Source organism: Thermus parvatiensis, from assembly GCF_001535545.1.
Lineage (GTDB): Bacteria > Deinococcota > Deinococci > Deinococcales > Thermaceae > Thermus > Thermus parvatiensis.
This window is the reverse complement of record NZ_CP014141.1, coordinates 1,741,363-1,849,363: the sequence shown is the minus strand read 5'-3', so window position 1 is coordinate 1,849,363 and position 108,001 is coordinate 1,741,363. Positions and strand designations below refer to the sequence as shown.

At 67.7% G+C, this 108,001-nt stretch carries 110 protein-coding genes, 2 tRNA genes, 1 rRNA gene and 18 pseudogenes (2 of these 131 running past the window's edge); 60 read left to right on the top strand and 71 right to left on the bottom strand.

Features of this window, described 5'->3' with window-relative positions; genetic code table 11:
• Both AV541_RS10085 and AV541_RS10080 read left to right on the top strand, forming a co-directional pair.
• Positions 1–155: pseudogene (locus AV541_RS10085) on the top strand (ribonuclease HII) (it extends 458 nt beyond the left edge of the window).
• Between the two features lie 39 nt (positions 156–194).
• Positions 195–674, top strand: a complete 480-nt coding sequence (locus AV541_RS10080; RefSeq protein ID WP_008630592.1) for a DUF4384 domain-containing protein — start codon at positions 195–197, stop codon at positions 672–674.
• A gap of 13 nt (positions 675–687) precedes the next feature.
• On the opposite strand, the gene AV541_RS10075 is transcribed toward AV541_RS10080, so the two are convergent.
• Entirely contained in the window at positions 688–1,335 is a 648-nt protein-coding gene (locus tag AV541_RS10075) for a transposase (protein WP_224065233.1), read from the bottom strand.
• On the opposite strand from AV541_RS10075, the gene AV541_RS12750 reads away from it, so the two are divergent.
• Both AV541_RS12750 and AV541_RS10065 read left to right on the top strand, forming a co-directional pair.
• Positions 1,277–1,462 (top strand): hypothetical protein, encoded by a 186-nt coding sequence (locus AV541_RS12750; protein WP_223966770.1) that lies wholly within the window; start codon positions 1,277–1,279, stop codon positions 1,460–1,462. The genes AV541_RS10075 and AV541_RS12750 overlap by 59 nt on opposite strands.
• A 317-nt stretch (positions 1,463–1,779) precedes the next feature.
• The gene (locus AV541_RS10065; protein WP_060384797.1) at positions 1,780–2,859 is read left to right on the top strand and encodes a TRAP transporter substrate-binding protein; all 1,080 of its coding nucleotides are present in this window, start codon (positions 1,780–1,782) and stop codon (positions 2,857–2,859) included.
• Positions 2,860–2,904: 45 nt separating this feature from the next.
• Here the strand turns inward: AV541_RS10065 and AV541_RS10060 are convergent.
• From AV541_RS10060 to AV541_RS10045, 4 genes and pseudogenes are all read right to left on the bottom strand, one after another.
• A pseudogene (locus AV541_RS10060) lies at positions 2,905–4,391 on the bottom strand (TRAP transporter large permease).
• A complete protein-coding gene (locus AV541_RS10055; RefSeq protein ID WP_008630782.1) occupies positions 4,391–4,933 on the bottom strand; it encodes a TRAP transporter small permease subunit in 543 nt (180 codons plus the stop codon). The pseudogene AV541_RS10060 and the gene AV541_RS10055 overlap by 1 nt, the downstream one beginning before the upstream one ends.
• A 96-nt stretch (positions 4,934–5,029) precedes the next feature.
• Positions 5,030–6,237: pseudogene (locus AV541_RS10050) on the bottom strand (MFS transporter).
• Positions 6,238–6,247: 10 nt separating this feature from the next.
• Positions 6,248–7,086 (bottom strand): annotated as a pseudogene (locus AV541_RS10045) (universal stress protein).
• Between the two features lie 36 nt (positions 7,087–7,122).
• Here AV541_RS10045 and folP point away from each other — a divergent pair.
• The 3 genes from folP (at position 7,123) to AV541_RS10030 (ending at position 9,017) form a co-directional block, all read left to right on the top strand.
• Positions 7,123–7,968: a dihydropteroate synthase gene (gene folP / locus AV541_RS10040; RefSeq protein WP_082709679.1), complete on the top strand. Its 846-nt coding sequence runs from the start codon at positions 7,123–7,125 to the stop codon at positions 7,966–7,968.
• Positions 7,940–8,296, top strand: a complete 357-nt coding sequence (gene folB, locus AV541_RS10035) for a dihydroneopterin aldolase (protein ID WP_060384796.1) — start codon at positions 7,940–7,942, stop codon at positions 8,294–8,296. Before folP ends, folB begins: the two co-directional genes overlap by 29 nt.
• Before the next feature lie 175 nt (positions 8,297–8,471).
• Positions 8,472–9,017: a LabA-like NYN domain-containing protein gene (locus tag AV541_RS10030; protein WP_060384795.1), complete on the top strand. Its 546-nt coding sequence runs from the start codon at positions 8,472–8,474 to the stop codon at positions 9,015–9,017.
• 82 nt (positions 9,018–9,099) lie between these two features.
• Here AV541_RS10030 and ndk read toward each other — a convergent pair whose 3' ends face one another.
• Genes ndk through AV541_RS10015 form a run of 3 tightly spaced genes read right to left on the bottom strand, consistent with a single transcriptional unit; the run spans position 9,100 to position 11,352 of the window.
• Positions 9,100–9,513: a nucleoside-diphosphate kinase gene (gene ndk / locus AV541_RS10025; protein ID WP_014628967.1), complete on the bottom strand. Its 414-nt coding sequence runs from the start codon at positions 9,511–9,513 to the stop codon at positions 9,100–9,102.
• A 36-nt stretch (positions 9,514–9,549) separates the two neighbouring features.
• Positions 9,550–10,485 (bottom strand): PP2C family protein-serine/threonine phosphatase, encoded by a 936-nt coding sequence (locus AV541_RS10020; protein ID WP_014628966.1) that lies wholly within the window; start codon positions 10,483–10,485, stop codon positions 9,550–9,552.
• A 9-nt stretch (positions 10,486–10,494) separates the two neighbouring features.
• Positions 10,495–11,352: a LysR family transcriptional regulator gene (locus tag AV541_RS10015; RefSeq protein ID WP_060384794.1), complete on the bottom strand. Its 858-nt coding sequence runs from the start codon at positions 11,350–11,352 to the stop codon at positions 10,495–10,497.
• 106 nt (positions 11,353–11,458) lie between these two features.
• On the opposite strand from AV541_RS10015, the pseudogene aceE reads away from it, so the two are divergent.
• Positions 11,459–14,175 (top strand): annotated as a pseudogene (gene aceE / locus AV541_RS10010) (pyruvate dehydrogenase (acetyl-transferring), homodimeric type).
• Between the two features lie 9 nt (positions 14,176–14,184).
• The gene (locus AV541_RS10005; protein ID WP_008630816.1) at positions 14,185–15,456 is read left to right on the top strand and encodes a 2-oxo acid dehydrogenase subunit E2; all 1,272 of its coding nucleotides are present in this window, start codon (positions 14,185–14,187) and stop codon (positions 15,454–15,456) included.
• Here the strand turns inward: AV541_RS10005 and AV541_RS10000 are convergent.
• Positions 15,448–16,010 (bottom strand): annotated as a pseudogene (locus tag AV541_RS10000) (5-formyltetrahydrofolate cyclo-ligase). The gene AV541_RS10005 and the pseudogene AV541_RS10000 sit on opposite strands and share 9 nt — an antisense overlap.
• A 59-nt stretch (positions 16,011–16,069) precedes the next feature.
• On the opposite strand from AV541_RS10000, the pseudogene dnaE reads away from it, so the two are divergent.
• The 5 genes and pseudogenes from dnaE to AV541_RS09975 all read left to right on the top strand — a co-directional run bounded on the left by dnaE (position 16,070) and on the right by AV541_RS09975 (position 25,141).
• Positions 16,070–22,269 (top strand): annotated as a pseudogene (gene dnaE, locus AV541_RS13620) (DNA polymerase III subunit alpha).
• Between the two features lie 10 nt (positions 22,270–22,279).
• Positions 22,280–22,978: an NTP transferase domain-containing protein gene (locus AV541_RS09990; RefSeq protein WP_060384793.1), complete on the top strand. Its 699-nt coding sequence runs from the start codon at positions 22,280–22,282 to the stop codon at positions 22,976–22,978.
• Between the two features lie 4 nt (positions 22,979–22,982).
• Positions 22,983–23,522, top strand: coding sequence for a hypothetical protein (locus AV541_RS09985; protein ID WP_008630823.1), 540 nt, complete (start codon positions 22,983–22,985; stop codon positions 23,520–23,522).
• Between the two features lie 182 nt (positions 23,523–23,704).
• Positions 23,705–24,829, top strand: a complete 1,125-nt coding sequence (locus AV541_RS09980) for a transposase (protein WP_008630830.1) — start codon at positions 23,705–23,707, stop codon at positions 24,827–24,829.
• 73 nt (positions 24,830–24,902) lie between these two features.
• A pseudogene (locus AV541_RS09975) lies at positions 24,903–25,141 on the top strand (ferredoxin).
• A gap of 116 nt (positions 25,142–25,257) precedes the next feature.
• Here the strand turns inward: AV541_RS09975 and AV541_RS09970 are convergent.
• The 3 genes from AV541_RS09970 to AV541_RS09960 form a co-directional block, all read right to left on the bottom strand.
• A complete protein-coding gene (locus AV541_RS09970) occupies positions 25,258–25,731 on the bottom strand; it encodes a GNAT family N-acetyltransferase (RefSeq protein ID WP_011174165.1) in 474 nt (157 codons plus the stop codon).
• A gap of 73 nt (positions 25,732–25,804) precedes the next feature.
• Positions 25,805–26,026 (bottom strand): cold-shock protein, encoded by a 222-nt coding sequence (locus AV541_RS09965; protein ID WP_011227757.1) that lies wholly within the window; start codon positions 26,024–26,026, stop codon positions 25,805–25,807.
• A 115-nt stretch (positions 26,027–26,141) separates the two neighbouring features.
• Positions 26,142–27,194 (bottom strand): DnaJ C-terminal domain-containing protein, encoded by a 1,053-nt coding sequence (locus AV541_RS09960; protein WP_014628973.1) that lies wholly within the window; start codon positions 27,192–27,194, stop codon positions 26,142–26,144.
• 148 nt (positions 27,195–27,342) lie between these two features.
• On the opposite strand from AV541_RS09960, the pseudogene AV541_RS09955 reads away from it, so the two are divergent.
• Positions 27,343–28,403, top strand: a pseudogene (locus AV541_RS09955) (alanine--glyoxylate aminotransferase family protein).
• On the opposite strand, the gene AV541_RS09950 reads toward AV541_RS09955, so the two are convergent.
• Positions 28,395–29,180, bottom strand: a complete 786-nt coding sequence (locus AV541_RS09950) for an undecaprenyl-diphosphate phosphatase (protein WP_060384792.1) — start codon at positions 29,178–29,180, stop codon at positions 28,395–28,397. The pseudogene AV541_RS09955 and the gene AV541_RS09950 sit on opposite strands and share 9 nt — an antisense overlap.
• 14 nt (positions 29,181–29,194) lie before the next feature.
• Between AV541_RS09950 and ispD the strand changes: the two genes are divergently transcribed.
• From ispD to AV541_RS09935, 3 genes are read left to right on the top strand one after another with little or no spacing between them, the layout of a single operon-like run.
• On the top strand, positions 29,195–29,836 hold the full coding sequence (gene ispD / locus AV541_RS09945) for a 2-C-methyl-D-erythritol 4-phosphate cytidylyltransferase (protein ID WP_060384791.1): 642 nt from the start codon (positions 29,195–29,197) through the stop codon (positions 29,834–29,836).
• Positions 29,824–30,651 carry a 4-(cytidine 5'-diphospho)-2-C-methyl-D-erythritol kinase gene (ispE, locus tag AV541_RS09940; RefSeq protein WP_060384790.1) on the top strand — a complete coding sequence of 276 codons (828 nt, stop codon included), beginning with the start codon at positions 29,824–29,826 and terminating at the stop codon, positions 30,649–30,651. Before ispD ends, ispE begins: the two co-directional genes overlap by 13 nt.
• The gene (locus AV541_RS09935) at positions 30,629–31,195 is read left to right on the top strand and encodes a hypothetical protein (RefSeq protein WP_060384789.1); all 567 of its coding nucleotides are present in this window, start codon (positions 30,629–30,631) and stop codon (positions 31,193–31,195) included. The genes ispE and AV541_RS09935 overlap by 23 nt, the downstream gene beginning before the upstream one ends.
• A gap of 169 nt (positions 31,196–31,364) precedes the next feature.
• Here the strand turns inward: AV541_RS09935 and AV541_RS09930 are convergent, their stop codons facing one another.
• Both AV541_RS09930 and sbtR read right to left on the bottom strand, forming a co-directional pair.
• Positions 31,365–31,859, bottom strand: coding sequence for a CarD family transcriptional regulator (locus AV541_RS09930; protein ID WP_008630850.1), 495 nt, complete (start codon positions 31,857–31,859; stop codon positions 31,365–31,367).
• Positions 31,856–32,425, bottom strand: a complete 570-nt coding sequence (gene sbtR, locus AV541_RS09925; RefSeq protein ID WP_082709678.1) for a TetR/AcrR family transcriptional regulator SbtR — start codon at positions 32,423–32,425, stop codon at positions 31,856–31,858. Before sbtR ends, AV541_RS09930 begins: the two co-directional genes overlap by 4 nt.
• A 77-nt stretch (positions 32,426–32,502) precedes the next feature.
• On the opposite strand from sbtR, the gene AV541_RS09920 reads away from it, so the two are divergent.
• From AV541_RS09920 to AV541_RS09910, 3 genes are read left to right on the top strand one after another with little or no spacing between them, the layout of a single operon-like run.
• A complete protein-coding gene (locus AV541_RS09920; protein ID WP_060384851.1) occupies positions 32,503–33,216 on the top strand; it encodes a type 1 glutamine amidotransferase family protein in 714 nt (237 codons plus the stop codon).
• Positions 33,217–33,223: 7 nt separating this feature from the next.
• Positions 33,224–33,706, top strand: a complete 483-nt coding sequence (locus AV541_RS09915) for a DUF2227 family putative metal-binding protein (RefSeq protein WP_060384787.1) — start codon at positions 33,224–33,226, stop codon at positions 33,704–33,706.
• Between the two features lie 43 nt (positions 33,707–33,749).
• The gene (locus tag AV541_RS09910; RefSeq protein ID WP_060384786.1) at positions 33,750–34,235 is read left to right on the top strand and encodes a TlpA family protein disulfide reductase; all 486 of its coding nucleotides are present in this window, start codon (positions 33,750–33,752) and stop codon (positions 34,233–34,235) included.
• On the opposite strand, the gene tsaE is transcribed toward AV541_RS09910, so the two are convergent.
• Positions 34,197–34,634, bottom strand: a complete 438-nt coding sequence (tsaE, locus tag AV541_RS09905) for a tRNA (adenosine(37)-N6)-threonylcarbamoyltransferase complex ATPase subunit type 1 TsaE (protein WP_060384785.1) — start codon at positions 34,632–34,634, stop codon at positions 34,197–34,199. The genes AV541_RS09910 and tsaE overlap by 39 nt on opposite strands.
• Before the next feature lie 31 nt (positions 34,635–34,665).
• A tRNA-Leu gene (locus AV541_RS09900) sits at positions 34,666–34,752 on the bottom strand.
• Between the two features lie 221 nt (positions 34,753–34,973).
• Between AV541_RS09900 and AV541_RS09895 the strand changes: the two genes are divergently transcribed.
• Both AV541_RS09895 and leuS read left to right on the top strand, forming a co-directional pair.
• Complete coding sequence (locus AV541_RS09895; protein WP_060384784.1) at positions 34,974–36,584, top strand: 30S ribosomal protein S1; 1,611 nt, start codon at positions 34,974–34,976, stop codon at positions 36,582–36,584.
• Positions 36,585–36,755: 171 nt separating this feature from the next.
• Positions 36,756–39,391, top strand: a pseudogene (gene leuS, locus AV541_RS09890) (leucine--tRNA ligase).
• Here the strand turns inward: leuS and AV541_RS09885 are convergent.
• The 3 genes from AV541_RS09885 to AV541_RS09875 are packed head-to-tail and all read right to left on the bottom strand — an operon-like array spanning position 39,369 to position 43,671.
• Positions 39,369–40,070 (bottom strand): Clp1/GlmU family protein, encoded by a 702-nt coding sequence (locus AV541_RS09885; RefSeq protein ID WP_008630863.1) that lies wholly within the window; start codon positions 40,068–40,070, stop codon positions 39,369–39,371. The pseudogene leuS and the gene AV541_RS09885 overlap by 23 nt on opposite strands.
• A 1-nt stretch (position 40,071) precedes the next feature.
• On the bottom strand, positions 40,072–40,725 hold the full coding sequence (locus tag AV541_RS09880) for a hypothetical protein (RefSeq protein WP_008630865.1): 654 nt from the start codon (positions 40,723–40,725) through the stop codon (positions 40,072–40,074).
• A gap of 18 nt (positions 40,726–40,743) precedes the next feature.
• Positions 40,744–43,671, bottom strand: a complete 2,928-nt coding sequence (locus AV541_RS09875; protein ID WP_156423377.1) for a glucodextranase DOMON-like domain-containing protein — start codon at positions 43,669–43,671, stop codon at positions 40,744–40,746.
• A 95-nt stretch (positions 43,672–43,766) separates the two neighbouring features.
• On the opposite strand from AV541_RS09875, the gene AV541_RS09870 reads away from it, so the two are divergent.
• Together AV541_RS09870 and AV541_RS09865 are read left to right on the top strand one after the other, a co-directional pair.
• Entirely contained in the window at positions 43,767–44,816 is a 1,050-nt protein-coding gene (locus tag AV541_RS09870) for an NADH:flavin oxidoreductase/NADH oxidase (protein ID WP_008630866.1), read from the top strand.
• A 16-nt stretch (positions 44,817–44,832) separates the two neighbouring features.
• A complete protein-coding gene (locus tag AV541_RS09865; RefSeq protein WP_060384782.1) occupies positions 44,833–45,792 on the top strand; it encodes a quinone oxidoreductase family protein in 960 nt (319 codons plus the stop codon).
• Here the strand turns inward: AV541_RS09865 and AV541_RS09860 are convergent.
• A complete protein-coding gene (locus tag AV541_RS09860; protein ID WP_008630868.1) occupies positions 45,781–46,689 on the bottom strand; it encodes a carbohydrate kinase family protein in 909 nt (302 codons plus the stop codon). The two genes, AV541_RS09865 and AV541_RS09860, sit on opposite strands and share 12 nt — an antisense overlap.
• 131 nt (positions 46,690–46,820) lie before the next feature.
• On the opposite strand from AV541_RS09860, the gene AV541_RS09855 reads away from it, so the two are divergent.
• The 5 genes and pseudogenes from AV541_RS09855 (at position 46,821) to AV541_RS09835 (ending at position 52,378) form a co-directional block, all read left to right on the top strand.
• A complete protein-coding gene (locus tag AV541_RS09855) occupies positions 46,821–48,644 on the top strand; it encodes an aldehyde ferredoxin oxidoreductase family protein (protein WP_008630870.1) in 1,824 nt (607 codons plus the stop codon).
• Between the two features lie 56 nt (positions 48,645–48,700).
• Entirely contained in the window at positions 48,701–49,210 is a 510-nt protein-coding gene (locus AV541_RS09850) for a ubiquitin-like small modifier protein 1 (protein WP_008630872.1), read from the top strand.
• Between the two features lie 227 nt (positions 49,211–49,437).
• A pseudogene (locus tag AV541_RS09845) lies at positions 49,438–50,549 on the top strand (IS256 family transposase); the annotation flags it as partial.
• A gap of 219 nt (positions 50,550–50,768) precedes the next feature.
• A complete protein-coding gene (locus AV541_RS09840; protein ID WP_008630830.1) occupies positions 50,769–51,893 on the top strand; it encodes a transposase in 1,125 nt (374 codons plus the stop codon).
• A 20-nt stretch (positions 51,894–51,913) separates the two neighbouring features.
• On the top strand, positions 51,914–52,378 hold the full coding sequence (locus AV541_RS09835) for a hypothetical protein (protein WP_008630876.1): 465 nt from the start codon (positions 51,914–51,916) through the stop codon (positions 52,376–52,378).
• Here the strand turns inward: AV541_RS09835 and AV541_RS09830 are convergent.
• Both AV541_RS09830 and AV541_RS11625 read right to left on the bottom strand, forming a co-directional pair.
• Positions 52,358–53,077 (bottom strand): pseudouridine synthase, encoded by a 720-nt coding sequence (locus AV541_RS09830; protein ID WP_008630878.1) that lies wholly within the window; start codon positions 53,075–53,077, stop codon positions 52,358–52,360. The two genes, AV541_RS09835 and AV541_RS09830, sit on opposite strands and share 21 nt — an antisense overlap.
• Positions 53,074–53,244: a hypothetical protein gene (locus tag AV541_RS11625; protein WP_167345972.1), complete on the bottom strand. Its 171-nt coding sequence runs from the start codon at positions 53,242–53,244 to the stop codon at positions 53,074–53,076. Before AV541_RS11625 ends, AV541_RS09830 begins: the two co-directional genes overlap by 4 nt.
• An 86-nt stretch (positions 53,245–53,330) precedes the next feature.
• On the opposite strand from AV541_RS11625, the gene AV541_RS09825 reads away from it, so the two are divergent.
• From AV541_RS09825 to phoU, 4 genes are read left to right on the top strand one after another with little or no spacing between them, the layout of a single operon-like run.
• Positions 53,331–54,458 carry an alanyl-tRNA editing protein gene (locus AV541_RS09825; protein WP_060384781.1) on the top strand — a complete coding sequence of 376 codons (1,128 nt, stop codon included), beginning with the start codon at positions 53,331–53,333 and terminating at the stop codon, positions 54,456–54,458.
• A 59-nt stretch (positions 54,459–54,517) separates the two neighbouring features.
• The gene (locus tag AV541_RS09820) at positions 54,518–55,189 is read left to right on the top strand and encodes a response regulator transcription factor (RefSeq protein ID WP_060384780.1); all 672 of its coding nucleotides are present in this window, start codon (positions 54,518–54,520) and stop codon (positions 55,187–55,189) included.
• Positions 55,186–56,079, top strand: coding sequence for a sensor histidine kinase (locus tag AV541_RS09815; RefSeq protein WP_060384779.1), 894 nt, complete (start codon positions 55,186–55,188; stop codon positions 56,077–56,079). The genes AV541_RS09820 and AV541_RS09815 overlap by 4 nt, the downstream gene beginning before the upstream one ends.
• Positions 56,080–56,093: 14 nt before the next feature.
• Positions 56,094–56,756, top strand: a complete 663-nt coding sequence (phoU, locus tag AV541_RS09810; RefSeq protein ID WP_008630890.1) for a phosphate signaling complex protein PhoU — start codon at positions 56,094–56,096, stop codon at positions 56,754–56,756.
• 4 nt (positions 56,757–56,760) lie between these two features.
• On the opposite strand, the gene prfB is transcribed toward phoU, so the two are convergent.
• Positions 56,761–57,855, bottom strand: coding sequence for a peptide chain release factor 2 (gene prfB / locus AV541_RS09805; RefSeq protein WP_060384778.1), 1,095 nt, complete (start codon positions 57,853–57,855; stop codon positions 56,761–56,763).
• Positions 57,856–57,936: 81 nt separating this feature from the next.
• Here prfB and AV541_RS09800 point away from each other — a divergent pair, with 81 nt between their 5' ends.
• On the top strand, positions 57,937–58,380 hold the full coding sequence (locus AV541_RS09800) for a hypothetical protein (protein ID WP_060384777.1): 444 nt from the start codon (positions 57,937–57,939) through the stop codon (positions 58,378–58,380).
• Between the two features lie 21 nt (positions 58,381–58,401).
• Here AV541_RS09800 and murA read toward each other — a convergent pair whose 3' ends face one another.
• Positions 58,402–59,679 carry a UDP-N-acetylglucosamine 1-carboxyvinyltransferase gene (gene murA, locus AV541_RS09795; RefSeq protein WP_082709703.1) on the bottom strand — a complete coding sequence of 426 codons (1,278 nt, stop codon included), beginning with the start codon at positions 59,677–59,679 and terminating at the stop codon, positions 58,402–58,404.
• Positions 59,680–59,796: 117 nt separating this feature from the next.
• Between murA and AV541_RS09790 the strand changes: the two genes are divergently transcribed.
• The 4 genes and pseudogenes from AV541_RS09790 to meaB all read left to right on the top strand — a co-directional run bounded on the left by AV541_RS09790 (position 59,797) and on the right by meaB (position 63,225).
• Positions 59,797–60,033 carry a hypothetical protein gene (locus AV541_RS09790; protein WP_060384775.1) on the top strand — a complete coding sequence of 79 codons (237 nt, stop codon included), beginning with the start codon at positions 59,797–59,799 and terminating at the stop codon, positions 60,031–60,033.
• A gap of 1 nt (position 60,034) precedes the next feature.
• Positions 60,035–61,854: pseudogene (locus AV541_RS09785) on the top strand (protein kinase domain-containing protein).
• Positions 61,855–61,858: 4 nt separating this feature from the next.
• Positions 61,859–62,233 carry a RidA family protein gene (locus tag AV541_RS09780; RefSeq protein ID WP_060384774.1) on the top strand — a complete coding sequence of 125 codons (375 nt, stop codon included), beginning with the start codon at positions 61,859–61,861 and terminating at the stop codon, positions 62,231–62,233.
• A 45-nt stretch (positions 62,234–62,278) separates the two neighbouring features.
• Positions 62,279–63,225: pseudogene (gene meaB, locus AV541_RS09775) on the top strand (methylmalonyl Co-A mutase-associated GTPase MeaB).
• Here the strand turns inward: meaB and AV541_RS09770 are convergent.
• The 4 genes from AV541_RS09770 to AV541_RS09755 form a co-directional block, all read right to left on the bottom strand.
• The gene (locus tag AV541_RS09770) at positions 63,178–63,585 is read right to left on the bottom strand and encodes an NUDIX hydrolase (RefSeq protein WP_060384850.1); all 408 of its coding nucleotides are present in this window, start codon (positions 63,583–63,585) and stop codon (positions 63,178–63,180) included. The pseudogene meaB and the gene AV541_RS09770 overlap by 48 nt on opposite strands.
• Before the next feature lie 146 nt (positions 63,586–63,731).
• Positions 63,732–65,250: ribosomal RNA gene (locus AV541_RS09765) — 16S ribosomal RNA — on the bottom strand.
• A gap of 104 nt (positions 65,251–65,354) precedes the next feature.
• Positions 65,355–65,816: a transcriptional regulator NrdR gene (gene nrdR, locus AV541_RS09760; RefSeq protein WP_011174215.1), complete on the bottom strand. Its 462-nt coding sequence runs from the start codon at positions 65,814–65,816 to the stop codon at positions 65,355–65,357.
• The gene (locus tag AV541_RS09755; protein ID WP_011174216.1) at positions 65,813–66,520 is read right to left on the bottom strand and encodes an SDR family NAD(P)-dependent oxidoreductase; all 708 of its coding nucleotides are present in this window, start codon (positions 66,518–66,520) and stop codon (positions 65,813–65,815) included. Before AV541_RS09755 ends, nrdR begins: the two co-directional genes overlap by 4 nt.
• A gap of 29 nt (positions 66,521–66,549) precedes the next feature.
• Between AV541_RS09755 and AV541_RS09750 the strand changes: the two genes are divergently transcribed.
• Positions 66,550–67,029, top strand: a complete 480-nt coding sequence (locus tag AV541_RS09750) for a macro domain-containing protein (RefSeq protein WP_060384773.1) — start codon at positions 66,550–66,552, stop codon at positions 67,027–67,029.
• Here AV541_RS09750 and aac(6') read toward each other — a convergent pair.
• Together aac(6') and AV541_RS09740 are read right to left on the bottom strand one after the other, a co-directional pair.
• Positions 67,026–67,460 (bottom strand): aminoglycoside 6'-N-acetyltransferase, encoded by a 435-nt coding sequence (gene aac(6'), locus AV541_RS09745; RefSeq protein WP_008630909.1) that lies wholly within the window; start codon positions 67,458–67,460, stop codon positions 67,026–67,028. The genes AV541_RS09750 and aac(6') overlap by 4 nt on opposite strands.
• Positions 67,457–68,336 (bottom strand): annotated as a pseudogene (locus AV541_RS09740) (putative Ig domain-containing protein). The gene aac(6') and the pseudogene AV541_RS09740 overlap by 4 nt, the downstream one beginning before the upstream one ends.
• 30 nt (positions 68,337–68,366) lie before the next feature.
• Between AV541_RS09740 and dcd the strand changes: the two are divergent.
• From dcd to trmH, 4 genes and pseudogenes are all read left to right on the top strand, one after another.
• A complete protein-coding gene (dcd, locus tag AV541_RS09735) occupies positions 68,367–68,912 on the top strand; it encodes a dCTP deaminase (protein WP_008630912.1) in 546 nt (181 codons plus the stop codon).
• Positions 68,913–68,915: 3 nt separating this feature from the next.
• Positions 68,916–70,000 (top strand): annotated as a pseudogene (locus AV541_RS09730) (ATP phosphoribosyltransferase regulatory subunit).
• Positions 69,997–70,617 (top strand): ATP phosphoribosyltransferase, encoded by a 621-nt coding sequence (gene hisG, locus AV541_RS09725; protein WP_060384772.1) that lies wholly within the window; start codon positions 69,997–69,999, stop codon positions 70,615–70,617. The pseudogene AV541_RS09730 and the gene hisG overlap by 4 nt, the downstream one beginning before the upstream one ends.
• The gene (gene trmH / locus AV541_RS09720; protein ID WP_060384771.1) at positions 70,614–71,198 is read left to right on the top strand and encodes a tRNA (guanosine(18)-2'-O)-methyltransferase TrmH; all 585 of its coding nucleotides are present in this window, start codon (positions 70,614–70,616) and stop codon (positions 71,196–71,198) included. The genes hisG and trmH overlap by 4 nt, the downstream gene beginning before the upstream one ends.
• Here trmH and AV541_RS09715 read toward each other — a convergent pair.
• From AV541_RS09715 to AV541_RS09700, 4 genes and pseudogenes are all read right to left on the bottom strand, one after another.
• A complete protein-coding gene (locus AV541_RS09715) occupies positions 71,188–71,427 on the bottom strand; it encodes a hypothetical protein (RefSeq protein WP_008630920.1) in 240 nt (79 codons plus the stop codon). The two genes, trmH and AV541_RS09715, sit on opposite strands and share 11 nt — an antisense overlap.
• Before the next feature lies 1 nt (position 71,428).
• Positions 71,429–71,617, bottom strand: coding sequence for a hypothetical protein (locus tag AV541_RS09710; RefSeq protein ID WP_038034982.1), 189 nt, complete (start codon positions 71,615–71,617; stop codon positions 71,429–71,431).
• The gene (locus tag AV541_RS09705) at positions 71,607–72,563 is read right to left on the bottom strand and encodes a branched-chain amino acid transaminase (protein WP_060384770.1); all 957 of its coding nucleotides are present in this window, start codon (positions 72,561–72,563) and stop codon (positions 71,607–71,609) included. The genes AV541_RS09710 and AV541_RS09705 overlap by 11 nt, the downstream gene beginning before the upstream one ends.
• Positions 72,550–73,502 (bottom strand): annotated as a pseudogene (locus AV541_RS09700) (hydrogen peroxide-inducible genes activator). Before AV541_RS09700 ends, AV541_RS09705 begins: the two are co-directional and overlap by 14 nt.
• A gap of 109 nt (positions 73,503–73,611) precedes the next feature.
• Between AV541_RS09700 and AV541_RS09695 the strand changes: the two are divergent.
• The gene (locus AV541_RS09695; protein ID WP_008630926.1) at positions 73,612–74,520 is read left to right on the top strand and encodes a manganese catalase family protein; all 909 of its coding nucleotides are present in this window, start codon (positions 73,612–73,614) and stop codon (positions 74,518–74,520) included.
• A 3-nt stretch (positions 74,521–74,523) separates the two neighbouring features.
• On the opposite strand, the gene dprA is transcribed toward AV541_RS09695, so the two are convergent.
• The gene (dprA, locus tag AV541_RS09690; protein WP_060384769.1) at positions 74,524–75,528 is read right to left on the bottom strand and encodes a DNA-processing protein DprA; all 1,005 of its coding nucleotides are present in this window, start codon (positions 75,526–75,528) and stop codon (positions 74,524–74,526) included.
• An 84-nt stretch (positions 75,529–75,612) separates the two neighbouring features.
• Between dprA and era the strand changes: the two genes are divergently transcribed.
• The 3 genes from era (at position 75,613) to AV541_RS09675 (ending at position 77,568) form a co-directional block, all read left to right on the top strand.
• Positions 75,613–76,518: a GTPase Era gene (gene era, locus AV541_RS09685; RefSeq protein ID WP_008630929.1), complete on the top strand. Its 906-nt coding sequence runs from the start codon at positions 75,613–75,615 to the stop codon at positions 76,516–76,518.
• 44 nt (positions 76,519–76,562) lie between these two features.
• Positions 76,563–77,450 carry an acyltransferase gene (locus tag AV541_RS09680; RefSeq protein WP_060384768.1) on the top strand — a complete coding sequence of 296 codons (888 nt, stop codon included), beginning with the start codon at positions 76,563–76,565 and terminating at the stop codon, positions 77,448–77,450.
• 41 nt (positions 77,451–77,491) lie between these two features.
• A tRNA-Ile gene (locus tag AV541_RS09675) sits at positions 77,492–77,568 on the top strand.
• Positions 77,569–77,634: 66 nt separating this feature from the next.
• On the opposite strand, the gene AV541_RS09670 is transcribed toward AV541_RS09675, so the two are convergent.
• The 31 genes from AV541_RS09670 to AV541_RS13615 all read right to left on the bottom strand — a co-directional run bounded on the left by AV541_RS09670 (position 77,635) and on the right by AV541_RS13615 (position 93,727).
• Positions 77,635–77,907 carry a hypothetical protein gene (locus tag AV541_RS09670; RefSeq protein ID WP_008630931.1) on the bottom strand — a complete coding sequence of 91 codons (273 nt, stop codon included), beginning with the start codon at positions 77,905–77,907 and terminating at the stop codon, positions 77,635–77,637.
• A complete protein-coding gene (locus AV541_RS09665) occupies positions 77,904–78,452 on the bottom strand; it encodes a transglycosylase SLT domain-containing protein (protein ID WP_008630932.1) in 549 nt (182 codons plus the stop codon). The genes AV541_RS09670 and AV541_RS09665 overlap by 4 nt, the downstream gene beginning before the upstream one ends.
• 399 nt (positions 78,453–78,851) lie before the next feature.
• The gene (locus tag AV541_RS09655) at positions 78,852–79,958 is read right to left on the bottom strand and encodes a hypothetical protein (RefSeq protein ID WP_008630934.1); all 1,107 of its coding nucleotides are present in this window, start codon (positions 79,956–79,958) and stop codon (positions 78,852–78,854) included.
• Between the two features lie 9 nt (positions 79,959–79,967).
• Positions 79,968–81,068, bottom strand: coding sequence for a hypothetical protein (locus AV541_RS09650; RefSeq protein ID WP_008630935.1), 1,101 nt, complete (start codon positions 81,066–81,068; stop codon positions 79,968–79,970).
• A gap of 68 nt (positions 81,069–81,136) precedes the next feature.
• Positions 81,137–81,589: a hypothetical protein gene (locus AV541_RS09645; protein ID WP_008630936.1), complete on the bottom strand. Its 453-nt coding sequence runs from the start codon at positions 81,587–81,589 to the stop codon at positions 81,137–81,139.
• A 167-nt stretch (positions 81,590–81,756) separates the two neighbouring features.
• Positions 81,757–81,882, bottom strand: coding sequence for a hypothetical protein (locus AV541_RS13205; RefSeq protein ID WP_269146127.1), 126 nt, complete (start codon positions 81,880–81,882; stop codon positions 81,757–81,759).
• Positions 81,879–82,307 (bottom strand): hypothetical protein, encoded by a 429-nt coding sequence (locus AV541_RS09640; protein ID WP_038035049.1) that lies wholly within the window; start codon positions 82,305–82,307, stop codon positions 81,879–81,881. The genes AV541_RS13205 and AV541_RS09640 overlap by 4 nt, the downstream gene beginning before the upstream one ends.
• 238 nt (positions 82,308–82,545) lie before the next feature.
• Positions 82,546–82,848 (bottom strand): hypothetical protein, encoded by a 303-nt coding sequence (locus tag AV541_RS09630; RefSeq protein ID WP_038034985.1) that lies wholly within the window; start codon positions 82,846–82,848, stop codon positions 82,546–82,548.
• Complete coding sequence (locus AV541_RS09625) at positions 82,838–83,062, bottom strand: hypothetical protein (RefSeq protein ID WP_008630941.1); 225 nt, start codon at positions 83,060–83,062, stop codon at positions 82,838–82,840. Before AV541_RS09625 ends, AV541_RS09630 begins: the two co-directional genes overlap by 11 nt.
• Positions 83,062–83,379, bottom strand: coding sequence for a hypothetical protein (locus tag AV541_RS11715; RefSeq protein ID WP_008630943.1), 318 nt, complete (start codon positions 83,377–83,379; stop codon positions 83,062–83,064). Before AV541_RS11715 ends, AV541_RS09625 begins: the two co-directional genes overlap by 1 nt.
• Before the next feature lie 329 nt (positions 83,380–83,708).
• Entirely contained in the window at positions 83,709–83,963 is a 255-nt protein-coding gene (locus tag AV541_RS09615; RefSeq protein WP_038035056.1) for a hypothetical protein, read from the bottom strand.
• Between the two features lie 2 nt (positions 83,964–83,965).
• Positions 83,966–84,361, bottom strand: coding sequence for a hypothetical protein (locus AV541_RS09610; RefSeq protein ID WP_008630946.1), 396 nt, complete (start codon positions 84,359–84,361; stop codon positions 83,966–83,968).
• A gap of 11 nt (positions 84,362–84,372) precedes the next feature.
• Positions 84,373–85,248 carry a hypothetical protein gene (locus tag AV541_RS09605; RefSeq protein WP_008630948.1) on the bottom strand — a complete coding sequence of 292 codons (876 nt, stop codon included), beginning with the start codon at positions 85,246–85,248 and terminating at the stop codon, positions 84,373–84,375.
• Positions 85,249–85,256: 8 nt separating this feature from the next.
• Entirely contained in the window at positions 85,257–85,772 is a 516-nt protein-coding gene (locus AV541_RS09600) for a hypothetical protein (protein ID WP_008630950.1), read from the bottom strand.
• A gap of 11 nt (positions 85,773–85,783) precedes the next feature.
• Positions 85,784–86,167, bottom strand: coding sequence for a hypothetical protein (locus AV541_RS09595; protein ID WP_238529934.1), 384 nt, complete (start codon positions 86,165–86,167; stop codon positions 85,784–85,786).
• A gap of 167 nt (positions 86,168–86,334) precedes the next feature.
• Positions 86,335–87,015: an AAA family ATPase gene (locus AV541_RS09590; RefSeq protein WP_008630953.1), complete on the bottom strand. Its 681-nt coding sequence runs from the start codon at positions 87,013–87,015 to the stop codon at positions 86,335–86,337.
• On the bottom strand, positions 87,016–87,204 hold the full coding sequence (locus tag AV541_RS09585) for a hypothetical protein (protein WP_008630955.1): 189 nt from the start codon (positions 87,202–87,204) through the stop codon (positions 87,016–87,018).
• Positions 87,204–87,356, bottom strand: a complete 153-nt coding sequence (locus tag AV541_RS11490) for a hypothetical protein (RefSeq protein WP_156423376.1) — start codon at positions 87,354–87,356, stop codon at positions 87,204–87,206. Before AV541_RS11490 ends, AV541_RS09585 begins: the two co-directional genes overlap by 1 nt.
• Positions 87,344–87,877 (bottom strand): N-acetylmuramoyl-L-alanine amidase family protein, encoded by a 534-nt coding sequence (locus AV541_RS09580; RefSeq protein WP_008630959.1) that lies wholly within the window; start codon positions 87,875–87,877, stop codon positions 87,344–87,346. The genes AV541_RS11490 and AV541_RS09580 overlap by 13 nt, the downstream gene beginning before the upstream one ends.
• Positions 87,855–88,223, bottom strand: a complete 369-nt coding sequence (locus tag AV541_RS11710) for a hypothetical protein (protein ID WP_008630961.1) — start codon at positions 88,221–88,223, stop codon at positions 87,855–87,857. The genes AV541_RS09580 and AV541_RS11710 overlap by 23 nt, the downstream gene beginning before the upstream one ends.
• Positions 88,224–88,287: 64 nt before the next feature.
• Positions 88,288–88,689, bottom strand: a complete 402-nt coding sequence (locus AV541_RS11485; protein WP_008630963.1) for a hypothetical protein — start codon at positions 88,687–88,689, stop codon at positions 88,288–88,290.
• 46 nt (positions 88,690–88,735) lie between these two features.
• Complete coding sequence (locus AV541_RS11705; RefSeq protein ID WP_060384766.1) at positions 88,736–89,296, bottom strand: hypothetical protein; 561 nt, start codon at positions 89,294–89,296, stop codon at positions 88,736–88,738.
• A 101-nt stretch (positions 89,297–89,397) separates the two neighbouring features.
• Entirely contained in the window at positions 89,398–89,679 is a 282-nt protein-coding gene (locus AV541_RS09560; protein ID WP_038034987.1) for a hypothetical protein, read from the bottom strand.
• Between the two features lie 82 nt (positions 89,680–89,761).
• Positions 89,762–90,748, bottom strand: a complete 987-nt coding sequence (locus tag AV541_RS09555; protein WP_244880535.1) for a phosphoadenosine phosphosulfate reductase domain-containing protein — start codon at positions 90,746–90,748, stop codon at positions 89,762–89,764.
• 4 nt (positions 90,749–90,752) lie between these two features.
• The gene (locus tag AV541_RS09550; protein WP_038034990.1) at positions 90,753–91,112 is read right to left on the bottom strand and encodes a hypothetical protein; all 360 of its coding nucleotides are present in this window, start codon (positions 91,110–91,112) and stop codon (positions 90,753–90,755) included.
• The gene (locus AV541_RS09545; RefSeq protein ID WP_008630973.1) at positions 91,102–92,328 is read right to left on the bottom strand and encodes a hypothetical protein; all 1,227 of its coding nucleotides are present in this window, start codon (positions 92,326–92,328) and stop codon (positions 91,102–91,104) included. The genes AV541_RS09550 and AV541_RS09545 overlap by 11 nt, the downstream gene beginning before the upstream one ends.
• Complete coding sequence (locus AV541_RS09540; protein ID WP_008630975.1) at positions 92,325–92,576, bottom strand: hypothetical protein; 252 nt, start codon at positions 92,574–92,576, stop codon at positions 92,325–92,327. Before AV541_RS09540 ends, AV541_RS09545 begins: the two co-directional genes overlap by 4 nt.
• Complete coding sequence (locus AV541_RS11480; protein ID WP_008630977.1) at positions 92,573–93,016, bottom strand: hypothetical protein; 444 nt, start codon at positions 93,014–93,016, stop codon at positions 92,573–92,575. Before AV541_RS11480 ends, AV541_RS09540 begins: the two co-directional genes overlap by 4 nt.
• On the bottom strand, positions 93,013–93,225 hold the full coding sequence (locus tag AV541_RS09530) for a helix-turn-helix domain-containing protein (protein ID WP_244363338.1): 213 nt from the start codon (positions 93,223–93,225) through the stop codon (positions 93,013–93,015). The genes AV541_RS11480 and AV541_RS09530 overlap by 4 nt, the downstream gene beginning before the upstream one ends.
• Before the next feature lie 125 nt (positions 93,226–93,350).
• Positions 93,351–93,527, bottom strand: coding sequence for a hypothetical protein (locus tag AV541_RS11615; RefSeq protein ID WP_167345971.1), 177 nt, complete (start codon positions 93,525–93,527; stop codon positions 93,351–93,353).
• Entirely contained in the window at positions 93,524–93,727 is a 204-nt protein-coding gene (locus AV541_RS13615; RefSeq protein WP_008630989.1) for a helix-turn-helix domain-containing protein, read from the bottom strand. The genes AV541_RS11615 and AV541_RS13615 overlap by 4 nt, the downstream gene beginning before the upstream one ends.
• Before the next feature lie 181 nt (positions 93,728–93,908).
• Between AV541_RS13615 and AV541_RS09520 the strand changes: the two genes are divergently transcribed.
• The 4 genes from AV541_RS09520 to AV541_RS09505 all read left to right on the top strand — a co-directional run bounded on the left by AV541_RS09520 (position 93,909) and on the right by AV541_RS09505 (position 97,807).
• Complete coding sequence (locus AV541_RS09520; protein ID WP_008630991.1) at positions 93,909–94,505, top strand: S24 family peptidase; 597 nt, start codon at positions 93,909–93,911, stop codon at positions 94,503–94,505.
• The gene (locus AV541_RS09515) at positions 94,502–95,476 is read left to right on the top strand and encodes a restriction endonuclease (protein WP_008630993.1); all 975 of its coding nucleotides are present in this window, start codon (positions 94,502–94,504) and stop codon (positions 95,474–95,476) included. The genes AV541_RS09520 and AV541_RS09515 overlap by 4 nt, the downstream gene beginning before the upstream one ends.
• 96 nt (positions 95,477–95,572) lie before the next feature.
• On the top strand, positions 95,573–96,691 hold the full coding sequence (locus AV541_RS13200) for a tyrosine-type recombinase/integrase (RefSeq protein ID WP_008630994.1): 1,119 nt from the start codon (positions 95,573–95,575) through the stop codon (positions 96,689–96,691).
• 141 nt (positions 96,692–96,832) lie between these two features.
• On the top strand, positions 96,833–97,807 hold the full coding sequence (locus AV541_RS09505) for a DHH family phosphoesterase (RefSeq protein WP_008630996.1): 975 nt from the start codon (positions 96,833–96,835) through the stop codon (positions 97,805–97,807).
• Between the two features lie 42 nt (positions 97,808–97,849).
• Here the strand turns inward: AV541_RS09505 and AV541_RS09500 are convergent, their stop codons facing one another.
• Positions 97,850–99,067 carry a 2,3-bisphosphoglycerate-independent phosphoglycerate mutase gene (locus AV541_RS09500; protein WP_060384764.1) on the bottom strand — a complete coding sequence of 406 codons (1,218 nt, stop codon included), beginning with the start codon at positions 99,065–99,067 and terminating at the stop codon, positions 97,850–97,852.
• Positions 99,068–99,098: 31 nt separating this feature from the next.
• Here AV541_RS09500 and proS point away from each other — a divergent pair.
• From proS to AV541_RS09485, 5 genes and pseudogenes are all read left to right on the top strand, one after another.
• Positions 99,099–100,531: pseudogene (gene proS / locus AV541_RS09495) on the top strand (proline--tRNA ligase).
• A gap of 128 nt (positions 100,532–100,659) precedes the next feature.
• On the top strand, positions 100,660–101,034 hold the full coding sequence (locus tag AV541_RS11475) for a hypothetical protein (RefSeq protein WP_126177914.1): 375 nt from the start codon (positions 100,660–100,662) through the stop codon (positions 101,032–101,034).
• Positions 101,035–101,037: 3 nt separating this feature from the next.
• Positions 101,038–101,325, top strand: a complete 288-nt coding sequence (locus AV541_RS11470; RefSeq protein ID WP_141607715.1) for a hypothetical protein — start codon at positions 101,038–101,040, stop codon at positions 101,323–101,325.
• Between the two features lie 163 nt (positions 101,326–101,488).
• Positions 101,489–102,097, top strand: a complete 609-nt coding sequence (locus tag AV541_RS09490; protein ID WP_238529937.1) for a C39 family peptidase — start codon at positions 101,489–101,491, stop codon at positions 102,095–102,097.
• Positions 102,088–102,765 carry a hypothetical protein gene (locus AV541_RS09485; protein WP_244880676.1) on the top strand — a complete coding sequence of 226 codons (678 nt, stop codon included), beginning with the start codon at positions 102,088–102,090 and terminating at the stop codon, positions 102,763–102,765. Before AV541_RS09490 ends, AV541_RS09485 begins: the two co-directional genes overlap by 10 nt.
• 55 nt (positions 102,766–102,820) lie before the next feature.
• On the opposite strand, the gene AV541_RS09480 is transcribed toward AV541_RS09485, so the two are convergent.
• Positions 102,821–103,564: a hypothetical protein gene (locus AV541_RS09480; protein ID WP_018111708.1), complete on the bottom strand. Its 744-nt coding sequence runs from the start codon at positions 103,562–103,564 to the stop codon at positions 102,821–102,823.
• Between the two features lie 32 nt (positions 103,565–103,596).
• Positions 103,597–104,488, bottom strand: a pseudogene (locus tag AV541_RS13435) (transposase family protein).
• Between the two features lie 81 nt (positions 104,489–104,569).
• Here AV541_RS13435 and AV541_RS09470 point away from each other — a divergent pair.
• Positions 104,570–106,306, top strand: a complete 1,737-nt coding sequence (locus AV541_RS09470; protein ID WP_008631005.1) for a GNAT family N-acetyltransferase — start codon at positions 104,570–104,572, stop codon at positions 106,304–106,306.
• Here AV541_RS09470 and AV541_RS09465 read toward each other — a convergent pair.
• Positions 106,272–106,637, bottom strand: coding sequence for an ASCH domain-containing protein (locus AV541_RS09465; RefSeq protein ID WP_008631006.1), 366 nt, complete (start codon positions 106,635–106,637; stop codon positions 106,272–106,274). The two genes, AV541_RS09470 and AV541_RS09465, sit on opposite strands and share 35 nt — an antisense overlap.
• Positions 106,638–106,651: 14 nt before the next feature.
• Between AV541_RS09465 and nth the strand changes: the two genes are divergently transcribed.
• Together nth and AV541_RS09455 are read left to right on the top strand one after the other, a co-directional pair.
• Positions 106,652–107,317 (top strand): endonuclease III, encoded by a 666-nt coding sequence (gene nth / locus AV541_RS09460; protein ID WP_081481421.1) that lies wholly within the window; start codon positions 106,652–106,654, stop codon positions 107,315–107,317.
• 29 nt (positions 107,318–107,346) lie between these two features.
• Positions 107,347–108,001, top strand: partial view of an MFS transporter gene (locus AV541_RS09455; protein WP_060384763.1) — the 5' portion only. It continues 491 nt past the right edge of the window; only the first 655 of its 1,146 coding nucleotides appear in the window; it begins with the start codon at positions 107,347–107,349; its stop codon lies off the right edge, out of view.

The window sequence follows — 108,001 nt, the reverse complement described above, 5'->3', positions numbered from 1 at the left end:
CCGCCTTTATCCGGGCTACGGCTTCGCCCGGCACAAGGGCTACGGCACCCCGGAGCACCAAGAGGCCCTCCTCGCCCTCGGACCCTCCCCCGTCCACAGGAAGCGCTTCGCCCCCCGTGGCCCAGGCCCCCTTAAGGTTTCCTGAAGCCCCTTAGGCCCTTTTTGGCCTAGACTTTGGGTAAGAGGTGAGCGGTATGCGGTTTCTCCTTCTGGCCCTTGCGGCCTTCCTTTCCGCCTGCACCCTGACCCTTTACCCGGAGGGCCTTTCCGTGACCTACCGGGTGGACTTCGGCGGGGCGATCCTGCGCTTTGAGCCCGACCGGGGGCGGGGGGCCACCTACTTCGTGGGGGAGGAGGTGCGCTTCTTCCTCACCTTGGACCGCCCGGGCTGGGTGAGCCTGGTGGTGCAGGATCCGGACGGCTACACCTACGAGCTGGACCGCTTCCACCTTTCTCGGGGCACCCACGTCCTGCCTCCTGGGCCCTACCGCTACACCCTTACCCCGCCTCGCGGCCTCCACCGGGTGCGGGCGGTCTACACCCAAAGCCCCCCCTCAGGCCGGGTCCGCCTCGAGGGCCGCTACACCGACTGGGACGCGCGGCTCCGCCTCTACGTGGAGGCCTCGGGGGCGAGGGCCTACGACGTGGCCGAGACCTACTTTTACGTCCGCTAGGGGCTGGGCTTGCCTAGTAAATTGCCTTGTACCCCGGAGGGGGCGGGAGAAGGGAGAGAAGAACCCTAAGGCCGTAGGCGATGAGCTCCAAAAGCGCCCGCGCCATGGCCGTCCAAGGCTTCCGCTCCCAAAGGTACCCCCCACCCAGCCGCGTCTTCATCCCCCCAAACACCCCCTCCACCACCCCGCGAAACCGGTACACCTCGGGGTCCCACCCCTCCCGCGCCCGCACCCGCGCCTCCTCCCTGGCCTCGCCCCCGCCCCGAAGCCGGATCACCGGCCGCACCCCCGCCTCCCCCAAAACCCCCCACACCTCCTTCCCGTCAAACCCCGCGTCCGCCAAAAGCCACCCCCGGGAAGGAGGAAACCGCCTCAGCACCTCCCCCCCAAGCCGGGGGTCCGGGGCGTAGCCCTCCCCCACCACTCCACCCCAGGGCCATAAGAGCCGCCTCTCCCTATCCCACCGCATCAGGGCCAGAAGCCGCGCGTGCCCCCGCACCCGCCGCACCTCCTTCCCCCGACGAAAGCGGAGAAGCCGGTCCTTGCTCCGGTAGGCCAGCCCCGTGGTGTCCATGAGGTAGAGGGGGGGAAAGCGCCGCCAGGTGTGCCGGCGCCTCGTCCGAAGCCGCTTCGCCTTCCGGCGAGGACTCCGGGGCGAGATGGGCCTCCAGTTCCCGGGAAAGCCTCTCCAGGAGGGCCTCAAGGAGTTTGGGGTCCAGGTGCTTGAGGGCGTAGCGGGCCAGGGACTGGTGGGAAGGGAAGGGGCCTTCCATCAGGTCCTGGAGTGAGGCCTCCGTCTCGCGGTAGGTGAGGTGGAAGAAGGCGCGGAAGAGAAGGAGGGCCAGGTAAAGGGCGTGGCTGTAGCGCCAGGGGCGGCCCCGCTTGCCTTTGGGGGTGGGAGGGGCCACCTCCCGGGCCAGGCGCAGGCAGTGTTCCAAGACCTCCTTGGGGCTTGCCTCCCTGCGAAGGAAGCCTCGCTTGCCCATCAGGAGAGAGATATACACCCGTCCTCCTGACCTTTGCAAGGCAAGCCCCCTAGGGGCTTGACCGAACGTGGCGTTTGGGGTATGATCCCGGCGGAAACCCTTAGGGGAGGTAAATAAAAATGAAGCGGCGTGACTTTTTGAAGCGGGCAGGCATCGGCGTGGCGGCGAGCGCGGCCTTCGGCCCGGTGTTTGCCCAGGCGCAACCCACCATCCGGTGGCGCCTGGCCAGCAGCTTCCCCAAGAGCCTGGACACCATCTACGGGGCGGCGGAGGTCCTGGCGGAAAGGGTCCGGGCGCTCACTGGGGGAAGGTTCCAGATCCGGGTCTACCAGGCGGGGGAGATCGTCCCCGGCCTTCAGGTCATGGACGCCGTGCAGCAGGGCACGGTGGAGGCGGGGCACACGGCGAGCTACTACTTCGTGGGCAAGGCCCAGGTCCTGGCCTTTGACACCAGCGTGCCCTTCGGCCTCACCGCCAGGCAGCAGAACGCCTGGATGTACCACGGGGGCGGGATTGAGCTCTTCCGCCCCATCTTCGCCGATTTCAACATCATCCAGTTCCCCGGCGGCAACACCGGGGCCCAGATGGGGGGCTGGTTTCGCAAGGAGATCAAGAGTGTGGCGGACCTCAAGGGGCTCAGAATGCGTATTCCCGGCCCTGGCGGCCAGGTGATGAGCCGGCTTGGGGTGGTGCCCCAAGTGCTGGCGGGTGGGGACATCTACCCGGCTTTGGAGCGGGGCACCATTGACGCTACGGACTGGGTGGGACCCTACGACGACGAAAAGCTCGGCTTCTACAAGGTGGCCAAGTACTACTACTACCCTGGCTGGCACGAGCCCGGGCCCCAGCTTTCCTTCTACGTGAACCTTCAAGAGTGGCGGAAGCTGCCTAAGGAGTACCAGCAAGCCTTTGAGGTGGCCGCCGCCGAGGCCAACCTGTCCATGCTGGCCAAGTACGACCAGGTGAACCCCCCTGCCCTCCAGCGGCTCATCAGGGCGGGGGTGCGCCTGCGCAAATGGCCCACCGACGTGATGAAGGCGGCCCAGAAGGCAGCCTTTGACTGGTACGAGGAGGAGGCGGCTAAGGACGCCACTTACCGGAAGGTCTACACTGCCTGGAAGAAGTTCCGGGAGGAGCAGTACCGTTGGTTCGGGGTGGCGGAGCTCGGCTACGAGCAGTTCGCCTTCCCCGCCTCCTAAGGGAGGCAAAACCTATTCCCCCCCGGGAAGCCCCGGGGATTTCCTTTAGTAGCCTCGTACGAGGGCCAAGATGGGGTCGCGCAGGAGGTAGGTGAGGAGGAGAACCAGGAGCTGTAGCCCGATGAAGGGGATGCCCCCCAGGTAGATGTCCGCCGTTTTGACCTCCTTGGGGGCTACGTTCCTTAGGTAGAAGAGGGCAAAGCCGAAGGGCGGGGTGAGGAAGGAGGTCTGGAGGTTCACCCCCACCAGTAGGCCAAACCAGAGCTTGTCTATGCCCAAGGCGTCGGCGCCGATCGCCAGGAGGGGCAGGGCGATGAAGGCGATCTCAAAGAAGTCGATGAAGCAGCCCAGGAGGAAGACCAAAACCATCACGAAGAGGATGTAGCCCACCTCCCCTCCGGGAAGCCCCGTGAGGAACCCCTCCACCCAGAGGTCCCCGTCCACCCCGCGGAAGACCAGGCTGAAGAGGGTGGAGCCAATGAGGATGAAGATGACAAAGGCGGTGAGCTTGGCCGTGCCCTCCATGGCCCCGTAGAGGACGGGGAAGCTGAGGCGGCGGTTCAGGGCGGCCAGGGCCAGGGCCCCCACCACCCCCATGGCCCCAGCCTCCGTGGGGGTGGCAAGGCCGATCAGCACCGTGCCCAGCACCAGGAAGATGAGGACCAAGGGGGGGACCATGGAAAGGAGGGCCTTCTTAAGAAGGGGGTTCTTGCGGATCCAGGGGAGGAGGACCAGCGTCCAGAGGGAAAGGGCCAGCAGGATCTCCAGCCATTCCGCCCAGGTGGGCAGGAAGCGGCCCACCCCGTAGGCCCCCACCCCCACCAGGAGGTAGGAGAGGAGGGCAAAGGCCGCCTGCACCTCCTTGCCGGCGTCCGGACGGCCCTCGGGGGCAGGGCCGGAGCCCAGGCCGGCCGGAAGAGGGCCACGTAGATCACGTAAAGGAAGTAGAAACCTACGGTGAGCCCCGCGGGGATCAAGGCTGCCTTGTACATGTCCCCCACGCTCACCCCCAGCTGGTCCGCAAGGACGATCAGCACTGTGCTAGGGGGGATGATCTGGGCCAGGGTGGCAGAGCCAAGGATGACGCCGCTAGCGAAGCGGGGGTTGTAGCCGTACTTCAGCATGACGGGCAGAGAGATGAGGCCCATGGCCATGACGCTCGCGGCCACGACCCCCGTGGTGGCGGCGAGGATGGCCCCCACGAAGACCACGCTCAGGGCGAGCCCGCCCCTAAGGGGCCCGAAGAGCTTGCCCATGGTGTCCAAGAGGTCCTCGGCGAGGCCGCTTTTCTCCAGGATGATGCCCATGAAGGTGAAGAAGGGGATGGCCAAGAGGAGCTGGTTGGACATGATCCCAAAGATCCGGTCGGGCATGGCCCCAAGGAGGCTTGCGGGGAAGAGGTCCAAGGCGATGCCCAAGAACCCGAAGATCATGCCCACGGCGCCCAAGGAGAAGGCCACGGGGTAGCCGGAAAAGAGAAAGAGGATCAAGGCCAAAAACATCAGGGGGGGCATGAGGGCGTAGAGATCCATCAGACCACCTCCTCCTCTTCCTCGGGGGACCAGTGGGGCAAGGCCCCGGTTAAGAAGGCGATCCGCTTGATGAGCTCGGAAAGCCCTTGGAGGGCGAGCAAGCCGAAGCTAAAGGGCACCAGGAGCTTGATGGGCCAGCGGGGCAGGCCCCCCACGTCCGGGGACATCTCCCGGATGCTCAGGGAGTTCATGGCCCAAGGCCAGGAGAGGTAGATGAGCCCTAGGGCCATGGGCAAGAGGAAGAGCACCGTACCCACCACGTCAATCCAGGCCTGGGTGCGCCGGCTAAAGCGGCCGTAGATGAGGTCTATGCGCACGTGGGCGTTGTGTTTTAAGGCGTAAGACCCGCCCAGCAAGAAGATAAGGCTGAACATGTACCACTGGGCCTCGAGGTAGGCGTTGGAGCTATAGCTGAAGCCGTAGCGCATGACCGCATTCCCCGCGGAAAGTAGGGCCACGAGGAGCACCAGCCAGACCACAGCCCGCCCGATCCTTTCTGTGAGGGCGTCTATGGCGCCAGAAAGCCTTAGGAGAAAGCGCATGGTCCTTACCCCCTGAAAACCGGACCTATCCTACCGGGGGGGCTTTGGGGTGTCAATCCGCTTGAAAAAGGGCTTTTTTGTAAGAAGCAAAAACATTCAGCGGGCCCGGCGGATGGGGGCCACCAGGAAAGCCCCGAGGAGAAAGAAGCCGCCGGCCAAAAGGAAGAGAACCAGGTACCCAAGGCCTGCTTCCCGGGCGTTCAGGAGGTCCAAAGGCCTCCCGAAAGCCCCCGCCAGCACCTGGGGCACCACGATGGCGGTTTGCCAGAGGCCCATGTCCGTGGCGTGGGCTTTTGGGTCCCTGAGGACATCCGCCACCAAGGCCCAGTCCACCGCCAGATAGACCCCGTAGAAAAGGCCGAAGAGGAGGGCGAGAAGGAGCAAAAGGTCGTACCGGGGGAAGAGGAGGAAGAAAGGCATGAGGAGGCCAAGCCCTACCCCCGAGAGGTAGATGAGGGGCTTCCGACCGAGCCGGTCCGAGGCCCGCCCCGCGGGGACGCTGGCGAGGGCGGCCCCCAAGGAGATGAGGAGGCCCAGGAGGGCCACCGCCTGGAAGGGCGCTTCCGTGAGGGTCCGCCCCAGGGCCTGGAAGCTTCGTACCACGTCGGCCAGGTAGTACTGCAGGTAGGTCTGCGCCAGGTAGAAGCCCAGCATCACCAGGAAGCGGGTGAGGTAGACGAGGAGGAAGTCCCGGTCCCGCCACGGGGCGGCCATGGCCTTGAGGAAGGGCCTCGGGTTGGCCTTGGGGAGGCGGTCGGGGACGAGGGAGAGGCTTAAGGCCGCCCCTAGGAGGTTGAGGAGGGCGGCCAGGTAGGCCTGGGGGGCGAGGGGAAGGAGGAAGCCCACCGCGCCCGCCAGGACCTGCCCCGAGACCTGCAGCACCCCCATGTACCCCGAGGCGGCCCCCCGCTCCCCCTTGGGCACCAGGTCGGGGATCAAGGCGCTATAGGGCCCCGTGGCCAGGTCGTCCGCCACCTGGAGGAGGAGGTAGGCGAAAAGGAGCGCCGTGTAGCTCGGCGCGTGGACCAGGAGGAGGAGGGCGAAGGCGGTGAGGAGGCTCCCCCAAAGGAGAAAGGGCCTCCTCCGGCCCAGGCGGTCCGAGAGGTAGCCCATCACGGGCGGCCCCAGGATGGCCATCACCGCCCCCAGGCCGAAGAGGAAGCCGAGCCTCGAGGCCTTCTCCTCCGGGGGGAGACCTCCGCCACCTTGGCCGGGAGGAGGACGAGGAGGACCAGGAACCACTTGAAGCTGGTGGCGAACCAGTAGGCGGAGAGGCGCAGGAACCACGAGGGCCCGTGGCGCATGGCCCCAAGCCTACCAGACCGTGGCCTCGGGGACCACGAGGAGGGGGAGGTCGGTCCGCTGCAAGGCCGCCTCCACCGTGCCGCCCAGGCGCCTGCGCCAGGTGCGCTTGGCCTTGGAGCCGAGGACGAGGAGGTCCAGCTTTTCCCGGCGGGCGAGCTCCACGAGGTCGGCCTCGTCCTCCCCCTTGGTGACGAGAAGCCGGTCCAGGGGGGTGTAGCGCGCCCTTAGGAAGGCCTCGGCCTTCTCCAGGACCTCGGCGAGGGAGAGGCCTTTGGGGTCCAGGTAGGTGGGGTAGCAGCACCCCCCTTCCCCGCTCACCAGGTGGAGGCCCAAAACCTCGGCGCCTAGGGCCTCCTTCCAGCTGAGGGCCAGGCGGAAAGCGGCGAGACTGGCGTCGCTTTCGTCCAGACCCACGCCGATCCGCCTCACCGCCGTGAGGGGCCTTTCCGGGGGGACGAGGAGGACGGGGACCTCTCCCCGGTGGAGGAGGTAGCGGGCAAGCCCTCCCCGGGCCAGGCGCTCCAGGGGGTCGTCCCCCGTCTGGCCCAGGACCACGAGCTTGGCCCGGGCGGCCTCGCCGCCCACGACGAAGGCGGGAAGCCCCCTAAGGACCCGCGCCTTCAGCCCCGTGGCCCCCAAGGCCTCCCGTACCCGGGCCTCCACCCGGTCCAGGGCTTCTCGGAGGAGGGGGCGAGGTCGGGGAAGCGGTGGGCCAGGCCCTGGAAGTAGGGGTCGGGGATCACGTGGACCAGTTGGGCCTCGAGGCCCAAGGCGGGAGCCAGGGCCCGGGCCGTGGCCACCACGCTCTCGTGGGTCAGGCCGAAGTCCACGGCGGCGAGAAGCCTCATGGGTGCACCTCCTTACGACCCACTATAATCCCTCCTGTGCGGACGCTCTGGCTTCGGGACCGGGCCCTGGACCTGGACCGGGTGCGGCTCATGGGGGTGCTGAACCTCACCCCCGACTCCTTCTCCGACGGGGGGCGGTACTTGGACCCGGAGCGGGCCCTTGAGCGGGCCCGGGAGATGCTGGCGGAAGGGGCGGACATTCTGGACCTCGGGGCCGAGTCCACCCGCCCTGGGGCGGCACCTGTGCCCGTGGAGGAGGAGAAACGGAGGCTTCTTCCCGTCCTCGAGGCGGTCCTCTCCTTGGGGGTGCCGGTGAGCGTGGACACCCACAAGCCCGAGGTGGCCGAGGAGGCCCTAAAGATGGGGGCCCACCTCCTGAACGACGTCACCGGGCTTCGGGACGAGCGCATGGTGGCCCTGGCCGCCCGCCATGGGGTGGCCGCCGTGATCATGCACATGCCCGTGCCGGACCCGGCCACCATGATGGCCCACGCCCGCTACCGGGACGTGGTGGCCGAGGTTAAGGCCTTCCTTAAGGCCCAGGCGGAGAAGGCCCTTGGAGCGGGGGTTCCCCAGGTGGTTCTGGACCCGGGGTTTGGCTTCGGCAAGCTTTTGGAGCACAACCTGGCCCTTCTCCGCCGCCTGGACGAGATCGTGGCCCTGGGCCACCCGGTCTTGGTGGGGCTTTCCCGCAAGCGCACCATCGGGGAGCTTTCCGGGGTGGAGGACCCGGCCCAGAGGGTCCACGGCTCCGTGGCCGCCCACCTTTTCGCCGTCATGAAGGGGGCGAGGATCCTCAGGGTCCACGACGTGCGGGCCCACCGGGAGGCCCTTAGGGTTTGGGAGGCGCTGTATGGGGGAGATCGCCCTTCTCGGGCTTGAGTTCTACGGGCACCACGGGGTCATGCCCGAGGAAGGGCGGCTTGGGGCCCGGTTCGTGGTGGACCTCTGGCTTTCCGTGCCCTTTGAAGGTAAGGGGGACAGGCTGGAGGAGACCGTGGACTACGCCGCCGTCTACGCCCTGGTGGAGGAGGCGGTGCGCCACCGCCGCTTCTACCTCATTGAAGCCCTGGCGGACTACCTGGCGGAGGAGCTTTTGCGGGCCTTCCCCCGCCTTCAGGCGGTCCGGGTCCGGGTCCACAAGCCCCACGCCCCCATTCCCGGGGTCTTCCGCGACGTCTACGCTGAGACGCAAAAGTCCCGTACCTGAGGGCGCTTCTTTTCCTCATCTTGCGCTCATGGGAAGGTCGTGGTAGGATGCCCCCGCCCTTAAGGGCTAAGCCAACGGTGCCTATCCCGCCCCCGCCGCTCAGGGGAGCGGCGGGCTATGTTTTTCCTCATCCTGGGGGAGTAAACTGAGGGGGCCCGGGAGGAGCGGGCGGGTTATGGAAAGGGTGGCCATCTTTATCGACGGCTCTAATCTATACAAAGGGTTGGTCCAGCACCTGGGTTCAGACTACCGCCTCAACTTCGTGGAGTTCATTACCCTGCTTACCGCAGGGCGGAAGCTTCTCCGGGCCTACTACTACAACGCCCCCCTTCCCCCGGAAGACCCTGCCGCCAAGGCCCACCAGAGCTTCCTCAACTACCTGAAGCGGGTGCCCTACGTGGCCGTGCGCCTGGGCAGGCTGGAGCGGCGGGCGGACGGGTTCGTGGAGAAGGGGGTGGACATCCAGATCGCCGTGGACATGCTCCGCCTCGCCTTCGTCAACGCCTACGACATCGCCGTGCTGGTCTCGGGGGACGGGGACTTCGCCGAGGTGGTGCGGGTGGTGCAGGATTTGGGCAAGCAGGTGGAGAACACCACCTTCCACGCCCTCTCCTCCCACCGGCTGGCCCAGCAGGCGGACCGCTTCTACCCCCTGGACGACTTTCCCTGGGAGCGCCTCAGGGCCCAGGTGAGCCTGACCGCCCCGGAGGAAGAGACTTAAGCGCCCTCGCCGCTTGGGGTACCTGAACCCGGGCGAGAGAAGGCGCTTTTGGGGCCCCTTGCTGGCTTGGGCCGGCAGGGTGTTAAAGGAGCTCCTCGGGACGGAAGAAGAGGGCGATCTCCCGCTGGGCGTCCTCGAGGGTGGCGGAGCCGTGGATCACGTTCTCGTCAATGGTGGTGGCGAAATCGCCCCGGATGGTCCCGGGGAGGGCGTCCTTGGGGTGGGTGGCGCCCATCATCTTGCGCACCTCGGCCACCGCGTTCGGCCCCTCCAGGACCATGGCCACCACAGGGCCTGAGGTGATGAAGCGCACGAGGCCGGGGAAAAAAGGCTTTTCCCGGTGTTCGGCGTAGTGCCGCTCCGCCAGCTCCTGGCTGATCTGCATCAGCTTCAGGGCCGCGATGCGGAACCCCTTACGCTCAAACCGGGCGAGGATCTCCCCCACGAGGCCCCGGCGCACGCCGTCGGGCTTGATCATGACGAAGGTCCGCTCCATACTGCGAAGAGTCTACCCGCTCCCCGCCTCCAGGGTCTAGGGGGTCCGTAGGGAGTTAAGGAGGATGTAGGCCACCACCACCACCCAGAGGAGGATAAGGAGGGCGTCCCGCCACCCCACCCGCCTTCCCTTGGGGGCGGGTTCCAGGACTTGGGTGGTGAGCTCCTCGGGCACCTCCCCCACTTGGAGGCGGACGGGTTCCCCCTTGGCGGCCTCCAGGGGGAGGGCGTAGGGCCTCGGGCGCTCCGGCAGGGCTTCGGGGACCCGGACCACGGCCACGCTCATGTTGTCCGGGCCGCCCCACTCGTTGGCCAGGGCCACGAGGCGCTCCGCCGCCTCGGCGGGGGGAAAGTGGGCCAGCACCTGTTTTAGGGCCCGCTCCTCCAGGACCCCCGAAAGCCCGTCCGTGCAGAGGAGGAAGACATCCCCCGGGCGGAGCTTGAGCCCGAGAAGGTCCACCCGGGCCTGGGGGAAGGAGCCCAGGGCGTTGGTGATGACGTTGCGCCAACGGTGCGTCCTCGCCTCCTCGGGAGAGAGGAGGCCCTGCCGCACCCTTTCCGCCACCCAGGAGTGGTCCTCCGTAAGCTGGAGGAGGTTCCCCTCCCGGAGCAGGTAGGCGCGGGAGTCCCCCACGTGGGCCACCAGGGCGTAGGGCAGGTCCAGGACGAGGACGGTGCAGGTGGTGCCCATTCCCCGGTTCTCCGGGCGCTGGGCTTCCTGGTAGATCCTCCCGTTGGCCTCCTCCAAGGCCTCCAGCAGGTCCTTGGGGGAAGGGGGTTCCTCCCGGGAAAGCCTCGCCAAGACGGTCTCCACGGCGAGCCTCGAGGCCACCTCCCCCGTCCGGTGTCCCCCCATGCCGTCGGCCACCACGTAGACCCCACCCCAGGGGGTGGCCTCCCCGCCCACCGCGTCCTCGTTCTTGGGGCGCTTGAGGCCGGGGTGGGTCTTAAGGGCGGCCTCGAGGCGGTCCATGGGGGCATTCTACAAGGCGAGGGCGCGGAGAAGCCTGCGCACCTCCGCCAGCCTGGGCGGGGGCGGGCGCCGGGCGTAGATGAGGGCCACCTCGAGGGCGGCCTCCTCCTCCAGGGGCCTCAGGACCACCCCGGGGTGGGGGTAAACCCGGTAGGGGGCGAGGGTGAGGTGGACCCCGAGGCCCGCGGCCACCAGGCTCACCGCCTGGGAGAACCGGGCCACCTCCCGGACCACCTTGGGGGCGAAGCCTGCCCGGCGGAAGACCTCCATGAAGGCCTCGTAGAGGGGGGGGAGGAAGTCCTTGGGAAGGAGGAGGAAGGGCTCCTCCTTGAGGGCCCGAAGGGGTACCCGCGCCCTCGGGGCCAGGGGGTGGGTCTCGGGTAGGGCCACCACGATGGGCACCCGGAGGAGGGGTTCCTTCGCCACCTCCGGGTCCTCCACCTTGAGCCCCGCAAGGCCGTAGTCCAGGCGCCCCTCCTTGAGGGCCCGGACCTGCTCGGGGGTGTGCATCTCCAAGACCTCCACCGCCTGGCCGAGCCCCCGGCGCAGGTGGTCCAGGAGGGGCATGAGGTCGGGGAGGAGGTTCTCCGGTACCCCGAAGCGGAGGGCCTCCTGCCCCGCCCGCCGGACCGCCTCCTTGAGGGCCTCCAGCTCCTTAAGGAACCGCGCCCCTTCCCGGCGGAGCAGGTCCCCCGCCGGGGTCAGGCGGAAGGGGCGCCTTTCCAGAAGGCGCACCCCGAGCTCCCGCTCCAGGGCCTGAATCCTCTGGGTGAGGGCGGACTGGGAGAGGTAAAGGCGCTCTGCGGCCTTGTGGAAGCTCTTTTCCTCCGCCAGGACCAGGAAGGCCTTGAGGCGGCGCGGGTCCATGATAAAAAGATCTTATCACAATCGCAGCGAAGGTCTTATTGGACGCGACGTCCCCCTTGGGGGCAAACTGGTCTTGGGAAGGTGTAGTGTAGCTTTGGAGGAGGCCATGACGGAAAAGGAGCTGAAGGCGGCCTTCCAGGCCCTCTCGCCCGAGGAGAAGGCCCGCTTCCTCGAAATAGAAAACCGGGAGTGGCTGGAGTCTTTGGAGTACGTCCTCAAGGTGGAGGGCCCCGAGCGGGTGGAGGAGCTCTTGCGCCTTCTGGACGAGTACCTCTTCCGCCATGGGGTCTACCCCGCAAACCGCCTCTCCACCCCTTACCTCAACACCATCCCCAAGGAGAAGGAGCCCCCTTACCCCGGGGACCTGGAGCTGGAGCGCCGCATCGCCAACATCCTCCGCTGGAACGTGGCCATGATGGTCACGCGGGCCAACAAGAAGGCGGACGGCATCGGGGGGCACATCGCCACCTACGCCTCCATCGCCGAGCTTTACGAGGTGGGGTTCAACCACTTCTTCCGGGGGCCGGAGGCGGGGCTGGACCGGGACCTGGTCTTCTTCCAGGGGCACGCCTCCCCCGGGAACTACGCCCGGGCCTTCCTGGAGGGAAGGCTTAAGGAGGAGGATTTAGAGAACTTCCGCCGCGAGGTCCACCCTCCGGTGCCGGGGGGCCGGGGGCTTTCCAGCTACCCCCACCCCTGGCTCATGCCCGACTTCTGGGAGTTCCCCACGGTCTCCATGGGCCTTGGCCCCATCCAGGCCATTTATCAGGCCCGCTTCATGCGTTACCTCGAGGACCGAGGCCTCAAGCCCAAAAGCTCCGCCAAGGTCTGGGCCTTCCTGGGGGACGGGGAGCACGACGAGCCCGAGACGGTGGGGGCGCTTCACCTCGCCGCCCGGGAGAACCTGGACAACCTCATCTTCGTGGTGAACTGCAACCTCCAGCGCCTGGACGGCCCCGTGCGGGGCAACTCCAAGGTCATCCAGGAGCTGGAAAGGCTCTATAGGGGCGCGGGCTGGCACGTGATCAAGGTGGTCTGGGGCTCGGCCTGGGACGAGCTCCTCGCCAAGGATAAGGAAGGCCACCTCCTCCGCCGCTTTGAGGCCCTGGTGGACGGGGAAAGCCAGCGCTACGCCGCCTTTGGGGGCAAGGAGCTAAGGGAGCGCTTCTTCAACACCCCCGAGCTCAAGAAGCTCATTGAGGGGATGACGGACGAGGAGCTCACCGAGCTCACCCGGTCCCGGGGCGGCCACGACCTGGTCAAGATCCACGCCGCCTACAAGGCCGCGGTGGAGCACAAGGGAAGCCCCGTGGTCATCCTGGCCCGCACCATCAAGGGCTACGGGATGGGCCCCACGGTCATGGCCAAAAACGTGGCCCACCAGGTGAAGAAGCTCACCGAGGAGGACCTGAAGGAGGCGAGGCGCTTCCTAGGGATCCCCGTCCCCGAGGAGAAGCTGGAGGAGCTTCCTTACTACCATCCGGGGCCGGACTCCCCGGAGGTCAAGTACCTCCTGGAAAGGAGGAAGGCCCTCGGGGCTTCGTGCCCGAAAGGAGGGTGCGCTTCAAGGGAGGCCTCGAGGTGCCCGGGGAGGAGTTCTTCCGGGAGTTCTACGAGGGCACAGGCGGCCGGGAGATCTCCACCACCATGGCCTTCGTGCGCATCCTGGCCAAGCTCCTCCGTCACCCCGCCGTGGGCAAGTACATCGTCCCCATTGTCCCCGACGAGGCCCGTACCTTCGGCATGGAGGCCCTGATCGCCCAGGTGGGCATCTACTCCCCTCAGGGGCAGCTCTACATCCCCGTGGACGCCGGGACCCTCACCGCCTACAAGGAGAGCCGGGAGGGCCAGATCCTGGAGGAGGGGATCACGGAGGCCGGGGCCATGGCCGACTTCATCGCTGCCGGCACCGCCTACGCCCACTGGGGCATCCCCACCATCCCCTTCCTCATCACCTACTCCATGTTCGGCCTGCAAAGGATCGGGGACCTGGTCTGGGCCGCCGCCGACCAGCGCACCCGGGGCTTCTTCCTCGGGGCCACGGCGGGGCGCACCACCCTGGCGGGGGAGGGCCTTCAGCACCAGGACGGCCAAAGCCACGTCTACGCCCTGGCCGCCCCCAACCTCCTCGCCTACGACCCCGCTTTCGCCTACGAGTTCGCCGTGATCCTGGAGGATGGCCTCCGCCGCATGTACGGCAAGGGGGAGGACGTCTTCTACTACATCACCATTGAGAACGAGAACTACGTCCACCCCCCCATGCCCGAGCCCCGGGAAAAGGTCAAGGAGGGGATCCTAAAAGGGCTTTACCTCTTCCGGGCGGGGGAGGGGAAGGGCCCGAAGGTGCAGCTTTTCGGCACCGGGCCCATCCTCAACGAGGCCCTGAAGGCCCAGGAGCTATTGGCCCAGTACGGCGTGGTGGCCGAGGTCTGGAGCGCCACCAGCTACAAGGCCCTCTACTACGACGCCATCGAGGCGGAGCGGGAGGCCCGCCTTTTGGGCAAGCCCCGGAAGCCCTACGTGGTGGAGGCCCTCGAGGGCCACGAGGGCCCCATCGTGGCCGCCACCGACTACCTCAAGGCCCTGCCCAACCTCATCCGGGGCTACCTGGACCGGCCCTTCGCCGTCTTGGGCACCGACGGCTTCGGCCGCTCCGACACCCGGGAGGCCCTAAGGGACTTCTTTGAGGTGGATGCCCGGCACATCGCCTACACCGCCTTGGCCCTGCTCCACGGGGAGGGCAAGGTGACGAAGAGGACCCTGAACCAGGCGCGGAAGGACCTTGGCCTTAAGCTGGAGGAGGTGCCGCCCCACCGGCGCTAGGGGGAGACCATGGAGGTGAAGCTACCTGAACTCGGCGACAACGTGACCCAGGCCACCGTGGTGGGCGTTTTGGTGAAGGAGGGGGACCGGGTGGAGCCGGGCCAGCCCCTTCTGGAGCTGGAGACGGACAAGGCGGTGGTGGAGGTGCCCGCAGAGGCGGGCGGGGTGGTGCAGAAGGTCCTGGTCAAGGTGGGGGACGAGGTGCGCCCGGGCCAGCCCATCTTGGTGCTGGCCGGGGAGGCGGAAGCTAAGGCGGAGGAGAAGCCGGAGCCGCCTGCCCCCAAGGCCGAGGAGAAGCCCGAACCAGCCCCCAAGGCCCAGGAAGAACCCCCTCCCGCTCCCAAGGAAGCCCCTCCTGCGCCCAAGGAGGTCCCCGCCGAGGGCCGCCTCATCCCGGCGGCTCCCTCCATAAGGCGGCTCGCCCGGGAGCTTGGGGTGGACCTCGCGCAGGTCCGGGGCACGGGACTTGCCGGGCGGATTACCGAGGAGGACGTGCGCCGGGCGGCGGGCCTCGCCGAGGCCCCGGCAGGCCCCCTTCCGGCCCCCGCCCCCAGGCTTCCCGACTTCAGCAAGTGGGGCCCGGTGCGCACCGAGCCCATGAGCGGGGTGCGCAAGGCCACGGCGCGGGCCATGGCCCAGGCCTGGAGCCAGGTGCCCATGGTCACCCACTTTGACGAGGCGGACGTCACCGAGCTGGAGGCTTTGCGCAAGCAGTACGCCAAGAAGGCCGAGGAGAAGGGGTTCCGCCTCACCCTCACCGCCTTCCTCCTCAAGGCCCTGGCCCTCACCCTGAAGGCCTTCCCCAAGTTCAACGCCTCCCTTGACCCCGAGAAAGGGGAGGTCATCTACAAGGACTACATCCATATCGGGGTGGCGGTGGACACGCCCCATGGCCTCCTCGTCCCGGTGATCCGCCACGTGGACCAGAAGGGGGTTTTGCGCCTGGCCGAGGAGCTCCAGGAGATCTCCGAGAAGGCCCGGGAAAGGAAGCTTGCCCCCGAGGAGATGCAGGGGGGCACCTTCAGCCTCTCCAACCTGGGGGGGATTGGGGGAGTGGGCTTCACCCCCATCGTCAACTGGCCGGAGGTGGCCATCCTCGGGGTCTCCCGCTCCCAGATGAAACCCCTTTGGGACCCCGGGAAGGAGGCCTTCGTGCCCCGGCTCGTGATGCCCTTCAGCCTCACCTACGACCACCGCCTCATTGACGGGGCCGACGCCGCCCGCTTCTGCCGCCACCTTGCGGGGATTCTGGAGGACCCCCTGGGCCTCGCCCTAGCCTAGCCGGAGGAGGCGCTGGGGCGTGGCGATGAGATGCACCCGCCTTTCCGGGGGCACGGGGAGGCGGGGGTAGACCATCACCGGGTGGGCCAGGGTGGCGAAGGGGGCCTCTACCCGGAGCCAGCTTTGGGGGAAGCCGTAGCCCTTGCCCACCCACCCCCCCTCCTCGTCCACGGCCACCGCCCCGATGAGGACGAGGTCCGGCGTGGCCTCCTCCAGGGCCACCCGCACCCCGAAGCGGTACGCCTCCCGCACCCGCTTGAGCTTCCGCGGGTCCAGATCCTTAAGGAGCAAAAACTCCCCGGGCGGTCGGGGTGGGGGAGGAGGAGCTCCTTTCCCTGGCGCAGGGCCTCTTCCCTTAGGGGCTTTAAGACGGCGTCCATCCCCGCCAGAACCCGTCTCGCCCCCTGGAACTCGGGGGTCTTTAAGAGGCGCTCCGCTGCCTTTCGGGCCCCCAGGAAGTTGGGGTGGTGGCCGTGGGGGGGCGTGGGGTGAAGGGCCAGGTCAAAGCGCGCCAGGGCGTTCCAGACCTCTTCGCGAAGTTCCCCTAAAGTCATTTGCGCTCCCGAAAGCCAAACGTCCCTCCCCTAGGGTAGCAGGCCGTAAACTGAAGACCATGGGCCGCAAGCTCCGCTTCGCCCACCTCCACCAGCACACCCAGTTCTCCCTTCTGGACGGGGCGGCTAAGCTTTCCGACCTCCTTAAGTGGGTTAAGGAGACCACCCCCGAGGACCCGGCCTTGGCCATGACCGACCACGGCAACCTCTTCGGGGCCGTGGAGTTCTACAAGAAGGCCACCGAAATGGGCATCAAGCCCATCCTGGGCTACGAGGCCTACGTGGCGGCGGAAAGCCGCTTTGACCGCAAGCGGGGAAAGGGCCTAGACGGGGGCTACTTTCACCTCACCCTCCTCGCCAAGGACTTCACGGGGTACCAGAACCTGGTGCGCCTGGCGAGCCGGGCTTACCTGGAGGGGTTTTACGAAAAACCCCGGATTGACCGGGAGATCCTGCGCGAGCACGCCGAGGGCCTCATCGCCCTCTCGGGGTGCCTCGGGGCGGAGATCCCCCAGTTCATCCTCCAGGACCGTCTGGACCTGGCCGAGGCCCGGCTTGAGGAGTACCTCGCCATCTTCAAGGACCGCTTCTTCATTGAGATCCAGAACCACGGCCTCCCCGAGCAGAAAAAGGTCAACGAGGTCCTCAAGGAGTTCGCCCGAAAGTACGGCCTGGGGATGGTGGCCACCAACGACGGCCACTACGTGCGCAAGGAGGACGCCCGCGCCCACGAGGTGCTTCTCGCCATCCAGTCCAAGAGCACCCTGGATGACCCCGAGCGCTGGCGTTTCCCCTGCGACGAGTTTTACGTGAAGACCCCGGAGGAGATGCGGGCCATGCTTCCAGAGGAGGAGTGGGGCGACGAACCCTTTGACAACACCGTGGAGATCGCCCGCATGTGCGAGGTGGACCTTCCCATCGGGGACCGGATGGTCTACCGCATCCCCCGCTTCCCCCTCCCCGAGGGGCGGACCGAGGCCCAGTACCTCATGGAGCTCACCTTTAAGGGGCTTCTCCGCCGCTACCCGGACCGGATCACCGAGGGCTTTTACCGGGAGATCTTCCGCCTTCTAGGGAAGCTCCCCCGCACGGGGACGGGGAGGCCCTGGCCGAGGCCTTGGCCCAGGTGGAGCGGGAGGCCTGGGAGGGGCTCATGGAGACCCTCCCTCCCTTGGCCGGGGTCAGGGAGTGGACGGCGGAGGCCATCTTCCACCGGGCCCTCTACGAGCTTTCCGTGATCGAGCGCATGGGGTTTCCCGGGTACTTCCTCATCGTGCAGGACTACATCAATTGGGCCCGGAGAAACGGCATCTCCGTGGGGCCCGGGAGGGGAAGCGCTGCCGGGAGCCTCGTGGCCTACGCCGTGGGCATCACCAACATCGACCCTTTGCGCTTCGGCCTCCTCTTTGAGCGCTTCCTGAACCCGGAGAGGGTCTCCATGCCGGACATCGACACGGACTTCTCGGACCGGGAGCGGGACCGGGTGATCCAGTACGTGCGGGAGCGCTACGGCGAGGACAAGGTGGCCCAGATCGGCACCCTAGGAAGCCTTGCCTCCAAGGCCGCCCTCAAGGACGTGGCCCGGGTTTACGGCATCCCCCACAAGAAGGCGGAGGAGCTGGCCAAGCTCATCCCCGTGCAGTTCGGCAGGCCCAGGCCTTTGCAGGAGGCCATCCAGGTGGTGCCGGAGCTAAAGGCGGAGATGGAGAAGGACCCCAAGGTGCGGGAGGTCCTCGAGGTGGCCATGCGCCTCGAGGGCCTAAACCGCCACGCCTCCGTCCACGCCGCCGGGGTGGTGATCGCCGCCGAGCCCCTCACGGACCTTGTCCCCCTCATGCGGGACCAGGAGGGGCGGCCCGTGACCCAGTACGACATGGGGGCGGTGGAGGCCCTGGGGCTTTTGAAGATGGACTTCTTGGGCCTGCGCACCCTCACCTTCCTGGACGAGGCCAAGCGCATCGTAAAAGCGTCCCAGGGGGTGGAGCTGGACTACGACCGGCTCCCTTTAGACGACCCCAAGACCTTCGCCCTCCTCTCCCGGGGGGAGACCAAGGGGGTTTTCCAGCTGGAATCGGGGGGATGACCGCCACGCTTCGCGGCCTCAAGCCCCGGCGCTTTGAGGACCTCATCGCCATCCTCTCCCTCTACCGCCCGGGCCCCATGGAGCACATCCCCACCTACATCCGCCGCCACCACGGCCAGGAGCCCACAAGCTACAGCGAGTTCCCCCACGCGGAGAAGTACTTAAGGCCCATCCTGGACGAGACCTACGGCATCCCCGTCTACCAGGAGCAGATCATGCAAATCGCCTCGGCCGTGGCGGGGTACTCCCTGGGCGAGGCGGACCTCCTCCGGCGGTGTTTGGCGGAGGGAAGTCTGGTCCTGGATGCGGCTACGGGTCAGAGGGTGCCCATAGAGAAGGTGCGGCCCGGCATGGAGGTCTTCTCCCTCGGCCCCGATTACCGCCTCTACCGGGTCCCGGTGCTGGAGGTTCTGGAAAGCGGCGTCCGGGAGGTGGTGCGGCTCAGGACCCGGAGCGGCCGCACCCTAGTCCTCACCCCTGACCACCCTCTCCTGACCCTGGAAGGGTGGAAGCCCCTTTGCGACCTGCCCCTGGGTACGCCCATCGCTGTACCTGCCGAACTTCCTGTGGCCGGACATCTCGCCCCACCCGAAGAACGGGTTACCCTCTTGGCCTTGCTGCTAGGGGACGGTAACACGAAGCTCTCCGGCCGCAGGGGGACGAGGCCGAACGCCTTCTTCTACTCCAAGGACCCCGAGCTCCTGGCCGCCTATCGGCGGTGCGCCGAGGCTTTGGGGGCCAAGGTCAAAGCCTACGTCCACCCCACCACGGGGGTGGTGACCTTAGCCACCCTGGCCCCGAGGCCCGGGGCCCAGGATCCGGTGAAGCGCCTGGTGGTGGAGGCCGGGATGGTGGCCAAGGCAGAGGAGAAGCGGGTACCCGAGGAGGTGTTCCGCTACCGCAGGGAGGCCTTGGCCCTCTTCCTTGGCCGCCTTTTCAGCACCGATGGCTCCGTGGAGAAAAAGCGCATCTCGTACAGCTCGGCCAGCCTAGGTTTGGCGCAGGACGTGGCCCACCTCCTCCTCCGCCTGGGAATCACGAGCCAACTGCGCTCCAGGGGACCTCGAGCCCACGAGGTTCTGATCTCGGGCCGGGAGGATATCCTTCGCTTTGCTGAGCTCATCGGCCCCTATCTCTTGGGGCTAAGCGCGAACGGTTGGCTGCCTTGGAGGCTGAAGCCAGAAGACGCCTTCCTGGCCAGGGCTGGCACCTTCGCCTCGTGCCTCCTGCGGTGGCCTACCGCATCTCGGAGGCCAAGAGAAGGAGCGGGCTTTCCTGGAGTGAGGCGGGGAGAAGGGTCGCCGTAGCGGGGAGCTGCCTCTCCAGCGGTCTTAACCTCAAGCGTCCCCGCCGCTACCTCTCCCGCCACCGCCTCTTCCTCCTGGGGGAGGCCTTTGCCGACCCGGGCCTCAAGGCCTTGGCAGAAGGTCAGGTTCTGTGGGACCCCATCGTGGCGGTGGAGCCTGCGGGAAAGGCCCGCACCTTTGATCTCCGGGTGCCCCCCTTCGCCAACTTCGTGTCCGAGGACCTTGTGGTCCACAACTCCATGGGCAAGAAGAAGGTGGAGGAGATGAAGTCCCACCGGGAGCGCTTCGTCCAGGGGGCCAAGGAAAGGGGCGTGCCCGAGGAGGAGGCCAACCGCCTCTTTGACATGCTGGAGGCCTTCGCCAACTACGGCTTCAACAAGTGCCTCCCCGCCCGGGCCCGGGTGGTGGACTGGTGCACCGGGAGGGTGGTGCGCGTTGGGGAGATCGTCCGGGGCGAGGCGAAGGGGGTCTGGGTGGTTTCCCTGGACGAGGCCCGCCTCCGCCTGGTGCCGCGGCCCGTGGTGGCCGCCTTCCCGAGTGGAAAGGCCCAGGTCTACGCCCTCCGCACCGCCACGGGCCGGGTCTTGGAGGCCACGGCCAACCACCCCGTCTACACCCCGGAGGGGTGGCGGCCTCTGGGGACCTTGGCGCCTGGGGATTACGTGGCCCTGCCCCGCCACCTCTCCTATCGGCCTTCCCTCCACTTGGAGGGCCACGAGCTGGACCTTTTGGGCTTCGCCCTGGCCGAAGGCCATCTCCGTCACCCTTCCGGCGTTTACCTCTATACCTCCTCCGAGGAGGAGCTCGCCGCCATGGAGGAGGCTTTGCGGGCCTTCCCCAACACCCGCATCCGGGTGGTCTGGCGCCGGGGGGTGGCCCACGTTTACGTGGGCCGCGTGGACCGGAGGCAAGAGGCGGGCGCGGTGGCCTTCCTGAGGCGGATGGGGCTTCTCGGGCTTGACGCGAAGACGAAGCGCCTTCCCGAGGCGGTCTTCGGCCTACCTCCCGAGGAGGTGGCCCGCTTTTTGGGGCGGCTTTGGACCGGGGACGGCGGGGTGGACCCGAAGGGGAGGCTCATCCACTACGCCACCGCCTCCAAGGAGCTCGCCTGGGGAGTGCAGCACCTCCTCCTGCGCCTGGGGCTCCAGTCCCGCCTGGTGGAAAAACGCTTTTCCGGGGGGTACAAGGGGTATGCCGTTTACCTCCTGGGGGGCTGGAGGCGGCCCGCCGCTTCGCCGAAACGGTGGGCCCCTACCTTGTGGGCAAGCGGCGACAAGACCTCGAGGCCCTTCTTGCCTCCTGGGAAAAGGCGGGCCGGAGCACCAGAGATGTCCTCCCCCTCGCCTTCCTGGAGGAGGTGAGGGCGGCGGTGGCCGAGGTGGCCCAAGGGCAGGTGGCGGACCTTCTCCGGGAAGCGGGCTTGGCCGAAGGGCTCCTCTGCCTCGGCAGGGGGCGGCGGGGGCTTTCCCGGGCCACGGTGGGGCGGCTTGCCGCCCTAACGGGGAGCCTGGCCCTTCTCCGCCTGGCCGAGGCCGAGGTGTATTGGGACCGGGTGGAGGCCGTGGAGCCCTTGGGGGAGGAGGAGGTCTTTGACCTCACCGTGGAGGGGACCCACACCTTTGTGGCCGAGGACGTCATCGTTCACAACTCCCACGCTGCCGCCTACAGCCTCCTCTCCTACCAGACCGCCTACGTGAAGGCCCACTACCCCGTGGAGTTCATGGCCGCCCTCCTCTCCGTGGAGCGGCACGACTCCGACAAGGTGGCCGAGTACATCCGCGACGCCCGGGCCATGGGCATAGAGGTCCTTCCCCCGGACGTCAACCGCTCCGGGTTTGACTTTCTGGTCCAGGGCCGGCAGATCCTCTTCGGCCTCTCCGCGGTGAAAAACGTGGGCGAGGCGGCGGCGGAGGCCATTCTCCGGGAGCGGGAGCGGGGCGGCCCCTACCGGAGCCTCGGGGACTTCCTCAAGCGGCTGGACGAGAAGGTGCTCAACAAGCGGACCCTGGAGTCCCTCATCAAGGCGGGTGCCCTGGACGGCCTCGGGGAAAGGGCGCGGCTCCTCGCCTCCCTGGAGGGGCTCCTCAGGTGGGCGGCCGAGACCCGGGAGAAGGCCCGCTCGGGCATGATGGGCCTCTTCGGCGAGGTGGAGGAGCCGCCTTTGGCCGAGGCCGCCCCCCTGGACGAGATCACCCGGCTCCGCTACGAGAAGGAGGCCCTGGGGATCTACGTCTCCGGCCACCCTATCTTGCGGTACCCCGGGCTCCGGGAGACGGCCACCTGCACCCTGGAGGAGCTTCCCGACCTGGCCCGGGACCTGCCGCCCCGGTCTAGGGTCCTCCTCGCCGGGATGGTGGAGGAGGTGGTGCGCAAGCCCACAAAGAGCGGCGGGATGATGGCCCGCTTCGTCCTCTCCGACGAGACGGGGGCGCTTGAGGCGGTGGCCTTCGGCCGGGCCTACGACCAGGTCTCCCCGAGGCTCAAGGAGGACACCCCCGTGCTCGTCCTCGCCGAGGTGGAGCGGGAGGAAGGGGGCGTGCGGGTGCTGGCCCAGGCCGTTTGGACCTACGAGGAGCTGGAGCAGGTCCCCCGGGCCCTCGAGGTGGAGGTGGAGGCCTCCCTCCTGGACGACCGGGGGGTGGCCCACTTGAAAAGCCTCCTGGACGAGCACGCGGGGACCCTCCCCCTGTACGTCCGGGTCCAGGGCGCCTTCGGCGAGGCCCTCCTCGCCCTGAGGGAGGTGCGGGTGGGGGAGGAGGCCGTGGGGGCCCTCGAGGCCGAGGGGTTCCGGGCCTACCTCCTGCCCGACCGGGAGGTCCTCCTCCAGGGCGGGCAGGCGGGGGAGGCCCAGGAGGCGGTGCCCTTCTAGGGGGTGGGCTGTGAGGCATGGCGCCATCGTTCTCGCCGGGGGCAAGGAGGCCTGGGCCGAGCGCTTTGGGGTGAGGAGCAAGGCCCTCGTGCCCTACCGCGGCCGGCCCATGGTGGAGTGGGTCCTGGAGGCCCTCTACGCCGCGGGGCTTTCCCCGGTGTACGTGGGGGAGAACCCCGGCCTCGTTCCCGCGCCCGCCCTCACCCTTCCCGACCGCGGAGGCCTCCTGGAAAACCTGGAGCAGGCCCTGGAGCACGTGGAGGGGCGCGTGCTCGTGGCCACCGGGGACATCCCCCACCTCACGGGGGAGGCGGTCCGCTTCGTTCTGGATAAGGCTCCTGAGGCGGCCCTGGTCTACCCCATTGTGCCCAAGGAGGCGGTGGAGGCCCGCTTTCCCCGGACCAAGCGCACCTACGCCCGCCTCCGGGAGGGGACCTTCACCGGCGGCAACCTTCTCCTTTTGGACAAGTCCCTCTTCCGGGAGGCCCTTCCCCTGGCCCGGCGGGTGGTGGCCCTGCGCAAGAGGCCTTTGGCCCTGGCCCGCCTCGTGGGGTGGGACGTGTTGCTGAAGCTCCTCCTGGGCCGCCTCTCCCTCGCCGAGGTGGAGGCCCGGGCCCAAAGGATCCTGGGGGTGGAGGCCCGGGCCCTCGTCACCCCCTACCCCGAGGTGGGGGTGGACGTGGACCGGGAGGAGGACCTGGTAAGCTAGACCCATGCGCACGGTGAGGGAGCTTCGCCTGGCCGGGCTTTTCGCCTACCTGGCCTCCCTGGTCATCGCCCTCCTCCTCTCCCTGGCCCTCCACCTCCTCCTCGGCGGCCAGGGGAAGCTGGGCTGGGAGGGGTTCAACGCCTACGGCCTCCTGGAGGGGCTCCTCTTCCTCCTGGCCTTCACCTGGTCCCTGGCCTTGGGGCAGAGGGCCACCCGCATCCCCTGCTCCACCCTGCTCACCGCCGGCCTCTTCGGCCCGCGGGCGGCCAAGCGCCTCGCCCGCCCCTTGGCCCGGGTGGAGGGGGTGGAGGCCTACGAGGGCCGGGGCCTCGCCCTCCTCTACCAGGAGGGCCGGCCCGTGGGCCTCCTCGGCCTTTCCGACCACATCCTCCCCCTCGAGGAGGTCCCCAGCGTGGAGGCGGAGACGGCGGTGACGGAGCTCGCCCCCCTCTTCTTCCAGCACCCCATCGTCCTCGTGGTCCAGGGGGAGGAGGTGCTGGGGGCGGTGCCCCGGGAGGCCTACTTCCGCTACCTCGGGGCCTAGCAGGACTTTACCCACATCTCCGTTTCGTGGTAAATCTCCCCTTGCGGGCGCAGCCCGTATCTGGTACCGGGGGTGATCCATGGACATGCTCAAGGTGGCCGAGGCCAGGCTCCAGGAGTTCACGGGCCGTTTTGCGAGCGTTTTCCCCCGATAAGCGCCTCCACCGACGGTTTGAAGAGGTGGTGCGGGGCGCCTTGGCCGCAGGCTCAGCCCGGGTGAGCGAGATGGTGGCCTCGCTCCCTTCTCCCCTCCAGAACCGCTTCCACCAGGCCAAAGCCCTTTACCGCTTCCTGTCCAACCCACGGGTGGAGGCAGAAGCCCTCCTTGACCGGGTCTATCAGGAGAGCGCGACTGCCCTGGAGGGTGAGGAGGTTCTGGTCCTCCTGGACCTGAGCCCGGTGGTCAAGCCCTATGCCCGGGCCCTGGAGGGGATAGCCCGGGTGGGGAAGGATAGGCGGCCCGGGTACGAGCTCCTCACCGCCCTGGGGTTGGACCCCGCGGGGCGGCTGGCCCTGGGGTACGCCCACCTGGTGGCCTACGGGGAGAGGGGGTTTGCCAGCCTGCCCAAGGAGGTGGAGGGAGCCATTGAGGCGGCCCGGGAGCGATTGGGGGGCGTGGGCAGGAGGCTGGTGTATGTGGCGGACCGGGGGTTTGACGACCGGAAGGTGTTTGGGCAGGTGCTGGCCCTGGGGGAGGAGTTCGTGGTGCGGGTCTACCGGGACCGGAAGCTTGGGGAGGGGGGTTCTCTGGCGAAGGTGGCTTCTTCCCTGGCCCTTCCCTGTGGGGAGGAGGTGGAGCTGAGGGTAGGGGGCAGGTACCAGCGGGTGCGGCTCCACTTCGGATGGAGGGAGGTGGAGGTGGAGGGGAGGCGGCTCCACCTGGTGGTCTGCCGGGTGCCAGCCCTGGGGCGGCGTGGGGAGTGGTGGCTACTGACCAGCTTGCCGGTGAGGGGGAGGGAGGAGGCGGCGCGGGTGGTGGAGGCGTACCGCAGGCGGTGGGAGGTGGAGCGGTTCTTCCGGCTTTTGAAGACGGGGCTGGGGCTTGAGACCTTCCAGGTGCGGGGGCTTGCCCGGATCCGGAAGGTGGTGGCGGTTTTGCTGGGGCTGGCGGTGTTCCTTTGGGAAGTTGAGCGGTTGGGGGATCCGTTCAAGGGGTTTCTTTTGCAGCTCGGGGGCAAGCTGGGGCTGCCCAGCGAGAGGGATGGTCCGTACCTGCTCCTGAGGGGCCTGGTTCGCCTGCTCAACTATGAAGTCACCCAAGAACTCTTGAAGCAGGCTAAGGGAGGGCGAGGAAGGAGTTTTGGGTAAAGCCCTGGCCTAGGGCTTGACAGGGGCCGGGTTGCCCTAAAATAGGGGGGAGCGGTTGCTCGGGAGGTGAGGAATGCCGCACGTGATCTGCGAGCCCTGCATCGGCGTCAAGGACCAGTCCTGCGTGGAGGTCTGCCCCGTGGAGTGCATCTACGACGGGGGGACCAGTTCTACATCCACCCGGAGGAGTGCATTGACTGCGGGGCCTGCGTCCCCGCCTGCCCGGTGAACGCCATCTACCCCGAGGAGGACGTCCCGGAGCAGTGGAAGTCCTACATTGAGAAGAACCGCAAGCTCGCCGGCCTAGAGTAAACGCCCCGCCCGGAAGGCCCCGGGCGGGGCGTGCCTTCCCTTGCCCGGGTGGCCCCAAAGAAGCCTCCACCTTTTGCTGGGACCCCTATGCTGGCGCAAGCCCGCAGGGGGTGGTGTCATAGGGGCCGAACGTACCAGGTAAGGGTCGGCCCCCCGTCCTTTACGTAGCGGAAGCCCTGGGCCTGGAAGAAGGCCTTGGCCTTGGGGTTGTGGCCGTAGACCACGGCGTAGAGGCGGCGCACCCCGTCTAAGCCCGCCGCGAAGCGCTCCAGGGCCTGCCGGCCCAGTCCCCGGCCCTGGTGGTCCTCCCGGATGAGGAGGAGGCTTAGGGTGGCGTCCTCCGCCTCCGGGTAGCCGAGCTTGGCGTCCAGATAGCCCACCGGCTCCTGGCCGAGGAAGAGGAGGAAGGCGCGGCGCCGGGGGTCCACCTCCAGGGTCTGGAGGTCCCGGACCACGTCCTCCAAGGTGGGAAGCTCCATCCCGATGAGGGCGAAGTAGCTCGGGCTCAGGTGGAAGACGCGGTGGAGGAGGGGGGCGTCCTTGGGGGTGACGGGCGCGAGGTCCAGGGTCAGGACGTGCATCGCCCCCATGCTACCCCGCACCCCCTGAGAGGCATGTGAAAAAGGCCCTGGACCCGGTCCAGGGCCTTGGCCGTCCTATGGCTTAGCGCCGCGCGGGCTCCACCACCGTGACGTTGACCGCCTGGGGGCCCTTGCCGTTCCGGCCCGGCTCCACGTCAAAGGTGACGATGTCCCCCTCGTTGAGGGTGCGGAACCCCTTGGCGTTGATGGCGGTGTAGTGGACGAAGACGTCCGTGTCGCCCTCCCGCTCAATGAAGCCGTAGCCCTTTTCCGCGTTGAACCACTTGACCCGACCCTTCTGCATACCGCTCCTTCTTTCCCCGGGCCCGAGGGCCCGCATCCGGGGCTTAAGGGTTGGCTTTAGACCCTTGGGGTCACCCTGAAGCGACCCGGAATGCCCCACTATACCACGGAAGGCCCTACTTACGGAAGAACCCCTTGAGCCTTTCCCAGAAGCCCTCGGGGGCCACCTCCTCCCCCACCTCCTCGGCGTAGGCGCGGAGGAGCTTCTGCGCCTTGGGGGAGAGCTTCTTGGGCACGGCGAGCTCCACCACCACCCGGAGGGCGCCCCGGCCCCGGCCCCCGGGCAGGGGCAGGCCCCCGCCCTCCAGGGCGAACACCTCCCCGTGGCCGGTCCCGGGGGGGATGTCCAGGGGGATGGGGCCCTCGAGGCCCGGCACCTCCACCCGCGCCCCCAAAGCCGCCTGGGCGAGCCCCAGGCGGAGGCGGTAGACGAGGTCGGGGCCCTGGCGCTCCAGGTGGGGGTGGGGGCGGACCCGGATGCGGAGGTAAAGGTCCCCGGGCCCTCCAGGGCCCAGGTTGCCGTAGCCGGGCACGCGGAGGAGGTGGCCCTCGTCCATCCCCGGGGGCACCTGCACCCGGACCCGCTCTTCCCGGGGCACCCGGCCCCGGCCGCGGCAGGCGGGGCAGGTTTCCGCGAGGAGGTAGCCCCGCCCCTTGCAGTGGGGGCAGGCCGTCCGGGTGACCACGGTGCCGAAGAAGCTCTGGCGGTAACTCTCCACCACCCCTTGGCCGCGGCAGGTGGGGCAGGGGGTTCGCCTCCCTCCCTCGCCGCCGCAGGCCTCGCAGGGCACGAGCCGGGTGTAGCGCACCTCCTTCTCGGCGCCGTGGAGGAGGTCCTGGAGCTCCACCTCCACCTCCGCCTCCAGGTCCTCCCCCCGTGGAGGCCTCCTATGGCCGCGGACGCCGAAGACCTCCTGGAAGAAGAGGTCAAAGAGGTCCTCCGGCCGGTACTCGGGGGCCTCGAGGTGGCCCCGGTCGTAGGCCGCCCGTTTCTTCGGGTCCGAGAGGACGGCGTAGGCCTCGTTGATCTCCTTGAAGCGCTCCTCCGCCTCCTTGTCCCCCGGGTTCCGGTCGGGGTGGTACTTGAGGGCCAGGCGGCGGTAGGCCTTCTTGATCTCCTCCTGGCTGGCCTCCCGGCTCACCCCCAGGATGGCGTAGTAGTCCTTCATCCACTTAGCACTTTACAAGCCCGGGGAGGCTTTGCTAAAGTGGCGCGCAATGAGGCCCTCGCGAGCTCGCCGGTAGGGGGTCCCTTCCTTCGGGAAGGGGCCCCCGGGGCTTGCCCGCGGGGGCCCGGCCTTTTTGAGGGAGGCTTGGATGCTGCTTCTGACCCCTGGACCCACCCCCATTCCCGAGCGCGTGCAGAAGGCCCTTCTCCGTCCCATGCGCGGCCACCTGGACCCCGAGGTCCTCCGGGTGAACCGGGCCATCCAGGAGAGGCTCGCCGCCCTGTTTGACCCCGGGGAGGGCGCCTTGGTCGCCGCCCTCGCCGGCTCGGGGAGCCTGGGCATGGAGGCGGGCCTCGCCAACCTGGACCGGGGGCCGGTCCTGGTCCTGGTGAACGGGGCCTTCTCCCAACGCGTGGCGGAGATGGCGGCCCTCCACGGCCTGGACCCCGAGGTCCTGGACTTCCCCCCGGGGGAGCCCGTGGACCCCGAGGCCGTGGCCCGGGCCTTGAAGCGGCGGCGGTACCGCATGGTGGCCCTGGTGCACGGGGAGACCTCCACCGGGGTGCTGAACCCGGCGGAGGCCATCGGGGCCCTGGCCAAGGAGGCCGGGGCCCTTTTCTTCCTGGACGCCGTGACCACCTTGGGGATGCTCCCCTTCTCCATGCGGGCCATGGGGGTGGACTACGCCTTCACCGGGAGCCAGAAGTGCCTTTCCGCCCCGCCCGGCCTCGCCCCCATCGCCGCAAGCCTCGAGGCCAGGAAGGCCTTCACGGGGAAACGGGGGTGGTACCTGGACCTCGCCCGGGTGGCGGAGCATTGGGAGCGGGGCGGGTACCACCACACCACCCCCGTCCTCCTCCACTACGCCCTCCTGGAGGCCCTGGACCTGGTCCTGGAGGAGGGGGTGGCGGTCCGGGAGCGGCGCGCCCGTGAGGTCTACGCCTGGGTCCTGGAGGAGCTTAAGGCCCGGGGCTTCCGGCCCTACCCCAAGGCCAGCCCCCTGCCCACGGTGCTCGTCGTCCGCCCCCCGAGGGGGTGGACGCGGACCGCCTGGTCCGGGCCCTCTACGCCGAGGGGGTGGCGGTGGCCGGCGGGATCGGGCCCACCCGGGGCCAGGTCCTCCGCCTCGGCCTCATGGGGGAGGGGGCCCGGCGGGAGGCGTACCAGGTTTTCCTGAAGGCCTTGGACCGGGCTTTGGCCCTAGCGTAGGAAGAAGAAGGCGTAGACCGCCGCCAGGGCCATGCGGTAGAGGGCGAAGGGGCGGAAGCCGTAGCGGGCCACGAAGGCCAGCATCCAGCGCACGGTGACCAGGGCGGTGGCCAGGGCGGCGAGGAAGCCGAGGAGGAGGAGGGACCAGCCGCCTTCGGGCACCTCTGGGGCGCTTTTCCAGAGGTCGTAGCCCACGGCGGCGAACATGGTGGGAAGGGCCAGGAGGAAGCTGAACTCGGCGGCGGCCCGCCGGTCCAGGCCCAGGAGGAGGCCCCCCAGGATCGTGGCCCCGCTCCGGCTCGTCCCGGGGAAGAGGGCGGCGAGGCCCTGGAAGACCCCGATCCAGGCCACCCGGGCGAGGGGAAGGGCCTTCACGTCTTGGTATTGGGCCCGTTCCGCCAGCCGGTCGGCGAAGAGGAGGACTGCCCCAACGAAGAAGAGAAAGAAGGCCACCACGGCGTCGTTCCCCAGGATGACCCCTTTGATCAGGGGGTAGAAGAGGAACCCGATGACTCCGGTGGGGACGAAGGCCACCGCGATGCGGAGCCAAAGGGCCCGGTCGGCCGCAAGGCGCCTTCCGTAGAGGAGGAGGACCGCCAGGATGGCTCCGAGCTGGATGGCCACGAGAAAGGTCTTAAGGAAGGGGTCCTCCTCCACGGGCAGGCCCAGGAGGTGGAAGAGCAGGGTGAGGTGGCCGGTGGAGGAGACGGGCAGGAACTCCGTGAGTCCCTCAACCACCCCGAGCAGAAGGGCTTCCCAAGCGCTCACGCGGCCCATGCTACCATGGGGGCGTGGAGGTTTCCGTCCTCATCCCCGCCGCGGGGAACGGCCTTCGCCTGGGCCGAGGCCCCAAGGCCTTTCTCCAGGTGGGGGGGCGGACGCTTCTGGAGTGGACCCTCGCCGCTTTCCGGGACGCGGCGGAGGTCCTGGTGGCCCTGCCCCCCGGGGCGGAGCCCCCGAAGGGGCTTGGGGCCGTCTTTTTAGAGGGGGGCGCCACCCGTCAGGCCTCGGTGGCTCGGCTTCTGGAGGCGGCGAGCCTGCCCCTCGTCCTGGTCCACGACGTGGCCCGTCCCTTTGTCAGCCGGGGCCTGGTGGAGCGGGTCCTCGAGGCCGCCCGAAGAAGCGGCGCCGCCGTCCCCGTCCTCCCCGTGCCCGACACCCTCATGGCCCCGGAGGGGGAGGCCTACGGCCGGGTGGTGCCCCGGGAGGCCTTCCGCCTGGTGCAGACCCCCCAGGGGTTTTTCACCGCCCTCCTCCGGGAGGCCCACGCCTACGCCCGGAGGAAGGGCCTCGAGGCCAGCGACGACGCCCAGCTGGTCCAGGCCCTGGGCTACCCCGTGGCCCTGGTGGAAGGGGAGGCCACGGCCTTCAAGATCACCCACCCTCAGGACCTCGTCTTGGCGGAGGCCCTGGCCCGGATATGGAGCGCCTAGCCCCCGCGAAGGTCAACCTCGGGCTTTCCGTCCGCTTCCGGCGGGAGGACGGATACCACGAGCTCCACACCCTCTTCGCCCCCTTCTCCCTGGCGGACCGGCTGGTGGTGGAGCCCGTTTCGGCGGGCCTCCACTTCCAGGGGCCTTACGGGCGGGAGAACCTGGCCTACCGGGCGGCCTCCCTCTACCTCGAGGCGGCGGGCCAACCCGGGGGCGTGCGCATCCTTTTGGAGAAGCGGATCCCCGAGGGGGCCGGGCTCGGGGGCGGGAGTTCCGACGCGGCCCAGGTCCTTCTCGCCCTCCAGGCCCTCTACCCGGCGGAGGTGGACCTCTTCGCCCTGGCCCGGACCCTGGGGGCGGACGTCCCCTTCTTCCTCCTCGGGCGGGGGGCGGAGGCCCGAGGGGTGGGGGAGAGGCTTAAGCCCCTCGCCTTGCCCCCGGTCCCCGCGGTGGTCTTTTTTCCCGGGCTCCGGGTGCCCACGCCCCTGGTCTACCGGGCCGTGCGGCCGGAGGACTTCGGCCCGGACCTCCCCGTGGAGGCCATCCTCGAGGCCTTGGCCCGGGGGGAGGAGCCCCCGTACTGGAACAGCCTGGAAGGCCCCGCCTTCCGCCTCTTCCCCGAGCTTAGGGAGGTGCGGGGCCGGATGCGGGCTTTGGGGCTTAGAGGGGTGCTCATGTCGGGCTCGGGGAGCGCCTTCTTCGGGCTTGCGGAAGGCCCGGACCATGCGAAGCGGGCGGCGGAGGCGCTTAGGGCCTGGGGGCGCGCCTGGGCCGGCACGCTGGGAGGTGGGGATGCTGGGTCTGGACCTGCTTAAGGAAGTCCCGGGGCTCCTTGAGGAGATCAAGGCCCTGCCCCTTCGCCTGGACGAGGAGCGGTTCCAGTTTTGGCTCCAGCAGGACTACCCCTTCGTGGAGGCGCTCTACCGCTACCAGGTGGGCCTGCTTCTGGAGGCCCCCCAGGCCCACCGGGCCCCTTTGGTCCAGGCCCTTATGGCCACGGTGGAGGAGCTGGACTGGCTCCTCCTCCAGGGGGCCAGTCCTTCCGCCCCGGTCCACCCGGTGCGGGCGGGCTACATCGCCCTGCTGGAGGAGATGGGCCGGCTTCCCTACGCCTACCGGGTGGTCTTCTTCTACTTCTTGAACGGACTTTTCCTCGAGGCCTGGGCCCACCACGTCCCGGAGGAGGGGCCTTGGGCGGAGCTTTCCCAGCACTGGTTCGCCCCCGAGTTCCAGGCCGTTCTCTACGACCTCGAGGTCCTGGCCCGAAGCCTTTGGGCGGCCCTGGACCCCGAGGTGGTGCGGACCTACCTCCGCCGCATTTTGGAGGCGGAAAAGGCCACTTGGAGCCTTCTCCTCTAATACCGCCCCATCCTCGCTTGTGCCAGGATGAGGGTCCCGGAAATCCCTTAGGCGCGCGCCTCCTAACCTTGTATAAAGGATAAAGGTCCTTTCTCCCCGGTTCCTTTGCCCGGGAAGCCCCCCGGAAAAGAAGACCCCCCCGGCCCGGCCGGGGGGTGTAAGCGGGCGCTTAGTTCAGCTCCTCGCCCCAGGCCTCCTCAAAGAGGCGTTTCGCCTCCTGAACGGTGATCTCCAGGCTCTGGGCCACCTCCTCGGCCAGAAGATGGATGGCCCGCCTCAGGGCCTGCCGGTCCAGGTCGGGAAGGCCCCGCTCCACCTCCCAGGCCCTAAGCTGCCCCGCCATCTGGGCGATGCGGTAGGGATTCCCGTCCGCCAGGATCTCGCTGGTCTTGCGGTGCCGGGCGGCCCACTGCTTGGGGAGGAGCATCCGCCCGTTCTTGAGCAGGTCCAGGATCACGGGAATCTCTTCCGGGGCCAGGGCCTTTCTTAGGCCCACGCTGTGCGGTGCCTCCACCGGCACGTAGGCCTTGGAGCGGGAACCAGGGAAGTCCACCTGGTAATAGGCCCGGCTCACCCCGCTTACGCTCCGCTGGGCGATGCCCGCCACCACGCCGACCCCGTAGGGGGGCAAGACCACCTTGTCCCCAGGCCTGAACTCCTTCACGGCTCTACTCCTTTCCGGAGCACCTCCATAAGGTGCTCCAAATAGGCTTCCACCTCCAAGGAGGGGGTGCACCCCATCGCCGCGATGACCGCGGCCGTCGCCTTGGGGGAGAGGCCCTTGCGCACGGCCCCCTCCGACTGGCCCGACCGCAAAAGCTCCTCCAGGAGGCGGAGGTAGTGCTCGTGGAGGCCCTTAAGCCAGGGGGCGGGGTCGTCCATGGCCTCCCGGGCCACGGCGGCCCAGAGGCCCCGCCACTCCTGTACCCAGGCCAGGCGGCGCTTCAGCACCTCCTCAAGGCGCACAAAAAAAGGTGCTTTGCGGCGCACCACCTCCTCCACCTCGCGGTAGAAGGCCCAGGTGCGCTCCTCCACCAGGGTCTTGAGCAGGTCCCTCTTGTCGCGGAAGTAGAGGTAGATGGTGCCCTTGCCCACCTCCGCCCTCCGGGCCACCTCCTCCATCTTGAGCCCGGAGAGGCCCCCCTCCCGGAGCACGGCCAGGGTGGCCTCGAGGATGGCCCGCTTCTTGTCCTTGACGCCGGCCCCTGGAGGGGTTATCATCGCGGCCACGACCCCCAGTCTACCACACCGTCCTTCCCCTTTCATGAGGGGTGCGCTACCCTAGGAGGTACAGGGGAGGTGAAAGCGTGCGTCAGGGCTACTTCGCCTTGCTCACCGCGGACCCCTTGCGGGGCGCCCTCAACCGGGTGGAGGCCCGGCTTATTGAGGAGGCCCGCGGGGAGGCCCTTTTTCTTATCCCGTACGCCCTGCGGGACCTGGCCGAGGCCTGGCGCCTCGTCTACCGCGACCTGGGCCTCAGGCGGGGCCGGGTGGTCTACCTCCGGCGCCGGGAGGAGGCCTTTGACCCCGAGGTGGCCCGGCGGGTGGCGGAAAGCCCCCTGGTGATCCTCGCCGCCGAGAGCCTGCCGGAGTTCCTGGACCTCATCCGCAATAGCCTCCTCCTGCAGGCCCTCGCCGAGGTTTACCGCCAGGAGGGCGGGGTGGTGGCCGTGGGGGAGGCCGCCGGCCTCCTGGGCGAGGCGGCCTTTTACGCCTTGGAGGGCGAGGTCCGGGCGGGGTTCGGCCTCGCCCTCCTCAGGGGGCTCGCCCTCCTTCCCCGGGTGGAGGAGCGGGGGCGGTTTCTGGCCCTTTCCCGCCTGGTGGCGGACAACCCCGACCTCGTGGGGCTCGGCCTCTTGGAAAACACCGCCCTCCGCCTCCTTCGGGGCCTCGGGGAGGTGTGGGCGGGCGGGGTCACCTTGGTGGACGCCGGCGGGGCCGAGTACACGGGCCGGGGCGTCCGCGGCCTGAGGGTGGACGTCCTCTCCACGGGCGAGCGCTTCCCCCTTCCCAGCCTATAATCGGGGCATGCCCTCGGGGCGCGCCCACGAGGCCTTGAACCTGGCGGCGCTGGGCGGCTTGGCCCTGGCCCACCTGGCGGCGGGGGGCTCTCCGGAGGACCCCCGGGCCTGGGCTTTCGGCCTCGCCTACCTGGCGGGCACTTACCTCCTTTCCCCCGACTTAGACCTGGCGGAGCGGGGGGTGAGGGCGAGCCGCCGCTGGGGGATTTTTGCCGCCTTCTGGCGCCCATACGGCTGGCTCTTTAGGCACCGGGGCCTCTCCCACACCTGGCTGCTTGGGCCCCTCACCCGGCTCGCCTACCTGGGGGTTTGGGTGGGGCTCCTCCTCCTGGTCCTGCGCTGGACGCTGGGCCTCCAGGTCTCCTTGGACCTTCCCCCGGAGCTGTGGGGCTTCGGCCTGCTCGGCTACTACGCCTCCCAGTGGCTCCACCTCCTCGCGGACGGGATCCGGCCCGACCACGGCCTGAAGCGCCTGCGCCGTCCCCGGTGAGGGCGTTCGCCCTTTTCAAAACCTCTTCTGCCATACTGAAGCCATGACCAAACTCTGGACCCTTCTCGTGGCGGGCGCGTTGAGCCTGGCCCTGGCGGTGAAGCCGGGCGAGCCCCTCCCCGATTTCCTCCTTTTGGACCCCAAAGGCCAGCCCGTGACCCCGGCGACGATGCCAAAGCCTGCGGTCATCGTCTTTTGGGCCAGCTGGTGTACGGTGTGCAAGGCGGAGTTCCCCCGCCTGCACCGGGTGGCGGAGGAGACGGGGGTCCCCTTTTACGTCATCAGCCGGGAGCCCCGGGACACCAGGGAGGTGGTTCTGGAGTACATGAAGGCCTACCCCCGCTTCATCCCCCTCCTGGCCTCGGACCGGGACCGGCCCCACGAGGTGGCGGCCCGGTTCAAGGTCCTGGGCCAGCCCTGGACCTTCGTGGTGGACCGGGAGGGGAAGGTGGTGGCCCTCTTCGCCGGGCGGGCGGGCCGGGAGGCCTTGCTAGACGCCCTCCTCCTCGCCGGGGCCGACCTCCCATAGCTCGGCCCGGCGGGCCTCCCCTTCCGGCGAAAGCCTAAGGAGGTGGCTCGCCCCGAGGAGGCGGGGCTCCCCCCACTCCACCAGGCCGAGCCGTGCCCCCTCCAGGGCGGCCTCCAGCTGGCCGAGGAGGAGGGAGGGGTCCTTCAGGCGGTAGAGGTCGGCGTGGACCACGGGCCCCTCGGGGGTGGGGTAGGTGTGGATGAGGGTGTAGGTGGGGCTCGTGACCCGGCCGGGGAAGCCCAGGGCCCGGGCGAGGAAGCCCACGAAGGTGGTCTTGCCTGCGCCCAAGGGGCCCTCGAGGGCCACAAGGGCGCCCCGGGGGAGGAGGCCTAGGACCTCCTCCGCCAGGGCCTGGGTGTCCTCGAGGCGCGAAAGCTTGCGCGAGAGAAGGAGCCGCATAAGCGAAACAAGGCCCTTTCGGGCCTCGGTTTGGTGCCGGGGGCGGGACTTGAACCCGCACGCCCTTGCGGGCACCACCCCCTCAAGATGGCGTGTCTACCAGTTCCACCACCCCGGCGTGGGCGCGCCTCAGCGCAAGCATCAGTTTAGCAAAAGGCGCGGCCTTGTCAAGCGCGAGGGCGGATAGGGCCCAGGCCTGGGGCGAGGTCTTGGCAAACGGGAGGAGGGGTGGTATAAAGGGGGAGTATGCCCTTCGGGGCTTGTGCACACGAGAGCGGGGAGTAGTGGCTCTCCCCCTCCTTTTCGTGTGGCAGAAGGCTAGAGGAGGATAGAGGCGGCATGGAAGACAAGGCGACCCAGACCCCGGAACAGACCTTCAGCATGGAAGCGGCCCTTCAGGAGACGGAGGCCCGGCTGGAGAAGCGCGTGCGCCCCGGGCAGATCCTGACGGGCAAGGTGGTTCTGGTGGGCTCGGAAGGCGTGGCGGTGGACATCGGCGCCAAGACCGAGGGCATCATCCCCTTCAACCAGCTCACCACCAAGCCCCTCTCCGAGGAGGAACTCAGGAACCTTCTGAGCCCTGGGGACGAGGTGAAGGTCCAGGTGCTCCGGGTGGACCCCGAGACGGGCCAGATCCTGCTCTCCCGGAAGAAGATCGAGGCCCAGGAGAAGTGGGACCGGATCCAGGAGCTTTACGAGAAGGGCGAGCCCGTCACCGTGACCATCAAGGAGCGGGTGAAGGGGGGCGTGGTCGCCGAGCTGGACGGTGTCCAGGGCTTCATGCCCGCCTCCCAGCTGGACCTCAGGCGCGTCCCGAACCTGGACGAGTTCGTGGGCCAGCAGGTCCTGGCGAAGATCATTGAGTTCCACCGCCGTAAGGGCCGGGTCATCCTCTCCCGCCGGGCGGTGCTGGAGGAGGAGCAGAAGAAGGCCCGGGAGGCCTTCCTCAAGAGCCTCGAGCCCGGCCAGGTGGTGGAGGGCACCGTGGTGGAGGTGACCGACTTCGGGGTCTTCGTCAACCTGGGCCCCGTGGACGGCCTGGTCCACCGTTCCGAGATCACCTGGGGGCGGTTCAACCACCCCCGCGAGGTGATCCAGAAGGGCCAGAAGGTGAAGGCCCAGGTCCTCTCCGTGGACCCCGAGAAGGAGCGGGTCAACCTCTCCATCAAGGCCCTCATCCCCGACCCCTGGACCACGGTGGCGGAGAAGTACCCCGTGGGCACCCGGGTCCGGGGCAAGGTGGTGGGCCTCACGCCGTTTGGGGCCTTCGTGGAAGTGGAGCCGGGCCTCGAGGGCCTAATCCACATCTCCGAGCTCTCCTGGACCAAGCGGCCCAAGCACCCCTCCGAGGTGGTGAAGGAGGGGGACGAGGTGGAGGCCGTGGTCCTGCGCCTGGACCCCAAGGAGCGCCGCCTCTCCCTTGGCCTCAAGCAGACCCAGCCCGATCCCTGGCAGCAGCTCACCGAGAAGTACCCGCCCGGCACCGTGCTGAAGGGCAAGGTTACCGGGGTCACGGACTTCGGGGTCTTTGTGGAGATTGAGCCCGGCATTGAGGGGCTCGTCCACGTTTCCGAGCTGGACCACAAACAGGTGGAGAACCCGGCTGCCCTCTTCAAGAAGGGGGACGAGATGGAGGTCGTGGTCCTCAACATTGACCCGGTGGAGCAGCGGGTCTCCCTTTCCCGCAAGCGCCTCCTTCCGCCCCCCCTGCCCCAGGAGGAGGAGCGGCCCCGGCGCGCCCGCTCGGGCAAGGAGCGCGCCCGCCGCAAGGGGGCGCCCCGCCGGGAGGACCGGAGGGAGTACGAGTACGGGGCCGTGGCGGAGTACAACCTCTACGACGCGTCCAGCGTGCCCACCACCACGGCCACGGTGAAGCTCGGCGACCTCTACGGCGACCTCTTGGCGAGCCTGGGCCTCGAGGACGAGGCCGGGGAGAAGACCCAGGGCTGAGGCCCTGGGCCGGGCCCCGCGCCGGACCTTCCCGGCGCGGGGCCTTCGTGTGGAAGCGCCCCGGCGCCAAGGCGTATCATGGGGGCGTGCGCGCGTCCCTACGTCCCTAGCGGGGGGAAGGGTTTTTGGGGCCCCTTCCCTCCTAGGGAGGGGCTTTTTTGAGGAGGAGCCATGGAGAAGTACAACCCGCACGCCATCGAAGCCAAGTGGCAACGCTTCTGGGAGGAGAAGGGATTCATGAAGGCCAAGGACCTCCCGGGGGGTCGAGGGAAGCAGTACGTCCTCGTCATGTTCCCCTACCCCTCGGGGACCTGCACATGGGCCACCTGAAGAACTACACCATGGGGGACGTCCTGGCCCGCTTCCGCCGGATGCAGGGCTACGAGGTCCTCCACCCCATGGGCTGGGACGCTTTTGGCCTTCCGGCGGAGAACGCCGCCCTGAAGTTCGGCGTCCACCCCAAGGACTGGACCTACGCGAACATCCGCCAGGCCAAGGAGAGCCTCCGGCTCATGGGCATCCTCTACGACTGGGACCGGGAGGTCACCACCTGCGAGCCCGAGTACTACCGCTGGAACCAGTGGATCTTTCTCAAGATGTGGGAAAAGGGCCTGGCCTACCGGGCGAAGGGCCTCGTCAACTGGTGCCCCAAGTGCCAGACGGTCCTCGCCAACGAGCAGGTGGTGGAGGGGCGGTGCTGGCGGCACGAGGACACCCCCGTGGAGAAGCGGGAGCTGGAGCAGTGGTACCTGCGCATCACCGCCTACGCTGAAAGGCTCCTCAAGGACCTCGAGGGCCTCAACTGGCCCGAGAAGGTCAAGGCCATGCAAAGGGCCTGGATCGGCCGCTCCGAGGGGGCGGAGATCCTCTTCCCCGTGGAGGGGAAGGAGGTGAAGATCCCCGTCTTCACCACCCGCCCCGACACCCTCTTCGGGGCCACCTTCCTCGTGCTCGCTCCGGAGCACCCCCTGACCCTAAAGCTTGCCGCCCCCGAAAGGCGGGAAGAGGTCCTGGCCTACGTGGAGGCCGCCAAGCGCAAGACGGAGATTGAGCGCCAGGCGGAAGGCAGGGAGAAGACCGGGGTCTTCCTCGGAGCCTACGCCCTAAACCCCGCCACCGGGGAGAGGATCCCCATCTGGACCGCCGACTACGTGCTCTTTGGCTACGGCACCGGGGCCATCATGGCTGTGCCCGCCCACGACCAGCGGGACTTTGAGTTCGCCAAGAAGTTTGGCCTTCCCATCAAGAAGGTGATTGAACGGCCCGGTGAACCCCTCCCTGAGCCTTTGGAAAGGGCCTACGAGGAGCCCGGGATCATGGTGAACTCGGGGCCCTTTGACGGCACGCCAAGCGAGGAGGGGAAGAAGCGGGTCATCGCCTGGCTGGAGGAAAAGGGCCTGGGGAAGGGCCGGGTCACCTACCGCCTCCGGGACTGGCTCATAAGCCGCCAGCGCTACTGGGGGACCCCCATCCCCATGGTCCACTGCGAGGCCTGCGGGGTGGTGCCCGTCCCCGAGGAGGAGCTTCCCGTCCTCCTTCCCGACCTCAAGGACGTGGAGGACATCCGCCCTAAGGGGAAGAGCCCCCTTGAAGCCCACCCCGAGTTCTACGAGACCACCTGCCCCAAGTGCGGTGGCCCCGCCAAGCGGGACACCGACACCATGGACACCTTCTTTGACTCCAGCTGGTACTACCTCCGCTACACCGATCCCAAAAACGACCGCCTCCCCTTTGACCCCGAAAAGGCCAACGCCTGGATGCCCGTGGACCAGTACATCGGCGGGGTGGAGCACGCGGTGCTTCACCTCCTCTACAGCCGCTTCTTCACCAAGTTTCTCCACGACCTGGGGATGGTGAAGGTGGAGGAGCCTTTTAAGGGCCTCTTCACCCAGGGCATGGTCATGGCCTGGACGGACTTCGGCCCCGTGGAGGTGGAAGGAAGCGTGGTGCGCCTCCCCGAGCCCACCCGCATCCGGCTGGAGATCCCCCAGAGCGAGCTTACCCTGGAGGAGGTGAAGAAGATGGGGGCCGAGCTCCGCCCCCACGAGGACGGCACCCTCCACCTCTGGAAGCCCGCCGTCATGAGCAAGTCCAAGGGCAACGGGGTCATGGTGGGGCCCTTCGTGAAGGAGCAGGGGGCGGACATCGCCCGCATCACCATCCTCTTCGCCGCGCCCCCGGAGAACGAGATGGTCTGGACCGAGGAGGGGGTCCAGGGGGCCTGGCGTTTCCTGAACCGGGTGTGGCGCCGGGTGGCCGAGGACAAGGAGGCCCTCCTGGCCACCAGCGGGCGGTTCCAGGCGGAGGAACTTGCGGGGGCCGACAGGGAGCTTTACCGGAAGCTCCACGCCACCTTGAAGAAGGTGACGGAGGACCTCGAGGCCCTGCGCTTCAACACCGCCATCGCCGCCCTCATGGAGCTCCTGAACGTCCTCTACGAGTACCGCAAGGACCGCCCCGTCACCCCGGTCTACCGCACCGTCATCCGCTACTACCTGCAGATGCTCTTCCCCTTCGCCCCCCACCTCGCCGAGGAGCTTTGGCACTGGTTCTGGCCCGATAGCCTCTTTGAGGCGGGCTGGCCCGAGCTGGACGAGAAGGCCCTGGAGAAGGACGTGGTGGAGGTGGCCGTCCAGGTGAACGGAAGGGTGCGGGGGACGATAAGGATCCCCAAGGACGCTCCCCTGGAGGTGGCCAAGGCCGAGGCCCTTAAGGTGCGAAACGTAAGGGCCCACCTCGAGGGCAAGGAGGTGGTGAAGGAGATTTATGTGCCGGGGAGGATCCTCAACCTGGTAGTGCGGGGGTAGGAAGGGCGAGGCGGGTGGGGATGGCCTTGGCCACCTCGCCCTTGGCCGGGGTGAGGAAGAGCCCCTCCCCACCTCCGAAGGCGAGGAGCCGCCCGTAGCCCAGGAAGAACCCCTCGGGGTCCAGGAGGCCGTAGAGGCGGTCCCAGAGGGGCGGGCCCTCGAGGGGGGCAAGCTTTGGCCCCGCCTCCCGAAAGTGGGCGAGGAGCCTTTCCTGCCGGTTTTTCCGCCTCTCTGCCAGGGTCTTCCTCCGGGCCTCGGGGAGGGGAGGGAGGAGGCGCACCCTGAGGTCCTTCCGCCAGGCGAGGGCCTTATAGAGGCCCTCCGCACCCAGGACCACCACCTCCACGGGGTTTAGGGCCTCCACCTGGAGGAGGCGGTATTCCGGGTCCAGAAGCCCGTCCGTGTCCCCCACCGCGGGGCTTCCCGGGGGGATGAGGCGGGCTAAGCGCAGGGCGGCCACCAGGGCCTTCGCCTCCGCCCCCGCCGGGGAGAGGGTGCCCAAAAGGGTCCGGCGCACGAGGAAGAGGCGCCCCTCCCGGTGGAGGAAAAAGGAGAAGGTCCCGGGAAGGGCCCCCTGCCCCGGGTCCAGATCCAGGAGAAAGGCCTCGCCCGCCTTCTGGAGGAGCCTCCTGGCCAGGGTGGTCTTTCCCGCATCCGTGGGGCCCAGAAGAAGGAGCATCCTAAGGACCCAGCTTGCGCTTGAGGTAGGCCAGAAGCTCCTCCAAAGCGAGCCTGAGCCGCCTCTGTTCCTCCGCCAGGGCCTCGAGGGGGTCCTTCCGCTCCTCCCCGGTGAGGGTCTTAAAGAGGAGGGTGGGGTTGCCGCAGGTGGGGCAGGCGAGCCCCTGGGGGTTTGCGGCGTAGGCGTAGAAGATCCGGGTGCGGCACCTGGGGCAGAGGAGGTACTTGAGCCCCGGGGCCTCCCCCCGCCTTAGGGCCGCCTCCAGGGCCACGGCCTCCTCGGGGGCGAAGCCGAGGAAGTAGTCCTCCCCGACCTTCAAGGGGCCTTGAGGAACCGCCGTGGCCTTGCGCTCCCCCTTCTTCCCCTTGGGGGTCTCCCAGGTGACCCCGTTCCAGCGGAAGTGGCGGAGGTGTTGCTTCCCCTCCCGGTCCACGATCTCCACGATGAGCTCCAGCTCCGGGTCCTCAGGGTAGTAGTAGAGGCGCACCGCCTGGACCCCGGGAAGGGCGGGCAGGGTGTGGACGTAGGGCTCCTTTCCCTTCGCCGGGTAGCCCACCAGGCGCTGGAGGTCGTAGAGGGTGAGGCCGGGGCGGGAGGGGCCCCCGAAGAGGAGTTCCTCCACCCGTCGGAAGGCGGCCTCGAGGTCCCGGTCCATGGCCTCAGTCTACGCCGTCTAAGGCCAGGCCACGCAGTAGGGCTTGAGCACCGCGTGCCTCCCGCCTCCGTACCGGGAGAGCATGGCCTCCTGCACCCCCTTCTCCGGCCAGAGGTAGTCCACCACCAAGGGGGCGTCCTCGTTCTGGGCCCCGCCCAGGTTCCAGGGCCCCGCCTCCTTGCCCACCGGGCGGAAGTGGTCCGGGCCGTAGCCGTCCTGGCTCCCCACCAGGACGTAGAAGCACACCCTCTGCCCGGGGGCCGGGTTGAAGTACTTCTTGTCCAGCTGCAGGATCACCTGCTTGTCGGCGGGGTTGCTGCTCACCACCACCCCATCGGCGGTGTCCGTGCCGTCCGGGAAGCCCACCCGTTGCCCGTACTGGGGCCAGCCCGCCACCTTCAGGAAGAGGTCCCACGGGTGCTCCGGGTCAAAGGCCACCTTGGCCCCCTTGGCGAAGGTATCGGTGCGGCCGCCCTCCTTGAAGTCGATATAGACGTTCACGAGCTGATGGCTAAACCCCGCCGGGGCCCCCCAGGGGTTGGTCATCTCCCCGAAGGTGAAGACGAAGGTCCAGGTGTCCCCTCCGTCCAAAATCCGCATCTCCAGCAGGTCAAAGAGGCCCTTGAAGGGGGCGAAGGCGTTATCCTTGGGGTAGGTATAGGTGCCGGGGCCGTGATCGTCCCCTGCGGGGTCGGCGAGGCGCAACACCTCCTTCCCCGCCAGGCGCTGGGGCAGGCTCAGGGCCAGGGGAGCCCCGTTGGGGGCGGTGTCGAGCACCCTACCCCCCCGCTCCAGCACCACCGCCAGGCGCAGGGTGTCCCCGGCCTCCGCCTTCAGGGTGGTGTAGGGGATGCGCATCTCCACCACCTCGTCCACCCAGGCCCGCCGCCCAGCCAGGTCCGCCGGGGAGCTGGCCATTACCCAAGCCCCTTCCCGGTAGGCAAAGCGCACCAAGACCCCTTGCCCCTCCCGCACCTGGTCCAGGTCCAGGGTGATGCGCTGCTGCAGGGGGAAGCCCAGGGAGACCTCCGCCCCTTCGGGGAAGGCCGCCCCGCCCTCCTCCCTGGGGGTGGTGGCGTAGACGTGCAGGCGGTAGCCCTGGCCCACCAGGTCCCGGGCCCGCACCCCGTCCCGCAGGTCCACGCGCAGGTAGACGTTCTGCTCGTCAAACCCCAAGGCCACGCCGCGGATCAGGTCGTCCGGGGTCTGCATGGTGGTGCCGTCCAGGTCCGCCAGGTAGGCGGCCCCCTGCCACTCCTCCGGGGTGGCCCGGCCGTCCAAGGTGGGCCTCACCCGGCCCGGGGCCCCCTGGGGCTGGGCCGGGGGCCGCACGGCGATGAAGAGCTCCTCCGGGGGCTTCTGGCCCAGGGTGCGGTACACCGCCTGCAAGAGGGCGCGGAAGGCCTCGTCAAAGGGCGGGTTGTTGGGGAAGCCCGTGTCCTGGCCGTACCACCAGAACCAGTCGGAGGCCTGGGCGGCGTAGATGAGGCCCATGGCCTGCTCCACCGCCCGGGGGTCCCCGCCTTTTTCCTTGAAGGCCAGTACCGCCTGCCTGGCCCGGGAAAGGCGGTCCCAGGCCTCGTTCTCCTCGGGTTCCCCCGCCCACATGGCGAAATCCCCCGCCCAACCCCCGGTGCCCAGCCGGGCGATGGGCAAGGAGGGCTCGCTGAGGAGTTCGGAAAAGAGCACGGTCTTCAGGGTGCCCTTACGCTGCTCCTCCGTGAGGCGCCGGTAGAGGAGGCGGCGGAAGTCGTTGCCGTTGTTGGGGTAGTTCTCCCAAGCGTTCTCCCCGTCCAGGGCGATGGTGAGCACCGCGCCCGGGTTCTGGCCGATCACCTGGCGGCGGATCTCCAAGAGGGCACCAATGAAGTCCTCCACCGCCCTCTCCGCGCTCATCTGGCTGTAGCTGAAGCCAATGCGGTCGGAAAGGTCCCGGTGGCGGAAGAAGAGGACCACCCGCTTGCCGTCCTTTTCCACGTGGTAGGTGCGGGTTAGGGTGGCGGGGTTCACGGGGAAGCCGCTCTTGCCCAGGATGGCCTCGTCCGTCACCAGGAAGCCGATGCCCTCCTGGGCATAGAGCTCGGCGGCCTTCTGGCTCACCGCCCCTTCGGGGGGCCACATGCCCTTGGGGTCTTTCCCGAAAAGGCTCTTGAAATACTCCTTCCCGGCCCGCACCTGCCAGGCGGCGTCCTCGGGCCAGGCGATGGGCTCTTTGGGCAGGGCCAGGGCGGGGTTGGACTCGCGGATGGCCTCCTTGTCCAGGAGGATGGGGAGGATGGGGTGGTAGTAGGGGGTGGTGATGAGGTCAATCTGCCCCCGCTCCCACAGGGCCTTGTGCAGGGGCAGTATGGTGGCCATGAGTTCCAGATGCTTCCGGAGGACGTAGTTCACGTCTTCCTGGGTGAAGCCGCGGTCCTTGCGGTAGAGGGCCCGGAGGCCAGGGTCGCGCTCAATGTAGTCTATGTTGATCCAGTACAGGTTCCACAAGACCCTGAGGTCCTGCAGGTCCTGGTCGCTGAAGGCCTCCCCCCGGGTCTTCTTGGCCTGGAGCTCCCGGTAGCGGGGGCTCTTCTCCACGAAGCGAGGGTTGATGTCAAAGAAGCGCTCCACGACGAAGGCCCGCTCCTCCGGGGTGAGCTGGGAAAGGGGCTTCTCGGAAACCCGCCAGTAGGCGTCCTTGGCCCTGCCGGAAAGGTAGTCCCCGATCTGCTTGAGGAGGGTGGAGGTGTAGTCAAAGGTGACCTTGATCTCGGGGAACTCCTTGAGCACCTCGGCCATCCAGGGGTAGTCGTTCACCCCGTGGGCCCGCACCCAGGGCCCTTCGTACTGCCCCGTGACAGGGTTCTCGTAGGGGGGCTGGTGCTGGTGCCAGAGGATGGCCACCCGGAGGGGTTGGGCCAGGGCAGGCCCTAGAAAAACCACCAAAACCCAAAGGGCTCGTTTCATGGGCTTCCCTCCTCGGCCAACTTTCCGTTGAAAGAGGTTCCATAGCCGGACACGGGGCATTATACCCCTTCACGCCCTCCGGTCATAATGGACCCATGTCCCTCCTCTTTTCTCCCCTGGAGCTTCGCGGCCTCAGGCTCAAGAACCGCCTGGCCATGTCCCCCATGTGCCAGTACTCGGCCACGGAAGGGGGCGAGGTCACGGCATGGCACCTCCTCCACTACCCTACCCGGGCCCTGGGCGGGGTGGGGCTCGTGATCGTGGAGGCCACGGCCGTCCTCCCGGAGGGGCGCATCAGCCCCTTTGACCTGGGGATCTGGTCCGAGGCGCACCTGCCTGGGCTTAGGGAGCTCGCCCGGCGCATAGAGGAGGCGGGGGCGGTGCCGGGCATCCAGCTGGCCCACGCCGGGCGCAAGGCGGGGACCGCCCCCCCCTGGGAAGGAGGAAAGCCCCTGGGCTGGCGGGTGGTGGGGCCAAGCCCCATTCCCTTCGCCGAGGGGTATCCGGTGCCCGAGGCCCTGGATGAGGCAGGGATGGAACGGATTCTAAAGGCCTTTGTGGAAGGGGCCAAAAGGGCCCTAAGGGCAGGCTTCCAGGTGATCGAGCTCCACATGGCCCACGGCTACCTGCTCTCCTCCTTCCTCTCCCCGCTTGCCAACCAGCGGACGGACCTTTACGGGGGAAGCCTGGAGAACCGCATGCGCTTTCCCCTGGAGGTGGCCCGCGCGGTGCGGGAGGCTTTGCCCCCCGAGGTCCCCCTTTTCGTGCGGGTCTCGGCCACGGACTGGGCCGAGGGGGGGTGGGGCCTGCCGGACACCCTGGCCTTCGCCGAAAGGCTCAAGGCCCTGGGGGTGGATCTTCTGGATCTCTCCAGCGGGGGCGTGGTGCCCGGGGTGAAGGTCCCCGTGGCCCCCGGCTTCCAGGTGCCCTTTGCCGACGCCGTGCGCAAGCGGGTGGGTTTGCCCACGGGGGCGGTGGGCCTCATCACCACCCCGGAGCAAGCGGAGACCGTCCTCCAGGCGGGAAGCGCTGATCTGGTGCTTCTGGGCCGGGTCCTCCTCCGGGACCCCTACTTCCCTCTGAAGGCGGCCAAGGCTTTGGGCCTAAAGCCCCCGGTGCCCCCCCAGTACGAGCGGGGGTTCTGAGGGGTAGACTCTTCCCATGCGGGCCATACGGGTGCACGAAACGGGTGGGCCTGAGGTTTTGCGGCTGGAAGAGCTTCCCGTCCCCGAGCCGGGCCCCGGGGAGGTCCTGGTGCGGCTTTTGGCCATCGGGGTGAACTTCATCGACACCTACAAGCGGAAGGGCCTTTACCCCGTGCCCCTCCCCTTCACCCTGGGGGAGGAGGGGGCTGGGGTGGTGGAGAAGGTGGGGGAGGGCGTGCTGGGGGTGGCCCCTGGGGACAGGGTGGCCTTCGCCAACGTCCAGGGCTCCTACGCCCAGTACCAGGTGGTCCCGGCGGAGAGGCTCGTCCCCGTCCCCGAGGGGTTGGACCCGAAGCTCGCCGCCGCGGCCCTCCTCCAGGGCATGACCGCCCACTACCTCCTCAAGAGCACTTACCCCGTGGCCCCAGGGGACCAGGTCCTGGTGCACGCCGGAGCCGGGGGGGTGGGGCAGCTCCTCATCCAGTGGGCCAAGCGCCTGGGGGCCACGGTCTACGCCACGGCCAGCACCGAGGAGAAGCGCTGGCTTTGCCTGCAAGCGGGGGCCGACTACGCCCTCCCCTACGAGGGCTTCGCCCAAGCCGTGAAGGCCCTCTCCGGGGGTGGGGTGGATGTGGTCTACGACGGCGTGGGCCAGAGCACCTTTGAGGGGAGCCTCGAGGCCCTAAGGCCCCGGGGCTACCTGGTCCTCTTCGGCCAGTCCTCGGGGCCCGTTCCCCCCCTGGACCCCCAGGTGCTGAACCGCAAGGGTAGCCTCTTCCTCACCCGCCCCACCCTGCACCACTACACCGCAAGCCGCAAGGAGCTCCTCTGGCGCGCTGGGGAGGTCTTCCAGGCGGTAAAGGAGGGCTGGCTTAAGGTGCGCATCGGGGCCGAGTTCCCCCTGGAGAAGGCCAAGGAGGCCCACGAGGCCCTGGAGGGGCGCAAAACCGTGGGGAAGGTCCTTCTAATCCCTTAAGAAGCGCGCTTTCCAGGCCCTTAGCCCCTCTTCCGGCAGGTAGGCCCCCCGCACGGTACAGGCCAGGGCGGAAAGGGCCACCGCCCCCTGAAGGGCCCTTTTCAACTCCTTTAGGGAAAGCGCCTTCAGGTTCTCACGCCCGTACCCCCATTTGAGGAGGAGGGCGAGAAGCCCGGCGGTGAAAGCGTCTCCGGCCCCCACGGTGTCCACCACCTGGACCTTTTCTGCGGGAAGGCGCACCTCTTTTTCCCCGTGGAAAGCCACCGCCCCTTCCGGTCCCAGGGTGAGCACCTTGAGGGGGATGGGAAGGCGCTTAACCCCTTCTATGGGGTTTTCCGGGAAGAGAAGCTTGGCGTCCTCCAGGGAAAGCTTTAGGAGATCGGTGCGGGCGAGGTAACCCGCTATGAGGCTTCTTTCCGTCTCCGTGGGGTCTTGGCGCAGGTTGGGGTCGTAGGAAACCAGGGCGCCTTCCTCCAGGGCCTCCTGGAGGAGGGCCTCCACCCCTTCCGCCGTGCGGGCCTCGAGGGCGAAGAGGGAGCCGAAATGGAAGGCCCGGACCCCCTTGAGGAGGCCCCCTTCGGGGCGGAAAGGCGCTTGGAAGGGGCGGTGGAAGCTATAGCGGGCGTTTCCCGCCTCGTCTGGGCGCACCAGGGCCAGGGGCATGGGGGCCTTATGGCACTGGAGCCAGACCTTTAGGCCCCTTCGGGCCATTTCCCTTTCACTCCAGGCAGAGACCCAGTCGTCCCCCACCTCCGAGAGGAAGCAGGCGGGGAAGCCCAAGCGGGCCAGGGTGGTGGCGGTGTTCAGGACCGAGCCCCCGAGGACCCCGGTGAAGCGCAAGGGGGCCTCCTCCTCCAAAACCAAGTCCACCAGGACCTCGCCGGTTAGGGCCAGCATAGGTCCATTATGCCCGGATGCGCTTCACATTCTTTGGGCAAAAAGTGGTATAATCTTCCTCCGAAAGCAGGGCAACCCCGCGTGGTCTTCGCAGCGTCTTTTGTTCCTATCCCGCCCATAGGAGGTGGCAGATGCTTGGAGGATATGCCCATAGGATCGCCCGTATAGACCTTACAAGCGGCAAGGTGGAGTACTTTGCTCCGGACCCCAAGGACCTGGAGATGTACGTGGGGGGCCGGGGCCTTGGGGTGAAGTACGTGTTTGAAAACGGCCCTCAGGTGGACCCTCTGGGCCCGGAAAACCTGCTCTGCATCATGAACGGCCCCCTCTCCGGCACCCGGGCCAAGATGTCGGGGAGGCTCGCCGTGGTCACCAAAAGCCCCCTCACGGGCACCGTCACCGACAGCCACATGGGGGGCTGGACCGCGGCCAAGCTGAAGTGGGCGGGGTTTGACGGCCTCCTCATCAAGGGGGCCTCGGAAAAGCCCGTTTACCTGCTGGTGAAAGACGGAGAGGTCTCCATCCACGACGCCTCGGACCTTTGGGGCAAGACCACCCACGAGGTCCACCGCCTCCTCCAGGAGCGACACGGGAAGGAGGCCGACGTGATGGCCATCGGCCCCGCCGGGGAGAACCTGGTGCGGTTCGCCAACTGGATCAACAACGACGAACGTGCCGCAGGCCGCGGGGGCACGGGAGCGGTGGCGGGGAGCAAGAAACTGAAGGCCATCGTGGTGGTGGGCAAGCAGGACAAGATGCCCCAGCCCAAAGACCCCGAGCTCTGGAAGGAGGCGGACCGCCTGGCCTCCGCCACCATCAACGACCCCAAGAACGTGACCGCCCCCAAGAAGGGCGGGCTCTCCCTCTACGGCACCAACGTGCTCATGAACATCACCAACGTCATGGGGGCCCTGCCCACCTTCAACGCCCAGCACACCTGCATGGAAGGAGTAGAGACCATCTCCGGGGAGTACATCCGCGAGCACCGCCTCATCAAGGACAACACCTGCCACGCCTGCCCCGTGGCCTGCAAGAAGATGGTGGAGGTGCACATCAACGGCAAGGCCATCCGCTTTGAGTCCTACGAGTACGAGTCCGCCTGGGCCCTGGGGGCCCACTCGGGCCACACGGACACCGACTGGACGGGCTACGCCATCTACCTCTGCAACGCCTACGGCATGGACACCATTGAGGCGGGCAACGCCATCGCCGTCCTCATGGAGGCCACGGAGAAGGGCTACTACCAGGGCGAGGACGGGATCCGCTTCGGGGACAAGGAGGGGGAGATCCGCATCTTGGAGGCCATCGCCTACCGCAAGGGCGTGGGGGACATGCTCGCGGAAGGCCCGGCCCGCTTCGCCAAGGCCATCGGCCACCCGGAGATCGCCCTCGAGGTCAAGGGCCAGTCCATCCCCGCCTACGACCCCCGGGGCCTCAAGGGAATGGGCATCGCCTACGCCACCTCCAACCGCGGGGCCTGCCACCTTCGGGCTTACACCCCCGCCTCGGAGATCCTGGGGGTGCCCTACAAGACCGACCCCCTGGCCTGGGAGGGGAAGGGCAAGCTCACCAAGCTCTTCCAGGACCTCTCCGCCTTCACCGACTCCTTGGACCTCTGCAAGTTCAGCCAGTTCGCCGAGGGCCCCGAGGAGTACGCCAAGCAGCTTGCCGCCTACTGGGGCCGGCCGGTGAGCCCGGAGGAGATCCTTAAGATTGGCGAGCGCATCTATAACCTGGAGCGCTACTACAACAACCTGGCGGGCTTTGCCGAGGGCTCGGATTACCTGCCCAAGCGCTTCCTGGAGGAGCCCTCGGACTGCGCCGGCTCCAAGGGGCAGCGCACCGAGCTGGACCTGATGCTGGAGGAGTACTACCGGGAGCGGGGCTGGGAGAAGGGCGTGGTGCCCCCGGCCAAGCTCCAGGAGCTCGGCATCCTCTCCCAGGCGGCGGACTAGCCCCTTGGGATAGGCCCGGCCCCCTAGGGGGCCGGGTTTTCCCGTAAACTCCCCTTATGCCCAAGGTGAACCTCTACGCCACCTTCCGCGACCTCACGGGAACGAGCCAGCTCCAGGTGGAGGGCCGGACCGTGGGGGAGGTGCTCGCCAACCTGGTCCGGCGGTATCCGCAGATGAGGGAGGAGCTCTTTGAGGGGGAGGCCTTGGCCGAGCGGGTTTCCGTCTTCCTGGAGGGGCGGGACGTGCGCTACCTCCAGGGGCTTTCCACCCCCCTGGCCCCCGAGGCCACCTTGGACCTCTTCCCCCCGGTGGCGGGCGGGGGCCTGGAAGGGCGCTTCGGCGCCTTGCCCCCCTGGCTTCTGGAACACTACCTGACGGAGTGGGGAGGGAGGAAACTCGCAGACGGCACCTACACCCTTCCCGGGGCCCGGGTGCGTTTTCGGGAGGTGGAGCCCTTGAAGGTGGGAAGCCTCTCCATCCCCCAGCTCTTCGTGGAGGTGGAAGGGGAGGAGGCGGAGAAGTGGTTTGAGCGCATCGCTCTCGCCGCGAGCCGGGGTGGAGGGTAGGGCGCTTGTGTTGTACAATCTTCACGACCCCACCTCTTTCACACAGTCAGTTTTCATAGGAGAGAAATCCCGCTGATTCATTCCCTAAGCACCCCCCTGGCCACCAGTGGAAGAGGGTATGGCTACGAATGAGGTCCGGCTGGGTCTCTAGGTAGGCGCAACCTCCACTTTCGCCCAAAGCTCCCCCTCCGTGTCCACCCGCCCATTGGTCACCACCGCATCCACCAGGGGCCATATCCAACGGCTACTACCCCCGCAAACTGGAAACCCCCTTCAAGATACGGGCTAAGCCCGTGACCGGCCAGGTGGAACTGGCCATCCCCAGGGACCGGGAAGGGAGCTACTACCCCAGCTTCCTCAAGCCCTACGCCCGCCGCCAGGTGGACGTGGGGGAGGTGGCCGTGGCCCTGTACGCCGCCGGGGTCACCCAGCGCAAGGCGGCGCAGGTGATGAGCCTCCTCCTGGGCCACCGCTACACCCACGAGATCCTTAGCGCCATCACGGACGGGGTATTGGAGAAGGAAGAAGCCTTCCGTCAGGCGTCTATCTGGACGGCTTCTTCCTGAAGGTTCTGAGGGAGGGGCTTGAGGTGGAGCGGGAGGCGGTGTACGTGGCCCTGAGGGTCACGCCGGATGGGGCGAGGCAGGTGCTGGGCTTTTGGCTCTTGCCCACGGAAAACGCCTCGGCCTGGGAGGGGGTTTTGCGGGAGCTATGGGGGAGGGGCCTAAGGGTGTTTCGCTACGCGAAAGCACAAGCGGCGGGTATTGCGCTTCATCACCGATGGACTTCCGGGGATAGAGGAGGCCATCCGGCGGGTGTATCCCCAGGCCCAGTGGCAGCGGTGTGGGGTGCACCAGGTGAGGGGCAGCCTGAGCCAGGTGCGGTCTCGGGACAGGGCTTCCCTGGCCCAGGACCTGCGGGGGGTTTACATGGCGGAAAGCCGAAAGGAGGCCTTAGGGGCATTGGAGCGGTTGAGGGAGGTCTGGGGGGCAGGTGCCCTGCCTTGGTGGCGGCCTGGTGGGAGAACTCTGGGGCTTTGCTGCGCTTTTACGGTTACCCGCGGGGGCTTTGGCCGTATTTGCGGAGCACCAACCTGATGGAGCGGTTTATCCGGGAGGTGAGGCGGGGGACGAAGGTGCGGGATCACAAGTTTCCCCGGCCTGAGGCGGTGTTCAAGCTTTTGTCCTTGGAGGGGGAGGGTCAGGAGGGGAGGTGGGCGGAGCGGAAGCTCAAAGGGTTTGCCAAGGTGCGGGAGGTGTTGGAGAGGATGCTTCAGGAGCGGTATGCCCCTCGTACGTCCGGCCGTATGGCCGCATCTTGTCAGACGCGTACACATAACAGGACTTTACCCACATCTCCGTTTCGTGGTAAATCTCCAGGACTTTACCCACATCTCCGTTTCGTGGTAAATCTCCCCTTGCGGGCGCAGCCCGTATCTGGTACCGGGGGTGATCCATGGACATGCTCAAGGTGGCCGAGGCCAGGCTCCAGGAGTTCACGGGCCGTTTTGTGAGCGTTTTCCCCCGATAAGCGCCTCCACCGACGGTTTGAAGAGGTGGTGCGGGGCGCCTTGGCCGCAGGCTCAGCCCGGGTGAGCGAGATGGTGGCCTCGCTCCCTTCTCCCCTCCAGAACCGCTTCCACCAGGCCAAAGCCCTTTACCGCTTCCTGTCCAACCCACGGGTGGAGGCAGAAGCCCTCCTTGACCGGGTCTATCAGGAGAGCGCGACTGCCCTGGAGGGTGAGGAGGTTCTGGTCCTCCTGGACCTGAGCCCGGTGGTCAAGCCCTATGCCCGGGCCCTGGAGGGGATAGCCCGGGTGGGGAAGGATAGGCGGCCCGGGTACGAGCTCCTCACCGCCCTGGGGTTGGACCCCGCGGGGCGGCTGGCCCTGGGGTACGCCCACCTGGTGGCCTACGGGGAGAGGGGGTTTGCCAGCCTGCCCAAGGAGGTGGAGGGAGCCATTGAGGCGGCCCGGGAGCGATTGGGGGGCGTGGGCAGGAGGCTGGTGTATGTGGCGGACCGGGGGTTTGACGACCGGAAGGTGTTTGGGCAGGTGCTGGCCCTGGGGGAGGAGTTCGTGGTGCGGGTCTACCGGGACCGGAAGCTTGGGGAGGGGGGTTCTCTGGCGAAGGTGGCTTCTTCCCTGGCCCTTCCCTGTGGGGAGGAGGTGGAGCTGAGGGTAGGGGGCAGGTACCAGCGGGTGCGGCTCCACTTCGGATGGAGGGAGGTGGAGGTGGAGGGGAGGCGGCTCCACCTGGTGGTCTGCCGGGTGCCAGCCCTGGGGCGGCGTGGGGAGTGGTGGCTACTGACCAGCTTGCCGGTGAGGGGGAGGGAGGAGGCGGCGCGGGTGGTGGAGGCGTACCGCAGGCGGTGGGAGGTGGAGCGGTTCTTCCGGCTTTTGAAGACGGGGCTGGGGCTTGAGACCTTCCAGGTGCGGGGGCTTGCCCGGATCCGGAAGGTGGTGGCGGTTTTGCTGGGGCTGGCGGTGTTCCTTTGGGAAGTTGAGCGGTTGGGGGATCCGTTCAAGGGGTTTCTTTTGCAGCTCGGGGGCAAGCTGGGGCTGCCCAGCGAGAGGGATGGTCCGTACCTGCTCCTGAGGGGCCTGGTTCGCCTGCTCAACTATGAAGTCACCCAAGAACTCTTGAAGCAGGCTAAGGGAGGGCGAGGAAGGAGTTTTGGGTAAAGCCCTGGTACACATAACTCTTGACACGACCCTGGCTTTGGTTCCTCCTGCCCCTCGCCGTGCTCCTCTGGAGCGCAAACGGGGTCCTTTCCGCCCACGGCCGCTACCAGAGGGCCCGGCTCCAGGTTCAGGCCCTGGAGCGGGAGGTAGAGGCCCTGACCCGCAGCCTTCCCCAGGCCCTGGGGGAGGCCCCCGTGCCCCTTGAAGCGCTTCCTCTCCTCTACGAGGCCCTTTTCCGCCTGCCGGAGGAGAAGGGGCTTCAGGTCCAGAGCCTGGACCCCGGGGAGGCGGCCTCCATGGGGGGCGTGCGGGCCTGGCGGGTGCAGCTTCTTCTGGAGGGTCCCTACGCCGGGGTCTTGGACTACCTTGAGGACCTCCCCACGCTGGGGAAGCCCCTCTGGGCGGAGGCCTACGCTCTGGAGCCCGTGGGCGAGCGGGGAGAGCGCCTCGCCCTAGACCTCACCCTAAGGGTCCTCGCCCCCTAGGCTCACGGCAGCGTAGAGGGCCTTTTCCTCCGCCTCGGTGAGAGGCCGGGCCATTCCCAGGGGCAGGCCGCCGAGTTCCAGGGGGCCCAGGGCCAGGCGCTTGAGGTAGAGCACCCGGTTGCCCCGGGCCCGGAACATGCGCTTGATCTGGTGGAACCGCCCCTCCACAAGGGCCACCTCGGCCCAGGTGGGGTCCTCCAAGGGGCGGAGCTCGGCGGGTAAAGTCTTCTTGCCGTCCAGGAGTATTCCTTCCCGGAAGGCCTCCTGGTCCTTAGGCCCCACGGGCCTTTCCAGGTGCACCAGGTAGCGCTTGGCCACCTTGTGCCGGGGGTGGGTGAGGCGGTGGAGGAGGAGGCCGTCGGTGGTGAAGAGCAAAAGCCCCTCGGCGTCCTTGTCCAGGCGGCCCACCGGGGAGAGGTCCCGGGTGGGGAAGCCCTGAAGGAGGGCGTAGACGGAAGGCCCCTCGGTCCGGCTCGTCACGAAGCCCCGCGGCTTGTGCAGGAGGACGTGGAGGTGGCGGCGCACCTCCAGGGGTCTTCCCTCCACTTCCAAGGCGGCGCCCTCCGGCACGCGGAAGCCGGGGTCCTTCACCACCTGGCCCAGGACCCGCACCCCCCCTCGGCGCACCAGCCGGGCCACCTCCTTGCGGCTTCCCAGGCCCAGCCGGGCGAGGACTTTGTCCAGCCTCTCCCCCTTCATCGCTCCAAGGCTCCCTCCAGCCACCAAAGGGCCCCCTTGGCCTCAAGCCGGGCGAACTCCTCGGGGGTGAGCCCCAGGGCTTCCCCCACCCGCCTGGCGTCCTCCCGGGCCTCGGCGAAAAGGGCCTCCCAGGCCTCCATCCTCGCCTTAAGCCCCTCCGAGGCCACGCTACACCTCCTCCACCCAGACGAGGGTCTTCCTGGCCACCTCCTCCTCCCGGTCCAGGGGCGTCATCCTCCTTATCCTAAGGGGCATGAGGCTTTACCAGCTGGATAGCTACGCCACCCGCTTCCAGGCCCGGGTGGAGCGGGCCTGGAGCGACGAAAAGGGGCACTACGCGGTGCTTTCCCAGACCCTCTTCTACCCCGAGTCCGGGGGGCAGCCCGCGGACCGAGGGGTCCTCAGGGGGCCTTTCGGCGAGGTCCAGGTCCTCCACGCCTACGAGGAGGAGAAGGCCTTCGGGGACGTGGTCCACGTGCTCTCCGCGCCCATCCCAGAGGGCGTGGAGGTGGAGGGGGAGATTGACTGGCCGAGGCGCTTCCGCCACATGCAGCGCCACACCGCCCAGCACCTCCTCTCCCAGGCCCTCCTCCGGGCCGGGAACTACCACACCGTCGCCGTAAGCTTGGACTCGCCGGTGTGCACCGTGGACCTCGAGGAGGAGGCCGAGGAAGCGGGGGTCCTCGAGGCCGAAGCCCTCGCCAACTTCGCCGTCTACGCCGACTACCCGGTGGAGGCCTTTTACGTCTCCGAGGAGGAGCTCGCCCGCTACCCCCTGAGGCGCCCCCCCAAGGTCCGGGGCAAGGTGCGCCTGGTGCGGATCGGCGACTTTGACCTCGCCGCCTGCGGGGGGACCCACCTCAAGACCAGCGCCCAGGCGGGGCCCATCAAGGTCCTCAAGTGGGAGCGGTACAAGGGAGGGACGCGGGTGTACTTCACGGCGGGGTGGGAGGCCCTGGAGGACTACCACGCCAAGCACGCCCTCCTTTCCCGCCTGGCCCTCGCCTTCTCCACGAACCCCTTGGAGCTGGAAAAGCCCATAAGGAAGCTCCAGGACGAGCTCTACGCCCTAAAGGGGGAGAACCAGGCCCTGAGGGAGGGGCTTGCGGAGGCCCTCCTGCCCAGGGCCCTGGAGGAGAAGGCCCTCCTCGTCCCCCTCCCCGTCCTCGGGGAGCTCGGCAAGAGGCTCGCTCGCTTTGAGGGTACCTTCCTCCTCGTCGCCCCCGAGGGGCGGTTCGTGGCCGTGGGGCCGAGGCGGGGGGAGGTGCTGGAGCGCCTCAAGGCCCTGGGGGGCCGGGGAGGGGGGAAGGAGGCGGTCCAGGGCGCCCTTCCCCCGGGGCGGGCGGTGGAGGCCTTGGCCCGGGTGCGGGAGGTGCTCTAAAGCCGGCCTTTCCGTGGGCTATGACACTCCCCTGACCGAGCCCCCGCTAGACTGGGGGCGTGGCCACCCTGCTTCTGGTGGAGGACGAGCCCAGCCTGCGCCTGGGGTTGCGGCTGGCCCTCGAGGGGGCGGGGCACCGGGTTTTGGAGGCGGCCACCGTGCGGGAAGCCTGGCCCCTCTTGCGGGAGGCGGAGGCCGTGGTCCTGGACTGGATGCTCCCCGACGAGCCCGGGGTGCGCCTCCTGGACCGGATGCGCCAGGGCCCTTACGAGTCCCTCCCCGTCCTTATGCTCACGGCCCGGGCCGGGGTTCGGGACCGGGTAGAAGGGCTTTCCCGCGGGGCCGACGACTATCTGGTGAAGCCTTTCGCCGTGGAGGAGCTTCTGGCCCGCCTCGAGGCCCTCTTGCGCCGGGCGGGGAAGCGCAAGGTGCTGAGGCGGGGCCCCCTCCTCCTGGACCTGGAGCGGATGGAAGCCCGCCTGGAGGGCAACCCCCTCCCCCTCACCCGGCGGGAGTTCGCCCTCCTCGCCTACCTGGCGGAGCGGCCGGGCCGGGTCTGCACCCGGGAGGAGCTTCTGGAGGCGGTCTGGGGTCCGGACTACCTCGGCACCCCCAGGACCGTGGACCAGCACATTCTCCAGCTCAGGGAGAAGCTCGGGGAGGACCCCAGGGCTCCCCGTTTCCTGGAGACGGTGCGGGGCGTGGGGTACCGCTTCCGGGAGGGGGCGTGAGCCTCGAGGCCTGGACCCTTCCTTGGGAGGAGGCCCGGGAGGGGCTCCTCGTGCACCGGGACAAGCGGGTGGTTTACCTCAACCCGGCGGCGGCGGAGCTTCTCGCGGTGGACCGGGAGAAGGTCCGGGGCCTGCCCCTCATCCTGGCCCTGCGGGACCACCGCCTGGAGGCCCTGGCCCTGGAGGGGGGGGAGGCGGTTTTGGAGGTACGGGGCCGGCTTCTCTCGGTTCGGGCCTGCCCAGGCTTCCTTTACCTCTTGGACGTGACCGAGGCTCGGCGCCGGGGCCTCGAGGCGGAGGAGGCCTCGGCCCTCCTCGCCCACGAGTTCCGCACCCCCCTCGCCGGGATGGCCGTCCTCCTCCAGGCCCTTGCCCCCAAGGACCCCAAGGAGGCCCAGGTCCTGGACCTCCTCAAGAAGGAGGTGGCCCGGCTCACCCGGCTGGTGGAAAGCCTCGCCCACCTCCGGCCGGGCCACCGGGAGGCCTTCGCCCTGGAGGACCTTTGGCTTCGCCTTTCCGCCTTGATGCAGGACCGCCTTCGGGGGAGGCGGGTGGAGGTGTCCCTGGGGCACCGGGTGGAGGCGGACCCCGAGGCCCTTTTCCAGGTTCTTCTCAACCTCCTGGACAACGCCCTTAAGTACGGCCAAGACCCCATCCGCCTCCTGAGCCGGGTCCAGGGCGGCCGGCTCTACCTGGAGGTGCGGGACCGGGGGGCGCCCCTTCCCGACTACGAGGGCCTTTTCCAGCCGGGGCGGCGGGGAGGGGAGGGCTCGGGCCAGGGGCTCGGCCTTTACCTGGTGCGCCGCCTGGCCCAGGGCCTAGGCGGGGGGGCTTACGCGTTGCGCGAAGGGGAGGAGAACGCCTTCGGCGTCTGGCTCCCCGTAGACTGAGGAAAGGAGGCGGCATGCGGGAAGCGTTGGACCGAGCCTTGAACCAGCTTCTGGAAGAGAGCTTGAGGATGCTCTCCCTGGTGCGGGAGATGACCCAGGAGGCCACGGAGGCCCTGGTCCAGGCGGACCGGGCCAAGGCCCAGGGGGTGGTGGCCAAGGACAAGGAGGTGGACGCCCTGGAGCTCAAGGTAGAGAACCAGGCCATCGCCGTCATCGCCCGCCACCAGCCCGTGGCCTCGGACCTGCGCCTGATCTTCACCGTGATCAAGGCCCTCACCGACCTGGAGCGGGCGGGGGACTACGCCATGCACGTGGCCGAGGACGCCCTCCTCCTCGCCCAGGAGCCGCCCTTGAAGCGGTACGTGACCCTTCCCGAGATGGGGCGGAGGCTCATGGAGATGATGGACGCCTTGGCCAAGGCGGTGGCCGAGCGGGACGCGAACCTGGCACGCCGGGTCCTGGAGATGGACGACCAGGTGGACGGCCTCTACGAGGAGGTGACCCGGGAGCTCATCACCTACATGATGGAGGACCCCCGGACCATCACCAAGGCCCTGACCCTGATGCGGGTGGCCCGGAGCTACGAGAGGCTCGGGGACCACCTGGAAAACATCGCCGAAAGGGTCATTTACTGGCTCACCGGGGAAGTGTACAAGGCCCCGGAGGACGTTTACTGAGGCGCTACTCCGCCTCCACCTCCGCCGTCTGGCGGCGCCCAGCCTTCCACTCCAGGCCCGCCCAGATCAGGTCCATGAGGTCCCCGTCCAGGACGTTTTCCGGGTCGTGGCGCATGAGGCCGGTGCGGTGGTCCTTCACGTAGTTTTTGTCCAGGACGTAGCTACGGATCTGGCTCCCCCACTCAATGGGCCGCACCTCGCCCCTCAGGGCCTTAAGCTCTTCCTCCCGCTTCTTCCGCTCCAGCTCGTAGAGGCGGGCCTTCAGGATCTTGAGGGCGAGCTCCTTGTTCTTGATCTGGCTCCGGGTGGTCTGGCAGGTGACGGTGATCCCCGTGGGCAGGTGGACCACCCGCACCGCCGAGTCCGTGGTGTTTACCCCCTGGCCCCCGGGCCCTGAGGCCCGCATCACGTCAATGCGGAGCTCCTCGGGCTTTAAGACCACCTCCACGTCCTCGTCCACCTCAGGGATCACCTCCACCCCGGCGAAGGAAGTGTGGCGGCGGCCTGAGGCGTCAAAGGGGGAGGGGCGCACCAGGCGGTGTACCCCGGCCTCGGGGGAAAGGAGGCCGTAGGCGTTTTCCCCCTTGACCAGGATCTGGGCGTAGTCAATGCCCGCCTCGGGCCCAGGGGTGAGGTCCACCACCTCCACCTGGAAGCCCTGGCGCTCGGCGAAGCGGGTGTACATCCTTAGGAGCATCTCCGCCCAGTCGCAGGCCTCCGTACCCCCGGCCCCGGGCTGGATGGTGAGGATGGCGTTCTTCTCCGCGTGGGGGAAGTTGAGGAGGGTCTGGTGGTAGAGCTCGTCCAGCTTCTTCGCGGCTTCCTCCAGCTCGGGCTTAAGGGACTCCCGCTCCTCGGCGGGAAGTTCTTCCATGAGTTCCAGGAGGCCCTGGAGGTCGCTTTCCAGGGAGCGGAAGGTGTCCACGGTGCGCCGGAGGCGGGCGGCCTCCTGGCTCACCTTGCGGGCGGCCTCGGGGTCGTTCCAGAGGGAGGGGTCCTCGAGGCGCCGCTCCAACTCTTTTAGACGATTTTCCTTTTGGGGGATGTCAAAGATACCCCTGAGGCCTTCCAGGCGTTGCGCGAGGCGTTCCAGGTCCATACCCTTACTAGGGTAGCAGATTGCGAAGCGAGGCGCAAGGTGTCTTGATATAAGTACGCTCACTGTTTTACAGTGAAGAACATGGATATGGAGCGGTGGGCGCAAGCGCTAAAGGAGGAATACCCGAAGGGCTTGCTGGGAGAGCGGGAGGCCTTGGTGAGCCTTTTGGTGGAAAAGGGGCTTGCCCACGCCGAAGCGGTGAAGGTGGCCCAGGCCCTCGAGGCCCAGGGCTACGCCCACTTCCTCCCCGGGGAGAGGCCCCGCTGGTTCTTTAGCTCCCGGTCTTTGGACCTGAAGGCCCTGATGCGGGCCTTGGACCAGGAGTTCCCCGAGTTCGTGGGGGAGGGGGACGAGGAGGAGGAGGCCTTGGCCTTCCTCGCCGCCCGCCTCGGGGACCGGGAGGTGGCCCGGGAGGTGCTGGAGGCCATGCGGGCCGCGGGGTACGTGGAGCGGGCCTATAGCCCCGAGCTCGCCCGGGACCGCCTCTTCTTCCGCTTCCCGGAGGCCCTCCGCCTCCTGGGGTGAGCGTCCGGCCGGGGCGGGGCTTCAGTCGGCGGCCAGGGCCACGGGGTTTTCCCGTAAGTGCACCCGGGCCCCCAGGGCCTGGAGCCTTTCCGTAAGGTGCTCGTAGCCCCGCTCCAGGAAGTAGACGCCCTCGATCTCCGAGGCGCCTTCGGCGCTCAGAGCTGCCACCACTAAGGCCCCTCCGGCCCGGATGTCCAGGGCCTTGACCTGGGCGCCGTGGAGCCGCCTGCCCTGGACGGTGAGGATCCGGTCCCGCAGGTAGAGCTCCGCCCCCATGCGGGCCAGCTCCCCCACGTGGGTGAAGCGGTCGGGATAGATGCGGTCCACCACCGTGCTCTGGCCGGGAACGGTGGCCAGGTAGGCGGTGGCGATGGGCTGGAGGTCCGTGGGAAAGCCCGGGTACTCCCGGGCCTCCACGTGGAAAGGAGCGGGGTCCGGGGTGGCCCGGAAACGGATCCAGTCTTCCCCCACCTCGAGCCGGTGCCCCGAGCGCCAAAGCTTGTCCAAGAGGGCGTCCAGGTGGTCGGGGCGCACGCCTTCCAGGGTGAGGCTTCCCCGGGTGGCGGCCGCCGCCAGGAGGTAGGTCCCGGCCTCTATGCGGTCGGGGATGATGCGGTAGGTGCCGCCCTTTAGCTGGGGCGCGCCCTTGATGCGAACGATGGGGCTTCCCAGCCCCTCCACCTCCGCCCCGAGGAGGGCGAGGAAGTGGCCCAGGTCCACCACCTCGGGCTCCACCGCCGCCTGGACCAGGGTAGCCTCCCCGCCCAGGGCCACGGCCAGCATGGCCTGCTCCGTGCCCCCCACGGTGGGCAGGTCAAAAACCACCCGCCCCGAGAGGGGGCGGGTCCTGCGGGCGTGGAAGGTGCCGTCTTCCTCCCAGACCTCCGCCCCCAGGGCCTCGAGGGCCTTGATGTGTTGGTCCACGGGGCGGAAGCCGAAGGCGCATCCCCCCGGCATGGAGACGTGCCCCTCCCCGGCCCGGGCGAGGAGGGCTCCCCAGACGATGAAGCTCGCCCGCATCTGGCCCACGAGCTCGTAGGGGGCGTGGGTGCTTTTGATCTCCGGGGTCTGGAGGTGGAGGGTCCGGCCCTCCCAGGCGTACTGGGTGCCCAGGTGGGCGAGGAGCTCCAGCATCACCTCCACGTCCCTAAGCCTCGGCACCTCCACCAGGGTGATGGGCTCGGGGGTGAGGAGGCTCGCGGCGAGGATGGGCAGGGCGGCGTTCTTGGCCGGGTAAACCCTAAGCTCCCCCTTCAAGGGGGTGCCGCCTTCCACGTACAGCACCCGGCTCACGCCCACGTTTTTCGCCCCCTCACACACTCCTTGCGCATCATACTCAAGTTGAGCATAGGGTGGAGGTGCGGCATTGTCAAGCAAAGGGGGCTTTTGCTACACTATAGCCCCTGAAGGAGGGGCATGGCCAAAAAGGAGAAGAAGCGCCTACAGGTGGTGATCTCCGAGGAGCAGGACGCCCTCCTCACCCGCGCCGCCTACGCCCTCTCCAGCCCCGAGCGCCTGGTTTCCAAGTCGGAGGTGGTGCGCCTGGCCATAGAGAAGATCGCCCGGGAGCTGGAAGAGGGGAAGGCCAAGGAGGAGCTGGAAGCCCTCTTGAAGCACCTCAAGGCCGAGGAAGGCGAGGGTCTAGCCCGGTAGAATGGCCCCCGTGGTCTTGGCCGGGCGCTACCGCCTCGAGGCCCCCCTGGGCTCCGGGGGCATGGCCGAGGTCTGGCGGGCGGTGGACGAGCGCCTGGGGCGCAAGGTGGCGGTGAAGCTCCTCCACCCCCGGGCCCTCCCGCCCGAGCGGGAGCGCTTCCTCTTGGAGGTCCGGGCCCTCTCCCGCCTCTTCCACCCCGGCATCGTCCAGGTCCTGGACCTGGGGGAGGAGGAGGGGCGCCCCTTCTTCGTCATGGAGCTGGTGGAGGGAGGCACCTTTGACCGGCTGGGCCCCTTTGAGGAGGGGCCCGAAGGGGACGCGATCCTCCGGGGCGCGGAGGAGGTGATGGAGGCCCTGGCCCACCTGCACGCCCAGGGGATCCTGCACCGGGACCTCACCCCCAAGAACATCCTCCTCACCCGGGAGGGCCACCCCAAGGTCATGGACTTCGGCCTCGCCTACCTGCTCCAGGAGAGCCGCCACCTCACGCGCACGGGGTACACCCTCGGCACCCCCACCTACATGGCCCCGGAGCAGGCCAAGGGCCTCCCCCTCACCCCCAAGGCCGACCTGTACAGCTTTGGGGCCGTGCTCTACCGCACCCTCACGGGCCGCCCGCCCTTTGAGGGGGAGAACGACCAGGCGATCCTCTTCCAGCACGTCTACGAGGAGCCCAAGCCCCCCGAGGCCCTGAACCCGGCCGTGCCCCGGGCCGTGGGGGAGGCGGTTTTGGCCCTCCTGGCCAAGCACCCCGAGGAGCGCCCCTCCCACCCCGGCCTCTTCCGGGGGTGCTGGCGGGCTTCCAGGCCCTGCGCCTGGCCACCCCCAGGGCGGGGGCGAGCCGCTCCGGCCACTACCCCTTCGCCCCCGAGCCCCGAAGGCTTGCCCTCAAGGGGAGGGTGGACCTGGGCGGGGAGGCCGCCTGGCCGGGGGAGATGGTCTACGCCGGCGGGCGGGTCTTCCTCGGGGTGGGGCGGAGCCTGGTGGCGGTGGACCTCCTCACCGGGGAGGTGGCCCGGGTGGCCTTGCCCGACGAGGTGACCGCCCCGCCCGTGGTGCGCAAGGGAGGGGTGTACGTGGGGGCCTGGGACGGCCGCGTCCGCCGTTTCCGGGGTCAGAGCCTGGAGTGGTCGGCGGAGACGGGGGCCGAGGTGACCGCCGCCTGCCTTGTGGTGGGGGGCCGGGTCTACGTGGGAAGCCGCGACGGAACCCTCTACGCCTACGAGAAGGACCGGCTCCTCTTCCGCTTCCGCGCCGGGGGGCACCTCTCCGCAAGCCCCACCTTCTACCGGGGCATGGTCTTCGTGGGAAGCGAGGACGGCTGGCTTTACGCCTTGGACCCTGAGGACGGGGGGGTGCGGTACAAGGTGCGCACGGGCCCCGTCCACGCCCCCGTGGCCGGCTACAAGGGTGTCCTCTACATCCCCACCTGGCAAGGGGAGGTGTACGCCTTTGACCCCTTGAGCCGGGAGACCCTCTGGAGCGTGGCCCTGGAGGGCGAGGTCTGGGGCGGCCTGGCTGTGGGGGAGGAGCACGTGTACGTGGCCGGGTGGGACGGGGTCCTCCGGGCCTTGGACCGTCTCACTGGGGAGGAGGTCTGGAGCCTCGAGGTGGGGAAGACCACCGCCGGCCTCGCCTACGCCCAGGGCCACGTTTACGCGGCCACGGAGGAGGGCCGGCTGCTCGCGGTGGACCGGCGGGGACAGGTGGTCTTTGAGGCCTCGGGCCTCGGGCCCGTGCAGGTGCCGCCCCTGCCCCTTCCCGAGGAGGTCCTGGTGGTGAGCCTCTCCGGCAGGCTCTACCGCTTCGGCGTAGGATAGGGGCATGGAAGCGGTGAAGACCGAAAGGGCGCCCGCGGCCATCGGTCCCTACGCGCAGGCGGTGAAGGCGGGAGGCTTCGTCTTCGTCTCCGGCCAGATTCCCCTCGCCCCCGACGGCTCCCTGGTGGAGGGGGATATCCGGGTCCAGACGGAGCGGGTGATGGAGAACCTGAAGGCGGTCTTGGAAGCGGCGGGTTCCGGCCTCTCCCGCGTGGTCCAGACCACCTGCTTCCTCGCCGATATGGAAGACTTCCCCGGCTTCAACGAGGTCTACGCCCGCTACTTCACCCCGCCTTACCCCGCCCGGGCCACGGTGGCGGTGAAGGCCTTGCCCCGGGGGGTCCGGGTGGAGGTGGCCTGCGTGGCCCTGGCCGAGTAGGGGCGCTTTTTTCTGCAAGGGGGCAAAAACCCGTAGAATGGGCCCATGAGCATCCCCGAGGAGCTTTGGCGCCGCTTCCAGGAAGGGGACCCCAGGGCCTTGGCCCGGGCCTTGACCTTGGTGGAGTCGGGCCACCCCGCAGGCCGGGAGCTTTTGAAGCGGGTCCGGGGGAAAGGGCGGGCCAAGGTGGTGGGCGTGACGGGAAGCCCCGGGGCGGGGAAGAGCACCCTGACCGACCGGCTCATCCTCGAGGCTCGGAAGCGGGGGAGCGGGTGGCCGTCTTGGCCGTGGACCCCTCCAGCCCCTTCAGCGGGGGGGCCATCCTCGGCGACCGGATCCGGATGATGCGCCACCACCAGGACCCCGGGGTCTACATCCGCTCCATGGCCTCCCGGGGGGCCTTGGGGGGGCTTGCCGGGGCCACGGTGGCCGCCCTGAGCCTCCTCGAGGCCTTCGGCTTTGACCGCATCTTTGTGGAGACGGTGGGGGTGGGGCAGAGCGAGGTGGACATCGCCCGGGTGGCGGACACCACCCTGCTCGTCCTCACCCCGGCCGCGGGGGACGCGGTCCAGGCCTTTAAGGCCGGGGTCATGGAGATCGCCGACGTCTTCGCCGTCAACAAGTTTGACCTGCCCGGTGGGGAGCGGATCGTTCAGGAGCTCAAAAGCGCCTTGGAGCTCTCCCCGCCCCGGCCCGGGGGGTGGCGCCCTCCCATCCACCCCACGGTGGCGGCCAGCGGCGAGGGGGTGGAGGCCCTCTTTGAGAGCCTCGAGGCCCACCACCGCCACCTCGTGGAGCACGGGCTTTTGGAGGCACACCGCCTGGAGCGGGCCCGGTTTGAGGTGGAGAGCGTCATCCAGGAGTGGGGCCGTCAAAGGACTCAGGGGGCGGGCGCCCTCGTGGCCCGGGTGGCCCGGGGGGAGCTCACCCCCGAGGAGGCGGCCCTAGCCCTTCTTGGCCAGGAGCCGGAGGCGGAGGAGGGCGCGCTTTAGCATCTCCCGCTCGTTGGGGTAGGAGAGGCGCTCCAGCGCCTCGCTCGCTGGGAGGAAAAAGGCGTCCTCCACCTCCGTGAGCTGGGGCCTGGGGATGCCCCCCAGGTAGCGCATGAGGAAGTAGTGGACCTCTTTGCTCACCGTCACCGGGCCCTCGGGCTCGTGGACGGTGAAGTAGTAGCGCACCCGCCCCAAAGGGGCAAGGACCGAGGCCTCCACTCCGGTCTCCTCCCGCACCTCCCGCACGGCGGTCTCCGGGTAGCGTTCCCCGGGCTCCACCTGGCCCTTGGGAAGGGTGATGACCCGGCCCTCCCTCAAGGACACCACCAGGACCTCGGGAGGGTCCCCCTTGAGGACCACCCCCCCGCGGAGACCACGCGTCGGGTGGGCCTTTGCCCTTTTCGCTTTCTGCGCAAACCCCCTCCTTAGCGGCAACAAAAAAGGGCGCCCAAGGGCGCCCTGAGGACCCGAGAAGGGGAGAAGGCAGGCTTTGGTTAGCTCCTTAGAAAGGAGGTGATCCAGCCGCACCTTCCGGTACAGCTACCTTGTTACGACTTCGCCCCAGTCACGGGCCCTACCCTCGGCGCCTGCCCGTAGGCTCCCGGCGACTTCGGGTAGAGCCCGCTCCCATGGCGTGACGGGCGGTGTGTACAAGGCCCGGGAACGTATTCACCGCGGCATGGCTGATCCGCGATTACTAGCGATTCCGGCTTCATGGGGTCGGGTTGCAGACCCCAATCCGAACTGGGCCCACCTTTTTGCGATTAGCTCCCCGTTGCCGGGTGGCCTCGCTTTGTAGTGGGCATTGTAGCACGTGTGTCGCCCAGGCCGTAAGGGCCATGCTGACCAGACGTCGTCCCCTCCTTCCTCCCGCTTTCGCGGGCAGTCCCGTTAGAGTGCCCGGCCGAACCGCTGGCAACTAACGGCGGGGGTTGCGCTCGTTGCGGGACTTAACCCAACACCTCACGGCACGAGCTGACGACGGCCATGCAGCACCTGTGCTAGGGCTCCCCTCGCGGGGCACCCCAGGCTTTCACCCGGGTTCCCTAGCATGTCAAGGCCTGGTAAGGTTCTTCGCGTTGCTTCGAATTAAACCACATGCTCCACCGCTTGTGCGGGCCCCCGTCAATTCCTTTGAGTTTCAGCCTTGCGGCCGTACTCCCCAGGCGGCGCGCTTAACGCGTTAGCTTCGGCCCCCAGAAAACCCAGAGACCTAGCGCGCATCGTTTAGGGCGTGGACTACCCGGGTATCTAATCCGGTTTGCTCCCCACGCTTTCGCGCCTCAGCGTCACGGGTGGACCAGGTGGCTGCCTTCGCCATCGGCGTTCCTCCCGGTATCTGCGCATTTCACCGCTACTCCGGGAATTCCACCACCCTCTCCCACCGTCTAGCCTGAGCGTATCCCACGCTCCCCCACGGTTGAGCCGTGGTCTTTCACATGGGACGCCCCAGGCCGCCTACACGCCCTTTACGCCCAGTGAATCCGGGTAACGCTCGCGCCCTCCGTATTACCGCGGCTGCTGGCACGGAGTTGGCCGGCGCTATTACCCCGGTACCGTCAGTCCCCTCGTCGGGGGTTTCGTCCCGGGTTCAGGAGTTTACACCCCGAAGGGCTTCTTCCTCCAAGCGGCGTCGCTCCGTCAGGCTTGCGCCCATTGCGGAAGATTCCTAACTGCTGCCTCCCGTAGGAGTGGGGCCCGTGTCTCAGTGCCCCTGTGGCCGGCCACCCTCTCAGGCCGGCTACCCGTCGTCGCCTTGGTGGGCCATTACCCCACCAACTAGCTGATGGGACGCGGGCCCATCCGGAAGCGGGCAAAGCCCTTTGGACACACCCCAAGGGGCGGGTCCACATGGGGGATTAGCCCGAGTTTCCCCGGGTTGTCCCCCTCTTCCGGGTAGGTCACCCACGCGTTACTCACCCGTCCGCCGCTGACCACGGAGTAAAACCCCGCGGCCCGCACGACTTGCATGTCTTAGGCACGCCGCCAGCGTTCACCCTGAGCCAGGATCAAACTCTCCAACAAATCAACGCCCCAAAAGGGCGGTGAGCTCAGATGCTTGGCCTGCCTTCTCCCCTTTTCAAGATCCCCCTGCTTGGGCTTTCGCCCGCGCAGCAAAAGCCATGCTATCAATCCCCCTCCTTTTTGTCAAGGCTTGCGAGGGAGCGGATCTCCTCAATGAAGCGCTCCACCGAGTCAAACTCGCGGTAGACGGAGGCGAAGCGGATGTAGGCCACATGGTCCAGCTCCTTGAGGAAGGCCAGGGCCTTGAGCCCGATCTCCTCCGAGGTGATCTCCGGGCCCGAGACCTGGTCCTCAAAGGTGTAGGCGAAGCGGCGCAGGACCTCCTCGCTCACGGGGCGTTTCTCGCAGGCGAGGAGGAGGCCCCTTAGGAGCTTGTCGGGGTTGAAGGGCTCCTTGCGCCCGTCCCGCTTGACCACCATGAGGGGTTCAAGCTGGGTGCGCTCGTAGGTGGTGAAGCGGCGTCCGCAGGAGGGGCACTCCCGCCGCCTGCGGATGGCCATGCCCTCGTCGGAGGGCCTCGAGTCCACCACCCGGGTGTCGGGGTGGCCGCAGTAGGGGCATTTCATGGCAGCTCCCTCAAGGCGGCGTAGGGTTCAAACTCCAAGGGGGGCTCGGGGAGCTGGACCTCGAGGACCACCCCCCGGATCCCCTCGGAGACCATGGACCCCAGGCCCAAGGCGGCCCGGACCAGGGGCAGGTCGTAGGGGTCGCCCACGGGGTCGCGGGAGGGGACCACGCCGTTCACCCGCACCCCGGGGAAGGTGCGGGTGGCCCCTTCAATGAGGCCCTCCACCGCCTTGCGCACGGAGACGGTGTGGGGCTCTATTCGGGCTGCGGGCGGCAGGACGATGGTCACGAACCCGCCCCCCGCCAGGTGGCGCAGCCCCTGCTGGAGGACGTAGAGGCTGGACTTCACGTCCTGGCTCATGAGGTCGTACCACTCGCCCTCCAAAAGCTCCACGAAGGGCGTCTTGCTCTCGGCGGTGGTCACGTGGACGATGCCGTCCAGGAGGCCGAAGAGCTCCTCCACTTTTTCAAAGGTGCTGGTCACGTCCAACACCACGCTCATGTCCCCGCGGATGGGGATGGCCGTGGCCCCAAGGGCCTCCACCTCCGAGGCCACCCCCGTGGCGAGCTCCACGTCGGGGTCCACGGCGATGACCGTGGCCCCGTTGCGCCCGTACCCGTGGGCGATGGCCCGCCCGAACCCCCGGCCCGCGCCCGTGACCATGACGATCTTCCCCTCGAGGCCCAGAAGGTCCCGTGACATCACGGCCCATTGTAAGGGAGAATAAAGCCATGGCGCGCATCCGGGTGGTCCAAGGGGACATCACCGAGTTCCAGGGGGACGCCATCGTCAACGCCGCCAACAACTACCTGAAGCTCGGGGCCGGGGTGGCGGGGGCGATCCTGAGGAAGGGCGGCCCCTCCATCCAGGAGGAGTGCGACCGCATCGGCAAGATCCGGGTGGGGGAGGCGGCGGTCACGGGGGCGGGAAACCTCCCCGCGCGCTACGTGATCCACGCCGCCGTCCTCGGGGACGAGCCCGCGAGCCTGGAGACGGTGCGCAAGGCCACGAAAAGCGCCCTGGAGAAGGCGGTGGAGCTCGGCTTGAAGACCGTGGCCTTTCCCCTTTTGGGCACGGGGGTGGGGGGGCTTCCCGTGGAGGCCGTGGCCCGGGTGATGCTGGAGGAGATCAAGAAGGCCCCGGACACCCTGGAGGTCACCCTCTACGGCTACCGCGAGGAGGACGCCGAGGCCATCCGCCGGGCCCTCTAGAGATCTCTTCGGAAGCAGACGATCCGCTCCACCTCCTGGTACCCCAGGCGTCGGTGGGCCTTCTGGCCCAGGAAGTTGCCAAGCTCCGTGTCCGAGGCCATTTCCCGGCACCCTTTCCCCCTGGCCCAGTCCTCGGCGGCCTTCACCAGGGCCCGGCCTATTCCCCGCCCTCGCCATCCAGGGGCCACGTACCAGCCCTCCAGATACCCCACGGGACGGGTGTGGCACCCCTCGGCGTAGGGGCGTAAGGAGACCTCCACAAAGCCCACCAACCTCCCCTCCACCTCCGCCACAAAGGCCGCTTGCTCGGCATCCGCCAGGAAGCGCTCCACCTCCTCCACGTCGTCCCCGCCTTCTGGCCAAAGGGCAGCACGAAGGGGCAGGTAGGCGGGCAGGTCCTCTGGGCGTAGGGGCCGGATCCGGGGCTTCAAGGGGTTTTCTCCTCCCGCGGCTCCGGGCTGCCTTCCCCTCCGGCGGGAGAAGGAGCCAAGGCCTGGGGGAAGTAGCCCTGACCGAGGGCCTGGAGGTCGGCGCCGTCCACCTTGCCGTCCCCGTTCAGGTCCCCCTTGAGCTCCTTCCCCTCCTTGCCCCAGCTTTGCGCCAGCTGGAGGAGGTCGGCGAAGGGCTTCCCCCGGGCAAGGGCCTGGCTCAGGGGCTTGCCCTCCTTGTCGTAGAGGACCACCCGGGGGAGAGCCTGGGAGTGAGGGGCTTCTTGGGGGCGAGGAGGAGGCGGAAGGCCTCCTGGTCCTTGAGGGGCCTGGCGAAGGCCATGTCCAACCGGAGGAGGCCCGTGGCGGGGTCGTAGTCCAGGAGGTAAACGGGGCCCGCCCCCTTAAAGCTCGTAAGGTCCGGCTCCAGGTCGGGGAGGGGAAGCTCCAGCTGGAAGCCCAGGGCCTCCCGCACCTCCAGGCGGGCCAGGAGGAGGAAGGGCCCCTCCACCTGGACCGGGGGCGCCACCAGGGTGAGCCTGGGCGGGGGCGGGTCGGAGACGTTGAGGGTGAGGCGCCCCACCCGGCTGTTCTTGGCCCCGTCTTCCAGGGTGAGGATGAGGGGAAAGGCGCCCTTCTCCTTGGGCACCCCGCTCAGGCGCCCCCCCTGGAAGGTGAGGCCCTGGGGGAGCTTGCCCTCGAGGGCAAAGCTATAGGGCCGCACCCCTCCCTCGGCGCTGAAAGCATAGGTGTAGCTTTCCCCTAGGTAGGCGGGGGCAGGGAAGTGGCGGTGAGGCGCAAGGGGTCCACCCCCATCCCCGTAGGGTCCTGGGTGCCGCAAGCGGCGAGGAGGAAAAGGAGGGGCCAGAGCTTTCGCATAGGGCCAGTCTAGCCGGTATAGTTGAAGGCATGATTAAGCCGGACTGGTGGATCCGGGAGATGGCCAAAAAGGGCATGATCGAGCCCTTCGAGGAGCGCCTGGTGCGGGAGGGGGTGATCAGCTACGGCCTTTCCTCCTTTGGCTACGACCTACGGGCGGCTCCCGAGTGGAAAATCTTCACCAACGTCTTCTCCACCGTGGTGGACCCCAAGGGCTTTGACCCCAGGAGCTTCGTGGAGTACGAGGGAGAAGAGGTGATCATCCCCCCCAACTCCTTCGCCCTCACCCGGAGCATTGAGTACATCCGCATGCCGGAGAACGTCATCGCCATCGCCCTGGGTAAGAGCACCTACGCCCGGTGCGGCATCGTGGCCAACGTCACCCCCTTGGAGCCCGGCTGGGAGGGGCACGTGACCCTGGAGATCTCCAACACCACCCCCCTTCCCGCCAAGGTCTACGCAGGCGAAGGCATCGTCCAGCTCCTCTTCCTGGAGGGCCCCCGCCCCGAGGTCACCTACCGGGACCGCAAAGGGAAGTACCAGGGGCAGAAGGGGATCACCCTCCCCCGGGTTTAGGCCATGATCCCCGAGGGCACCCGCTTCCTTTTGCCCCCCGAGGCCCGGCTCAAGGCCGAGGTGGTGGGGAAGCTCCAGCACCTCTTCCGGCGCCACGGCTACGAGCCCGTGGAGCTTCCCGCCCTGGAGCTTTACGACCCCGACCACCCCCTGGCGGAAAGGGCCTTCAAGCTGGTGGACAAGACGGGGGAGGTCTTGGCCTTAAGGAGCGAGTTCACCACCCTCCTCGCCAAGCTCCTCCGGGCCCACCTGGGAGAGGGCGTGCACCGCTTCCAGTACGCTGGGCCCCTTTGGCTCAGGGAGGCGGACGCGGAGCTTGGGCGCCTTCGGGAGTACACCCAGGTGGGCCTGGAGCTTTTGGGGGCCACGGGGCCCTTGGCGGACGCCGAAGTGCTGGAGCTGGCCTTCGCCGCCCTCGAGGCCTTAGGGGTCCAGGGGGAGGTGGAGGTGGGCTTGCCGAGCCTCGTGGGGGAGGTGCTCAAGGCCTCGGGGCTTCCCGAGGCCCTGCAAAGGCGGGCCCAGCAGGCCATCCACCGCAAAAACCTCCCGAGCTCAAGGGGCTTCTCGCAGAAAGCCCCGTCCCCGAGGAGGCGCGGAAGGTCCTCCTCGCCCTCCCCGACCTCTACGGCGGGCGGGAGGTCTTGAAGGAGGCGCGGGGCCTTCCGCTGCCCCCCAAGGCCCAGGAGGCCCTTGCCCAGCTGGAGAAGACCCTGGACCTCCTGGGAAGGCCCGTCCTCCTGGACCTGGGCATGGCCCGGCGCTACGAGTACTACTCGGGGATCTTCTTCCGGGCCTACACCCCGGGGTTCGGCCTCCCCCTCCTCGGGGGCGGGCGGTACGACGGGGCCCTTTTCCCCAAGGCCGCGGGCTTCGCCCTGGGGGTGGAGAGGCTCCTTGAGGCCTTGCGGCTTCCCAAGGGGGAGGAGCCCCCGGAGGTCTTGGCCCTGGACCTCAAGGCCCTCCGCCGCTTCGCCCGGGAGCGGCGCACGGAGCTTTTCCACGGGGAGGACCCCGTGGCCTACGCCCGAAGGCGCGGCATCCCCTTCCTCGCCCGGGGGGAGGAGCTTTTCCGCGTGGAGGAGGCATGAGGCGCTTCGCCCTCACCGTGGCCCTGCCCAAGGGGCGGATGTTCCGGGAGGCCTACGAGGTCCTCAAGCGGGCCGGGCTGGACCTCCCCGAGGTGGAGGGGGAGAGGACCCTCCTTCACGGAAAGGAGGGGGGCGTGGCCCTTCTGGAGCTTCGCAACAAGGACGTTCCCGTCTACGTGGACCTGGGGATCGCCGAGATCGGGGTGGTGGGCAAGGACGTGCTTTTGGACTCGGGGAGGGACCTTTTTGAGCCCGTGGACCTGGGCTTTGGGGCCTGCAGGCTCTCCCTCATAAGGCGCCCCGGGGATACGGGGCCCATCCGCCGCATCGCCACCAAGTACCCGAACTTCACCGCGAGGCTCCTCAAGGAAAGGGGCTGGGCGGCGGACGTGGTGGAGCTTTCCGGGAACATTGAGCTCGCTGCGGTCACCGGCCTGGCCGACGCCGTGGTGGATGTGGTGCAGACGGGGGCCACGCTGAGGGCGGCGGGGCTTGTTGAGGTGGAAGTCCTCGCCCACTCCACGGCGAGGCTCGTGGTGAACCGGCAGGCCCTCAAGCTCAAGCGGGCGGTCCTCAAGCCCTTGATCCAGAGGCTCAGGGAGCTTTCCGGATCATGAGGGAGCGTACGGAGGCGCGGAGGCGAAGGATAGAGGAGGTCTTAAGGCGGCGGCAGCCCGACCTCACCGTCCTCCTGGAGAATGTCCACAAGCCCCATAACCTCTCCGCCATCCTGCGCACCTGCGACGCCGTGGGGGTCCTCGAGGCCCACGCGGTGAACCCCACGGGGGGCGTCCCCACCTTCAACGAGACCAGCGGGGGCAGCCACAAGTGGGTCTACCTCCGGGTCCACCCCGACATCCGCGAGGCCTTCCGCCACCTGCGGGCAAGGGACTTTAGGGTCTACGCCACCGCCCTGAGGGAGGACGCCCAGGACTTCCGCGAGGTGGACTACACCAAGCCCACCTGCGTCCTCCTAGGGGCGGAGAAGTGGGGGGTTTCCGAGGAGGCCTTGGCCCTTTCGGACGGGGCCATCAAGATCCCCATGCTGGGGATGGTCCAGAGCCTGAACGTCTCCGTGGCCGCCGCCGTGATCCTCTTTGAGGCGCAAAGGCAAAGGCTCAAGGCGGGGCTTTACGAAAGGCCCCGCCTGGACCCGGAACTCTACCAGAAGGTGCTTGCGGATTGGCTCAGGAAGTGAGGAAGGCCTCCTCCTCCAGGAGTTCTTCCAGGGACTTGGCCTTGACCCCGAGCACGGAAACCCAGACCTGAAGCTCCCCCCAGGCCTCCTCGTCTTCTGGATTCTCCTTGGCCCTTTTCCAAGCGCTCTGAAAGGCCCGGGAGGCCTCCTCCAGCTCGTCCAGGAGAACTTCCAGGACCTCCCGCAAGCGCTCCTTGCGCACGCGTTTCCGGGCTTCCGTCTTGGGCATCCTACCTCCTTCCCATTCTACGGAGGAGCCGTTCCACCCGCCCTTGGTAGGTCCGGATCTCCTTTTCCCAGTAGCGGATGAGCTCCCACCTGGGCTCGGGACGACGCAGCTCCTCCTCTATCTTGGCCTGGTGCTCGCGGATACGCGCCTGGTAGCTTTCCACGCTTTTGCGCAACCGCCTATTGCCCATTCACGTACGTGAGCCAGCCCTCGTACTCCGGCCGCCGCCCGGTGACGGCCTCGAGGTAGACCTCCCGGAGCTTCAAGGTGATGGGCCCCGCCGTCCCCGAGCCGATGGGGCGCCAGTCAATCATGGACACGGGGGTGACCTCGGCGGCCGTGCCGGTCATGAAGACCTCGTCCGCCATGTAGAGCTGGTCGCGGGTGGCCCGCACCACCTGGACCTCGTAGCCCAGGTCCTTGGCGATGCGGATCACGGAGTCCCGGGTGATGCCCTCGAGGTTCACGGAGTGCTCCAGGGCATAGATCACCCCGTCCCGCACGAAGAAGAGGTTCTCCCCGCTCCCCTCGGCCACGTAGCCTTCCTCGTCCAGAAGAAGCGCCTCGTCGGCCCCGGCGGCCACCGCCTCCATCTTGGCGAGGGCCGAGTTCACGTAGTTGCCGCCCACCTTGGCCTTGCCGGGCATCACGTTCGCGGGGAAGCGGGCCCAGGAGCTGGTGATGAGCCTGGCCCCCTTGCGCACCGCCTCCTCCCCTAGGTAGGCCCCCCATTCCCAGGCGGCCACCATCACCTCGGCGGGGTTGTTGGGAAGGGGGTTCACCCCGAGGGCCTTCGCTCCCATCCAGGCCAGGGGGCGGATGTAGCAACTCCTGTAGCCGTTTCTCCGCACCACCTCCTTGATGGCCTCCTCCAGCTCCTCCGGGGCGAAGGGGATCTCCATGCGGAGCACCTTGGCGGAGTTGTAGAAGCGCTTCACGTGCTCCTTGACCCGGAAGATGGCGGGGCCTTTGGGGGTCTCGTAGGCCCTTATCCCCTCAAAGACGCTGGTGCCGTAGTGGAGGGCGTGGCTTAGGACGCTGGTCTTGGCCTCCTCCTGGGGGACAAAGGCCCCGTTCATCCAGATGAGCCCGGCCTTGATCTGCACGTCGCCGCCCTTGGCCTCAGGCTTGGTCATGGCGAACCTCCGCCCCCATCATAGCGCTTTCTTGCGCCCTTGCGTTGGAGCGCAACAGGGCGAAGGCTCGCCGCGCTTCCTCGGCCAAGGGCCGGAGCAAGGGAGCCTTGAGGCTTCCCTCCCGGAAAAGGAGGTAGACGGTGCGCCCGGCCCCGGGGGGCTTAGGGGGCGCAACCGGGTCCTTTGGGCCGGAGAGAGGGTCCAGAGGGCCACCTCGGGGAGGAGGGTGAGCCCCCCCACGGCGTCCACCAAGCGGACGAGGGTCTCCAGGTCTCCGCTTTGGAACTCCACGGACCGCCCGCCGAGGCTCGGACGGCACACGGAGAGGACCTGGTCCCGGAAGCAGTGCCCTTCGGCGAGGACCCAGGTGTCCTCGAGGGGGATCTCCAAAGGGTGGACCGCCTCCCGCTCAAAGAGGGGGTGGCCCGGGGCCACGTAGACCCAGAAGGCCTCGGTGAAGAGGGGCTCGGCCCCGAGGCCTGGGTGCCGCTCCTCCGTGCCCACGAGCCCCGCGTCCAGGCTTCCTTCTTCTAGCCCCCGCACGATCCCCGGGGTGAGCTCCTCCCGCACCGAGAGGGAAAGCCGGGGGTAACGTGCCTTCAGCTCCGGAAGGAGCCGGGGGAGGAGGTAGGGGGCGAGGGTAGGGATGACCCCGAGCCGGAAGGGGCCTTGGAAGCAGGCCGCCTCCCCCTGCACCAAAAGCCTGAGCCTTTCCACCTCCTCGAGGACCCTCCGGGCCTGGGCCACCGCCACCCGGCCCGCCTCCGTGAGCGTGCCCTTCCTCCGGTCAAAGAGCCTTGTCCCCAGGGCTTCCTCCAGCTTGCGGATCTGGACGGAGAGGGCGGGCTGGGTGAGGTAGACCCGTTCCGCGGCCCGGGTGAAGCTCCCTTCCTCGGCCAAGGCCACGAGGTAGCGCAGCTGGTCTAGGGTCAGCTTCATAATCCTGGCTTATTCTAGCGCCAAGCAAGATCTATTTGACTTATGGGCACTCCCCCTTTTAGGGTGAGGGCGTCCCTGGGGCCAAGCCCAGGGCGAAAGGAGGGAGAAGATGTTCCTGAGGATAGACCGCCTGCAGATTGAGTTGCCCATGCCCAAGGAGCAGGACCCCAACGCCGCCGCCGCGGTCCAGGCCCTTCTGGGCGGGCGCTTCGGGGAGATGTCCACCCTGATGAACTACATGTACCAGTCCTTCAACTTCCGGGGGAAGAAGGCCCTGAAGCCCTACTACGACCTCATCGCCAACATCGCCACCGAGGAGCTGGGCCACATTGAGCTGGTGGCGGCCACCATCAACAGCCTCCTGGCCAAGAACCCGGGGAAGGACCTGGAAGAGGGTGTGGACCCCGTGAGCGCCCCCCTAGGCTTCGCCAAGGACGTGCGCAACGCCGCCCACTTCATCGCCGGGGGAGCCAACAGCCTGGTCATGGGGGCCATGGGGGAGCACTGGCACGGGGAGTACGTCTTCACCAGCGGCAACCTCATCCTGGACCTCCTCCACAACTTCTTCCTGGAGGTGGCGGCCCGGACCCACAAGCTCCGGGTCTACGAGATGACCGACAACCCCGTGGCCCGGGAGATGATCGGCTACCTCCTGGTGCGGGGCGGGGTGCACGCCGCCGCCTACGGCAAGGCCCTGGAGAGCCTCACCGGGGTGGAGATGACCAAGATGCTCCCCATCCCCAAGATTGACAACAGCAAGATCCCCGAGGCCAAGAAGTACATGGACCTCGGCTTCCACCGGAACCTCTACCGCTTCAGCCCCGAGGACTACAGGGACCTCGGGCTCATCTGGAAGGGGGCCTCTCCCGAGGACGGCACGGAGGTCGTGGTGGTGGACGGCCCGCCCACGGGGGGTCCCGTCTTTGACGCGGGCCACGACGCCGCCGAGTTCGCCCCCGAGTTCCACCCGGGCGAGCTCTACGAGATCGCCAAGAAGCTCTACGAGAAGGCCAAGTAACCCTTAGCCTGGCCCGTAGCGCCCTCCCGGGAGGGCCCGGGCCAGGCCCTTGAGCTCCAAGAGGGTGAGGAGGGAGAGCACCCGCTCCGGGGGGATCCCCAGGGCCATGGCCAGGGCCTCGGGGAGCGCCTCCTTCTTTTCCTGCAGGAGGGCGTAAAGGGCCTCCTCCTCCGGGGAGAGGCCCGGGAGGGGCTTGGGCCTTGCGGACATTCCCAGGTAGGAGAGGACGTCCTCGGCGGAGAGCACCGGGTAGGCCCCGTCCTGGATGAGGCGGTTCGCCCCCAGGGAGCGCTCGTCCGTGGGCCTTCCGGGCACGGCCAGCACCTCCTTGCCGAGCTCCAGGGCGTGGCGGGCGGTGATGAGGGCCCCGGAGTCCAGAGGGGCCTCCACCACGACCACCGCCCGGCAAAGCCCGGCGATGAGGCGGTTCCGCCGGGGAAAGAACTCGGGCTTAGGGCCGGTCCCGAAGGGGAACTCGGAGAGGAGGTCCATCCGTTGGGCCAAAGGGCGGTTTTCCGGGGGGTAGACCCGGTCCAGGGCGCTTCCCAAGACGCCCAGGGTGCGCCCCCCGGCCTCGAGGGCCCCGAGGTGGGCCTCCCGGTCTATACCCCGGGCGAGGCCCGAGACCACCCAAAGCCCGGCCTCGGAAAGCTCCCGGGCGAGCCTCCGGGCAAAGGCCAGGGCCCAAGGGGAGGCCCGGCGCGTGCCCACGAGGGCCACCGCCTCCCTTTCCGGGGGAAGCTCCCCCTTCAGGTAGAGGTGGGTGGGCGGCTGGGGAAGCGCCCTCAGCCCCTCGGGGAAGCCCTCCTCCCAGAGACCCAGGAGGCGCACCCCTAGGGCCTCGGCGCGCCGCCTCTCCCTTTCCGCCTGGGCCTCGGCCTCGGGGAGGTGCCGCCAGGCCTCGGGGAAGCGCTCCCGCAGGAAGCCCAGAGGGTCCTCCGCCTTTAGGACCTCCAAAAGCCGCTTGGGGCCGATGCCCGGGAGGAGGGCGAGGGCCAAGGGGTCCACGCCTGGAGTATACTGGAAGCCTTGGAAGGTCCGGCCCCCGCCCCCACGGGCGAATCCTCAGGGCCGGGATCACCTGGAGAAACCATGGCGGAAAAGACCTATTCCGGATTCGTGGCCATCGTGGGCAAGCCCAACGTGGGCAAGTCCACCCTGCTCAACAACCTCCTCGGGGTGAAGGTGGCCCCCATAAGCCCCCGCCCCCAGACCACCCGCAAGCGCCTCCGCGGGATCCTCACCGAGGGAAGGCGGCAGATCGTCTTCGTGGACACCCCGGGGCTGCACAAGCCCATGGACGCCCTGGGGGAGTTCATGGACCAGGAGGTGTACGAGGCCCTCGCCGACGTGAACGCCGTGGTCTGGGTGGTGGACCTGCGCCACCCCCCGACCCCGGAGGACGAGCTGGTGGCGCGGGCGCTCAAGCCCCTCGTGGGGAAGGTGCCCATCCTCCTCGTGGGGAACAAGCTGGACGCCGCCAAGTACCCCGAGGAGGCGATGAAGGCCTACCACGAGCTTTTGCCCGAGGCCGAGCCGCGGATGCTCTCCGCCCTGGACGAAAGGCAGGTGGCCGAGCTCAAGGCGGACCTTCTCGCCCTCATGCCGGAAGGCCCCTTCTTCTACCCGGAGGATTACGCCAAAAGCGACCAGACCTTCGGGGAGTGGGTGGCGGAGATCCTCCGGGAGGAGGCCATGAAGCGCCTCTGGCACGAGGTGCCCTACGCCGTGGCCACCAAGGTGGAGGAGGTGGCGGAAAGGGAGAACGGCGTGCTCTACATCAAGGCCATCCTCTACGTGGAGCGCCCCTCCCAGAAGGCCATCGTCATCGGCGAGGGCGGGCGGAAGATCAAGGAGATCGGTCAGGCCACGAGGAAGCAGCTCGAGGCCCTCCTCGGCAAGAAGGTGTACCTGGACCTCGAGGTCAAGGTCTACCCCGACTGGCGCAAGGACCCCGAGGCCCTTCGGGAGCTCGGCTACCGCTCCTCCGTAGGGTGAGGCAGGAGGCTGTTTCCCCGGGCCTTGGGGAGTAGCATGGGTTTATGCCCTGGCTTCTTCCCCGCGAGATCGCGCCCCTCCACCAAAAGGCCCTGGACCGCTATCTGGGTAGCCTCACGGAGAGGCTTTCCGACCCCAATGTGGACCGGAACGCCTTGGTGCGGGAGGAGCTTGCCCGCCTCCTTTACGGGAGGCCCTACGAGGAGCTTCTGGAGGCGAACCCGCTCGCGGCCATGGGCCTGGACCCGGAGGGGATCACCTTTGAGGCCGAGTACTACGCCGCCACCGACCTGGAGAAGTTCCGGCGGGTCAAGCCCCTCCTCTGGTTCTGGAAGGTCCTGGACCTCACGCCCTTGGGCCAGTCGGTGCACTCGGGGGTGGCCATAAGGCGGGCCCTCGCCCCATTCATCTTCAAGTGGGTGGGGAAAAACCCCAAGTTCTTCCAGAACGTGGAGTTCTCCGTGGGCTACAACCTGGAGCTTGGGGACGACGTGGTGGTGCACCGCTACGTCTTCCTGGACGACATCGGCGGCATCAAGATCGGGGACCGCACCTCCCTCTCCGACTACGTCAACGTCTACAGCCACACCCACCACATCCTGGCCTCCCCCGACGTCACCCTGAAGGAGACCATCATCGGAAGCGGGGTCCGCATCACCTACCACGCCACCGTCTTGGCGGGGGTGCGCATCGGGGACGACGCCATGGTGGGCACGGGGGCCGTCGTCACCAAGGACATCCCCCCCCACGCCATCGCCCTGGGCATCCCCGCGAGGCCCGTGCGCTACAAGGTCCGCCACGACTGCCCCTACTGCCGCAAGGGGGAGCCCCATCCCTCGGACCTTGTTCCCAAGCTTCCCGACCGCAAGGGGAACCCCGACTACCCCGACTTCCTGCCCCCGGGCTTCGGAACAAGGGAGGCGGGCTCTTGACGGGGTGAGGCTTTTTTGGCTAAACTGGCGGGTGCGTGCGGGGGCGATTAGCTCAGCTGGTTAGAGCGCACGCCTGATAAGCGTGAGGTCGGTGGTTCAAGTCCACCATCGCCCACCAGATAAGCAAGGGAAATCCCCCGGGTGGTGAGGCCCGGGGGATTGACCTTTGACACCTACACGACACCTAATAGCCGGTCACCAGGTGGTAGATGAGATACCCCACCGCCGCCCCAAGGAGGGCCGCCATGGCCCCGGCCGCCCAGGGGTGCCGCCGCGCCCACGCCAAAAACTGCCCCGAGATGGTGAGCCCCGTGCGCCGCAAGGCCAGGTACTCCACCACGGCCAGCCAGGCCGCAAGGCCCACCAAAAAGAGGAGCCACCAGGACAAGCCGGCCAGGGCGAAGGCCAGGCCCAGCGTGGCGAACATGAGGAGGATGCCCCAAGGAAGCTGCCTCACACCCTCAGCTCGGAGTATTGGGACGCCCAGGCCAGGATCTGGTCTACATAGGCGTCATTCCGCTCACCCCGCCTATAAGCGGTAGGCCCCCGGTTGTAGGCGTGCAGGACATCGCACCACGTGGGGAACTGCCCCCGAAGCCAGGCCAGGTAGCGGATCCCCGCCGCCGTGGCGTACTGCACCCGGGCCGGGGTGGGCATGTTGAGGAGGAGGGTGGGGTCCATGCCCACCTGGCGGAAGGCGCAGGGCTTCACTTGCAGGGGCCCGATCTCGGACCCCGAGGCGCAGGTGGCCCCGTTGTTGCTGATGGCTAAAGTATGCGCCACCCGGTCCACGTGGGGGTTGAAGGAGGACTCTCGCCGGGCCAGGGCCACCACGAGGTCCGGGGGCACCCCCATCCCTTCCGCCTGGGCCAGGGCCCCGGCCACGATCTGGGCCAGGTTCCGCCCCCCGCAGTCCCCGCAGGACTGCCGGGCCAGGGCGGGGTTGACTTCCAGGATGCGGGTATAAATCCGGTCAATGAGACTCCACCGGTCCTTGTCCAAGGGCGGGGGCCCCGGGGGAGGGTAGGGGCAGGTGCTAGGGCTAGGGGTCTCCCTACCTCCGCCACGCGCCGGGCTCGCCCCGGCCCGCGCCAGTGCCAGGACCCCCAGGGCCCCCAGGCCCCAGAGGACCCAACTACCCCTGCCGCCTGCGCCCGTCCTCCGCCCCATGGTGACTCCTCGTCCTGAGCCGGCGTCCCCGGTTTAGGGTCAACCACCCACCCCCTACGTACCAGGCGAAGGCGTGGATGTCCCCATACCGGGCCACCGCGACCTTTACCTCACCCCCGCGCACGTGGCGAAAATCACGCCGGGCCAGGGGAAAGACGCCCACCTCCATGGGCGGGGTAGGGGTGGGGTCAGGGATCACCAGCGTGCGCTCTCGCCATCCGCCCGGCATCATCACGGCCCCCAGGTCAAAGTCCATTCTCCAACGACGAGCTTGTAGAGGTTGCTTTTGGTGAACTTTACGCCGCTGTTGAACGCGAGGGCGAAGCCGCCGGCGTGGTACGTGCCAGTGTACCTGATTATCGCAAACCCATAGATGTCGCGGTTGTAATCGGTGGCGGGAATGGTGATGGCGTTTATCTTCCGACCTCTGGTGATGGCTGTGAACATCCCGGAAGTTATTCGGTACCCGGTGGTGCCGGAGTAGTTTCCAAACTCAGAGTCTAAGTTCGGCGCCTTATAGGCGTCTAGGGGGTAGAAATACAAGGAGTTGTAGACGTCTTCCGCGTACGCCATAGCCCACCACGACAGCAGATAGAGGTCGCCCATTCCGCTATCGTAGCCGCTCCAGTAGCGCGTGGCGAACACCTTCCCGGCGAAGGTACCAAGGTTGGCAATGTTTATGCTTGCGTCCTGCGGCGCCCCGGCGTTTGGGGAGTAGCTGACCTGATAGGCGTAAATGAGCCGTAGCCTCTGGTCCGAAGCTAGCGAGATGACCACGGGGTTACCCAGCCCGTCCCGGAACAGCTCCCTGGTCATCAGGTTGCCCCCTGCGCTACCGGAGGGACTGAACCCCCACTCGGTGAGGTTTCTGCCGCCCACCTGGGCTTCGGTGAACTCGCGCCTTTTTGTGATGATGAATGTTCCAACCCCGGGGCCGGAGGTGGACTGGCGCGCAATCGTGTCGGGTTCGCCGCTTACTCCGGCGTTCGTCCTCGCTACTTCGGCTACTAACCCCGTCTGGGTCGCATTCGGTGGCGTTGAGCCAGTGCCTACTACGGCGTAGTCGGCGAGCGAGATAAATCCTCTGCTCCCTATTAGCGCGTCATAGGTCTGGGTCAAGATGAGGTTGTGCTGTTCGGCCTCCTTCTCAACGACCCAAATCTTCCCCCTTCCGAGCCCGCCCGGGCCGGAGGTCAGGCGCTCCTTATAGCGCCCCACCTGCCAATGCAGGTGTTGCGGTTGCAGGCGGGCGCTGAATGTCGGTGGCGGCGGCAGAAGGGGCCGCACCACAACCCTCGGTATCCGGATTTCCTTGCCGGGCACGACAATCTTTCCCATGCTTCCTCCTTAGGCGAGTTCGTAGCTCCCTGTGGTTGGGGCAGAGAGGGTAGCCGAACCCAGGGCTTCGTAGCCAGAGGGGAAGTAGTTTGCCCCTCTCAAGTCCACGACCACCACTACCAGGGCGTAGGTTCCCGTGGTCGGGGCGGAGAGGGTAGCGGCGCCAAGGTTCTCCGTCCCAAGGTTCTGAACGACCGCGATAGGAACGTAGCTCCCCGTGGCGGGTGCCGATAGGGTGGCCGAGCCAATGCCCTCCGTCCCGAGGTCCACGATGACCACGATGGGGATGTAGTCCCCAGTAGCGGGAGCGGTAAGGGTAGCTTGGCCTAAGCCCTTCATCCCGAGGTCCACGATGACCACGATGGGGATGTAATCGCCCGTGGTGGGGGCGGAGAGGCTGGCCAGGCCCAGAGCGTCCTCAACCCGCACGGGATATATCTCGGACCTTAGGACGTAGCCGGTGGCGTCTAGGGCGCTGACCAGGCTCCCCAAAAGCTCTATCTGGTAGGGCAAGGCTACGGCCTGGTCCAGCACCACAGGTTGGTCAAAGGTCTGGATGGTGTGGGGCGTGGCGTACAGCTCCCGCTGGACCCGCATGACTAGGCTCGTGCGGTCGGGGGAGAGGTGGAAGAGGAGCACGTCCGAGTCCGGAGGGTAGTAGCCAACGGTGGCGTCCTGGATGAGGACGGGGTCCACGCCCGGGAAAGGGCCCCGCTGAACGAAGGACTGACTAAGGGGGTCCCACTGCCGCACCCAGACCTCCCCCTCCCGCTCGTACGCCACCACGTGCCGGGCCGCCTGGTCAAAGGCCAAGGCCAGGTGGCGGATCTCCTCCACCGGGTGAGGGAGGGGAGGCACCTCCACCTCCACCCACACCGCCACTTCTGCCCCCCGTGAGTCGTGCAAGGGCCAGGGGCCCTCCCCGGGCACCTGGGCCTGGAAGAGGCGGAAGCGCCGCTCCACGCGGTCCAGGAGGCCCGCCCACGCGTAGCCGTAGAGGGTGGCATAGGAGCCGTCCCCGGTGTCCCCCATGCTCCGAGGGCCGGGGGCCAGGCGCAGCTCTGGCGCGTAGGTGTTTCCTCTGCGGTAAACCTGGGTCTTCAGCGGCATAGGCGCTCGCGCCGTAGGGTGTCCAAGTACCTTTGCCGGTAGGGCTCGTACTTGCTCATTACCTCCTCCTACTGCATCAGGATCTGCACGGCCACGGGCCCTTCACCAACGTCCGAAACCTCCAAAGCCTCCACTAGGAAGGTGAGGTCTAGGGCGGCGGCGGGCATGAGCACATAGGGCCCCACCCGCCCGGAGCCGTAGCGGAACCACAGGGCGGCTTTGGCGTCCCCGATGTTGACCACGTGCCCCCGGGTGGCGGGCTTTCCCAAGAGCCCCGCCACGTCCACCACCGCCACCCTTCCTATTTCGGGGGCGATCTGAGCGATGAGCGGAAGCCGGGCCGGGTCATGGCCCTGCACGTCCCGCCTTGGGCGGCCAAACTCGTATTCAAGGATGCGTTGGATGGCGGCCAGCTGGTCCTTCAAGCACGCCATATCTGCCCGCATCTCGCCCATGGCCTCCTGCAGGCGGGCAGGCAAAGCCGCCAAATCTTCTTGCTTTATGCCCAAGAGGTTGAGCACGCTGCACCTCCTTGCCCCCAGCCTGGCCGCCCTTGCCCAGGTTTTCAAGGGCGGGCCGCACCACAAAGGCCCCCAGGAGGGCCACCAGGACCAGGTACACCGTGGCCACCCCGAGGGCGATGCCCACGCCCTGCTTGTAGGACTGCCAGAAGGACGGAGCCTGCATGCTACTCCTTCTTCCCCACCAGGGCCCCCACCAGGGCTAGGACCAGGAGGAGGCCCACCCAGATCAGCGTTCCCCCCACGACAAAGCCAGCGCCGAAGCGAAGGCCGTCACCGAAGTTCAGGTTCACTTTCCACCTCCTGCCTTTTGCTCCATGCCCATAGCCCGGATGCGGGCCAGGGCGGCCTCAATCTGCCGCTGGGCGATGTCCCGAGGCAGGCCGGGGGCCATCTGCTGCAGGGCCTCCATGGCCTCCCGGAGTTTGGCTTCTGCCCGGGCGGAAGGATCGTACTGGGGGCCCACCTTCCGCCAGCGCTCCTCCGTGGCCAGGACCGCCTGCTCGGCCAGCTTCGGCACACGTTCGGAAAGCCATTTCTCGTAGTTAGCAAAGAGCATCCGCACCGCCGCCGCGAGGACGGGCCCCACCACGGGGATGGCGGAAACCACCCGCACGATGAGCCCCGAGAGAAGGGCGATGAGCCCGGCCGCGAGGAGAGCTTGGACGAGCCAGACGAGCCATACCTGCCCCTGAGGTAGGAAGTCCTGCACGCTCACACCATCACCCCCACGCGCTTCACCCCACCCCTACCTTCACAGTCGCAGGGGGTGGGGGCAATAGAGCCGTCCTGGCACGTGACCAGCACTTGCGGGCAGATCCGATCGGAAGGGGGGGAACCCTGGGAAGGCTGCCCGCTCTGGGCCCGCCCCCCTCCCCGCCGGGCCAGGGCGTACCCCGCGTACGCCCCGGCCGCCACCGCCACCGCCACGATCCAAGCGCCCTGCATCCGTCACCTCACCAGAGGGGCACCACGGGCAGAGGGGCGGGCCTGCCCACATAGGCCGGGTTGTACCAGCCGCAAAGGCTCGGGACTACCCGGCAAAGGGCGTCCTGCCCCAAACCGCCCAGCCCAAAGGGCAGCTGGCCGCCGAAGTCACCCACCACCACGGGAGGGGTTTCGGTCTGGGCCGGGGGAGCTTCCGACTGCTTCGGCGTCTGCCCGGCGGTAGCCTGCCCCTGCCCCTTGGCCAGCTGATACGCCAGATAGCCGGCCACGCCAAAGCCCAAAAGGGCCAGCAAAAGCGCTCTACTTTCCATCCTCTTTCACCTCCCTCACCCGAAGGCCCTGCCGGTAAGCCTGGGCCTCCATGGCGTTCGCCACCCGGGAGAGGTAATAGGCCTGCCGGCGGCCGTTCTCCTCTATCCGGGCCAAACGCTCCCGCACCTCGGCCACATCCCGGAACACGAGCTTCAGGAACGCCGCAAAGGCCACTGCCCCCAAGCCCATGTCCATGACGTCCTTCCACTCCACTAGCAGACCACCCCCTCCGTGGCCAGCTGCTGTAGCTGCTTCTTGACCCCCTCAATCTGAGCCTGGTAGGTCTCCAGCTCGTCTTTCAGGGCCGCGTACTGCTGGGCCGCCTGGTCCACCGCCCGGGAGTCGTCGTAGTTGAAGAGATTTCCCGGCCGGGGCCCCTGCCCCTTCACGTAGTCCATGCAGGCGTTGTAGTTCCCGCCCAGGGCAGGGGAGCAGATTTCCCAGAAGCAAGCCTCCCGCTTGGCGTAGCTCCAGCAGTTCGTATCCGCGCTGGACCCCTTGGCCACCAGATCGTTCATCTTCTTCTTCACATCGTCCGCGGCAGACTGGAGCTTTTGCAGCTTTGCTTTCAGGTCCGCGCAAAGCTGCCCCTTGGTGATGGTGGGGGTTTGGGGGGTCGGGGTAGGAGTTGGGGTGGGAGTGGCAATGGGATTGGGCAACGTTGGGAAAGTCTGCGGAGGGGTCGGGGTAGAAATGGGTTGAGAGGAAGGAGGCAGAACCGGTTGAGAGGAGGGGGGCACGACAGGCTGGGCCGGGGCGTACGGCACACGCTGCCTGTTGGGATCGGTCATCCTCCAGGCGATGAGTCCTCCCACGACCACTGCTCCTATCGCCGCAACCCCCAAAAGGGTGTTCTCGCTCATGTCCACCTCCAAACCAGCACGGCCATCACCAGCGCCGCTCCTACGGTGACGGCGGCCACGGTGAGGGCCTGGGCCTGGCGGGCTCGGGCGGCGGCCTCCAACATGGCCCGCTCTTGGGCCAAGCGGGCCGCTTCCATCTGGGCTTGGGCGGCCGCCTTTTGGGCCTCCAAGGCCATGCGCTCCTCATCCGTGAAGATGAAGTCGTCCAGCAGGTTGGTGACCCCACCGATGAGCCCGCCAAAAACGTCCATGCTCACTCCTTCAATGCAAGGACCACCAGGAGGACCACCCCGAGGCCCACCAGGACCCAGACCCACACGGGCACCACGGGCTGCGCTTGGACGCTCGCGGCTTGTGCTTTGGCCGCTTCCGCCTGGGCCTGGGCGAGCTGCAGCTGGTACTGCAGGCGTTCCTGCTCGGTCAGGATGTAGGGGTCAATGAGGCTCCCAATCTGGCCCAGCCCGCCCAAGATCTGGGCCCAGAGGGGGGTGTCTCCAGCGCTCCCGGAAACGCCCCCCGTAAGGGGAAGGGTGTAGGAGTTGGAGAGGCTGAACCCCCAGGACCCCGAAGCCCCGGAGTCCAAGAGAGTGTAGGGGGGCGTGTACCCCGAAAGGCTGGGGGAATAGGATTCGGAGAGGCCGAACGGCATGGCTCACCCCCTCAGAGGCCGCCCCGGTTCTCCAGCTCAGCCAGGCGCAAGAGGCGGCTCTTGTCCAGCACCTCCACCCGCCGGCCCATGGCGGCGATCTGGATGTAGTGGCCGGCCCGCTCGTTCCAGACCATGGGCACCTGGGTGGTGAAGACCTCCAGGAGAAGGCGGGTGCCCGGCACCAGCTCCACCTGCTGGGGCCAGGCCAGCATGGTCTCCAGGTTGTTCTGGTCCACGCTGTGCATGGTGGAGAAGGACTGGTTGAAGACGGTGGCCACGCTGTCGTCCACCCCGCCCGCGTCCCGGGCCACCCGGAGGCGGAACTGCCCGTCAGCGTGGGTGTAGTAGACCTCAATGTCCTGGGCGCCGGTCACGCCGGCGGGCTCAAAGAAGGTCACTTGCTGGCTCGCGTAGTTGACGTCATTGATCTGGCACCGCTGCCACACCCCGCCCACCTTGGCCCAGACGGCCACGTCTGGGTGGTAGGTGGAGGGCAGGGTAGGGGCCCCCTGCAAGGAGGGGATGAGGTAGGGCAGGGTGACGGTGCGGGCCTGGGCCGTGGCCAGATTCTGGCCCGCGAAGGCGGCCAGGCCCTTCAGGTAGATGCGCAGGCGCCGCTCTCCCGCCAGGATGCGGAAGTGGGCCGTGTCCGGGGTGCGCATCTGGGCCAGGGCGAAATACTCATTGGGGCGGTAGGCCAGGCCGGTGGCGTCAAAGTCCTCGTTGTCAATCCAGGCGAACTGCCACCCCGAGGCCTGGACCGCCGCCGGGGCAGGCCGCGCCGGCTGGGGCTGCGGCTGAGGCGCGGGGGAGGGGGCGGAAGGGGCGTCCTGGAACACCCCGAGGCCCCTCCGAACCGCGTTGCGAAGGCTATCCAAGAGCGCCATAGTCCCTCCTACACGTTGGAGTTGTCCACGCCCACGGGCAGCTCAATGCGGGTGCGGGAGTCGTTGAGGTTCACGGTGATGCCGGGGTCGGTCTCCACGTAGATCTCCAGGGTGTCCCCCTCCCGCAGCACGATGCCCTGGGGCGGGGTAGGGGCGTAAAGTGGGCTCGCGGTCTGCAGGATGTTCTGGTAGAACTTGGCGTCCCGCTGCTGGGCCTCGGAGAGGTCGTAGTACGAAGCGTACTGGGCCTTGACCAAAAACTCGGGGAAGTCAAAGCCCTTGGTGCGCCGGGCGAAGTAGACGTCCGTGGTGTGGGGCAGCTGGTTGCCGCCGGAATCGTAGAGCTTGAGGACCACGGGGACGGGATTTGGAAAAACCCAAGTGGCCCCCGAGGGCACCACGAACTCGCCCACCTTCACCTTCTGCCTGCCGCCGTACGCCTTGAACTCGGGGCCGCTCCTCAGGATGGTGATGGGGCGGGCCCCGGGCCGAAGCCGCTTGATCCGCTCAAAAGCCTCCTGCATCCTTTACCTCCTTAGTCAATGTCCAAAATCGCCATGACCAGGTTCGCGAAGGAACCGGCCGCCACGCCTAAGCCGATGTAGTCCACCATGGGGTCCTCGGTCAGCTTGTTGTTGATGAGCAGTGAGCCCACGATGACCCCGCCCAGGTTGAGCAACACCCTGTTGGTCCGGGCGTTCGGGACCTCCTTGCTGGTGTCGGGCTTTCCGTCCGGACCCACCGCGTAGTAGTGGACACGCCCGTCCTCGCCCTTCGCCGCCCAGCCAAAGAGGTCGCGCCTGGACGTATAGAGCGCCTTCCGCGCCAGATAAGCCCCTAGCACCCCCACGCTCACGCTCACCACGATGGGGTTCTGCACCACCTCCAGGGGGTTGCTGGTGGAGGCAAGCTTGCGCATGTCCTGCGCCGCGATTGCCGCCGTATCCGCCATTCGCCCTCCTTCTGCCGCCCACGGTAGGCGGGGGGCGATGGGGGAATAAAGAGCGAAGCGCCCCGGAGATACGCCGGGGCGCTTGGGAGTTTTGGGCCGCTTCGCCCGGGCACTTCGCCCGGGCGAAGTGCCCCTTAGCCGTCCAGGGGCACGAAAACCCGCCTTTGTGGGGCCCTCGGGTCCCGGAGGACCAGGCCCGCCCGGTCCCGGTCCAGGTCCTTCACCCCGTACTCCGGGGGCAGGCCGTCATCGGGGCGCTTGAGGAGCCTGACCCGCTCCCCCAGCTCGGGGAACATGTCCGCCAGGGCCTGGACTTCCCGGGGTTCCGTGAGGCGGAAGGCCACCAGGTGGGAGGCCTGACGGCGCACCCCGGGGTCTATGCCCCCGGTGGCGGCCTGGAGCATCTGGGTGACGAAGATGGCCGAATGCCCGTGCTCCCTTCCCCCGGTCAGGACCTCAAAGAGGCCCTTGGGCACCTGCCCCCGGGGAAAAAAGTGGTGGGCCTCGTCAAGCAGCAGAAGGGTGTCCTGGAGGCGCATGATGGCCTGGCCCAGGGCATCCAAAAAGGGGCGGGGGTCGTAGCCGGTGACGTGGAAGTGGACCCTGCGGTGGCGCTTCAAAACAGCCCAGGGGTCCCCGTCCTCCCCCACGCGGAAACGGGCCTCTGCCAAATCACCGAACTCCGTCTTGCGGTTGACGATGACGAGGCGGCGGAAGCGGCCCTCCATAGCCCGCACGATCTGCCGGGCCAGGGTGGACTTCCCTGACCCGGACTTGCCCACGATGAGGATGCGGAAGGTCTGCCTGCCGCCCATCTAGCCCTGGTAGGCCTGCCACAGCTCCCACCCGGCCCAGGCGGCCAAGGCGAAGGCCACCACGGCCTGGGCGGTCTCGCACTTGGGGCAGCACTTGCCCTCCCGGAGGTTTTTCACCCGTCCGAGGCCCAGGTAGAGGCCTCCCACCAGGACCGCGAGGGGAAAAGCGTTCTCCTTGGCGAACTCCATCACTCCTCCTTTCGGAACTCCCGCAGGACCTCCACGCGGATCGTCCCCCGTTTCGTAAAGCCCTCCTCTCCGTACACCCGCCGCACGTAGGCCCGGAGGCGTCCGGGGCGCGTGATGGCGTTTTGGATCCACCGCTCTTTCACGCCGTCCACCTCCTCGCAAACTCAGCTATCGGAGAGGCTACGGCCTGAGCCCGGGCGATCCTCTCTGCCCTGCTGATGGGCCGCGTGGGGCCGAACTCCACCAGGATGGCCGGGCCGGGGAAGTCGTCTATGTAGAGGCGTCCGAACCTCGAGGCCGAAGAGGGCCTAACCCATGCCCCCTCCCCCAAGGCGGCGGCCACGGTGCGGGCCAACTCCTCGGATCCCGGATGAGGGGAGTAGTAGACCCCGGGCCTCGAGGCCGTGGGAGTGTCATGGTGGACCGATATGAAGAGCCTCGCCCCCATCCTCCGGGCCATGGCAATACGCTCAGAAAGGGGGACATAGACGTCCGAGGTCCTGGTGAACCCCACCCGGTAGCCCAGGGCCACCAGGTACTCCTTCAGGGTGAGAGCCTGGGCCAGGTTCAAATCGGCCTCCCGGGTGCCGTCCGGGGCCACAGCCCCGGGATCCTGCCCGCCATGGCCGGGGTCCAGGACGATGTAGGCACTAGGCGCTTGGCGGCGCACCATCAGGAGCACCCCCAGCAGTCCTAGAAGCCCGTACATCCATAACCGCACGCACACCTCCGTACGCCGCTATAGCCAGCACTCCGCCGCCCAGGAGGATCCGCAGCCACGGGGGAAGGTTCTCCACGCTCCCCATGCCCGGAAGGCGGTTCTTCCCGATGCCGTACTGGGCCAGGGCCTCCCCGACCTTCAGGACGTCCAGCACCTGGGCCGGGGGCATGAGGCCGAAGAGGGCCCCCTGCCAAGCCCGCAGAAACGCGGCCTTTTCCTCCTCCGACTGGACCCGCACCCCGAGCATGAGCAAAAACGCCGCCCCGCCCGCGATCTCCTCCCCGGTGAAGGGGATCACGGGAGGCTCCGCCGGCGGAAGCTCAGAGAAGTCTTCCGGGGCCTCCTCGCCTAGGGGCTCCCAGCTACCAGATGACGGGGCCGCTTCCGCTTCCTCCACCGGGGGCGGTGGGGGTGGGGTTTGCGCCTGGGGTTCCTCCACTACCGTTTGCACTCGCACCTCCTTTTCCGGCCAGGGCCACGCCCAGGAGGACCAGGGCCCCGGCCCCCAGGGCCGCGAGAAAGCCGAAGGGGCTCTTCTTAGGGGCACCCCTGGGGGGCTCCTCGGGCTCGGGTTCGGGCCTGGCGGGCTCCTCCTGCGAGGCCTCTTTAGGCCCGGCCACCCGGGGCTGGGACTCCACGGCGGCCTCCAGAATGGGGTCTAAAGGCCCCTGGAGGGGGACGGCCTTCACCTCTCTGGCCTCCCCCTCCTCCTCCAGGACGGCCTTCTCGCCTACGACCTCCTCCGGGAGCTTGAGCCGGAGCATGGTCTACCTCCGAGAGCGCTTCTTCCTCTTGGTCTTCCTGGTCTTCTTAGGCATACGCCCTCCTTCTCCTTCCACCAACAAGGGCCAGGGCCACCACACCCAGGGCGGCCAGCCCGAGGGCCCCCACGCCCACCCCCGCGCCCGCCACGGCGGCCGCCCGGGCCGGGGCCGGCACCAGCTCCACCGCCTCCTTCAGCTCGGCCACGATCCGCCAAACCAGATAGAGGACGGCGATGACCGCGGCGGCGCTGAGGGCCAGGGGCAGGAAGGCCGGGTAGATGTCCCCCCCGCCCAGGTAGCCCATGGGCTGGGGGCACTTGGTGGACCCACATCCCGCCCCCCCGTAGGCGGGAGGCACAGCCCAGGGGTCAGAGGTACCGGCGGAGGAAGACGTGGTCTCCACCTTCAACCGGATCACCAGGTCATTTCCCCGCTTCCCCCAGTCCAGCACCCTGACCCCGGGGCCGTATTTAGCCTGAAGGGCCCGCTCCAAATTGGCCCGCGTGACCCGGGAAACGTCCCCCCCTTTGTGGGCCGCCACGATCTCGTAGGTCTTTCCCGGCCGAAGAGGAGCGTTGGGGTCCACGGGCACCCGCTGGTAGGCCATGCCCTCAGCCTGCCGTCCAGAGGCGGGCAACAAAAGCCCGGCCCGCCATGGCGAAGCGGCGGGCCGGAACGCCAGGGCGAACCGCCCGGGCGAAGTGAACCTTAGCGCTTCACAAGCCTGCGCACAAGTTCCACTAGGGCCGCGAGGCGGCCCGCCACCCCCTCCCCCACCCCGGGCAGGGCCATGAGGTCCTGGATGTCCCAGCCGTGCAAGTTGCGGATATCCCCGTCCAGGGCCTGGGCGATGGACCGGGCGGCCACTGGGCTTCCCAGGAGGGCGTAGAGGAGGTTTTCCAGCGGCTGAGACTCAATCGGCACCGGGTTCCGCTTGCGGGTGGCGAGGGCCAGGATACGCCTACCGGGGCGCCCTTTTTTGAGTTCCATCCCCCGCATCATAGCACGCCTCTAGGTGTCAAGGCCACGATGCCCACAAGTAGGGCCAACCCAAAGGCTTTCTGGCTAGGTGTCATGATTCCTCCATCCTATCTCTCAAAAAAGCCTCCTCCTCGGAAGTGAGGAGCTCCATCCCGAGCTTCGCCTCCACCTCCTTCAACCTCCGGTACACCTCCCGCCTGGCCTCGAGGGTGAGCCCCCCGGGCTTGCCGTCCTTCCGCTTTACCCGGGTCGCAGGATCCCGGGTCCACGCCCAAAGCCACTCCCGGAACTCGTAGAGGGGGAGGAGGTGGGCGTGGCCGTTCTCCAGGGCCCGCGCCATGGCCTTGTCCCGCCGCACCACGGTGCAGGTCCAGCACCCGAAGCGGGTGTCCCGGCCCCCGTAGACCGCCTCCAGGCCCTCCGTGGGGTAGCCCAGGGAGGGGGCCACGAAGTTCAGGTAGTCCCACACGAAGCACTCCCGCCAGAAGGCGATGGGGGCCACGTAGAGGGCGTTCAGACGCTTGGCCTCCTGGAAGAGCACCCCCTGGCCGCACTCCCCGCCCCGGGAGCAAGAGAGGACGAGCCTCTGGTCCCGGGCGTCCGACTCCCCGAAGCGCACCCCCGTGAGGATGGCCTTCTTCCCGGGAAGGCTCTGGACCAGGCGGTCCATGGGGGCGATCTTCAACCTGCGGGTGCACCAGCGGAAGCGGTTGTGGGGCGGGGGGTAGCCCTTGCCGATGATTTGGACCCAGAAGCTCTCCTCGGGGCGGGGGCGGGCGGTGTGAACGTGGACCCCGGGGTGGAGCCTCTTCACCGCCTCCAGGAAGGCCAGGGCCTGGGCGTGGAGGGTGGGGATCTCCAGCCCCGTGTCGGCGTAGACCACGTGGATCTCCACGGGCTTCCCCTTGCGCTTCCACCACTCCAGGGTGAGGACGGTGGTGGCGGTGGAGTCCTTGCCCCCCGAGTAGGTGAGGACGAAGGTCTCGGCCCCCTGGGCGAGGGCGGCCTCGAGGGCGCGCTCGGCCAAGGCCACGGCCTCCTTGAGGTCCGGAGCGAAATCGGCATGCCAGGAAATCATGTCTTCAAGCAGGATTTGCATTATGGCCTCCCTTGACTGGCTCACAGAAGGCCACCAGGTATTTCCTGGGCCCGACCTTCGGCCTCGGGATCCTGCCCGCCATCTCCATGGGCCCCTCCCGTATCTCCAGCCCCATGTGCCGGGCCAGGGCCTGGATCTCCCGAGGGTCCTCCTTCCCTCCCGGCCGGCGGATGGCGAGGACCAGCCGGCCATCGGGCCGGAGCTTCAAGAAAACCTGCACCCCATCGCTCGGGGAGGTGCGAAGGGCAAAGGCCACCAGCCGGCCAGGCTGCTCCAAGGCCTCCTGAAGCCGGTGCTGGAGGATATCCGTCACCGCCTCTAGCCGCACCCGATCAACCCGCATAGGGCACCCCCGCTCTGAAGGCCTGGAAGGGGGCCACCAGGTCCCAGTACCCCTCCCGCCGCAGGAGGGCCTGGGCGTAGGCCCCAGGGCTCCGGGCGAAGCCATCAGCCCGGGCTTCGGCCGCGAGGCCCACCACCCGGGCCAGGACCCTCATGGCTCCTTCCCCTCCCCCAAAAAGGGCCTGCTTGAGGGCGGCCCAGACCACCCGGAGCCAGAAGCGCACGCTCTTCTGGTCTCCCAGGGCGGCGGCGATGGCGGACGCCGCCTGCTGGGCCCAGTTCCGGCGGCCGTTCCGGCCCCCGGGGACGCTGGAAAGCCGGAGAAGTTCCCGGAAGTTCCGGCGAGTGTCGGGATCTAATAGTAACGGGGTTTTTTTGCTTTCCCAGGTGGCTAACGGCTCCCCTACCACGATCCTTAGGGTTAAGGGTCTACCTAGTAGAAGACCCTCTTTGTATCCCGACATTGAGTCGGGGTCACTCAACACCCGGGCCGTCCGGCCCTCCCGCCGGTCCTCCTCCAGGTCCCGCCAGGTGAGGCGGAGGTAGGGGGCCAGGACCCGGATGGCCCGGTAGACGGGGCGCACCCTGACCCGCCACACGGTGCCCCCCTTCACCGCCCCCTCCCGCTCCAGGGCCCGCCCTGAGGTCATCCAGGTCTCCCAGGCGATCCAGTGGCGGGCGTAGCGGCGGTACTTCTCATAGCGGGGGTCGTGGAGCCACCGCTCCACCGTGCGCTCGGAGACCTCCAGGGCCTGGGCCACCTCCCACTGGGGGAGGAAGACGTGGGCCTCCCGGGAGGGGTCCAGGCGGGCCCCCTCCCAGATGGCGTAGGCCACCAGGAGGCGCACCAGGGGGAAGAGGGGGCCCAGCACCTCCTTGTAGCCGTGGGCCTCTATGGTGCGCTCTGCCTTGGCCAGGATGTCCTGCCACTCAAAGCGGCGCACCTCCCGCCAGTCGGTATTGGCCAGGGTGGGGCGCTGAGGGGGGGCGGCCTCGAGGCCAGCCCGGTCCGGGGTCCCCGAGGAAGGGGGCTCCTCCTCGGGGGCCTCCTTGGGCGTTTTAGCAGGGGTCTCGTTCCAAGAAGCGCCCGCCTCCCGCTTCCGCTTCGCCTCCCAGAGGCGCAGGAGCCCCTGGGCCATGCCGGGGTTCTTTTGGGCGAGGTCTTCTATCTGCCGGCGGATGTCCTCCGGCATGTCCGGGGGGAGGTTCAAGTTCATGACGACCTCCCGTTCAGAAGCTCCTCCACAGCGTTGTAAGGGCTAAAATCCGACTTATCCGTGGGAAGCCCAAGGAGGTTCTCCAGGGCCTCCCGCTCCGTGCGGCCCGTGGCCGCCCAAAGGGTCTGGTAATAGCGGTGGCGGCCAGAGGCTTCCCACCGCAAAGAACCCTCCAGCCGCTCCACCCGCAGGTCGTCAAAGTGGCTCCTGGCGATCCGCCGCAGGTCCTCAAGCTTCAGCCGCTTCATAGTCCCAGCTCCCCCATCAGGCACTCCAGAGCCTCCTCCCGGGTAGCCCCGATGGCCTGGGCCACCTCCCGCCCCTCGTAGCGGGCCCGGGCCCACCACCAGCGCTCCCCGTCCCGAGGGCCCCAGATGTCCTCCACGTGCACGTCGTACCCCAGGGCCTCGAGGCGGGCCAAGGCCGCCTCGCCCGGGCGATCCGCCGGGGCGGGGCGCACCCGCACGTGCTCCACCCCGGCCAGGGCCTCGTACAGTTCCAGCTCGTTCACCAGGCGCAGGGCGTCCATGTAGGCCCGCCCTTGGAGGGTGCTCTTCTCAAACGCCGCCGCCCACCTGGCCCTTTCCCAGGCCTCCCGGGCCCGCGTGGCCTCGGGCTCCACGCCCATGCGCCAAAGGGCCAACCGCAGGCCCCGCTCCAACCGCCGGATCTGCTCGCTCAGCGTCATTCCGCCCTCCTCTCCAGCCGCAAAACGGAAGCGGGAGGCTCGGAGGCCACCCGCTCGGTCCACTCGTCCAGCCACTCCGCCCGGAAGTAGAGGCGCTTGCCCAGCCTCACGTGCCGCAGGTGAGCGGGATGCCCCGGCTTCTTCCGCGCCGCCGCGTAGATGTGCTTCGTGGGAATGCCCAGGTATTCCGCCGCCTCTTCAACCGTCATGAGCTTCGGCATGCCTCACCTCCCCGGAACGGGGGCGTGGGCCAAGGCCCAGAGGAGGATGAGCCCCGCCAAAACGCCCCCCATCACGTCCAAGCCCCAGTTCCAAAGCCACTTCGGAATCCCCTTCACCGCGCACCTCCCACGGCCAGCACCACCAGCACCGCCGCCATGAGCCCCGCGAGGAAGGCCATAGCGGCGGCCAGGGCGGGCCCGGGCTGGCCGTACCGGGCCCGCACGTAGACGCCCAGCAGGGCGTAGAGGACGAGGGCGAGGAGGAAGTAGAGGGCGAGGAGGGGAGTCATTGTGACTCCTTAGCGGTATCCGCTAGCGGTGATTTACTAAAGCGAGCCAAAAAAAGGTCAAGGTCCTCCTCCCGCACCCTCCATTCCTTCCCAAGCTTGATGGCCGGCAAAGCGCCTTCCCTAATCTTCCGCCTCACGAAGAAGACGGAGATTTTGAGCCGCTTGGCTACCTCCTCAGTTGTCAAGAGTTCCCCAGGCATGTTGTCCTCATGCTAAGCGCACCTAAAGGTTTAGTCAAGTACCGCTAGCGTGTTTTGCGTTGTAATGGGGCTATCTGTGGGCTACTTTAGTGGCGTGTCGGTAGCAACGGGGCCCAAACCTCGGAAGGCGCAAGTCCCGGAATGGGCTTCGGCCATCCGCCGGAGAAGGCTCCAGCTCGGCATGACGCAAGAGCAGGTGGAAGAGGCCACCGGAGACCTCCTAGCTCAGCGAACGATATCCGATATTGAGCTAGGGAAAACCCACCCCTTCAATCTCGGCTTGGAACGCTTTTTCGCCCTTTTAAAAGCCCTCCGCTGGACCCCGGAGGAGTTCGCCGAAGCCACGGGCCTGGACGTGCCCCTGGTCTACCGCCCCTCGGGGGAGCCTCGGGAGGATGTGGTCTGGGTGCCCGTGGTGGGCTCCGGCGTGGCGGGGCGGCCTTGGCCCGAGTCCGGGAGCATGCCCGTCCCCCGCCCCCTGGTACGCCCGGGCTCCGTGCTCATCCAGGTGGAAGGGGACTCCATGGACACCGGGGAGGAAGACGGCCTCCGGGACGGGGACTTGGTGCTGGTGGACCAGAACCTCAAGGACCTCCGGGAAGGCCGAGTCTACGCCGTGGAGATCATCGGGGACGGCATCACCATCAAGCGGGCCCGGCGGGTAGGCAACCGCTGGATCCTGGTTTCCGATAACCCCAAAGGCCCCATCCTGGAACCCGAAGAGGTCAAGGTGCTCGGGGAGGTCTACCGGAAGATCAGCATCCGGGAAGTCAAATGAGGCCCGATCCGCTGCTAAAACTGCTTGAAGACCCGGCCTATTTGGTCCAGGTGGATAGGGGGGAGCTGCTTGAAGTGGTGGTCCAGGCCCTCTTCGCTCGCCTGCCCGGGTGGAAGGCCTCCCGCCCAAGCCAGACCAACGCCCCGGACAACGGCCTTGACGTGGAAGCCATAAGCCCCCAGGGCAAGCGTTACCTCATCCAGTGCAAAAACCTTTCCGCCCCGGCAGACGCAAACCTGGTGAGGCTGACCCACGCGGCCAAAGACCTCCATAGGGCCCACAAGGGCATCCTCATCTGCCCCTCGGGGTTCACCAAGCCGGCGCTGGAAAACGCCGAAGCCCTGGGGGTGATGACCTGGGGGCCCGAGGAGTTGAGGCTTCTCTACCAGGCGGCTTCCTCCGAGGCCGCCATGCGCAAGCTCGGTCTCTGGGAAGCGCCAAAACCTCCGGGGTTTTGGGATGGCCTCGCGATCCACCTCAAAAACTGGCTTGCCCAAAGCCGGAAGGAAACGCTTTACGTGGGCATCGCCATCCTGATAGTCCTCGGTTTCCTCTTCCTTGTGACGCAGGGGTCTTCGCCCCAAAAGGCCAAATCCCCGGCTTCCTCACCTGAGGCCGTGGCGAGGGGCTACGACTCAGCCTATCGCTACGCCTTGAGCACCAACGACTGGGCCCCCCTCTACGAGTGGGCCTTCGCAGACTTCCTGGAACGGAAGGTTCTCCCCTTCATCCGGGAACGCCAGAGCCGGGGGTGCGTGCTTCGGACGGAAGAGCTTGAGCCCATGCGAATCACCGCCGTGGAAGCCCTGCCCGACATGGCCGAAGTCTACGTCAGCAAGAAGTGGCGGCAAACCCTGGTTTGCCAAGACAGGCCCCCCAAGGAAGTGCTCAACAAAGCCTTCAGCACTTACTACCTCATCAAGCCAGATGCAGATGGCCGGCTGAAGGTCTGGCTTTCTGATTGGAACTGACAGAGGTTTTTTGAGCAAAAGCCGCCTATGAAGCGTAAACGAGGCAGGGGAGAAGGCTCTATTTTTCAGCGCCGGGATGGGCGCTGGGCCGGCTTCGTGACCCTCGGGTACACCCCGGACGGCCGCCAGCGCAAGAAGTGGGTCTATGGCCGCACCCGGCGGGAAGTGGCGGAAAAGCTGGCCCGCCTCCTCCCCAAGGCCGGGGTGGGCTGGGTGCCGGACCCGGGCGGCCTGCGCCTCGGGGACTACCTGGCCTCCTGGATTGAGCACCGAGCCGCCACCCGGGACCTGCGCCCCACCACCCTTCGCAACTACCACGTGTACCTGAAGCACGTGGAGCCCATCGCCCACCTGCCCCTTTCCCGCCTGAGCCCCCTCACCTTTCGCGCCTTCTTCGCCGAACTCGCCGGCTTCTCCCCCTCCCACCGCCGCCACATCTACCAGTTTCTTCGGGCCGCCCTCCGGGACGCCGTGCGGGCCGACCTCCTGGACCAAAACCCCATGGACGCCGTGGACCCCCCACGGGGCGGGGCGGTCCGGCCGGCCAGGGCCTGGAAGCCCGAGGAGGTGGCCCGCTTCCTAGAAGCCTCCAAGGGGCACCGCCTCTACCCCCTCTTCGCCCTCATGCTCGCCACCGGCCTCCGGCCCGGGGAGGCCCTGGCCCTCCGGTGGGAGGACTGGGAGGGGGACGTGCTCCACGTCCGGCACACCCTGCGCCGGGACGGCACCCTGGGCCCGGCCAAGACCCCGGGGTCCCAGGCCCCCATCTACCTGGACCCGGACACCCAAGCCCTCCTCGCCTGGTGGCGGGAACGCCTGGAGGAGGAGAAGGCTTCCACCCCGGACTGGCAGGACCACGGGCTCATGTTCCCCAGCTCCAAGGGAACACCCCTGGAATACAACAACTTCAAGCGGGCCTTCTACGCCCTGCAGGAAAAGGCCGGGATCTCCCGCATCACCCCCCACGGCCTCCGGCACACCTACACCTCCCTTGCCCTCCGGGCCGGCCTCCCCCCCAAGGTGGTAGCGGCCCGCCTCCGCCACGCCGACCCAACCTTCACCGTCAAGGTCTACCAGCAGCTCATGGAGGAAGATCACCGCGCCGGGGCCCTCCCACTTGACACCTTGCTACACCTAAACAGCCGGAACCAACAGGCACCAGTAGGCACCAACGGCAAGCAAAAACCCCGTTCCCGCCACAAATCCCGTTCCTAACCTTCCCCCCCTTGCGGGCTGATAAGCGTGAGGTCGGTGGTTCAAGTCCACCATCGCCCACCAAGGACCCCCCTCCCCGCGAGGGGGAAAGTCTTTGTATCCCGGGTCCGGGGGGCCGGCTTGTGCTAGCCTTTTAGCGGCATGGACGGCAACGCTCCCGACCCCAAGTACTGGGAAAAGATGCGGTTGGTGGCCGAGGTCCTGAAGGCGGTGGAGGGCCCCATTTACATCGCCACCCACGTGGACCCCGATGGGGACGCCATCGGCAGCTCCCTGGGCCTTTACCGGGCCCTCAAGGCCCTGGGCAAGGAGGCCTACTGGGTCGCCGATCCGCCGAGGTTCCTCCGCTTCCTCCCCAAGGAGGAGGAGTACTCCGACCCCGTGGAGAAGCTTCCCGTGGGGGCCACCCTGGTGGCCCTGGACAGCGCCGAGCCCAGCCGGGTGGTGGGGGTGCCGGTGGAGGGCTTCGTGATTAACATCGACCACCACGGCACCAACCCCCGCTTCGGGCACATCGCGGTGGTGGACCCCTCCAAGGCGGCCACGGCCCAGATGGTGAAAGACCTCATTGACCTTTTGGGCGTGGAGTGGACGGCGGAGATCGCCACCCCCGTCCTCACGGGCATCCTCACGGACACCGGCAACTTTCGCTTCGCCAACACCACCCCTGAGGTGCTTCGGGTGGCGGCGGAGCTTCTGGGCTACGGGGTGAAGCTTGCCGAGCTCACCGACCGTCTCCAGTTCCGCCCCCCCTCCTACTTCCGCCTCATGGGGAAGGTCCTCTCCACGGTGGCCTTCCACTTTGGCGGGCTTCTCGTCACTGCCCACCTGCCCGAGGACGCGGGGGCCGAGGAGGACTCCGACGACTTCGTGGGCCTCATCCGCTACGTGGAGGGCAGCGTGGTCTCGGTCTTCCTCCGCAAGCGGGAGGAGGGGGTGAAGGTCTCCATCCGCTCCCGGGGCGGGGTCTCGGCCCAGAACATCGCCTTAAAGCTCGGAGGCGGCGGGCACGTCCCCGCCGCCGGGGCCACCCTGAAGGGCCTGGACCTGGACCAGGCCTACGAAAGGGTCCTCGAGGCGGTGGCCGAGGAGCTCAGGCGCGCCGGTTACCTGTAAACGCTCCTTTTGCGGGTCCCGACCGCCATGGGGAGGGGGCTCTCAGGCCCCGTACTTAAGGAGCCGCCCCGCATGGGCCAGGAGGAGGGGCATGAGCTCCACCCCGCGGAGGTGGCCCAAGCTACCCTTCAGGGCCTCGGCCTCGGTGAAGCGCCGGGCCTCGTCCCGCCGCAGGAAGGGGCCTTTGAGGAGGAGGGGCACAGGGTGCCAGGAGTGGGCCTTGAGGAGGGCGGGGGTGGAGTGGTCCCCGGTGAGGGCCAAGACGTCCGGCCCCAGGGCCAGGATCTCCGGCAAGAGGGCGTCAAAGCGCTCAATCTCCCCCACCTTGCCCCAGAAGTCCCCGTCCTCCCCCTTGGCGTCCGTCTTCTTGAAGTGCAGGTAAAAGAAGTCAAAGCGCTCCCAGTTCTCCCTTAGGGCCTTGAGCTTGCCCTCGTGGGCATCCCCTTCCCCCTCCACCGGCAGAACCTCCATGCCCACCAGGGCGGCGAGGCCCTTGTACATGGGGTAGCTGGCGACGGCGGCGGCCCTTAGGCCGTACACCTCCTGGAAGCTCGGGAAGCGGGGCTTTTGGGAGGCCCCGCGGAAGAGGGCCCCGTTGATCCGGGGCTCGTCCTTGAGCGCCTCCCGGATCCTCTGGGAGAGGAGATTAACGATGCGGGCGGTTTTCGCCGAGGCCTCATTCAAGGGCTTGGCTTCCAAGGGGGGAAGGCCCGTTTTCTGCGGATCGGTGTCCGTTATCCCGTCGGAAAGGCCTTCTCCCCTCAGGATCACCAGGAAGCGGTGCTCGCTTTCCGTGTAGAAGTGGACCTCCACGTCCTCTATCCGGGGGATGGCCTCCTTGAGCTTGGCGATGACCCTCTGGTTCTCCTCCGTGGAGGGCCTTCCCGCCCTGCGGTCCACCACCTTGCCCTCGGGGTCTAAGGTGGCGAAGTTCCCCCTTAGGGCCACGTCCCCCTCCCGAAAGTCGGCCCCGAGGCCCAAAGCGCTTAGGGCTCCCCGCCCCACCACGTAGCGGAAGGGATCGTAGCCGAAGAGGGCGAGGTGGCCTGGGCCGGAGCCCGGGGTAAGGCCTGGATAGACGGGGGTGAGGAGACCCAGGGTGCTTTCCTCCGCCAGGCGGTCTAGGTTAGGCGTTTTTGCGGCCTCCAGCTCCGTGGGGCCCCCCGGTTCCAAAGGAAGCCCCCCCACACCGTCCAAAACCACGAGAAGGATCTTGCCGCCCTTCTGGTGAAGCTCCTTGTAGATGGGGAAGAGGTCCATGGGGCTATTTTACTGGGTAAGATAGGCGGGTATGGCGAAGGAGAAGGGCTTAACCCCTCAGAGCCAGGACTTCAGCGCCTGGTACCTCGAGGTCATTCAAAAGGCCGAGCTCGCTGACTACGGGCCCGTTAGGGGCACCATTGTGGTGCGCCCCTACGGGTACGCCCTTTGGGAGAACATCCAGCAGACCTTGGACCGCATGTTCAAGGAAACGGGTCACCAGAACGCCTACTTTCCCCTCTTCATCCCCATGAGCTTCCTCAAGAAGGAGGCGGAGCACGTGGAGGGGTTTTCCCCGGAGCTGGCCGTGGTGACCCACGCGGGCGGGGAGGAGCTGGAGGAGCCCTTGGCGGTCCGCCCCACCTCGGAGACGGTCATCGGCTACATGTGGTCCAAGTGGATCCGAAGCTGGCGCGACCTGCCCCAGCTTTTGAACCAGTGGGGCAACGTGGTGCGCTGGGAGATGCGCACCCGGCCCTTCCTCCGCACGAGCGAGTTTCTGTGGCAGGAGGGGCACACCGCCCACGCCACCCGCGAGGAGGCGGAGGAGGAGGTCCGGAGGATGCTTTCCATCTACGCCAAGCTCGCCCGGGAGTACGCCGCCATCCCCGTGATTGAGGGGCGGAAGACGGAGAAGGAGAAGTTCGCCGGGGCGGTCTACACCACCACCATTGAGGCCATGATGCGGGACGGGAAGGCCCTCCAGTCCGGCACCAGCCACTACCTGGGGGAGAACTTCGCCCGGGCCTTCGACATAAAGTTCCAGGACAAGGACCTCCAGGTGAAGTACGTGCACACCACCAGCTGGGGGCTTTCCTGGCGCTTCATCGGGGCCATCATCATGACCCACGGGGACGACCAAGGCCTCATCCTGCCCCCCGCCTCGCCCCCATCCAAGTGGTGGTGGTGCCCATCTACCGGGAGGAAAGCCGGGAGAAGGTGTTGGAGGTGGCCCTTGATCTGAAAAGGCGCCTTCTCCAGGCGGGGCTTCGCGTCCACCTGGACGACCGGGACCAGTACACCCCGGGCTACAAGTTCCACGAGTGGGAGCTCAAGGGGGTACCCTACCGCGTGGAGCTCGGCCCCAAGGACCTCGAGGCGGGCGAAGCCGTCCTGGCCAGCCGCCTGGGGGGCAAGGAGCGCCTTTCCCTGGAGGCGCTTCCCGCCCTCCTCCCGGACAAGCTTGCCGCCTTCCACCAGGCCCTCTACCAAAGGGCCCTGGACTTCCAGAGGGCCCACACCCACAAGGTGGACACCTACGAGGCCTTCAAGGAGGCGGTGCAGGAAGGCTTCGCCCTGGCCTTCCACTGCGGGGATAAGGCCTGCGAAAAGGCCATCCAAGAGGAGACCACCGCCACCACCCGCTGCGTGCCCTTTGAGGCCGAACCCGAAGAAGGCTTTTGCGTCCGTTGCGGTAGGCCCTCCGCCTACGGCAAGCGGGTGGTCTTCGCCAAGGCGTACTAAGCTTCTCGGCGACTTCTCCCCTCTCGCCAGTCCCGGACGGGCGGGGTGGGGGATTGCGCCTTCTTGAAAGCTTCTTGACAGGAAGGGGGGGGGGGGCGTGGTAACCTCACCCTTGAGGGGGTTGAGCCATGCGCAAATTCCTCTTGGTGCTGATGGCCTTTGGGCTTTTGGCCTATGCCCCGTTGGGCGCTAGGGCGCAGGGGCACATCCTGGCCCTGGGAGTACGGGGTGAAGTTCAAACAGTTGAGTGGGCTACTTCCTTGCTTGAATCTCCTTCGCTTTTTTCGGATGAGGAGCTAGCTCTTTACGAGGGAGAGGGAGTTATCGCGGGGGTTATTGGTGGTCTTTCAGGGGCGATTAGTGCTGCTTTAGCGTATACGGTAGATGCAGCCATAGGTTGCAATACCGGGCGTTGCGATGCGAATGCTCGTGACTTTGCGGCGAACGTTGGTAAAGGTTTTGTTTATGGATTTGTGTTTGGACTCTTAACTTCGCCTTGGTGAGGTATGGCGATGATGTGGAAACTTAGGCCTTGGCAATCCTTTCTTCTTGTGGCTTTAGCTTTCTTTGGACTCATTAACCTGTTTACGTTGGTGCTCGACAAAAGAGTAGAGGCTAGAGAAGCTCCTGGGCTACTGTTGCAGGCCTTTTTCTTCAGTTTCCTGTATCATGCCACACTCTCTTGGGTGAAAAAGGTTGGCGAATGGCGTGCTTTGGGCGTTCTTTCCTTGGTCGCCTTAATTGTTGTGGGTTTATTATTTCTTGTTGTTCTTTTCTACTCCCGCGGATACTGAGCCTTAGCCTTTGATGATTTTCTTGTCAGATCGAACACCAGGCTGGTTCTACTCAGGATGGCTAGGGTGGAGCTAAGAGGTAACACAGGAAGGCGTAAGTCAAAAGATGGCTTGTGTCCCCGCGGCTCTTATATTGCATCTCATCCTCCCACTTCTCTTCTGGGTGTTTTTTGTCGAAGCAAGTGCCCTGTCTTCTTATCGCACCCTTCGCTACACCCACGTCGTCGGCCAGACGGACTGGTACACCTGCGGTGCGGCGGCGGTGGCCACACTGCTCACCTACTACTATGACGACCCGGCCACGGAAAGCGAGGTCCTGGAGGTGGCCGTCCGTGAGACGGAGGCCTCGGGGAAGGACCCGCGGGAGGGGCTTACCGCCCTTTCCCTGAAGCGGTACCTGGAGGGGCGGGGGTACGAGGTGAGGGCCTACAGGGTGAACCTGGAGCAGCTCGCTGACTACTTCCGCTGGGGCGGGCTTCCGGTCATCGGTCACGTCACCAAGCCCCAGCTCCACTTCCTGGTGATCGCGGGTCTCGTGGACCCGCCCGGGGGCGGCCCTGCCCAGGTGCTCCTCGCCGACTCCTCGTGGGGCCGGCGCATCGTACCCATAGAGGCCCTAGTGACGGAGAAGGGCTTCTCCGGGGTCATCCTGCTGGCCCTTCCCCGGTCGGCGGCCCAGATGGGGCGGGTAAGGGCCAACCAGGAGGCGGAGCTCTCCTGGGCGCTTTCCCGGCTTCGCCGGCTGGAGGCCCTCGGGGGGAGGTGGCCTTGAGGCTTCTGCCCCTCTTCCTGGCCTTCGCCGCCTGGGCCCTGGCCCAGGTGGACCCCTTGCGCCCGGCGGAGGAGCCCCCCCTGGGCTACCGCCTCACCCTCTCCTACGCCCCCTCTGTTCTCCAAGGGGTGGGGGCGGACGAACGGGGTCCCTACGCTTGCCTGCGGGTGGGGCACGGATTGAGCCTGTCCTTGGGTCTCAGCTACCGGGTGGCTCCAGACCTCTTCCTGGAGGGCAGGCTGGGGGGCGGCTACACCCTCTTTGGGGAGAGGCGGGACTACGGGGAGGCAGGGGAAGTCCTCTGGCGAGGGGAGGGCAGGCCTTCCCTTGGGGTGGGGCTGGCCTACCGGTTTCCCGACCTCTGGGGCCGCCCCCGGGTGCGCCTGGGGCTGGGGTACCCCTGGGCCCTGGAAGGGGAGGCCAGTGGGAGCCTCCTCAGGGATCCGGTGGTGGCCACCTGGGCCCTGGGGGTCTCCTACCCCCGGGGCGGTGTGCCTCTCCTGGGGCTGGGCTTGGGCTTATCCCTGGTGGCCAACGAGGTGTGGAGCCTAGGGCTTGGGACCTCCCTCTCCCTGCCTCTGGGGCTGGAGCCCCCGGGGGAGCCCTCCTCCTGCGGGCGGGGTACGCCCTGGACCCCGAAGGGAAGGGAGAGGTGGGGGTGCGGGTAAGGTACGGCGACGGGGGCTTTGCCCTAGGCCTGGAACTCACGGGCCCCCTCTAGCCTCAGCGGAATAGGGCTTCCTCCAGGGGGAGGCTCACCTGGGCTTCCAGGGTTTCTCCCCGGGAGAAGAGGACCCACCGGTCCCCCGTCCGGAGGTAGCCCTCCGACCTCACGGGATAGCCCGCGCTCCCCTCCTTCCGAAGGTCCCGGTAGAGGGTCAGGGTCTCCATCCCGAGCACGGGGGAGAAGTGCCCCTCCCCCACCACCTTCCCTTCCTGTACGTAGACCTCTCCCTCGTAGGGTTTAGCCTCCAGCACTCCCTTGGGGAGACAGGCGTGGGACCGGCGCGCCACCCGGTAGGCCTCCGCCTCGCTGCCATCGGGGAGGGTCACTTTCCCCAGGGAAGCCACCTCGTCATAACCGAAGGCGGCCCCGGTGAAGCCTGTCTGCCAGGCGAAGATGAGCTCCAGGAAGAGGCGGTCGTCCAGGGGGGTTTCCCTGCCGTCCGGGAGGCGGAGGAACTGGCGCTCCCGGGTGTAGACCAGGGTGGCGGGCGCCTTCTCGCCCTCGGGGGCGATCTCCAGGCGAAGGCGGCAACCGCCGAGGTCAAGGTAGGTCCGGATCCGCAAGACCTGCGTTTCCTGGCCCTCGGGGGTGAAGTAGACTACCCGGTCCAGGCCCTGGTAGGTCTTGCCCCTCCAGTCGCCGAAGGCGGCCTTGAGGGCGGATTCCACCGCTTCCTTGGGGGACTGGGTGAGGGCCAACGGGCTGAACAAGGCCAGAATCAGGGCAAGGGATCGTTTCATGGTATGAGCTTAACATTCCTTCGTGTGCTACCTCATAGCTCCACCCCGGCCATCTTCAGGAGCACCCGGCTACGTATGAGGTTGTGAACAAGCAGGATGAGGTTCACCCGGGCCACCAGCCCCCAGTAGGACCGGGCCTCTATCCGATGAAGCCCCAAAGACCGCACCATCACGCTGAAGCGGGTCTCTATCCAGTTCCTGACCCTCCCCATCCACTCTCTCCACCCCGTCTCCACCACCTTCCCTCCCCTGACCCGATAGGGCGGGGTCTTGACCCCTGGACCCAGCGGAAGCCCCGGTCCCCCAAGACCGCGGGCAGACCGTCCAGCAGGTCCCTCCCCCAGGTCTCCCGGGCATTACCGGGGAGAATGGCCCAACGAAAGAAGAGACCCCGCTCGTTCATCACTGGCATGATGCTTTCCCGTCAGGGAAACAGCTTGTGGACGTAGCCCGCGAAAGCCCCCAGGGGTCCCACCCCCACGGCGGCCTCAGGAAGAGAGAGGCCGTGAATCCGGTGGCCGTGAGCCAGGGGGATGGGTTTAAGGTCCACCACCTGCAGGAGGCCTTTTCCCCCGGAGAGCCTCATGGCCAGGTGAGCCAACAACCCCTGGGCCTTCTGAAGGACCCGGTAGAAGCGGGAGAGGTGGGGGAGGGAGGGGAAGTAGGCCTTGAGGGTGGTCTTGGCGGCCAGGTAGCCTTTGGCGAGGTCCTGGCCCTGGAGGAGCAAAAAGATGGCGAGGGCCAGGAGTTCGGCCAGGGTGGCCTTTTGGTGCTTTTGCTTTGGGGGGAGCTTGAAGCCTTGGGCCTGCAGGGCCTTCAGTTCGTCATCTACCCAGATGTAGGTAGCCACCAGAAGGGTCTCTGCGTCAAGATAGTAGGTCAGCCAAAGGCTACGTTCTGGGGGTGCTCACGATCTTGCCGCATGGCACCCCCTCTTTTTTCACACCCCGAGGGTCTAGGTCAAGTAGCACACGAAGGCATTAAGTGGGGTACCATGGGGGCACGATGCGCGTCTTGGGGCGGAGGGTCTACTGGCGCTGGTACGGGGAGGTCCTCCTGGAGGGGGGCGTGACCTTGCGCATGACCGGGGACGTGGCCAAGTGGCTGAGGCCCGGGGATAGGGTGAGGCTTCGCACCGAGTTCAAGAAGCCCGTCCTCGGCTTTGACGAGTACGCCCTCGAGGGCGCCTTCCCCCTCTGGCCCCCCTTCGCCAAGACCCTGGAGCACGTGCGGGAAAGCCCCCTGGGGGGCGAGGCCTACCGCTACCGCCTTAAGGTGCGGGAGGCCACCTATGAAAGCGACTTTGAGGCCATCGCCGAGCTGGAGCAGTTCCACTACGCCTCGGAGAAGGAGGTGGTGGCCCTTTGGGTGTGCACCCAGTGCCACAAGACGCTCTTGGCCAACGCCAAGCCTCTTTGCGACTGCGGCGGGGAGGCGAGGCTTAAGGAGATCCGAGGGTCCACTCCGGCAAGCCGCTTTCTGGTTTTGGAGCTTGTGGAGCGGCTTCCCTTTGAGCCCCAGATCCTGGGCTACCTGCGCCTGGACCCCCCCATCCCCCGGATGCACCGGAGGACCCCCGAAGGCGTGGAGCGGGACATCCGGGAAAAGATCTTCCCGAGGGACTGGTTCCACCCCACTTATGAGGGGGGCAGCGACTGGGAAAAGGCCTTGGATCGCGTCAAGACCGCCGCTGCCCGCATCGCCCGGGTGGTGGTCCACCCCGACTACCGCTCAGAGGGCTTCGGGGCGCTTCTCGTGCGCATGGCCCTGGAGTGGGCCAAGGAGCGGGGAGCCCCCGAGGGCAGGCGGGAAAAGCACCTGGTCTACACCATCGCCCAGATGGCCCGCTACCACCCCTTCTTTGAGAAGGTGGGCTTCCGCTACCTCTTTGACACCGCCTCGGGAAGGCCCGTGCTCTTCTATCCCCTCACGGAGGAGGCGGAAGGGTATTTGGAGCGCTTCCTCCGGGAAGACCCCTACGCCCAAGAGCACGGGGGGAGGCTTTTTAGGCCCCGGTTTGGCCGGGTGGAGGGGCTAAAGGGGCCCATCCGCCTGGAAGGGGTCCACAAGGGCTACCGGAGCCATCTGGAACTAAAGGGCCTCTCCCCGGAGGTGCGGGGGGTCCTCGAGGCCTTCGGGGTGAAGGCGCGGGTGGTGGAGCGGGCAGTACTCCGGGGAGCAAGCCTGGAGATTCCTCCGGGAAACCTGGTGGTCCTGGCGGGGGCGAGCGGGGCGGGGAAGACCACCCTCCTTAGGCTCCTTTTGGGCGAGGCGCCCGATAGGGGAGAGGTGGTCTTGCCCCCGGGCAAGCGGGTGGCCTACATCCCGGGGGAAAGGGAAGTAGACCTCGGGGAGGACCCCATCCTGGAAAGCGCCTACCGCAAGCTTGGGGACGTGGGGGCGGCCGTTGAGGTTTTAAACCGCGTGGGCCTTTCCGACGCCGTGCTCTACCGGGCGAGGCCCAAGGAGCTTTCCACCGGGCAAAGGGAGCGCTTCCGTCTGGCCCTATTGCTCGCTGAGCGGCCGGACCTCCTCCTCATAGACGAGTTCGCCGCCCACCTGGACGTGCCTACGGCGAGGCGGGTGGCCCTGGGGCTGGGGAAGCTTTGCCGGGAGGCGGGGATCACCCTGGTGGTGGCCACCCACCGGCCCGAGGTCATCGCTGCCTTGGACCCGGACCTCTTGGTCTACGTGGGTTACGGGGGGCTCACCACGCTACCTCGGAGAGGTCCACGAACATGATCCGCCCCGGGCGCCTGGGGACCCAGAGGGGCTTCGTGTAGCGCTGGGGGTTCGCCAGCACCCAGGCGTAAAGGGGGGCTTCCCCGGCGTAGGCCCGGAGGAAGGCCTCCTCCGCCAGGTGCTTCTCGGGGTGTTTTAAGAGCTCTTCCACGCTAAAGGGGCCCTCCACCCCAATGAGGTCCACCTGGCCGATGAGCCTTCCCCCCGTGACGATGCCCAAGGGCCCCCGGTGACGGGTGGAGCGCTTGCGGATTTCCCAGACCTTCTTCCCGTCCACGATGAGGCTGGCGTAAGGCTCGCGGACGATGAGGCCGAGCTTGGGCCTTTCCACCTCTCCATTGTAGATTGGGGGGCGTGGCGTGCCCGAAGGAGGGGCTAGAGGAAAAGAGGAAGCGGGCGAGGGCCATCCTGGAGGCCTTAAAGGAGGCCTACCCCAAGGCCCGCACCGAGCTTAGGCACGAGACCCCTTTCCAGCTTTTGGTGGCCACGGTGCTTTCCGCCCAGGCCACGGATAGAAGCGTGAACGAGGCCACCCCGGCCCTCTTCGCCCGCTTTCCCGATGCCAAGGCCCTGGCGGAGGCCACCCCGGAGGAGGTGGAGCCTTTCATCAGGCGCATCGGGCTTTACAAGACCAAAGCCAAGAACCTGGTGGCCCTGGCCCAGCGCCTGGTGGCGGAGCATGGGGGAGAGGTGCCGCGGGAGAAGGCGGCCCTGATGCGCCTGCCTGGGGTGGGCTGGAAGACGGCCACCGTGGTCCTGGGGGCGGCCTTCGGTATCCCCGGCATCGCCGTGGACACCCACGTGGCCCGTCTGGCGCGGCGGCTTTGCCTTTCAGAGGCCAAGAGCCCGGAGAAAATCGGGGCCGAGCTGGAGGGCCTTTTTCCCAAGGAGGACTGGGTCTTCGTCCACCACGCCTTGGTCCTCCACGGCCGCTACGTGTGCACCGCCCGGAAGCCCAAGTGCGCTACCTGCGTCCTGGCACCCCACTGCCCTAGCCGTCAGGAGGGCTGAGGGGGTTTGGGCCCACCAAAAGGATTTTTATGAAAACCTCCCCGCTTGCACCCGCCTACCGCTTTGTCCTCGCCAGTTTCCTCTGGTCCTTCGGGGCCAACCTCGTCCACTTCTTCCTCAACTTCCACCTCGAGGCCCTGGGCTATGGCCGCCAGGCCATCGGCTTGGCCCAAGCCCTCCTCCTCCTGGTGGGGGTGGTTTTCACCCTTCCCCTGGCCTACCTCATCCCCCGCCTGGGTTATTTGAAAAGCCTCCACCTGGCCTTCCTCCTGGCGGTGCTGGGAGGGCTTTTGGTGGGGCTTGGGGTCTTGGTCTTTCCCGGCCTGGCCGCCTATGGCCTGGCCGGGACCCTCCTCCAGGGGGCGGCCGCTCCCCTCATGGCCCGGCTGGTGCCCCCAGAGAGGCGGGTGGCCCTCTTTAGCCTCCAGGCCGCCCTCACCACGGCGAGCGGTTTCTTCTCCACCTTGCTTGCGGGCTACCTCTCGGACCTTCTAGGGGCGCGGTGGGTCCTCCTTTTCGCCCTTCCCTTCTTTGTCCTCGCCTACCCCCTGGTCCGGGGGCTTCCCCAGGGGGGCGGCGAGGGAAGGCCCCTCCACTTCCGCGGCCGGCTTAGGGCCTGGCTCCGCCTCCTTTTACCCCAGGTGGTCATCGGCTTTGGGGCGGGGCTCGTCATCCCCTTTCTGA

Bases quoted from the DNA above. Each gene is read 5' to 3' on its own strand.
- AV541_RS10080 (WP_008630592.1), top strand. From the start codon at position 195: ATGCGGTTTCTCCTTCTGGCCCTTGCGGCCTTCCTTTCCGCCTGCACC.
- AV541_RS10065 (WP_060384797.1), top strand. From the start codon at position 1,780: ATGAAGCGGCGTGACTTTTTGAAGCGGGCAGGCATCGGCGTGGCGGCG.
- AV541_RS10055 (WP_008630782.1), bottom strand. From the start codon at position 4,933: ATGCGCTTTCTCCTAAGGCTTTCTGGCGCCATAGACGCCCTCACAGAA.
- folB (WP_060384796.1), top strand. From the start codon at position 7,940: ATGGGGGAGATCGCCCTTCTCGGGCTTGAGTTCTACGGGCACCACGGG.
- AV541_RS10030 (WP_060384795.1), top strand. From the start codon at position 8,472: ATGGAAAGGGTGGCCATCTTTATCGACGGCTCTAATCTATACAAAGGG.
- ndk (WP_014628967.1), bottom strand. From the start codon at position 9,513: ATGGAGCGGACCTTCGTCATGATCAAGCCCGACGGCGTGCGCCGGGGC.
- AV541_RS10020 (WP_014628966.1), bottom strand. From the start codon at position 10,485: ATGGACCGCCTCGAGGCCGCCCTTAAGACCCACCCCGGCCTCAAGCGC.
- AV541_RS10015 (WP_060384794.1), bottom strand. From the start codon at position 11,352: ATGGACCCGCGCCGCCTCAAGGCCTTCCTGGTCCTGGCGGAGGAAAAG.
- AV541_RS10005 (WP_008630816.1), top strand. From the start codon at position 14,185: ATGGAGGTGAAGCTACCTGAACTCGGCGACAACGTGACCCAGGCCACC.
- AV541_RS09985 (WP_008630823.1), top strand. From the start codon at position 22,983: ATGCGCACGGTGAGGGAGCTTCGCCTGGCCGGGCTTTTCGCCTACCTG.
- AV541_RS09970 (WP_011174165.1), bottom strand. From the start codon at position 25,731: ATGGGGGCGATGCACGTCCTGACCCTGGACCTCGCGCCCGTCACCCCC.
- AV541_RS09965 (WP_011227757.1), bottom strand. From the start codon at position 26,026: ATGCAGAAGGGTCGGGTCAAGTGGTTCAACGCGGAAAAGGGCTACGGC.
- AV541_RS09960 (WP_014628973.1), bottom strand. From the start codon at position 27,194: ATGAAGGACTACTACGCCATCCTGGGGGTGAGCCGGGAGGCCAGCCAG.
- AV541_RS09950 (WP_060384792.1), bottom strand. From the start codon at position 29,180: ATGGGCCGCGTGAGCGCTTGGGAAGCCCTTCTGCTCGGGGTGGTTGAG.
- ispE (WP_060384790.1), top strand. From the start codon at position 29,824: ATGGAGCGCCTAGCCCCCGCGAAGGTCAACCTCGGGCTTTCCGTCCGC.
- AV541_RS09935 (WP_060384789.1), top strand. From the start codon at position 30,629: ATGCTGGGTCTGGACCTGCTTAAGGAAGTCCCGGGGCTCCTTGAGGAG.
- AV541_RS09915 (WP_060384787.1), top strand. From the start codon at position 33,224: ATGCCCTCGGGGCGCGCCCACGAGGCCTTGAACCTGGCGGCGCTGGGC.
- AV541_RS09910 (WP_060384786.1), top strand. From the start codon at position 33,750: ATGACCAAACTCTGGACCCTTCTCGTGGCGGGCGCGTTGAGCCTGGCC.
- tsaE (WP_060384785.1), bottom strand. From the start codon at position 34,634: ATGCGGCTCCTTCTCTCGCGCAAGCTTTCGCGCCTCGAGGACACCCAG.
- AV541_RS09895 (WP_060384784.1), top strand. From the start codon at position 34,974: ATGGAAGACAAGGCGACCCAGACCCCGGAACAGACCTTCAGCATGGAA.
- AV541_RS09885 (WP_008630863.1), bottom strand. From the start codon at position 40,070: ATGCTCCTTCTTCTGGGCCCCACGGATGCGGGAAAGACCACCCTGGCC.
- AV541_RS09880 (WP_008630865.1), bottom strand. From the start codon at position 40,725: ATGGACCGGGACCTCGAGGCCGCCTTCCGACGGGTGGAGGAACTCCTC.
- AV541_RS09875 (WP_156423377.1), bottom strand. From the start codon at position 43,671: ATGAAACGAGCCCTTTGGGTTTTGGTGGTTTTTCTAGGGCCTGCCCTG.
- AV541_RS09870 (WP_008630866.1), top strand. From the start codon at position 43,767: ATGTCCCTCCTCTTTTCTCCCCTGGAGCTTCGCGGCCTCAGGCTCAAG.
- AV541_RS09865 (WP_060384782.1), top strand. From the start codon at position 44,833: ATGCGGGCCATACGGGTGCACGAAACGGGTGGGCCTGAGGTTTTGCGG.
- AV541_RS09860 (WP_008630868.1), bottom strand. From the start codon at position 46,689: ATGCTGGCCCTAACCGGCGAGGTCCTGGTGGACTTGGTTTTGGAGGAG.
- AV541_RS09855 (WP_008630870.1), top strand. From the start codon at position 46,821: ATGCTTGGAGGATATGCCCATAGGATCGCCCGTATAGACCTTACAAGC.
- AV541_RS09850 (WP_008630872.1), top strand. From the start codon at position 48,701: ATGCCCAAGGTGAACCTCTACGCCACCTTCCGCGACCTCACGGGAACG.
- AV541_RS09830 (WP_008630878.1), bottom strand. From the start codon at position 53,077: ATGAAGGGGGAGAGGCTGGACAAAGTCCTCGCCCGGCTGGGCCTGGGA.
- AV541_RS09825 (WP_060384781.1), top strand. From the start codon at position 53,331: ATGAGGCTTTACCAGCTGGATAGCTACGCCACCCGCTTCCAGGCCCGG.
- phoU (WP_008630890.1), top strand. From the start codon at position 56,094: ATGCGGGAAGCGTTGGACCGAGCCTTGAACCAGCTTCTGGAAGAGAGC.
- prfB (WP_060384778.1), bottom strand. From the start codon at position 57,855: ATGGACCTGGAACGCCTCGCGCAACGCCTGGAAGGCCTCAGGGGTATC.
- AV541_RS09800 (WP_060384777.1), top strand. From the start codon at position 57,937: ATGGATATGGAGCGGTGGGCGCAAGCGCTAAAGGAGGAATACCCGAAG.
- AV541_RS09790 (WP_060384775.1), top strand. From the start codon at position 59,797: ATGGCCAAAAAGGAGAAGAAGCGCCTACAGGTGGTGATCTCCGAGGAG.
- AV541_RS09780 (WP_060384774.1), top strand. From the start codon at position 61,859: ATGGAAGCGGTGAAGACCGAAAGGGCGCCCGCGGCCATCGGTCCCTAC.
- nrdR (WP_011174215.1), bottom strand. From the start codon at position 65,816: ATGAAATGCCCCTACTGCGGCCACCCCGACACCCGGGTGGTGGACTCG.
- AV541_RS09755 (WP_011174216.1), bottom strand. From the start codon at position 66,520: ATGTCACGGGACCTTCTGGGCCTCGAGGGGAAGATCGTCATGGTCACG.
- AV541_RS09750 (WP_060384773.1), top strand. From the start codon at position 66,550: ATGGCGCGCATCCGGGTGGTCCAAGGGGACATCACCGAGTTCCAGGGG.
- dcd (WP_008630912.1), top strand. From the start codon at position 68,367: ATGATTAAGCCGGACTGGTGGATCCGGGAGATGGCCAAAAAGGGCATG.
- hisG (WP_060384772.1), top strand. From the start codon at position 69,997: ATGAGGCGCTTCGCCCTCACCGTGGCCCTGCCCAAGGGGCGGATGTTC.
- trmH (WP_060384771.1), top strand. From the start codon at position 70,614: ATGAGGGAGCGTACGGAGGCGCGGAGGCGAAGGATAGAGGAGGTCTTA.
- AV541_RS09715 (WP_008630920.1), bottom strand. From the start codon at position 71,427: ATGCCCAAGACGGAAGCCCGGAAACGCGTGCGCAAGGAGCGCTTGCGG.
- AV541_RS09710 (WP_038034982.1), bottom strand. From the start codon at position 71,617: ATGGGCAATAGGCGGTTGCGCAAAAGCGTGGAAAGCTACCAGGCGCGT.
- AV541_RS09705 (WP_060384770.1), bottom strand. From the start codon at position 72,563: ATGACCAAGCCTGAGGCCAAGGGCGGCGACGTGCAGATCAAGGCCGGG.
- AV541_RS09695 (WP_008630926.1), top strand. From the start codon at position 73,612: ATGTTCCTGAGGATAGACCGCCTGCAGATTGAGTTGCCCATGCCCAAG.
- era (WP_008630929.1), top strand. From the start codon at position 75,613: ATGGCGGAAAAGACCTATTCCGGATTCGTGGCCATCGTGGGCAAGCCC.
- AV541_RS09680 (WP_060384768.1), top strand. From the start codon at position 76,563: ATGCCCTGGCTTCTTCCCCGCGAGATCGCGCCCCTCCACCAAAAGGCC.
- AV541_RS09655 (WP_008630934.1), bottom strand. From the start codon at position 79,958: ATGGGAAAGATTGTCGTGCCCGGCAAGGAAATCCGGATACCGAGGGTT.
- AV541_RS09650 (WP_008630935.1), bottom strand. From the start codon at position 81,068: ATGCCGCTGAAGACCCAGGTTTACCGCAGAGGAAACACCTACGCGCCA.
- AV541_RS09630 (WP_038034985.1), bottom strand. From the start codon at position 82,848: ATGGAAAGTAGAGCGCTTTTGCTGGCCCTTTTGGGCTTTGGCGTGGCC.
- AV541_RS09615 (WP_038035056.1), bottom strand. From the start codon at position 83,963: ATGGACGTTTTTGGCGGGCTCATCGGTGGGGTCACCAACCTGCTGGAC.
- AV541_RS09610 (WP_008630946.1), bottom strand. From the start codon at position 84,361: ATGCCGTTCGGCCTCTCCGAATCCTATTCCCCCAGCCTTTCGGGGTAC.
- AV541_RS09605 (WP_008630948.1), bottom strand. From the start codon at position 85,248: ATGGCGCTCTTGGATAGCCTTCGCAACGCGGTTCGGAGGGGCCTCGGG.
- AV541_RS09600 (WP_008630950.1), bottom strand. From the start codon at position 85,772: ATGCAGGAGGCTTTTGAGCGGATCAAGCGGCTTCGGCCCGGGGCCCGC.
- AV541_RS09595 (WP_238529934.1), bottom strand. From the start codon at position 86,167: ATGCGCAAGCTTGCCTCCACCAGCAACCCCCTGGAGGTGGTGCAGAAC.
- AV541_RS09590 (WP_008630953.1), bottom strand. From the start codon at position 87,015: ATGGGCGGCAGGCAGACCTTCCGCATCCTCATCGTGGGCAAGTCCGGG.
- AV541_RS09585 (WP_008630955.1), bottom strand. From the start codon at position 87,204: ATGGAGTTCGCCAAGGAGAACGCTTTTCCCCTCGCGGTCCTGGTGGGA.
- AV541_RS09580 (WP_008630959.1), bottom strand. From the start codon at position 87,877: ATGGTGCGCCGCCAAGCGCCTAGTGCCTACATCGTCCTGGACCCCGGC.
- AV541_RS11485 (WP_008630963.1), bottom strand. From the start codon at position 88,689: ATGCTCCGGCTCAAGCTCCCGGAGGAGGTCGTAGGCGAGAAGGCCGTC.
- AV541_RS11705 (WP_060384766.1), bottom strand. From the start codon at position 89,296: ATGGCCTACCAGCGGGTGCCCGTGGACCCCAACGCTCCTCTTCGGCCG.
- AV541_RS09560 (WP_038034987.1), bottom strand. From the start codon at position 89,679: ATGGAACTCAAAAAAGGGCGCCCCGGTAGGCGTATCCTGGCCCTCGCC.
- AV541_RS09555 (WP_244880535.1), bottom strand. From the start codon at position 90,748: ATGATTTCCTGGCATGCCGATTTCGCTCCGGACCTCAAGGAGGCCGTG.
- AV541_RS09550 (WP_038034990.1), bottom strand. From the start codon at position 91,112: ATGCGGGTTGATCGGGTGCGGCTAGAGGCGGTGACGGATATCCTCCAG.
- AV541_RS09545 (WP_008630973.1), bottom strand. From the start codon at position 92,328: ATGAACTTGAACCTCCCCCCGGACATGCCGGAGGACATCCGCCGGCAG.
- AV541_RS09540 (WP_008630975.1), bottom strand. From the start codon at position 92,576: ATGAAGCGGCTGAAGCTTGAGGACCTGCGGCGGATCGCCAGGAGCCAC.
- AV541_RS11480 (WP_008630977.1), bottom strand. From the start codon at position 93,016: ATGACGCTGAGCGAGCAGATCCGGCGGTTGGAGCGGGGCCTGCGGTTG.
- AV541_RS09530 (WP_244363338.1), bottom strand. From the start codon at position 93,225: ATGACGGTTGAAGAGGCGGCGGAATACCTGGGCATTCCCACGAAGCAC.
- AV541_RS11615 (WP_167345971.1), bottom strand. From the start codon at position 93,527: ATGACTCCCCTCCTCGCCCTCTACTTCCTCCTCGCCCTCGTCCTCTAC.
- AV541_RS13615 (WP_008630989.1), bottom strand. From the start codon at position 93,727: ATGCCTGGGGAACTCTTGACAACTGAGGAGGTAGCCAAGCGGCTCAAA.
- AV541_RS09520 (WP_008630991.1), top strand. From the start codon at position 93,909: ATGACGCAAGAGCAGGTGGAAGAGGCCACCGGAGACCTCCTAGCTCAG.
- AV541_RS09515 (WP_008630993.1), top strand. From the start codon at position 94,502: ATGAGGCCCGATCCGCTGCTAAAACTGCTTGAAGACCCGGCCTATTTG.
- AV541_RS09505 (WP_008630996.1), top strand. From the start codon at position 96,833: ATGGACGGCAACGCTCCCGACCCCAAGTACTGGGAAAAGATGCGGTTG.
- AV541_RS09500 (WP_060384764.1), bottom strand. From the start codon at position 99,067: ATGGACCTCTTCCCCATCTACAAGGAGCTTCACCAGAAGGGCGGCAAG.
- AV541_RS11475 (WP_126177914.1), top strand. From the start codon at position 100,660: ATGCGCAAATTCCTCTTGGTGCTGATGGCCTTTGGGCTTTTGGCCTAT.
- AV541_RS11470 (WP_141607715.1), top strand. From the start codon at position 101,038: ATGGCGATGATGTGGAAACTTAGGCCTTGGCAATCCTTTCTTCTTGTG.
- AV541_RS09480 (WP_018111708.1), bottom strand. From the start codon at position 103,564: ATGAAACGATCCCTTGCCCTGATTCTGGCCTTGTTCAGCCCGTTGGCC.
- AV541_RS09470 (WP_008631005.1), top strand. From the start codon at position 104,570: ATGCGCGTCTTGGGGCGGAGGGTCTACTGGCGCTGGTACGGGGAGGTC.